88 protein-coding genes and 1 tRNA gene are annotated in these 84,958 nt (G+C 73.2%); 18 read left to right on the forward strand and 71 right to left on the reverse strand.

Annotated features, from left to right (window positions below; all coding sequences use genetic code 11):
* Positions 1-43: 43 nt before the first annotated feature.
* The 6 genes from ACFC2L_RS00005 to ACFC2L_RS00030 all read right to left on the reverse strand — a co-directional run bounded on the left by ACFC2L_RS00005 (position 44) and on the right by ACFC2L_RS00030 (position 5,323).
* On the reverse strand, positions 44-859 hold the full coding sequence (locus tag ACFC2L_RS00005; protein ID WP_375822734.1) for a sulfurtransferase: 816 nt from the start codon (positions 857-859) through the stop codon (positions 44-46).
* 92 nt (positions 860-951) lie between these two features.
* Positions 952-1,503, reverse strand: coding sequence for a ribosomal protein S18-alanine N-acetyltransferase (gene rimI / locus ACFC2L_RS00010; RefSeq protein WP_375822236.1), 552 nt, complete (start codon positions 1,501-1,503; stop codon positions 952-954).
* Positions 1,500-2,237, reverse strand: a complete 738-nt coding sequence (gene tsaB / locus ACFC2L_RS00015) for a tRNA (adenosine(37)-N6)-threonylcarbamoyltransferase complex dimerization subunit type 1 TsaB (RefSeq protein ID WP_375822237.1) — start codon at positions 2,235-2,237, stop codon at positions 1,500-1,502. The genes rimI and tsaB overlap by 4 nt, the downstream gene beginning before the upstream one ends.
* A 46-nt stretch (positions 2,238-2,283) precedes the next feature.
* Positions 2,284-2,865, reverse strand: coding sequence for a tRNA (adenosine(37)-N6)-threonylcarbamoyltransferase complex ATPase subunit type 1 TsaE (gene tsaE / locus ACFC2L_RS00020; RefSeq protein ID WP_375822238.1), 582 nt, complete (start codon positions 2,863-2,865; stop codon positions 2,284-2,286).
* On the reverse strand, positions 2,862-4,184 hold the full coding sequence (gene alr, locus ACFC2L_RS00025; protein WP_375822239.1) for an alanine racemase: 1,323 nt from the start codon (positions 4,182-4,184) through the stop codon (positions 2,862-2,864). Before alr ends, tsaE begins: the two co-directional genes overlap by 4 nt.
* 14 nt (positions 4,185-4,198) lie before the next feature.
* Complete coding sequence (locus tag ACFC2L_RS00030; RefSeq protein WP_375822240.1) at positions 4,199-5,323, reverse strand: GlxA family transcriptional regulator; 1,125 nt, start codon at positions 5,321-5,323, stop codon at positions 4,199-4,201.
* A gap of 70 nt (positions 5,324-5,393) precedes the next feature.
* On the opposite strand from ACFC2L_RS00030, the gene ACFC2L_RS00035 reads away from it, so the two are divergent.
* Entirely contained in the window at positions 5,394-6,239 is an 846-nt protein-coding gene (locus ACFC2L_RS00035) for an MBL fold metallo-hydrolase (RefSeq protein ID WP_375822241.1), read from the forward strand.
* Positions 6,240-6,246: 7 nt separating this feature from the next.
* Here the strand turns inward: ACFC2L_RS00035 and ACFC2L_RS00040 are convergent, their stop codons facing one another.
* Both ACFC2L_RS00040 and ACFC2L_RS00045 read right to left on the reverse strand, forming a co-directional pair.
* Entirely contained in the window at positions 6,247-7,155 is a 909-nt protein-coding gene (locus ACFC2L_RS00040; RefSeq protein ID WP_375822242.1) for a pseudouridine synthase, read from the reverse strand.
* 104 nt (positions 7,156-7,259) lie between these two features.
* Complete coding sequence (locus ACFC2L_RS00045) at positions 7,260-9,086, reverse strand: bifunctional ADP-dependent NAD(P)H-hydrate dehydratase/NAD(P)H-hydrate epimerase (RefSeq protein WP_375822243.1); 1,827 nt, start codon at positions 9,084-9,086, stop codon at positions 7,260-7,262.
* A gap of 128 nt (positions 9,087-9,214) precedes the next feature.
* Between ACFC2L_RS00045 and ACFC2L_RS00050 the strand changes: the two genes are divergently transcribed.
* Complete coding sequence (locus ACFC2L_RS00050) at positions 9,215-10,264, forward strand: TIGR03560 family F420-dependent LLM class oxidoreductase (RefSeq protein WP_375822244.1); 1,050 nt, start codon at positions 9,215-9,217, stop codon at positions 10,262-10,264.
* A gap of 84 nt (positions 10,265-10,348) precedes the next feature.
* On the opposite strand, the gene ACFC2L_RS00055 is transcribed toward ACFC2L_RS00050, so the two are convergent.
* Both ACFC2L_RS00055 and glmS read right to left on the reverse strand, forming a co-directional pair.
* Positions 10,349-10,699 carry a holo-ACP synthase gene (locus ACFC2L_RS00055; protein WP_375822245.1) on the reverse strand — a complete coding sequence of 117 codons (351 nt, stop codon included), beginning with the start codon at positions 10,697-10,699 and terminating at the stop codon, positions 10,349-10,351.
* Positions 10,700-10,828: 129 nt separating this feature from the next.
* Complete coding sequence (glmS, locus tag ACFC2L_RS00060) at positions 10,829-12,706, reverse strand: glutamine--fructose-6-phosphate transaminase (isomerizing) (protein ID WP_375822246.1); 1,878 nt, start codon at positions 12,704-12,706, stop codon at positions 10,829-10,831.
* 126 nt (positions 12,707-12,832) lie between these two features.
* Here glmS and ACFC2L_RS00065 point away from each other — a divergent pair, with 126 nt between their 5' ends.
* Complete coding sequence (locus tag ACFC2L_RS00065) at positions 12,833-13,726, forward strand: DUF72 domain-containing protein (RefSeq protein ID WP_375822247.1); 894 nt, start codon at positions 12,833-12,835, stop codon at positions 13,724-13,726.
* 138 nt (positions 13,727-13,864) lie between these two features.
* Positions 13,865-14,854 carry a type I pantothenate kinase gene (gene coaA, locus ACFC2L_RS00070; protein ID WP_375822248.1) on the forward strand — a complete coding sequence of 330 codons (990 nt, stop codon included), beginning with the start codon at positions 13,865-13,867 and terminating at the stop codon, positions 14,852-14,854.
* Positions 14,855-14,890: 36 nt separating this feature from the next.
* Here the strand turns inward: coaA and ACFC2L_RS00075 are convergent, their stop codons facing one another.
* The 9 genes from ACFC2L_RS00075 to ACFC2L_RS00115 form a co-directional block, all read right to left on the reverse strand.
* The gene (locus ACFC2L_RS00075; RefSeq protein WP_375822249.1) at positions 14,891-15,613 is read right to left on the reverse strand and encodes a DedA family protein; all 723 of its coding nucleotides are present in this window, start codon (positions 15,611-15,613) and stop codon (positions 14,891-14,893) included.
* A gap of 258 nt (positions 15,614-15,871) precedes the next feature.
* A complete protein-coding gene (hrpB, locus tag ACFC2L_RS00080; RefSeq protein WP_375822250.1) occupies positions 15,872-18,430 on the reverse strand; it encodes an ATP-dependent helicase HrpB in 2,559 nt (852 codons plus the stop codon).
* Positions 18,431-18,492: 62 nt separating this feature from the next.
* The gene (locus ACFC2L_RS00085; protein WP_375822251.1) at positions 18,493-19,119 is read right to left on the reverse strand and encodes a peptide deformylase; all 627 of its coding nucleotides are present in this window, start codon (positions 19,117-19,119) and stop codon (positions 18,493-18,495) included.
* Positions 19,116-20,477, reverse strand: a complete 1,362-nt coding sequence (gene glmM / locus ACFC2L_RS00090; protein WP_375822252.1) for a phosphoglucosamine mutase — start codon at positions 20,475-20,477, stop codon at positions 19,116-19,118. The genes ACFC2L_RS00085 and glmM overlap by 4 nt, the downstream gene beginning before the upstream one ends.
* Before the next feature lie 145 nt (positions 20,478-20,622).
* Positions 20,623-21,111: a 30S ribosomal protein S9 gene (gene rpsI / locus ACFC2L_RS00095; RefSeq protein WP_375822253.1), complete on the reverse strand. Its 489-nt coding sequence runs from the start codon at positions 21,109-21,111 to the stop codon at positions 20,623-20,625.
* A 45-nt stretch (positions 21,112-21,156) separates the two neighbouring features.
* Positions 21,157-21,600 carry a 50S ribosomal protein L13 gene (gene rplM, locus ACFC2L_RS00100; RefSeq protein ID WP_021479847.1) on the reverse strand — a complete coding sequence of 148 codons (444 nt, stop codon included), beginning with the start codon at positions 21,598-21,600 and terminating at the stop codon, positions 21,157-21,159.
* A 170-nt stretch (positions 21,601-21,770) separates the two neighbouring features.
* Positions 21,771-22,715 (reverse strand): rhodanese-related sulfurtransferase, encoded by a 945-nt coding sequence (locus ACFC2L_RS00105; RefSeq protein WP_375822254.1) that lies wholly within the window; start codon positions 22,713-22,715, stop codon positions 21,771-21,773.
* Between the two features lie 42 nt (positions 22,716-22,757).
* A complete protein-coding gene (locus ACFC2L_RS00110; RefSeq protein ID WP_375822255.1) occupies positions 22,758-24,452 on the reverse strand; it encodes an ABC-F family ATP-binding cassette domain-containing protein in 1,695 nt (564 codons plus the stop codon).
* Between the two features lie 108 nt (positions 24,453-24,560).
* Positions 24,561-25,121, reverse strand: coding sequence for a DUF937 domain-containing protein (locus tag ACFC2L_RS00115; RefSeq protein ID WP_375822256.1), 561 nt, complete (start codon positions 25,119-25,121; stop codon positions 24,561-24,563).
* Between the two features lie 136 nt (positions 25,122-25,257).
* On the opposite strand from ACFC2L_RS00115, the gene ACFC2L_RS00120 reads away from it, so the two are divergent.
* Positions 25,258-25,659: a DUF5709 domain-containing protein gene (locus ACFC2L_RS00120; RefSeq protein ID WP_375822257.1), complete on the forward strand. Its 402-nt coding sequence runs from the start codon at positions 25,258-25,260 to the stop codon at positions 25,657-25,659.
* Positions 25,660-25,678: 19 nt separating this feature from the next.
* On the opposite strand, the gene truA is transcribed toward ACFC2L_RS00120, so the two are convergent.
* On the reverse strand, positions 25,679-26,557 hold the full coding sequence (gene truA, locus ACFC2L_RS00125; RefSeq protein ID WP_375822736.1) for a tRNA pseudouridine(38-40) synthase TruA: 879 nt from the start codon (positions 26,555-26,557) through the stop codon (positions 25,679-25,681).
* A gap of 230 nt (positions 26,558-26,787) precedes the next feature.
* Here truA and ACFC2L_RS00130 point away from each other — a divergent pair, with 230 nt between their 5' ends.
* A complete protein-coding gene (locus ACFC2L_RS00130) occupies positions 26,788-27,558 on the forward strand; it encodes an ROK family protein (RefSeq protein ID WP_375822258.1) in 771 nt (256 codons plus the stop codon).
* Positions 27,559-27,563: 5 nt separating this feature from the next.
* Here the strand turns inward: ACFC2L_RS00130 and ACFC2L_RS00135 are convergent, their stop codons facing one another.
* The 43 genes from ACFC2L_RS00135 to ACFC2L_RS00345 form a co-directional block, all read right to left on the reverse strand.
* Positions 27,564-28,379 (reverse strand): alpha/beta fold hydrolase, encoded by an 816-nt coding sequence (locus ACFC2L_RS00135; protein ID WP_375822259.1) that lies wholly within the window; start codon positions 28,377-28,379, stop codon positions 27,564-27,566.
* Between the two features lie 222 nt (positions 28,380-28,601).
* Positions 28,602-29,165 carry a 50S ribosomal protein L17 gene (gene rplQ, locus ACFC2L_RS00140; protein ID WP_253050813.1) on the reverse strand — a complete coding sequence of 188 codons (564 nt, stop codon included), beginning with the start codon at positions 29,163-29,165 and terminating at the stop codon, positions 28,602-28,604.
* Positions 29,166-29,239: 74 nt separating this feature from the next.
* On the reverse strand, positions 29,240-30,256 hold the full coding sequence (locus ACFC2L_RS00145; RefSeq protein WP_253050812.1) for a DNA-directed RNA polymerase subunit alpha: 1,017 nt from the start codon (positions 30,254-30,256) through the stop codon (positions 29,240-29,242).
* A gap of 217 nt (positions 30,257-30,473) precedes the next feature.
* The gene (gene rpsK, locus ACFC2L_RS00150; protein ID WP_021479759.1) at positions 30,474-30,878 is read right to left on the reverse strand and encodes a 30S ribosomal protein S11; all 405 of its coding nucleotides are present in this window, start codon (positions 30,876-30,878) and stop codon (positions 30,474-30,476) included.
* Positions 30,879-30,991: 113 nt separating this feature from the next.
* Positions 30,992-31,366, reverse strand: coding sequence for a 30S ribosomal protein S13 (rpsM, locus tag ACFC2L_RS00155; RefSeq protein ID WP_021479758.1), 375 nt, complete (start codon positions 31,364-31,366; stop codon positions 30,992-30,994).
* Between the two features lie 237 nt (positions 31,367-31,603).
* Entirely contained in the window at positions 31,604-31,717 is a 114-nt protein-coding gene (rpmJ, locus tag ACFC2L_RS00160; protein WP_009740505.1) for a 50S ribosomal protein L36, read from the reverse strand.
* A 95-nt stretch (positions 31,718-31,812) separates the two neighbouring features.
* Positions 31,813-32,034, reverse strand: a complete 222-nt coding sequence (gene infA / locus ACFC2L_RS00165) for a translation initiation factor IF-1 (RefSeq protein ID WP_012867920.1) — start codon at positions 32,032-32,034, stop codon at positions 31,813-31,815.
* A 314-nt stretch (positions 32,035-32,348) separates the two neighbouring features.
* Positions 32,349-33,185 (reverse strand): type I methionyl aminopeptidase, encoded by an 837-nt coding sequence (gene map, locus ACFC2L_RS00170; RefSeq protein ID WP_375822260.1) that lies wholly within the window; start codon positions 33,183-33,185, stop codon positions 32,349-32,351.
* 40 nt (positions 33,186-33,225) lie between these two features.
* Positions 33,226-33,837, reverse strand: a complete 612-nt coding sequence (locus ACFC2L_RS00175) for an adenylate kinase (RefSeq protein WP_375822261.1) — start codon at positions 33,835-33,837, stop codon at positions 33,226-33,228.
* Entirely contained in the window at positions 33,834-35,132 is a 1,299-nt protein-coding gene (gene secY, locus ACFC2L_RS00180; RefSeq protein ID WP_375822262.1) for a preprotein translocase subunit SecY, read from the reverse strand. Before secY ends, ACFC2L_RS00175 begins: the two co-directional genes overlap by 4 nt.
* A 309-nt stretch (positions 35,133-35,441) precedes the next feature.
* Positions 35,442-36,008, reverse strand: a complete 567-nt coding sequence (gene rplO, locus ACFC2L_RS00185) for a 50S ribosomal protein L15 (protein ID WP_253050809.1) — start codon at positions 36,006-36,008, stop codon at positions 35,442-35,444.
* 2 nt (positions 36,009-36,010) lie between these two features.
* A complete protein-coding gene (rpmD, locus tag ACFC2L_RS00190; protein ID WP_021480439.1) occupies positions 36,011-36,193 on the reverse strand; it encodes a 50S ribosomal protein L30 in 183 nt (60 codons plus the stop codon).
* The gene (gene rpsE, locus ACFC2L_RS00195) at positions 36,193-36,849 is read right to left on the reverse strand and encodes a 30S ribosomal protein S5 (protein ID WP_021480438.1); all 657 of its coding nucleotides are present in this window, start codon (positions 36,847-36,849) and stop codon (positions 36,193-36,195) included. The genes rpmD and rpsE overlap by 1 nt, the downstream gene beginning before the upstream one ends.
* A 40-nt stretch (positions 36,850-36,889) precedes the next feature.
* A complete protein-coding gene (gene rplR, locus ACFC2L_RS00200) occupies positions 36,890-37,261 on the reverse strand; it encodes a 50S ribosomal protein L18 (RefSeq protein ID WP_154799240.1) in 372 nt (123 codons plus the stop codon).
* Between the two features lie 2 nt (positions 37,262-37,263).
* Positions 37,264-37,800, reverse strand: coding sequence for a 50S ribosomal protein L6 (gene rplF / locus ACFC2L_RS00205; protein ID WP_375822263.1), 537 nt, complete (start codon positions 37,798-37,800; stop codon positions 37,264-37,266).
* Between the two features lie 19 nt (positions 37,801-37,819).
* A complete protein-coding gene (gene rpsH, locus ACFC2L_RS00210; protein ID WP_087471318.1) occupies positions 37,820-38,218 on the reverse strand; it encodes a 30S ribosomal protein S8 in 399 nt (132 codons plus the stop codon).
* Between the two features lie 82 nt (positions 38,219-38,300).
* Positions 38,301-38,486, reverse strand: coding sequence for a type Z 30S ribosomal protein S14 (locus ACFC2L_RS00215; RefSeq protein WP_021480434.1), 186 nt, complete (start codon positions 38,484-38,486; stop codon positions 38,301-38,303).
* Between the two features lies 1 nt (position 38,487).
* Positions 38,488-39,057: a 50S ribosomal protein L5 gene (gene rplE / locus ACFC2L_RS00220; protein WP_087471317.1), complete on the reverse strand. Its 570-nt coding sequence runs from the start codon at positions 39,055-39,057 to the stop codon at positions 38,488-38,490.
* Positions 39,057-39,398: a 50S ribosomal protein L24 gene (gene rplX, locus ACFC2L_RS00225; protein WP_087471316.1), complete on the reverse strand. Its 342-nt coding sequence runs from the start codon at positions 39,396-39,398 to the stop codon at positions 39,057-39,059. The genes rplE and rplX overlap by 1 nt, the downstream gene beginning before the upstream one ends.
* A 2-nt stretch (positions 39,399-39,400) precedes the next feature.
* Entirely contained in the window at positions 39,401-39,769 is a 369-nt protein-coding gene (rplN, locus tag ACFC2L_RS00230) for a 50S ribosomal protein L14 (protein ID WP_021480431.1), read from the reverse strand.
* Positions 39,770-39,975: 206 nt separating this feature from the next.
* Positions 39,976-40,266: a 30S ribosomal protein S17 gene (gene rpsQ, locus ACFC2L_RS00235; RefSeq protein ID WP_375822264.1), complete on the reverse strand. Its 291-nt coding sequence runs from the start codon at positions 40,264-40,266 to the stop codon at positions 39,976-39,978.
* 11 nt (positions 40,267-40,277) lie between these two features.
* Positions 40,278-40,514, reverse strand: coding sequence for a 50S ribosomal protein L29 (gene rpmC, locus ACFC2L_RS00240; protein WP_021480429.1), 237 nt, complete (start codon positions 40,512-40,514; stop codon positions 40,278-40,280).
* The gene (gene rplP, locus ACFC2L_RS00245; RefSeq protein WP_047233815.1) at positions 40,514-40,933 is read right to left on the reverse strand and encodes a 50S ribosomal protein L16; all 420 of its coding nucleotides are present in this window, start codon (positions 40,931-40,933) and stop codon (positions 40,514-40,516) included. Before rplP ends, rpmC begins: the two co-directional genes overlap by 1 nt.
* A 3-nt stretch (positions 40,934-40,936) precedes the next feature.
* Positions 40,937-41,782, reverse strand: a complete 846-nt coding sequence (gene rpsC, locus ACFC2L_RS00250; RefSeq protein ID WP_375822265.1) for a 30S ribosomal protein S3 — start codon at positions 41,780-41,782, stop codon at positions 40,937-40,939.
* Entirely contained in the window at positions 41,782-42,153 is a 372-nt protein-coding gene (gene rplV, locus ACFC2L_RS00255) for a 50S ribosomal protein L22 (RefSeq protein ID WP_021479879.1), read from the reverse strand. The genes rpsC and rplV overlap by 1 nt, the downstream gene beginning before the upstream one ends.
* A gap of 58 nt (positions 42,154-42,211) precedes the next feature.
* Positions 42,212-42,493, reverse strand: coding sequence for a 30S ribosomal protein S19 (gene rpsS, locus ACFC2L_RS00260; RefSeq protein ID WP_021479878.1), 282 nt, complete (start codon positions 42,491-42,493; stop codon positions 42,212-42,214).
* A 15-nt stretch (positions 42,494-42,508) separates the two neighbouring features.
* Entirely contained in the window at positions 42,509-43,345 is an 837-nt protein-coding gene (gene rplB / locus ACFC2L_RS00265; protein ID WP_047233812.1) for a 50S ribosomal protein L2, read from the reverse strand.
* A 31-nt stretch (positions 43,346-43,376) separates the two neighbouring features.
* Positions 43,377-43,667, reverse strand: coding sequence for a 50S ribosomal protein L23 (gene rplW / locus ACFC2L_RS00270; protein ID WP_021479876.1), 291 nt, complete (start codon positions 43,665-43,667; stop codon positions 43,377-43,379).
* Positions 43,664-44,368 (reverse strand): 50S ribosomal protein L4, encoded by a 705-nt coding sequence (rplD, locus tag ACFC2L_RS00275; protein WP_047233829.1) that lies wholly within the window; start codon positions 44,366-44,368, stop codon positions 43,664-43,666. Before rplD ends, rplW begins: the two co-directional genes overlap by 4 nt.
* A 5-nt stretch (positions 44,369-44,373) precedes the next feature.
* Positions 44,374-45,036, reverse strand: a complete 663-nt coding sequence (gene rplC, locus ACFC2L_RS00280; RefSeq protein WP_375822266.1) for a 50S ribosomal protein L3 — start codon at positions 45,034-45,036, stop codon at positions 44,374-44,376.
* Positions 45,037-45,050: 14 nt separating this feature from the next.
* Positions 45,051-45,359: a 30S ribosomal protein S10 gene (rpsJ, locus tag ACFC2L_RS00285; protein ID WP_012867945.1), complete on the reverse strand. Its 309-nt coding sequence runs from the start codon at positions 45,357-45,359 to the stop codon at positions 45,051-45,053.
* 516 nt (positions 45,360-45,875) lie between these two features.
* Positions 45,876-47,072: an elongation factor Tu gene (gene tuf / locus ACFC2L_RS00290; protein ID WP_375822267.1), complete on the reverse strand. Its 1,197-nt coding sequence runs from the start codon at positions 47,070-47,072 to the stop codon at positions 45,876-45,878.
* A 127-nt stretch (positions 47,073-47,199) separates the two neighbouring features.
* Positions 47,200-49,302, reverse strand: a complete 2,103-nt coding sequence (gene fusA / locus ACFC2L_RS00295; RefSeq protein ID WP_375822268.1) for an elongation factor G — start codon at positions 49,300-49,302, stop codon at positions 47,200-47,202.
* A 117-nt stretch (positions 49,303-49,419) separates the two neighbouring features.
* Positions 49,420-49,890 (reverse strand): 30S ribosomal protein S7, encoded by a 471-nt coding sequence (gene rpsG, locus ACFC2L_RS00300; RefSeq protein WP_047233808.1) that lies wholly within the window; start codon positions 49,888-49,890, stop codon positions 49,420-49,422.
* Positions 49,890-50,264, reverse strand: coding sequence for a 30S ribosomal protein S12 (rpsL, locus tag ACFC2L_RS00305; RefSeq protein ID WP_021479869.1), 375 nt, complete (start codon positions 50,262-50,264; stop codon positions 49,890-49,892). Before rpsL ends, rpsG begins: the two co-directional genes overlap by 1 nt.
* 456 nt (positions 50,265-50,720) lie before the next feature.
* Positions 50,721-54,602: a DNA-directed RNA polymerase subunit beta' gene (locus tag ACFC2L_RS00310; protein ID WP_375822269.1), complete on the reverse strand. Its 3,882-nt coding sequence runs from the start codon at positions 54,600-54,602 to the stop codon at positions 50,721-50,723.
* Positions 54,603-54,717: 115 nt separating this feature from the next.
* A complete protein-coding gene (rpoB, locus tag ACFC2L_RS00315) occupies positions 54,718-58,230 on the reverse strand; it encodes a DNA-directed RNA polymerase subunit beta (protein ID WP_375822270.1) in 3,513 nt (1,170 codons plus the stop codon).
* Between the two features lie 524 nt (positions 58,231-58,754).
* Positions 58,755-59,144 carry a 50S ribosomal protein L7/L12 gene (gene rplL, locus ACFC2L_RS00320; RefSeq protein ID WP_021483444.1) on the reverse strand — a complete coding sequence of 130 codons (390 nt, stop codon included), beginning with the start codon at positions 59,142-59,144 and terminating at the stop codon, positions 58,755-58,757.
* 114 nt (positions 59,145-59,258) lie between these two features.
* Positions 59,259-59,789 carry a 50S ribosomal protein L10 gene (rplJ, locus tag ACFC2L_RS00325; protein ID WP_021483443.1) on the reverse strand — a complete coding sequence of 177 codons (531 nt, stop codon included), beginning with the start codon at positions 59,787-59,789 and terminating at the stop codon, positions 59,259-59,261.
* A 286-nt stretch (positions 59,790-60,075) separates the two neighbouring features.
* Complete coding sequence (locus ACFC2L_RS00330; protein ID WP_375822271.1) at positions 60,076-62,643, reverse strand: CHAT domain-containing protein; 2,568 nt, start codon at positions 62,641-62,643, stop codon at positions 60,076-60,078.
* 8 nt (positions 62,644-62,651) lie between these two features.
* A complete protein-coding gene (locus ACFC2L_RS00335) occupies positions 62,652-64,457 on the reverse strand; it encodes a S8 family serine peptidase (protein ID WP_375822272.1) in 1,806 nt (601 codons plus the stop codon).
* Positions 64,458-64,600: 143 nt separating this feature from the next.
* Positions 64,601-65,098 carry a hypothetical protein gene (locus tag ACFC2L_RS00340; protein ID WP_375822273.1) on the reverse strand — a complete coding sequence of 166 codons (498 nt, stop codon included), beginning with the start codon at positions 65,096-65,098 and terminating at the stop codon, positions 64,601-64,603.
* Positions 65,095-65,730, reverse strand: coding sequence for an RNA polymerase sigma factor (locus ACFC2L_RS00345; protein ID WP_047233802.1), 636 nt, complete (start codon positions 65,728-65,730; stop codon positions 65,095-65,097). The genes ACFC2L_RS00340 and ACFC2L_RS00345 overlap by 4 nt, the downstream gene beginning before the upstream one ends.
* A gap of 453 nt (positions 65,731-66,183) precedes the next feature.
* On the opposite strand from ACFC2L_RS00345, the gene ACFC2L_RS00350 reads away from it, so the two are divergent.
* Entirely contained in the window at positions 66,184-67,479 is a 1,296-nt protein-coding gene (locus ACFC2L_RS00350; RefSeq protein WP_375822274.1) for a glycosyl hydrolase family 18 protein, read from the forward strand.
* A gap of 99 nt (positions 67,480-67,578) precedes the next feature.
* Here the strand turns inward: ACFC2L_RS00350 and rplA are convergent, their stop codons facing one another.
* The 5 genes from rplA to ACFC2L_RS00375 all read right to left on the reverse strand — a co-directional run bounded on the left by rplA (position 67,579) and on the right by ACFC2L_RS00375 (position 70,392).
* Complete coding sequence (gene rplA, locus ACFC2L_RS00355; protein ID WP_047233800.1) at positions 67,579-68,295, reverse strand: 50S ribosomal protein L1; 717 nt, start codon at positions 68,293-68,295, stop codon at positions 67,579-67,581.
* 164 nt (positions 68,296-68,459) lie between these two features.
* Positions 68,460-68,891 (reverse strand): 50S ribosomal protein L11, encoded by a 432-nt coding sequence (gene rplK / locus ACFC2L_RS00360; protein WP_047233799.1) that lies wholly within the window; start codon positions 68,889-68,891, stop codon positions 68,460-68,462.
* Positions 68,892-68,987: 96 nt separating this feature from the next.
* The gene (gene nusG, locus ACFC2L_RS00365; RefSeq protein WP_375822275.1) at positions 68,988-69,815 is read right to left on the reverse strand and encodes a transcription termination/antitermination protein NusG; all 828 of its coding nucleotides are present in this window, start codon (positions 69,813-69,815) and stop codon (positions 68,988-68,990) included.
* Between the two features lie 116 nt (positions 69,816-69,931).
* Entirely contained in the window at positions 69,932-70,159 is a 228-nt protein-coding gene (gene secE / locus ACFC2L_RS00370) for a preprotein translocase subunit SecE (RefSeq protein ID WP_253055143.1), read from the reverse strand.
* Positions 70,160-70,319: 160 nt separating this feature from the next.
* Positions 70,320-70,392 (reverse strand) — tRNA-Trp (locus ACFC2L_RS00375).
* A gap of 206 nt (positions 70,393-70,598) precedes the next feature.
* Here ACFC2L_RS00375 and ACFC2L_RS00380 point away from each other — a divergent pair.
* The 8 genes from ACFC2L_RS00380 to ACFC2L_RS00415 all read left to right on the forward strand — a co-directional run bounded on the left by ACFC2L_RS00380 (position 70,599) and on the right by ACFC2L_RS00415 (position 78,295).
* A complete protein-coding gene (locus ACFC2L_RS00380) occupies positions 70,599-71,615 on the forward strand; it encodes an ABC transporter ATP-binding protein (protein WP_375822276.1) in 1,017 nt (338 codons plus the stop codon).
* On the forward strand, positions 71,612-72,484 hold the full coding sequence (locus ACFC2L_RS00385; RefSeq protein WP_375822277.1) for an ABC transporter permease: 873 nt from the start codon (positions 71,612-71,614) through the stop codon (positions 72,482-72,484). Before ACFC2L_RS00380 ends, ACFC2L_RS00385 begins: the two co-directional genes overlap by 4 nt.
* On the forward strand, positions 72,471-73,784 hold the full coding sequence (locus ACFC2L_RS00390; RefSeq protein ID WP_375822278.1) for a sensor histidine kinase: 1,314 nt from the start codon (positions 72,471-72,473) through the stop codon (positions 73,782-73,784). The genes ACFC2L_RS00385 and ACFC2L_RS00390 overlap by 14 nt, the downstream gene beginning before the upstream one ends.
* The gene (locus ACFC2L_RS00395) at positions 73,781-74,452 is read left to right on the forward strand and encodes a response regulator (RefSeq protein WP_375822279.1); all 672 of its coding nucleotides are present in this window, start codon (positions 73,781-73,783) and stop codon (positions 74,450-74,452) included. Before ACFC2L_RS00390 ends, ACFC2L_RS00395 begins: the two co-directional genes overlap by 4 nt.
* Before the next feature lie 101 nt (positions 74,453-74,553).
* Entirely contained in the window at positions 74,554-75,573 is a 1,020-nt protein-coding gene (locus ACFC2L_RS00400; protein WP_375822280.1) for an adenosine deaminase, read from the forward strand.
* A gap of 54 nt (positions 75,574-75,627) precedes the next feature.
* A complete protein-coding gene (locus tag ACFC2L_RS00405) occupies positions 75,628-75,945 on the forward strand; it encodes a hypothetical protein (protein ID WP_375822281.1) in 318 nt (105 codons plus the stop codon).
* Positions 75,942-77,630 carry a sensor histidine kinase gene (locus ACFC2L_RS00410; protein ID WP_375822282.1) on the forward strand — a complete coding sequence of 563 codons (1,689 nt, stop codon included), beginning with the start codon at positions 75,942-75,944 and terminating at the stop codon, positions 77,628-77,630. Before ACFC2L_RS00405 ends, ACFC2L_RS00410 begins: the two co-directional genes overlap by 4 nt.
* The gene (locus tag ACFC2L_RS00415; RefSeq protein WP_375822283.1) at positions 77,627-78,295 is read left to right on the forward strand and encodes a response regulator transcription factor; all 669 of its coding nucleotides are present in this window, start codon (positions 77,627-77,629) and stop codon (positions 78,293-78,295) included. The genes ACFC2L_RS00410 and ACFC2L_RS00415 overlap by 4 nt, the downstream gene beginning before the upstream one ends.
* 176 nt (positions 78,296-78,471) lie before the next feature.
* On the opposite strand, the gene ACFC2L_RS00420 is transcribed toward ACFC2L_RS00415, so the two are convergent.
* Positions 78,472-78,876: a hypothetical protein gene (locus ACFC2L_RS00420; protein ID WP_375822284.1), complete on the reverse strand. Its 405-nt coding sequence runs from the start codon at positions 78,874-78,876 to the stop codon at positions 78,472-78,474.
* A gap of 64 nt (positions 78,877-78,940) precedes the next feature.
* Positions 78,941-80,302: an aminoglycoside phosphotransferase family protein gene (locus ACFC2L_RS00425; protein WP_375822285.1), complete on the reverse strand. Its 1,362-nt coding sequence runs from the start codon at positions 80,300-80,302 to the stop codon at positions 78,941-78,943.
* Positions 80,303-80,431: 129 nt separating this feature from the next.
* Between ACFC2L_RS00425 and ACFC2L_RS00430 the strand changes: the two genes are divergently transcribed.
* From ACFC2L_RS00430 to ACFC2L_RS00440, 3 genes are all read left to right on the forward strand, one after another.
* On the forward strand, positions 80,432-81,397 hold the full coding sequence (locus ACFC2L_RS00430) for a hypothetical protein (protein ID WP_375822286.1): 966 nt from the start codon (positions 80,432-80,434) through the stop codon (positions 81,395-81,397).
* Positions 81,384-81,785 carry a GntR family transcriptional regulator gene (locus tag ACFC2L_RS00435; protein ID WP_375822287.1) on the forward strand — a complete coding sequence of 134 codons (402 nt, stop codon included), beginning with the start codon at positions 81,384-81,386 and terminating at the stop codon, positions 81,783-81,785. The genes ACFC2L_RS00430 and ACFC2L_RS00435 overlap by 14 nt, the downstream gene beginning before the upstream one ends.
* Before the next feature lie 270 nt (positions 81,786-82,055).
* Positions 82,056-83,066: a L,D-transpeptidase family protein gene (locus ACFC2L_RS00440; RefSeq protein WP_375822288.1), complete on the forward strand. Its 1,011-nt coding sequence runs from the start codon at positions 82,056-82,058 to the stop codon at positions 83,064-83,066.
* An 80-nt stretch (positions 83,067-83,146) separates the two neighbouring features.
* On the opposite strand, the gene ACFC2L_RS00445 is transcribed toward ACFC2L_RS00440, so the two are convergent.
* Positions 83,147-84,391: a UDP-N-acetylmuramate dehydrogenase gene (locus ACFC2L_RS00445; RefSeq protein ID WP_375822738.1), complete on the reverse strand. Its 1,245-nt coding sequence runs from the start codon at positions 84,389-84,391 to the stop codon at positions 83,147-83,149.
* Positions 84,392-84,958 lie beyond the last annotated feature (567 nt).

Raw genomic sequence — 84,958 nt, forward strand, 5'->3', positions numbered from 1 at the left:
CCCCTCCACGGGGTGCCGCCTCGCGCGCGTCCGGGTCCTCGCGTCAGGGCGCGACGGGTCGCGCGGGGTCGTTCGACCACTGCGACCACGAGCCCGCGTACAGGGCCGCGTCGACGCCCAGGGTCGCGAGCGCGGCGACCTCGTGCGCGGCGGTCACGCCCGACCCGCAGTACACGCCCACGGCGGGCCGCGCCGCGCCCGGCTCCCGCTCCACGACGCCCAGCCCCGCGAACCGCGCGCGCAGCGCCGCGGCGTCCAGAAACGTCCCGTCCGCGGCGAGGTTGCCCGTCGTCGGCGCGCTCACCGCGCCCGGGACGTGGCCCGCCCGCGGGTCGACCGGCTCGACCTCGCCGCGGTAGCGCTCGCCCGCGCGCGCGTCGAGCAGGACGCCCGACGTCGCGAGGTCGGCCGCGCCGTCGGCGTCGAGCACGGGCAGCCCGCCCGGTATGACGGCGACGTCACCCGCCTCGGGCCGCACGTCGCCCTCGTCGAGCGCGTGCCCGGCCGCCTGCCAGGCGGCGAGCCCGCCGTCGAGGATCCGCACGTCGTCGTGCCCCGCCCAGCGCAGCAGCCACCAGGCGCGCGCGGCGGACGTGCCGCCCACGGCGTCGTAGACGACGACCGGTCGGTCCGCGCGCACGCCCCAGCGTCGCGCCGCGGCCTGGAGGTCGGCGGGGTCGGGCAGCGGGTGCCGGCCCGCTGCGGCCGAGGGCGGCGCGGCGAGCTCGGTCTCGAGGTCGACGTAGACCGCGCCCGGGACGTGCCCCGCGCGGTGCTGCTCGCGCCCGTCGGTGACGCCGAGCGCCCACCGCACGTCGAGCACGACGGGCGGGCGGTCGCCCGCGAGCGCCGCAGCCAGGGAGGGCGCGGTGACGAGGACACGGTCACGGCGCGCGGCGTCGGACCCGCGGTCGTCCGTGCCGAGGCCCGGGCCGCGCGGCGCGGACGCGGTCACGCGACGGCGCCCGTCTCGGACGCCGTCCCGTAGTCCGGCGCGTCCGGTCCGTCGGGCGTCGTGGTCGCGCCGAGCTCGAGCCGCATCGTGTAGGCGTCCACGTCCTCCGGCTGGTAGTAGCGCTTGCGGATGCCGAGCTGCTCGAACCCGTACTTCGCGTAGAGCGCGAGCGCCGGGTCGTTGTCGACCCGCACCTCGAGCAGCACCGCGCTCGCGCCCAGGTCGCGCGAGCGGTCGATCAGCGCCTCCAGGAGCGTCGAGCCGACGCCCTGGTGCTGGAACGCGGGGTCGACGCCGAGGGTCATGACCTGCGTGACGTCGCCGTCGAACCAGAGGCCCGCGTAGCCGACCACGGGCTGCGGGCCGGCGGCGTAGAGCCGCACGGGCTCCGCGGCGACGTACCAGCGTCCGAGGCCCGCGAGCTCGTCGGCGAGCATCCCGTACGTCCAGGCGCCGCGCCCGAACAGCTCGCGCTCGAGCTCGACGACACGGTCCAGGTCGGCCGCCCGGAGCGGTCGCAGGCGGATCTCGTAGCGGCGCGCGCTCATCGGGCCACCTCCGGCGCGGGGCTCGTCGCGGGCGCGCTGTCGCTCACGCGCTTGCGCGCCGCGGCCTCGTGGACGTCCGGGCGGCGCAGGTACAACGGCTCGGTCGGCTGGTCCGTCCCCGCGGCCCGGCGCGCGATCGCGAGCCGGGCAAGGACGGCGGCGTCGGGGACCTGCGGCGCGTCCTCGGCGGCGTCGAGAGCGTCCGGGTAGAGCTCGCCGCCCTCCCCCACGACGACGGCGCCCGCGGCGTGCTCGGCGACCGCGGTCGCCGGACCGACGTCGGGCCCCGCAACCGTCTCCAGCACCGGCACGGCGTGCGGGCCCTCGTGCGCGACGACGCGGTAGCGCGCCCAGTACACCTCGCGGCGGCGCGCGTCGGTCGCGACGAGCAGCTCGTCGTCGGGCTCGAGGCCGAGGTCGCTCACCGCCTGGGCGGCGATCGCGTCGAGGCTCGGGACGCCGAGCACGGGGACGCCGAGCGCGAAGCCCAGCGTCCGGGCCGTGACGAGCCCGACCCGCAGGCCCGTGAACGGCGCGGGGCCCGTGCCGACGGCGACGGCCGTGAGGTCGCCGCGATCGACCCCGGCCTCGGCGAGCACCTCCTCCACGAGCGGGGCGAGCGCCTCGGCGTGCCGGCGCCGCTCGGGCGCGTCGCGGCGGGCGAGACGAGCCCCGTCGTCGGAGACGACGGCGACGGTGACGGAGGCGGAGGTGTCGAGCGCGAGAACAGCCACGGCCCCAGCCTACGGCCGAGACCGCGACGTCCTCCTCGCGAGCGGGCTAGCGGGTCAGCGCCGCGACGTCGAGGTCCGCCCAGCGCGCGCCGACGCCGCGCACCGTCACCCGGCGCGCGCCCGCCTCGGGCGCGTCCTCGTCGTCGGCCGCACCGCCGGGCACGACCTCGGTCGCGTCGCCGCGCGGGCGCTCGAGCACGAGCTCGAGCCGGTCGCCCGCGAGCGCCTCGACGAGCCCGCTGCCCCACTCCACGACGGTCACCGACTCCTCCAGGCTCGAGTCGAGGTCGAGCGCGTCGACCTCGTCGAGCGAGCCGAGGCGGTACGCGTCCACGTGCACGAGCGCGGGGCCGCCCACGAGCGACGGGTGCTCGCGCGCGACGATGAACGTCGGCGACGCGACCTGCCCGCGCACGCCGAGCCCGGCGCCGATGCCCTGCGTGAGCGTCGTCTTCCCCGCGCCGAGGTCGCCCGTGAGGATCACGAGGTCGCCCGCGCGCAGCACGCCCGCGAGGGCACGGCCGAACGCGCGCGTGGCGTCGGCGTCGGGCAGGACGACGACGCCGTGCGCGTCGGCCACGTCGGCGGGGGGCCCGGCAGGCTCCGTGGGGGTCGGGTCGTCGCTCATGCGCGGACCGTCCTTTCCGTGCTGGGGTGCTGTTCGTGCGCGAGCAGCGCCCGCGCGCCGTCGTCGAGCACGTGGGTCCCCACGTGCTCGCGCGGCACGCGCACGCCGAGGCGCGTCGTGATCTCGTAGCTGATGGTCCCGGCGGCCCGCGCCCAGTCCTCGGCGGTGGGGACGCCGTCGTGCTCGACGCCGTCGCCCGCGCCGAACAGCGTGACGACGTCGCCCGCGCGCTCGGTCGCGTCCGGGCCGAGGTCGAGCACGAGCTGGTCCATGCACACGCGGCCCGCGACGCGCAGGACCCGGCCGCCGTCGCCGGGACGCCCGCCGACCAGGACCGGTCCGCCGGGCGCCCCCGCGGGACCGCCGCCCGAGGCGTGCCGCGGGATCCCGTCCCCGTAGCCGAGGGGGACGACGCCGAGCGTCGTGTCCTGCGGGGTCGTGTAGTGGTGCGAGTAGGAGACGCCGTGCCCGCCCGGCACGCGCTTGACCGTCGCGAGCCGAGCCTCGAGCGTCATCGCGGGTCGGAGCCCGTACCGCGACGGCGGCCCGAGCTGCGGCACCGGCGTCATGCCCCACACCGCGAGGCCGGGGCGGACGAGGTCGTAGTGGGTGCGCGGCGCGGTCAGCGTCGCGGCGGAGTTCGCGAGGTGGCGCAGCTCGGGCGCGACGCCCGCGCGCTCCGCGAGCCGGACCGCCTCGTCGAGCACGTCGGCCTGCGCGACGACGCTCGGGTGCCCGGGCTCGTCGGCGAACGCGAGGTGCGACCAGAGCCCGACGACCCGCACCGCGCCCTCGGCCTGGGCGCGCGCGACGGCGTCGAGCACGTCGGGCAGGTCGGCGGGCATGATCCCGTTGCGCCCCAGGCCGGTGTCGACCGCGAGGTGCACGCGCGCGGTCCGGCCGGCGGCACGCGCCGCGGCGACGACCTCGTCGACAGCCCAGCGCGCGGCGAGCGACACGTCGACGTCCGCGTCCACGAGCGCGCGCAGCGGAGCTCCCGGCGGGTAGAGCCACGTGAGGACGCGCGCACGGTCCAGCCCGATCCCGGCGGCGCGCAGCGCGAGCGCCTCGCTCGGCTGCGCGGTCCCGAGCCACGTCGCGCCGCCCGCGAGCGCCCCGAGCGCGCTCGCCACGAGGCCGTGCCCGTACGCGTCGGCCTTCACGACGGCCATCACCTGGGCCGACGGCGCGAGCGCGGCGAGGGAGCGGACGTTGTCCCGGACCGCGGCCAGGTCGACGACGGCGCGGGCGGGGTAGGCGGGTGCTGCGGGGGCACCGGCGGGTGCGCCGGTCGGGGTCGTGCGCTGGGTGTCGCTCACGGTGGACGATTCTCTCACCGTCGTCGCCCGGCGAGCGGGCGCGCCGGGTCGCGGTCGTCCGGGCGGCCCGCCGGGGTGCCGCCGAACTCGACCCGGTACCGCGACGGGCTGGTCCCCAGCCGCGCCCGGAAGTGGTGGCGCAGCGACTCCGCCGAGCCGAGGCCCGCGGCGTCCGCGACCCGGTCCACGGCGAGGTCGGTCGTCTCGAGGAGCTCGCGCGCCCGGTCGACGCGCTGGTCCAGCAGCCACCGCACCGGGCTGAGGCCCGTGCGCGCGGCGAACCGGCGGGTGAACGTGCGCCGCGACGTCCCCGCCGCGCGCGCCCACGCGTCCAGCGAGATCGGCTCGTCGAGGTGCGCCCGCGCCCAGACCATCGCGAGCTCGACGGGGTCGGCCGTGTCCTGCGGCGGCACGGGCGCGGGGACGAACTGCGCCTGCCCGCCCGTGCGGTGTGGCGCGAGCACGAGCGCCCGGGCGACGTGCGCCGCGACCCGCGCGCCGTGGTCCTGCCGGACGAGGTGCAGGCAGCAGTCGAGCGCCGCGGCGGTCCCGGCCGACGTGACGACGTCCCCGTGGTCGACCCACAGGACGTCGCTGCGGACCGTCACGGCGGGGTGGTCCCGGCCGAGCCGCTCGGCCGCGCGCCAGTGCGTCACGACCTCCCGCCCGTCCGCCACGCCGCTCGCCGCGACGAGGAACGCGCCCAGGCACAGCCCGACGACGCGGGCGCCGCGGGCGTGCGCGGCCCGCACCGCGGCCAGGAGCGCGGGCGGCGGTTCGACGTCGGGGTGCCAGCTCGGCAGCACGACGGTCGCCGCGCCCTCGATCGCCTCCAGCCCGTGGTCGACGTGGAGCGCGAAGCCGGCCGACGTCGCGAGCCGCCCGGGCGTCGGCGCGCAGACCACGACGTCGTACGCGGGCCCCGCGCCCCCGGCGAGCGCGTCCGAGCCCAGGACGAGGCTCGGGACGGCGAGGTGGAACGGGCTGATGCCGTCGAACGCCACGACGGCGACGCGCTCGGGGTGCCGGGCGGGCTCGCGCGCGCGCTCGTGGGCCGGCACCCGGGCGGACTCCCGCGCGCGCTCGTGGGCCGGCACCCGGGCGGACTCCGCGACGTCGGCGGCGGCCAGGAGGGTCATGGCCTGATCCTACCGATCATCGACCTGCGGGCCACTGTCGGGTCGACGTCCCGCACGGGAGGCTCGACCCATGACCACCGCACCGCACCCCGTCCCCCGGCCCGACGAGACCGCGCGCGCGATGCCTGACGACGGCGGGCTCACCCTGCTCCACGTCGGCGGGCCGGCGCTCCTGCTCCGCCTCGGCGGGCTGACGATCGTCTCCGACCCCGGGTTCGACGCGCCCCGCGACTACCCGCGCCCCGGCGGCGGCACGAGCACGCGCCTGCACGGCCCGGCCGCGTCGCCCGACGCGCTCGGCCCGCTCGACGTCGCGCTCGTCTCCCACGACCAGCACGTCGACAACCTCGACCTCAGCGGCCGGGCGCTCCTGCCGGACGTCCCGCACGTCCTCACGACCCCCGCGGGCGCCGCGCGGCTCGCGCCCGAGGTCCCGGGCGTCGTCGGGCTCGCCCCGTGGGAGTCGGCCGTGCTGCCCCGGCCCGACGGCGGCGCGCTGCGCGTGACCGGCGTCCCCGCGCGCCACGGGCCGGAGGGCGCCGAGCGCGTGCTCGGCGACGTCACCGGGTTCGTGCTCGACGGCGACGGGCTCCCGCGCGTCTACCTGTCCGGCGACAACGCCGCCCCGGGGCTCGTCGCGGAGGTCCCCGACCGGGTCGGGCCCGTCGACGTCGCGATCGTCCACGCGGGCGCGGCGCGCGTCCCCGCGATCCTCGACGGCGCGGCGCTCACGCTCGACGGCGCGGGCGTGGCCGAGGTCGCGCGGCTCCTGCGGGCGCGCGTCGTCGTCCCGGTGCACGCCGAGGGGTGGGCGCACTTCAGCGAGTCGGTCGCCGACGTCGAGCGGGCGTTCGCGGCCGCCGGGCTGACCGACGTCCTGCGCGTCCCCCCGCCGGGCGTCGCGCTCCGGCCGTGACGACCTCTCACCAGGCGTCGAGCGCCCGGTCGGTCTCGAAGCGCCGCGGCTGCCCGGTGAGCGGGTCGGCGAAGGCGAGCGAGCGCGACACGAGCTGGAGCGGGCGCGCGTAGTCGTCCGGCGCGACGTCGTACGGCTCGGGGTAGAAGTTGTCGTGCACGATCGGCACCCCGAGCCGGGCCATGTGCAGCCGGAGCTGGTGCGTCTTGCCGCTGTGCGGCTCCAGCCGGTAGCGCGCGAGACCGCGGGCCGGGTCGGTCTCGATCACGTCGACGCGGCTCTCCGCGTTGGGCTCGCCGGCGACCTCCTCGGCGCGCATGACGCCGCGGCGCTTGACGATGCGGCTGCGCACGGTCGCGGGCAGGTCCAGCGCCGGGTCCCACGGGGCGACCGCCTCGTACGTCTTGCGCACCTCGCGTCGCGCGAAGAGCTCCTGGTACGCGCCGCGCACCTGCGGGCGCAGCGTGAGCAGCAGGACTCCCGCCGTCACGCGGTCGAGCCGGTGCGCGGGGCTGAGGTCGGGGAGGTCGAGGTCGCGCCGCAGCCGCACGAGCACCGACCGCGCCACGTACGCCCCGCGCGGGATCGTCGCGAGGAAGTGCGGCTTGTCCACGACCAGCAGGTCCCGGTCGCGGTGCAGCACCCGGACCTCGAACGGCACCTCGGGCTCGACCGGCGGGTCCCGGTAGAGGAACACGAAGCCGCGCGGCTCGTACGGCGTGGTCGCGTCGACCGGCCGGCCGCGCCCGTCGACGACCTCGCCCGCCGCGACCTTCTCGGCCAGGCGTGCGGCGTCGTCCGGGAACCGGTGGCGCACGTAGTCGAGCGTGCGCGTGTACCGCGCGACGCTCTCGGCGTCGTGCGGCAGCACGAGGCGCGTCGGGTTGAGGCCGTCGCGCACGGGGAGGGGGACCACGCCCTCCACGGTACCGGCGCGTCCTGCCCGGGCCTGTCAGCACCCCACGGGTCCCAGGGCCCGCGGGGCGCTGACGGGTCGAGGCCTCGCGAGCACCGCGCCGCTCAGCGCGCGGCGAGCAGCCCCGCGACGACGGCGGGGACCGCGTCGGCGACGTCGAGCGCCGCGACCGGGCCGCCCGGGTTCGCGCGCTCCGCCGCGAGGCCGTGCACGACGGCGGACGCGGCCGCGAGCTCCGCCGCCAGCCCCGGCACCCGGACGACCCGCGCGGCGTGCGCCGCGAGCACCGTGCCGAGGATCCCGGCGAGGACGTCCCCTGCGCCGGCGGTCGCGAGCCACGCGGGCGCGTCCGCCTGCGACCACGCACCCTCCGGCCCGACGACGACGGTTGCCGAGCCCTTGAGCAGCACCGTCGCCCCCGTGGCTGCGTGCGCGCGCCGTGCCCACCGCAGCGGCTCGGCCTCGACGTCGGCGCGCGTCACGTCGTCACCGCGCGACCGCAGCAGCGTCGCGAGCTCCCCCGCGTGGGGGGTGAGGACGACCGACGGCGGGCAGCGGTCGGGCAGCAGCGACAGCGCCCCGGCGTCGACGACCACGGGCACGCGCTCCCCCGCGGCGTCGGCGGCGTCGGCGTCCGCGGCGGCGGTGCTCGTCGCGGCGGCGAGCGCGTCCCGCACCCGCTCGTGCTGCCCGCCGTCGTCCACCGGGTCGTCGTCCGGGCCGGGGGCCGCCGGGACGCCCGGGCCCAGCACCCAGGACTGGACGCGGCCCGGGGCGGGCACCACCTCGGGGCGGGCCGCGAGGACGGCGCGCGTGGCGTCGTCGGGCCCGCGGTAGCGCACCATGCCCGGACCGGTGCGGACGGCCGCGCTCGTGACGAGCACCGCGGCGCCCGGGAACGTCGGCGTGCCGGCGACGACGCCGACGACGCCGCGCGTGTACTTGTGGTCGGTCGCGTCGGGCACGGCCCAGAGGGCGGCGACGTCCGCCGGTTCCAGCCGGCGCACGACCGGCGTCGCGGTCCCGCGGTCCGGGGCGTGGGCCCCCTCCCGAGCAGACGAGCCGTCCGGAGCGGGCGAGGCGTCCGGAGCGGACGCGTCCGGGGTCCGCGTGCCCAGGCGCAGCCCGATGTCGACGACCGCGCCGTGACCCGCGAGGTGCGTCGCGGGCGGCAGGAGCAGCCCCGGCTTGGCGGCGCCGAACGTCACCGTGCGGTCGGCGCGCAGCACGGGACCCGGCACCGTCCCGTCGTCGACGCCGATGCCGCTCGGCGCGTCCACCGCGACGACCCAGGGACGGCCTCCCGACCCGTCGCGGGCGCCACCACCCGCCCCGGGCGCGTCGTCCCCGTCGAGCACCCCACCGGGTACCCCGCCGGGCGCCCGTCCGTCGAGCACCGCGGAGACGTGCCGCACGAGGTCCGCCGCGACGCCGCGCAACGGTCCCCGGGCGCCGATGCCGACGAGGCCGTCCAGCACGACGTCGGCCCGCAGGACCTGCGCGGCGACGCGGTCGGCGACGTGCGGGTCCAGGTGGTCGTGCGGGCGGTCCGCGCGCGTCGGGTCGTCGGGGCTGCCGACGAGCACCTCGACGGACCCGCCCGCGTCCCGCAGCGCCGCGAGCCCGCCCGCGTGCGCGTGCTCGCCGGTGAGGACCGCGAGCACCTCGACGCCCCGGCGCGCGAGGTACGCACCCGCGTGGAGGGTGTCCCCGCCGTTGTTGCCCGACCCCACGAGCAGGACCGCCCGGGCGCCGGTGACGCGCCCGTCCCGACGGCCGCCGTCGGGCAGCGCGACCGACCGCCGTCGGGCGAGGTCGCGCGCGACGATCGTCGCGAGCGCGAAGGAGGCGCGCTCCATGAGCGGGACGCCCGCGGCGAGCAGCGGCTCCTCGGCGGCGCGCACGGCGGCGGCGGACCAGGCTTCGATCATGACCTCATCCTGCCCACCGTGCGCCCTCGTCGCCTGCGCGGCGGCGCCTGCGGAGCGGCGCGACCGAGCGGTGGGACGACGCTCGGGGGCGCGCTGCGGGCCGCACGGACCCGCATAGGGTGACGACCATGCGATTCGGACTCTTCATCCCCCAGGGCTGGCGCTACGACCTCGTCGACGTCGCACCCGAGGACCACTGGAAGACGATGCTCTCCCTCCTGCACTACGCCGACAACGCCGCCGCGGGCGAGCCCCTGCCGGGCGGCGAGTTCGCGTGGGACGGCGTGTGGGTCTACGACCACTTCCACACCACGCCGACCCCGAGCACCGAGGCGACGCACGAGGCGTGGACGCTCATGGCCGCGTTCGCGGCGGCGTCGCAGCGCGTGCGCCTCGGCCAGATGTGCACGTGCATGGCCTACCGCAACCCGACGTACCTGGCCAAGGTCGCCGCGACCGTCGACCACGTCTCCGGCGGGCGGCTCGAGATGGGCATCGGCGCGGGCTGGTACGAGCACGAGTGGCGTGCGTATGGGTACGGGTTCCCGAGCGCGGGCGAGCGTCTGCGCGCGCTCGACGAGGGCGTCCAGATCATGGCGAGCATGTGGCGCACGGGATCGTCGGGCACGTTCGAGGGCCAGCGCTACCAGGTGGACGGCGCGCTCTGCTACCCGCAGCCCCTGCAGCGGGTCGTCGTGGACGGCGAGGGCGCGAAGCCGAGCATCCCGCTGTGGATCGCGGGCGGCGGCGAGAAGAAGACGCTGCGGATCGCCGCGCAGCACGCTCAGTACACCAACTTCGACGGCTCGCCCGAGGGGTTCGCGCACAAGTCGGCGGTGCTCGAGCAGCACTGCCGCGACCTCGGCCGTGACTTCGGCGAGATCACCCGGTCGGCCAACTACAACGTGGTCATCGGCGAGACCGAGCAGGACGTCGCCGACCGGCTGGACCGGATCGAGGAGCACGCGCGCCGGTACTTCCCCGAGAAGGCGGACGACAACGTCGCGTCGTGGCGGAACGGCCCCCTGGTCGGCACGCCGGAGCAGATCGTCGAGACCCTCACAGGCCTGCGCGGCCAGGGTCTCGGCTACGCGATCGGCTACTTCCCGTTCGCCGCGACCGACCGCGACCAGCTCGAGCTCTTCCAGCGCCAGGTCGTCCCGGCCCTCCAGTCCTGACCGCCATACCTTGTGGGCATGAAAAGGGCCTGGTTCTCGGCCGAGAACCAGGCCCTTTTCATGCCCACAACACGTGGCGGTCGGTCAGCCCTCCGCGACGACCATGGCCGAGGCGATGCCGGCGTCGTGGGAGATGCTCAGGTGCCACGACGTGATGCCGAGCGCGGCCGCGCGCGCCGCGACCGTGCCGGTGATCTCGACCTGTGGCGGACCTCCGACGACGCGGTGCACCGTCGCGTCGTGCCAGCGCATGCCCGCCGGGGCGCCCAGCGCCTTGGCGATGGCCTCCTTCGCGGCGAACCGCGCGGCGAGCGACGCGGGCGGCAGGTCGCGCTCGGCGGCCGTGAAGAGCTTCTCCCGGAGCCGGGGCGTGCGCTCCAGGGTCTCCATGAACCGCGCGACATCCACGACGTCGATCCCCACGCCCTTGATCATGCGCCCACCCTACGGCGGAGGCCGTCCCGCCCAGGTCCCGACCAGGCGATCCCGCCACCACGAGCAGGTGGTCCTGGCTCGTCCGGGAGACCGGACGAACCAGGACCACCTGCTCGGCGCGGGGGCGGGCTACTCCACCGTGACCGACTTCGCCAGGTTGCGCGGCTGGTCGACGTCGAGGCCCTTGGCCGTCGCGAGCGCCATCGCGAAGATCTGCAGCGGCACGACGGCCAGCAGCGGCGAGAGCAGCGTGGGCGACTCGGGGACCCAGAAGATCTCGTCCGCGTAGGGGCGCACGGCGTCGTCCCCGTCCTCGGCGATGACGAGCGTGCGGGCACCGCGCGCCCGGATCTCCTGGATGTTCGAGATGACCTTGGAGTGCAGGCCCTCGCGGCCCTTCGGCGACGGCACGACGACGAACACCGGCTGCCCCTCGTCGATGAGCGCGATCGGGCCGTGCTTGAGCTCGCCCGCGGCGAAGCCCTCCGCGTGGATGTACGCGAGCTCCTTGAGCTTCAGCGCGCCCTCGAGCGCGACCGGGAACCCGACGTGGCGACCGAGGAAGAGGACGGACGTCGCGTCCTTCATGGACCGCGCGGTCGCGCGCACGTACTCGCCGCGCTCGATGACGGTCTGGATCTTGCGCGGCATGTCGCGCAGGTCCTCGAGGATCGCCGAGATCTCGTCCGGGAACTTGTTCCCGCGCAGCTGCGCGAGGTAGAGGCCCAGGAGGTACGCGGCGGTGATCTGCGACAGGAACGCCTTGGTCGAGGCGACCGCGATCTCCGGCCCGGCGTGCGTGTAGAGCACGGCGTCGGACTCGCGCGGGATGGTCGACCCGTGCGTGTTGACGATCGAGATGACCTTGGCGCCCTGCTCGCGCGCGTGGCGCACGGCCATGAGCGTGTCCATCGTCTCGCCGGACTGCGTCACCGCCACGACGAGCGTCTTCTCGTCGACGATCGGGTCGCGGTAGCGGAACTCGTGCGCGAGCTCGACCTCCACCGGGATGCGGCACCAGTGCTCGATCGCGTACTTCGCGACGTGGCCCGAGTAGGCCGCCGTGCCGCACGCGACGACGATGATCTTGTCGACCGAGCGCAGCACGGCCTCGTCGATGCGCAGGTCGTCGAGCACGAGCTTGCCCGACGGGTCCGTGCGGCCGAGGAGCGTGTCGGCGACGGCGTGCGGCTGGTCGTGGATCTCCTTGTCCATGAAGGACGAGAACCCGCCCTTCTCCGCGGCGGCCGCGTCCCAGTCGACCGTGTACCGCTTGGCCTCGGCCGGGTTCCCGTCGAAGTCGGTCACCTCGACCGACGTCGGCGTGATCGTGACGATCTGGTCCTGCCCGAGCTCGAGCGCCTCCTTGGTGTGGGAGATGAACGCCGCGACGTCGGAGCCGAGGAAGTTCTCGCCCTCGCCGATCCCGACGACGAGCGGGGAGTCGTGCCGCGCGCCCACCACCGTGTCGGGCGAGTCGGCGTGCACGGCCAGGAGGGTGAACGTGCCCTCGAGGCGCCGAGCCACCTGCCCCATCGCGAGCGTGAGGTCCTGGGTCTCGCGGTAGGCGCGCGCGAGCAGCTGCGCCGCGACCTCGGTGTCCGTCTCGGACCGGAACTGCACGCCCTCGGCGAGCAGCTCGGACTTGAGGGTGGCGAAGTTCTCGACGATCCCGTTGTGGATGACCGCGAGGCGGTCGTCGTCCGCGAGGTGCGGGTGGGCGTTGGTGTCCGTCGGGCCGCCGTGCGTCGCCCAGCGCGTGTGGCCGATCGACGCGGTCGCCGCCGGGAGCGGGTGCAGGTCGATCTCCTCGACGAGGTTCGCGAGCTTGCCCGACTTCTTGGCGAACGCGACGGCGTCGATCCCGGGCGCGACGAGCGCGACCCCGGCCGAGTCGTAGCCGCGGTACTCGAGCCTGCCGAGTCCTTCGAGAGCGACGTCGAGGGGTCGCCCCGAGGCCTCTCCGACCATGGTTCCAGGGCCTACGTAGCCCACGATTCCGCACATGGTGATCGAGTCTATCCACGGACGCGGACCCCTCCGCGGGCGCACGATCCCGCGGTTTTTCGTCAGGCCCGCTGCCAAAAGCGCCCCGGCGCGCGTGCGGCGCGACGTCCGGCGAGGCTGGGTCTCGTGCCCACCGTGCGGATCGGTCTCTCGGGATGGCGCTACGCCGACTGGCGCGGCCCGTTCTACCCGCCCGGCCTCCCCCAGCGCCGCGAGCTCGAGCACGTCGCGTCCGTGTTCCCGGCGGTCGAGCTCAACGGGTCCTTCTACTCGCTGCAGCGTCCGTCGTCGTTCGTCGCGTGGCGCGAGCAGACGCCGGAGGGGTTCACCTTCGCGGTCAAGGGGCCGCGGTTCGTCACCCACATGAAGCGGCTGCGGGACGTGCGCACGCCCCTCGCCAACTTCTTCGCGAGCGGCGTGCTCGCGCTCGGCGACCGGCTCGGGCCCGTGCTGTGGCAGCTCCCGGCACGCGCGACCTTCGACGCCGGGCTGCTCGACGAGTTCCTCGCCCTCCTGCCCCGGACGACGGCCGAGGCCGCCCGGCTCGCCGGCGACCACGACGACCGCCTGCGCGCACCCGCCTGGACCGAGGTCGACGCCGACCGTCCGCTGGTCCACGCGCTCGAGCCACGGCACGCGTCGTTCGCGAGCGCCGCGGCGCTCGACGTGCTCCGACGGCACGAGGTGGCCTTCGCGATCTCGGACGGCGCGGGCCACTGGCCGCTCGTGGAGGCGGTCACGAGCCGCCTCGTGTACGTGCGGCTGCACGGCGACACCGCGCTGTACACGAGCGGCTACCGCCCGCGCGTCCTGGACGCGTGGGCCGCCCGCGTCCGGGCCTGGTGCGAGGCCGGTCACGACGTCGAGGTCTACCTCGACAACGACGTCCACGCGCACGCCCCGGCCGACGCGCTCTCGCTGATGTCCCGGCTGCCGGACCTCGCCCTCCCCGGGCCGGGTCCGACGCCGGAGCCCGCGCGCGGCAGGCGGCCCGCACGACCCCGCGACGCCGCGCCCTGATCCCGGGCCCGCGGCGGGGTGCGCGGCCGGTGCGGGCGGGGAGCGACCCGGTCGGAACGTGACCGGACCGGGGCGCACGACGGCCCCGGCCGCGGGGCGGTGCACCGGCACCCGCACGCATCCGGCAGAATCAGTCGGGTGCCCTCCCCCGTCGACGACCCGTCCGACCTCCTGCCGGCCCACCTCGCGGCACCGTCGTCCTCCCCGTACGTCGACCTCGACCGGGCGGTGTGGAGCCGCCTGTCGGAGTCGACGCCGCTCCCCCTCACCGACGACGACGTCACCCGGCTGCGCGGGCTCGGCGACCCCATCGACCTCGCGGAGGTCGACGCCGTCTACCGCCCGCTGTCGCGCCTGCTCAACCTCTACGTGACCGCGACGTCGGGGCTGCACGAGGCGACGTCGACGTTCCTCCGCGAGGAGACCGGGAACACGCCGTACGTCATCGGCGTCGCCGGGTCGGTGGCGGTGGGCAAGTCCACGACCGCGCGCGTCCTGCGCGAGATGCTGGCCCGCTGGCCCGAGACGCCGCGCGTGGAGCTGATCACGACCGACGGCTTCCTGTACCCCAACGCGGAGCTGGCCCGCCGCGGCCTCATGGAGCGCAAGGGGTTCCCCGAGTCGTACGACCGGCGCGCGCTCATCCGCTTCCTGTCCAAGGTCAAGGCGGGCCACGCCGAGGTCAAGGCGCCCGTCTACGACCACCTCACGTACGACATCGTCCCCGGCGCGGAGGCGGTCGTGCGCAAGCCCGACGTGCTGGTCGTCGAGGGGCTGAACGTGCTCCAGCCGGCCCGGCCGAGCGCGCACGACGAGTCCACGGTCGCGGTCTCGGACTTCTTCGACTTCTCGATCTACGTCGACGCGCGCACGCGCAACATCCGGCAGTGGTACGTGGACCGGTTCCTCGCCCTGCGTCGCACCGCCTTCGCCCGGCCCGAGTCGTACTTCCGCCGCTACGCCGACCTCACGGACGAGCAGGCGGTCGAGAAGGCGAAGTCCATCTGGGACGCGATCAACGCCCCGAACCTCGAGCAGAACATCCTGCCGACGCGCGGCCGCGCGACGCTCGTGCTCACCAAGGGCTCCGACCACTCGGTCCAGCGGGTCCGGCTGCGCAAGCTCTGACGCGTCGGGGCGGGAGGAGCCCTGCGCCCCGCGTCCTCAGGAGGCGCGCGGTGCCGCGTCGGGCCGGTTCTCCGGGGTGCTCGGCTCGTCCGCGGTCTCCTGCTCCGGGGACGTCGTGCTCTCGGTCTGCGGCAGCTCGCCCTTGTGGCGCGCGCGCATCATGAGCACGCGGTCGATGACGAAGCCCGTCGCGATCCCCAGGACGACGCCCACGACCATCGCGAGCAGCGGCTCGTGGCCCAGCCACTGCGCCGCGACGAGCCCGATGAGGACCGAGTACACCGCCCAGGTGACGGCCGCGATCCCGGAGAACGCCATGAAGCGGCGGCGCGGGTAGCCCACGGCGCCGGCCGTCATGTTCACCGCGACGCGGCCGACGGGGATGTAGCGCGCGGCGAGGATGAACGACGCCCCACGGTGCGCGAGGGCCCGCTCCGCCCAGGCCACGGCCTTGCGGCCCCGGGGCGAGCGCAGGAACCGGACGCGGTCGGTGCCGATGGCGCGGCCGATCGAGAACGCGATCTGGTCGCCCGTCCACGCGCCGGCCGCGGCGACCAGGAGCACGAGGAGCAGGTTCGGCTCGCCGGTCGCGTGCGCGGACACGGCGAGGGTGATGACGACGGACTCGCTCGGGATGGGCGGGAAGAACCCGTCGATCGTCGCGAAGCCGAACAGCGCGGGATAGATCCACGCGGACGCCGCGAGGGCGAGAATCCAGGTCTCCAGATTCTCCAGGAAGGTCGACACGGCGTCGGGCAACGGCGTCCTCGTTCGTCGGCTGGCGGGGAGGCCAGGCGGGCGGCGGCGGCAGGTCGGGCGTCCTGCGCCACGACAAGCCTACGGAGCGCGACGACGTCGACCATCAGGGAAACCCCCGGTTCGCCCCTGAGGATTCCCGCCCGGCAGCGCCGCGCCCGGTGACGAGTCTTCCGCCCCGCGGCGCGCGGCGTCGTCATCCCGACGAACGACTTCCCGCGGCGAGAGCGTACGTCGTGAGGACCAGGGCCCTCCACCTGGTCAGGCGTCGCGTCGACGCGGGCGCGGCGTGCCCCGCAGCGGCCGGGCGGACCCCGGGTCCTCCGGCCACGCGTGCTTGGGGTAGCGGCCCCGCAGCTCGGCGCGCACCTGCGGGTAGCCCTGCACCCAGAACGAGGCCAGGTCCGCCGTGACCGCGGCCGGACGACCCGCCGGGGACAGCAGGTGCAGCAGGACGGGCACGCGCCCGTCCGCGACGCGCGGCGTGCTCGCCCAGCCGAACGTCTCCTGCAGCCGGACCGCGAGCACGGGCTGGTCCTGGCCGTAGCCCACCGCCACGCGCGACCCGCTCGGGACCTCGAGCCGCTCGGGCGCGAGCGCGTCGAGGCGGGCCGCCTCCGGCCACGGCAGGAGGCGGCGCAGCGCACCCGCGAGGTCTGCGCCCTGCCCCGTGCCCCGCCCGCGGGCGACCGCCGGAAGGTCGGGACCCAACCAGGCTTCGAGGGTGTCCAGGAGCGCGTCGTCACCGACGTCGGGCCACGGGTCGCCCAGGACCCGGTGCAGGAACCGCAGACGGTCCCGGAGCCGGAGCGCGCCGTCGGACCACGGGAGGCCGTCCAGACCGTCGCGGCGCAGCCCGTCGCGCACGGTCGCCGCGAGCAGGTCCGCCGGCGGGTCCCGCCACGGCTCGCGCGCGAGCTCGATCGCGCCGAGCGAGGTGACCCGGGCGGCGCGTACGCGCCCGCCCGCCCATTCGGCGACGCCGGTCGTCCGCAGCGCGGGCGCCGCCGCCGCCCGCGCCGTCGCCTCGTCGACGGGCGCGGCGGACCGCACGACGGCGTCCGCCCGGCCCGGCGCGCGCTCCACGTCGGCGACCGCGAGCCACGGCACACCCTGCAGCGGCGAGCCCGCGGGCAGGCGCGCGCCCGCCCCGGACACCAGGAGGTAGGTCTCGCCGCCGGGTCGCAGGCGGGCGAGCCGGTCCGGGTGGGCGAGCGCGACGACGTGCCCGACGTCGGCGTCGTCGGTCCGCCCGCGCCGTGCGGCCGGACCCGCTCCCCGGGGCGAGCCGTCCTCGGTCGCGGCGGCGCGCGCGACCCGCGCGAGCCGGTCGCGCTGCGCGGCCCAGGCTCCGGTGCCCGGACCTCCGCGGCGCAGCGCGCGCAGCGCCGCCGGGAGGTCGGCCCCGGGCACGCGCACGTCCTCGGAGAGCAGCGCCACGACCTCCGCGGCGAGCTCCGCCCCCACCTCGGGGGCGGCGTCGAGCAGCGCCCGGGCGCGGCGCGGGTCCGCGGGGACGGCGGCGATGCGGCGTCCGAGCGGCGTCACCCCGTCCGGCCCGACGGCACCCAGGCCGTGCAGCACGTCGCGCGCGGCGGCCCAGGCGGCTGGGGGCGGCGGGTCCAGCAGCGCGAGCCCTGCACCGTCGGGGCTGCCCCAGCACGCGAGCTCGAGCGCGAACCCGGTGAGGTCCGCCGTGCGGATCTCCGGCTCCGGGTGCCGCGCGAGGCGCGCGTGGTCGCCCTCCGACCAGCAGCGGTACACCGCTCCCGGACCCTCGCGCCCGGCCCGTCCCGCGCGCTGCTCGGCACCCGCCCGGCTGACCGCGACCGTCACGAGGCCGGGCAGCCCCCGGCGGACGTCCGTCCGGGGCTCGCGCGCGAGCCCGGCGTCCACGACGACCCGGACGCCCGGGACCGTGAGCGACGACTCGGCGACCGCCGTCGAGACCACGACCCGGCGCCGCGGCCCGGGCTCGAGCGCCCGGTCCTGCTCGCGCGCGGGCAGGCGGCCGTGCAGCGGACGCACGTCGACGTCCGGCAGCCCGCGCGCCAGGGCTCCCGACACGGTGTCCACCTCGCGCGCGCCGGGGACGAACACGAGCACGTCGCCCGTGCGCTCGCGCAGCGCGCGGTGCGTGGTGGCGACCACGTGGTCGAGCAGCGCGGGCGACGTGCCGCGGGCGTCGGTGCGCGGACCGCGCGCGGGGCACCAGACGACGTCGACGGGGTGGAGGCCGCCCTGGACCTGCACCACGGGGACGGGTCGCGCTCCCCCGCCGAGCGCCTCTGCCGTCCGCCCGGCCTCGACGGTCGCGGACATCGCGACGAGCGCGAGGTCGTCGCGCAGGTTCTCGCGCACGTCCGCCAGCAGGGCGAGCGCGAGGTCGTCGTCCAGGTGCCGCTCGTGCACCTCGTCGAGCACGACCCCCGCCACGCCCGGCAGCTCCGGGTCGCGCTGGAGCCGGCGGACGAGCGTGCCCGTGGTGACGACCTCGACCCGGGTGCGTCGCGACGTCCGCGACTCGCCCCGCACGGTGTAGCCCACGGTGCCACCGAGCTCCTCGCCGAGCAGGGTCGCGAGCCGCCGCGCCGCCGCCCGGGCCGCGAGCCGCCGGGGCTGCGTCACGACGACGCGGCCGCCGGGGGCGTCCTCCAGGGCGACGGCCAGGGCCGGCGGCACGAGGGTCGTCTTGCCCGTGCCGGGAGGCGCCTGCACGACGACGGCACCCGCGGCGTGCACCGCGGCGACCACCTCGCTCAGGTGTCGGCCCACCGGCAGGTCGGGCGGAGCGGCGAGGAGTCGGGCGAGCGGGTCCACCCCGGTAGTCTCGCGCGCCGACCCGCCCGCATCGAACCGCGGACGGTGGTCCGGGCCCCGCCTCAGCCCGGGCTGCCCGGGAGCCGCGCGACCGCGAGCGTGGACGCCAGGGTGCGCAGGTCCGCGGCGTCGACGTAGAGCTCGCCGCGCAGGTGGTCGGTCTCGTGCTGGACGATCCGTGCCGCCCACCCGGTGAGGACGTCGTCGAACGGCTCGCCCGCCTCGTCCTGCCCGGTGAGGCGCACCGAGCGGGCGCGCGTGCGCTCGGCCTGCCAGCCGTGCACCGAGAGGCAGCCCTCGAAGAACGTCCTCGTCTCGTCGCCGACTGCCTCGTACCGCGGGTTGACCAGCACCCGGAAGGCGAGCGGGGGACGCTCACGCTCGTCATCCGCGTCGGGGGTGCCGGGGTCCTCCACGACGGCGATCGCGAGGCCGATCCCGACCTGCGGCGCCGCGAGCCCCACCCCGGGCGCCGCGTGCATCGTCGCGCGCATCGCGTCGAGGAACCGCGGCAGCACGTCGCCGAGCTGCCCGGCGTACGGCACGGCCGGCGTGCGCAGCACGGGCTGGCCCGCCTGGACGATCGGCAGCACGCCGTCGTCGTACGCGTCGAGGAGCGCGACCACGTGCTCGCGCAGCGCCTCGTCGACCCCCTGCCGCACGCCCGTCGTCCGTCCCGTGGCGCTCACAGCGCGAGCCGGTCCCGCACGACGCCTCCGAGCCGCGCGGCGACCGCGTCGGCCTGCTGCTGCGTCGCCGCCTCGACCATGACGCGCACGAGCGGCTCGGTGCCCGACGGACGCAGCAGCACGCGGCCGGTCTCGCCGAGGGTCCGCTCCGCGTCCGCGACGGCGGCCTGGAGCTCCTCGTCGCTCGACGCCCGCGCCTTGTCCACGCCGGGGACGTTGAGGAGGGTCTGCGGGAGGCGCTGCACGACGCTCGCCAGGTCGGCGAGCTTCTGCCCCGTGGCCCGCACGCGCGCGGCGAGCTGCAGGGCCGTGAGCACGCCGTCGCCCGTGGTGGCGTAGCGCGACAGCACGATGTGGCCCGACTGCTCGCCCCCGAGGCCGTACCCGTGCGCCCGCATCTCCTCGAGGACGTACCGGTCGCCGACCGCGGTCTGGACCGTGGTGATCCCCGCGTCGCGCATCGCGAGCAGGAGGCCCAGGTTGCTCATCACCGTCACGACGAGCGTGTCGTGCGGGAGCGCGCCCTCGTCCTTGAGCGCGAGCGCGAGCACGCCCATGATCTGGTCGCCGTCGACGACGGTGCCCCCGTGGTCGACGGCGATGCAGCGGTCCGCGTCGCCGTCGAACGCGACGCCGAAGTCCGCCTCGGACGCCACGACGACGGCCTGGAGCTGCTCCGGGTGGTTCGAGCCGCACGCGGCGTTGATGTTGCGGCCGTCCGGGCTCGCGTTGATGACCACGACGTCGGCGCCCGCCGCGCGCAACGCCGCGGGGCCGACGTCGCTCGCCGCGCCGTTCGCGCAGTCGACCGCGATGCGCAGGCCCGCGAGCGGCTTGTGGTCCTCGTCCGCCCCGATGCTCGCCATGAGGTGCTCGACGTACGCGCCGCCGGCGCGCCCCGAGTCCGGGGAGATCCGGCCGACCGCGCCGTGCGTCGGGCGCTGCCACTCCTGCCCGAGCAGGCTCTCGATCCGGTCCTCGACCGCGTCGTCGAGCTTGACGCCGCCGCGCGCGAGGAACTTGATCCCGTTGTCCTGCATCGGGTTGTGGGAGGCCGAGATCACGACGCCGAAGTCGACGTCCATGGTGCTCGTCAGGTACGCGACGGCCGGCGTCGGCAGCACGCCCACGTCCTTCACGTCGACGCCCGCGCTCGCCAGCCCCGCGATGAGCGCCGCGCCCAGGAACTCGCCGGAGACCCGCGTGTCGCGCCCCACGACCGCGCGCGGCCGGTGGCCCTCCTCCTGCCCGCTGCCGAGCACGCGCGCCGCGGCGACGCCGAGGTCGAGGGCGAGCTCGCCCGTCACGTTGCCGTTCGCCAGCCCGCGCACCCCGTCGGTGCCGAAAAGCCGTCCCATGGAAAGTCCTTCCTCGACCGGCCGTACGTCGACCGTACGACCGCCTGCCCTGCCCCGCGCTCGGCGGGCTTGGTCACCGTCCCTCACAAACGACGTCGGCCCCGGTGGACGAGGTCCACCGGGGCCGACGAGCGCACAGCGCGGATCAGCGCTTGGAGTACTGCGGTGCCTTACGGGCCTTCTTGAGACCGGCCTTCTTGCGCTCGACGACGCGGGCGTCGCGAGTGAGGAAGCCGGCCTTCTTCAGCGCGGGGCGGTTGTGCTCGGCGTCGATCGCGTTGAGCGCACGCGCGATGCCGAGGCGCAGCGCACCGGCCTGGCCGGAGGTGCCGCCGCCGCTGATGCGGGCGACGACGTCGAAGCGACCCTCGACGTCGACCAGCTTCAGCGGGGAGTTCACGAGCTGCTGGTGAACCTTGTTCGGGAAGTAGTCCTCGAGCGTGCGCCCGTTGATCTTCCACTGCCCGGTGCCGGGGACGAGGCGCACGCGCGCCACGGCCTCCTTGCGGCGGCCCAGGGCCTGGCCGGGGGCGGTGATGCTCTGGCCGCGGCCCGTGGGGGCGGCGGACTCAGAGGTGTAGGTGCTGGGCGTCTCGTCGCCCAGGGTGTCGGTGTCGACGGTGGTCTCGGCCACGGGTGGTGTCCTCGCGTCTCTCTGTGCGCTACGCCTGGGCGGCGATTACTGCGCGACCTGGGTGATCTCGAACGGCTTCGGCTGCTGCGCGGCGTGCGGGTGCTCGGCACCCGCGTAGACCTTGAGCTTGCCGAACTGGGCGCGACCGAGGGTGGTCTTGGGGAGCATGCCGCGCACGGCCTTCTCCACCGCACGCTCGGGGTGCTTGTCGAGCAGGTCGCCATAGGCGACGGCACGCAGACCACCCGGGTAGCCGGAGTGGTTGTAGGCCATCTTCTGCTCGCGCTTGTTGCCGCTCAGGGCGACCTTGCCGGCGTTGATGACGATGACGAAGTCACCGCCGTCGACGTGCGGAGCGAAGGTCGGCTTGTGCTTGCCGCGCAGCAGGGTGGCCACGTGGGTGGCCAGGCGGCCCAGGACGACGTCGGTCGCGTCGATGACGTACCAGTCGCGCTGGACGTCGCCGGGCTTCGGGGTGTACGTACGCACGGTCGTAGCCTTCGTTTCTGTCTCAGAATGTCTTCTTCGGCCGCTGAAGCGTGCGACCGAGAGGGCAGGTCGTTGCGCGGCGGGCTCGGTCGACACCCGCTCCTTGGCCGGCAGCGAGTGGGCGCGCTAGCGACACGGGTGTCGTGAGATGAGCACAACGACTCACCAGACTACCCGCGGGGCAGGCCGCCGGTCAAAGCGGCCGGACGGGACTCGGGGCTGGATGCCGGGCGCTCCGCCACGCACGTCGCGCAGCGGGTCGAGCGGGCCACGTGCACGCAGTCCGGGCAGTACAGGCGCAGCGTCCGGCAGCTCGCGTCGGCGCAGTTCTCGTACTTCGCCGTCGCCGCGCCGCACCCCGTGCACGCGCCCAGCGGGGTCGACCCCGGGCCGAGCTCGACGTGCATGCGCTCGTCGAACACGTACAGCGAGCCCTCCCACAGCCCCTGGGCGCCGTACGCCTCGCCGTACCGCACGACGCCGCCGTCGAGCTGGTACACCTCCTCGAAGCCGCGGGCGGTCAGGAGCGCGGAGAGCACCTCGCACCGCACGCCCCCGGTGCAGTACGTGACGACCGGCCGCTGCTTGAGGTCGTCGTAGCGGCCCGAGTCGATCTCGGCGACAAAGTCGCGCGTCGTGGCGACGTCCGGCACGACCGCCCCACGGAACCGCCCGATCTCCGCCTCGAACGCGTTCCGGCCGTCGAACATCACGACGTCGTCGCCCCGCTCGGCCACGAGGTCGTGCAGGGCCTGCGGGCTCAGCCGGGCCCCGCCCCCCACGACGCCGCGCTCGTCGACCACGATCTCGTCGGGGACGCCGAACGCCACGAGCTCGGGACGCACCTTCACGGACAGGCGCGGGAAGTCCCGGCCCGTGCCGTCGGACCACTTGACGTCGACGTCCGCGAAGCCGGGGTACTGGCGGGTCGACTTCAGGTACTGCTTGAGGTCCTCGACCGTCCCGCCCAGCGTCGCGTTGATCCCGTGCTCGGCGACGATCACGCGTCCCGTGAGGTTCCAGCGCTCCCCCAGCGCCCGCTGCCAGAGCTGCACCGCGCGGGGGTCGGCCAGCGGCGTGAAGGCGTAGAAGAGCACGATCTTGTGGACGGCCATGCCCACCAGGATAGGGAGGCGGACGCCGCCCCCCGCACGCGGCTACCGCGCCCGCTGCACGCGCTCGACGTCCCAGACAGGCTCCGGCGCCTCGACGACCTCCCCGTCCCCGCGGAACACGAGGAAGCGGTCGAACCCGCGCGCGAACCAGCGGTCGTGCGTCACCGCGAGCACGGTGCCCTGGAAGGCCGCGAGGCCGGCCTCGAGCGCCTCCGCCGAGTGCAGGTCGAGGTTGTCGGTCGGCTCGTCGAGGAGCAGGAGCGTCGCGCCGTCGAGCTCGAGCAGGAGGATCTGGAACCGCGCCTGCTGCCCCCCGGACAGGGTCTCGAAGCGCTGCTCCGCCTGGCCGACCAGCTCGTAGCGGTCGAGCGCGCGGCTCGCGCCCTCGCGGCCCATCCCGGCGCGGTGACCGTCGCCCCGGTGCAGGATCTCGAGGAGCGTGCGCCCGCGCAGCTCGGGGTGGTCGTGGTTCTGCGCGAACCAGCCGGGCCGCACGCGCGAGCCGAGCACCGCGCGACCCGTGTGGGCCACGGGGTCGGGCCGGACGCCGTCGGACGTCGCGGGGTCGGGGACCACCCCGGGCTCGGGGTCGGTCCCGCCGGCGGCGAGGAGCCGCAGGAAGTGCGACTTGCCCGACCCGTTCGAGCCCAGCACCGCGACGCGCTCCCCGAAGAACACATCGAGGTCGAACGGCCGCATGAGCCCCGTGAGCTCGAGCGCGTGGCACGTCACGGCACGCTTCGCCGTGCGCCCGCCCGCGAGCCGCACGGTGACGCGCTGCTCGCGCGCGAGCACCTCCGGGGGGCCCGCCTCCTCGAACTTGCGCAGGCGCGTCTTCGCCGCCTGGTACCGGCTCGCGAGCCCGTCGTTGTAGGCGGCCTTGGTCTTGAGCGTCTGCACGAGCTCGCGCAGCTTGGCGTGCTCCTCGTCCCACCGCCGCGCGAGCTCCGCCAGGCGCTCGCGCCGGTCGGCGCGCGCCTGCGCGTAGGTCGCGAACCCGCCGCCGTGCACCCAGATCGTCCCGCCGCCCGGCGTCGGCTCGAGGGTCGCGACCTGCGTCGCCGTGCGGGACAGCAGCTCGCGGTCGTGCGAGACGTAGAGGACCGTCTTGGGCGACGCGACGAGCCGCTCCTCGAGCCACCGCTTGGTCGGGACGTCGAGGTGGTTGTCCGGCTCGTCGAGCAGCAGGACCTCCTCCGGGCCGCGCAGCAGCGCCGTGAGCGCGAGGCGCTTCTGCTCGCCCCCGGACAGCGTGCGCACGTCGCGCCACTGCGCCTTCTCGAACGGGACGGACAGGACCTCGTCGGTGACCTCGTCCCACGCCGCCTCGGCGTCGTAGCCCCCGACGTCGGCCCAGTCGACGAGGGCCTGCGCGTACCGGAGCTGGGCGGGCTCGTCGTCGACGGTCATGATGCCGTGCTCCGCCGCGGCGAGCTCGAGCGCCGCCTCCTTGACCGCGGCCGGTGCGAGCTCGACGAGCAGGTCGCGGACCGTGCGGTCGTCGTCGATGCGCCCCACGTCCTGCCGCATCACGCCGAGGCCGCCGCTGCGCACGACCGCCCCGCCGTGCGGCGCGACGTCACCCGTGACGATGCGCAGCAGCGTCGACTTGCCGACGCCGTTCGGCCCCACGAGGGCGACCCGCGCGCCGTCCGCGACGCGCAGGCTCACGCCGTCGAGGAGCGTGCGCCCGTCGGGCAGGTGATACGTGACGTCGCTGAGGTCGAGGTGTCCCACCGGCCCATGGTCTCCCGGCCGGGCCTGCCGGGTCACGTGGATTCCACGCTCCCCGGCCGCGCCCGCGCCGCCGCGCCCCGGGCCGGACGACCGCGGATGCCGCCGGGCTCAGCGCCGGCCGCCCCCGAGGAGCCCGCCCAGACCGCCCAGGAGGTCGCCGAGGCCGCCCCCGGACCCGCCGGAGCCGCCGCCCAGCAGACCGCCGAGCAGGTCGCCCAGACCGCCGCCCGCGCCCTCCTGCGCCGTCGGGGCGGACGTCGCGCCGGAGTCCTTGCCGCCGAGCTGCTTCGCGAGGAACGCCAGCGCGATCGGCGCGAGCGCGGGCAGGACCTTCGACAGCAGCCCCTGCTGCGTGCCCGTCGAGTCGGCGAGCTGCGCGACGACGGCCTCCTCGTTCGACCCGAAGACGTGGCGGACGATCTTCTCGCCGTCGGCCGTGTCCACGTCGTCGAGGTCCACGCCGCCCTCGACGAGCGACGGGTCGTGCTGCGTGAGCGCCTGGCCGAGCGACGCCGCGCCGGCGGGGTCCTGCGCGTTCGCCCGGAGCCCGCCCAGCAGGGCGGGGAGCGCCGCGCCCACGGCCTGCTGCGCCGTCGCCTCGTCGACGCCGAGCCGACCGGCGAGCTGGTCGAGCGGGATGGTGGACAGGATGTCGTCGATGCCGGCCATGGTGGTCCTCGGTTCTCGGGGTCGTTCGGGGAGGCCACGACGCGCGCGACCCGTGCCACGGTATCGCCCGCAGCACGTCGGTGCAGGTCCGGGCGCAGATGCTGCGTCGGACCGCGCGAGGTGCCACTGTGGACGCATGAGCGAAGACACCACCGGCACCAGCCCGGACCCGGAGACCGGCGCCGAGGGCGACAACGACCAGCTCCAGGCCGAGGACACGCTGCTCGACCGTGGCGTGGACGACGTGCTCGACGAGGGCTACTCCCCGCCCGACCGCCCGCGCAAGAACCACCACGGCGAGACGCCGTGGGAGGAGGTGCACGGCGAGACCCTCGACCAGCGCCTCGCCGAGGAGGAGCCCGAGGACTGGGACCGCGACCCGCTCGAGCGCCCCGACGACACCCGGTCGGGCCGCCTCGTCGCGGACCCCGACGCGCTCGACGGGCGCCAGAACGACACCTACGCCGACGACGAGGGCATCTCCGGGGGTGCCGCGGGCGCCGAGGAGGCCGCGGTGCACGTCGTCGAGGAGCCGTGACCGCGTAGCCCCGTGGCGGTCAGACCGGGTCGCGGGACGGGCCCTCGTCCCAGACGTCCTCCTCGTTCCGGACGGCGCGGACGCGGTCGGCGCGGGCGGCCAGCTCGTCGTCGGGCGGGTACGTGACCTCCTCGAGCACGAGCCCGTGGGCGGGGACGACGCCGGCCCCCGCGTCGCGGCGTCGGCTCGCGAGGAGCTCCGCGGGCCAGGCGACGTCGCGTCGCCCCTCCCCCACCGCGAGCGACGCGCCGACGAGCGCGCGGACCATGTTGTGGCAGAACGCGTCCGCGCGGACGTGCGCGACGACGAGGCCCGCGTCGGGCCCGTCGACCGGCCGTGACCACGACAGGTGCTGGAGCTCCCGGATCGTCGTCGCCCCGGGTCGCGGCTTGCAGAACGCCGCGAAGTCGCGCACCCCGAGGAGCGGCCGCGCGGCCGCGTCCATCGCGGCGACGTCGAGCGGGCGCCGGTTCCACAGGACCCACGCGCGCCGCAGCGGGTCGCGCTGCGCCGGGTCGTCCGCGACCCGGTAGGTGTACGCGCGGTGCAGGGCCGAGAAGCGGGCGTCGAACCCGACCGGGGCCGGCGCCGCACGGTGCACGACGACGTCCCCCGGGAGCACGCCGCCGAGCCGCGCGACGAGCGCGTCGCCGGGCGTGCGGTCGGAGCGCCCGGGCAGCGCGTCCCACTGGTCCCGCGTGAGCTCGACGTGCGCGACCTGACCCCGCGCGTGCACCCCCGCGTCGGTGCGCCCCGCGACGGTCAGGCGGGGCGCCGGGCCGCGCAGGAGCGTCGCCAGACCGTCCTCGATCGCGCCCTGGACCGTCCGCAGCCCCGGCTGACGGGCCCACCCGGCGAAGTCCGTCCCCTGGTAGGCGAGATCGAGGCGGACGCGCACGACGCCGTCGGGCGGCTCGTGCCGGTCCGTCGCCGCGGCGTCCGGTGCGGTGCCTGGCGAGGTGCCTGGCGAGGTGCCCGGCGAGGTGCCCGGCGAGGTGCCCGGTGCTCCGCCGGGGGTGGCCGCCGGGGCGTCGAGGCGTGCGTCGTGGGGTGGGGCGTCGCTCACGGGAGTTCACCGTAGTCGCCCGGCCGTGCGGCGCGCGCGTCGTCGTGCCTACGCTGCCGCCCATGACCGGCGACCGCCCAGACGTCCGCACCCTCGCCGTCGACTGCGGCGGCGGCGGGATCAAGGCGAACGTGCTCGACGCGTCGGGCACCGCGCACGCCGCCGCCGTCCGCGTGCCCACGCCCTACCCGCTGCCACCCGAGCTGCTCGTCGAGACGATCGCGGAGATCGCGGCCGCGCTGCCGCCCGCCGACCGGGCGACCGTCGGGATGCCCGGCATGATCCGGCGCGGGGTCGTCGTGCACACCCCGCACTACGTCACCCGCAGCGGACCCCGCTCGCGCGTGGACCCGGCGCTCGTCGAGGCGTGGACGAACTTCGACGTCCAGGCGGCCGTCGCCCGGCGGCTCGGCGTGCCCGCGCTCGTGCTCAACGACGCCGAGGTGCACGGCGCGGGCGTCGTGGCCGCGTCGGGGCTCGAGCTCGTGCTGACCCTCGGGACGGGCCTCGGCTCGGCGCTGTTCCACGGCGGGCGGCTCGCGCCCCACCTCGAGTGGTCGCGCGCGCCCGTGCGCCGCGGCACCACCTACGACGAGTACGTCGGCGAGCCGGAGCGGCGCCGGCTCGGCAACGGGCTGTGGTCGCGGCGCGTCCTCGCGGTCGTCGAGGGCCTGCGGCCCGTCTTCTGGTGGGACCGGCTGTACCTGGGCGGCGGGAACTCGCGGCAGATCACCCCGAGCGTCCTCGACCGCCTCGGCGACGACGTCGTGGTCGTCCCCAACTCCGCGGCGCTGGTGGGCGGGGCGCGTGCCTGGGACCTGCCGCCGGCCTGACCGGCTCAGCGCACGACGGCGCCGCGCCGCGCGGCGCCCGCGGGCGCCGCCCCGCCCTTCCCAAGCGCCGGACCACCCGTCGCGACCGCGCGGTGGGCGTCGAGCAGGGCCCGGTTGAACGCGACCGGCGCGTCGAGGCTCACGAGGTGCCGGGCGCCCGGGACCACCACGAGCCGCGCGGGCGCTCCCCCGCGACGGGCCGCCTCGAGGAACCCCCGCTCCCCGAACCGGAAGTGGTCCCACCGGCCGTTGACCAGCCACACGGGCGAGTCCGTGGCGGCGAGGGCGGACACCGGGTCGACCGCCCCGACCTCGCGCAGGATCGCGCTCATCACGTCGAGCGCGAAGCCGCCGGCCGCGAGGTCGGCCGCGGCCTGCGGCGTCAGCGCCCGGTCGACGAGCGCCTGGTTGAGCCCCGCTCCGCCGTCGGGCAGCCGCTCGATGCCGCGGGCGACGAGGAGCCAGCCCCCGCGCAGGCGGGTGGCGGGCGTCGTCGAGCACGCGGCGGCGACGAGGCCGAGGACGCGCTCGGGGTGCCGAGCCCGCACCTCGATCGCGACGTAGCCGCCCAGCGAGAGCCCGACGACGAGCGCACGGCCGCCGAGCCCGTCGATCCCGGCCGCGACGGCCTCCACGGCACCGTCCAGGGTGAACGCCTCGCCCCGCCGCGCCCCGTGCCCCGGCAGGTCCACGGCCACCGCGTCGACGCCCGCGCGGCGCAGGGCCCCGAGCTGGCCGCGCCACATCGACCGCGACGTGCGCGAGCCGTGCACCAGCACGACGGGCGGCCACGCCGCCACAGAGGAGTCGACACCCGTCACGTCTCGACGGTAGGCCCTCCCCGACGCGAGATCGACCCGTACGTCGCGAAGTCGACCTTCCGAAGGTCGATCTCGGCCGTACGGGTCGATCTCGTACCCACCCTCGTGGCCGGACGCACACCGACGCCGGCAGCCGGCAGAACGCCGCAGGGCCCGGGACCGTACGGTCCCGGGCCCTGCGGCGTGGGGTCGCGGAAGACCCCGAGAGTCGATCGAGGAGGCTCAGGCCTCCTTCTTCTCCTCGGCGGCGTCCTCGACGGGTGCGTCCTGGACGTCCTCGGCGGGAGCGTCCTCGACGGCGACGGGCGCGTCCTCGACAGGCGCGTCCTCGACCGCGTCGGCCTTCTTGGCCGGCTTGTCAGCCTTCTTCTTGCTCGCCTTCTCCGCGGCCTTCTCCGCCTCGCGGACGACGGCCTGCTTGGGGCTGACGGGCTCGGTCACGAGCTCGATCACGGCGAGGGGCGCGTTGTCGCCCTTGCGCGTGCCGACCTTCGTGATGCGCGTGTAGCCGCCCTCACGCTCCGCCATCTGCGGGGCGATCTCGGTGAACAGCGTGTGCACCACGGACTTGTCGCGCACGACGCGCAGGACGCGACGACGCGCGTGCAGGTCGCCACGCTTGGCGAACGTGATGAGGCGCTCGGCCACCGGGCGCAGGCGCTTCGCCTTGGTCTCGGTGGTCGTGATGCGGCCGTGCTCGAAGAGCTGGGTGGACAGGTTCGCGAGCATCAGGCGCTCGTGAGCCGGTCCGCTGCCGAGCCGGGGGCCCTTGGCGGGGGTAGGCATGGGATGTGCTCCTTGGGAAGTGTTCGCGCCGCAGGTGCGGACCCGGACGCGCTGAGGTGTCTAGAGCCGCAGGCTCAGTACTGCTGCTCGGTGTCCGAGAACGTCGCCTCGTCGTCGCCGTCGTAGTACGCGGCGGCCGACGGGTCGAAGTCGAGCGGCGAGTCCTTGAGGGACAGGCCGAGCTCGGCGAGCTTCTCCTTCACCTCGTTGATGGACTTCGCACCGAAGTTGCGGATGTCCAGCAGGTCCGCCTCGCTGCGTGCGACGAGCTCGCCCACCTGGTGGATGCCCTCGCGCTTGAGGCAGTTGTACGAGCGGATCGTGAGGTTGAGCTCCTCGATCGGCAGCGCCAGGTCCGCGGCGAGAGCCGCGTCCGTCGGCGACGGTCCGATCTCGATGCCCTCGGCCTCGACGTTGAGCTCACGGGCCAGGCCGAAGAGCTCCACCAGCGTCTTGCCGGCCGACGCGAGCGCGTCGCGCGGCGAGATCGCCGGCTTCGTCTCGACGTCCACGACCAGCTTGTCGAAGTCCGTGCGCTGCTCGACACGCGTCGCCTCGACCTTGTAGGTCACCTTGAGGACCGGCGAGTAGATCGAGTCGACCGGGATGCGCCCGATCTCGGCGTCGAACGACTTGTTCTGCGAGGCCGAGACGTACCCACGGCCGCGCTCGACGGTCAGCTCGATCTCGAGCTTGCCCTTGTCGTTGAGCGTGGCGATGTGCAGCTCGGGGTTGTGGACCTCCACACCCGCGGGCGGGACGATGTCCGCCGCGGTGACCGCACCAGCACCCTGCTTGCGCAGGTACATCACGACGGGCTCGTCGTTCTCCGAGGAGACGACGAGGTTCTTGATGTTGAGGATGACCTCGGTCACGTCCTCCTTCACACCCGGCACGGTGGTGAACTCGTGGAGCACACCGTCGATGCGGATGGAGGTGACCGCCGCGCCCGGGATGGACGACAGCAGCGTGCGACGCAGCGAGTTGCCGAGCGTGTAGCCGAAGCCGGGCTCCAGCGGCTCGATGGAGAAGCGCGAACGGTTCTCCGAGATGACCTCTTCGGTCAAGGTGGGGCGCTGTGCGATCAGCACTGGTGGTTTCCTTTCGGTGAGCGTCCGCCATATGACGCTGCACGGTTCAAGGCGAGGTGCGTGCCTGCGGCACGCGGCCCCGGCCGGGACTCTGTCCACCCGGCCAGGAAGGGTGCGTCGACCCCGTCAGGAGGCGGCTGCCCCGTGACGGGCGCCGTCGACGGGCTCGGCCGGTCGGTGACCGGGCGGCCCGTCGACGGCACGCCGACGACGAGGGTCAGACGCGACGACGCTTGGGCGGGCGGCACCCGTTGTGCGCCTGCGGCGTGACGTCCTGGATCGAGCCGACCTCGAGGCCGGCCGACTGCAGCGAGCGGATCGCCGTCTCGCGACCCGAGCCCGGGCCCTTGACGAAGACGTCGACCTTCTTCATGCCGTGCTCCTGCGCCTTGCGGGCAGCGGCCTCGGCCGCGAGGCCGGCGGCGAAGGGGGTCGACTTGCGCGAGCCCTTGAAGCCGACGTCGCCGCCGGAGGCCCACGCGATCACGGCGCCCGACGGGTCCGTGATCGACACGATCGTGTTGTTGAACGTGCTCTTGATGTGCGCCTGGCCGGCGGGGACGTTCTTCTTGTCCTTGCGACGAGGCTTGCGCCCAGCGGCGGCGCGAGTCTTGGGAGGCATCTTTCGTTTCTCTCCTGGTCTGAGGTGGTCTGACCGCGGGGATCTCCGACCGGGACGACGTGGACCGTGCGGCCGACGTCAGCTCCCGAGCGGGGCCCGCCCTGCGGACTGGCTCAGCGGGCCTTCTTCTTGCCGGCCACGGTGCGCTTGGGTCCCTTGCGCGTACGCGCGTTGGTCTTGGTGCGCTGGCCGCGCACGGGCAGGCCGCGGCGGTGACGCAGGCCCTGGTAGGTGCCGATCTCGACCTTGCGGCGGATGTCGGCGGCCACCTCACGACGGAGGTCACCCTCGAGCTTGTAGTTGCCCTCGAGGTAGTCGCGGAGCGCGACGAGCTCGGCGTCGCCGAGGTCCTTCACGCGCGCGTCCGGGCTGATGCCGGTCGCGGCCAGCGTCTGCTGGGCGCGGGTACGGCCGACGCCGTAGATGTAGGTGAGCGCGACCTCGAGCCGCTTGTCGCGGGGGAGGTCGACGCCGATGAGACGTGCCATGTGCCTTTCGGCTCCTCGTGCTTCGTCGGAGGTCTGTCGCACCGCCCTCCCACGGGGAGCTCCGTGGGCCCCGGCCTCCGAGCCGGGGGTTCCCCTGCCTGTGGCGTTCTCCTCCCGGACTCGCGTCCGGGGTGCCGAGCAGGTTCGTGGTGGTGCGCTGGTGGTCGTCCGTCGTCGTGACGGGCGACCTGGTGACCGCGGTCCCGAGGGACCGTCACCCGTGGCGCAGGCGCGGGCTCAGCCCTGGCGCTGCTTGTGCCGCAGGTTCTCGCAGATCACCATGACGCGACCGTGCCGGCGGATCACCTTGCACTTGTCGCAGATCTTCTTGACGCTGGGCTTGACCTTCATCTTCGTTCCCTCAGTGGTGCCCCGCTCCGGGCGCGACCGACGAGCGGTCCCGGGATCCGGGTGGCGAGGCGGGTGAGTGGGTGGACGCGTGGCGACTACTTGTAGCGGTAGACGATCCGGCCGCGGGACAGGTCGTACGGGCTCAGCTCGACCACGACCCGGTCCTCGGGGAGGATCCGGATGTAGTGCTGGCGCATCTTGCCCGAGATGTGCGCGAGAACCTTGTGACCGTTGGCCAGCTCCACGCGGAACATCGCGTTCGGCAGGGCCTCGACCACGCTGCCCTCGATCTCGATGACACCGTCCTTCTTTGCCATGTCCTCCGCTAACTCTCGTCTGAACTGCTGGTACTCCCGCGCACGCCCGACCCGAGGGTCGTCCGTTCGAGGGAGGTGCGTGGAGCCGCGTGCGGGGTCGGTCGCCCGGGTCCCGAGGGACGGGGGCCGGTCGAACGACGTGCACGGACTACACCCGACGGACCATCCTACGGCATCCGGCAAGAGTCGCGAAACCGTGGCGGGCGCCGGAGGTCGTGCGACGCGTCACTCCCCGCCGTGCGCCGAGCCGGGCAGGTGCCCGTGCGGACGCCGGGCCGCGCAGGCGCGGGGCAGGTGCCGGACGGGTCGAGGCGTCAGGCCGCCAGGGGCGCGACGCGGACGCCGAGCTCCGCGAGCTCGGCCGCGCCGCCGTCGGGGGCGGTGAGCACCCAGATCCCCTCGTCGAGGATCGCGACGCTGTGCTCCCAGTGCGCGGCACGGGCGCCGTCGTCGGTCACGACCGTCCAGTCGTCCTCGCAGACCTCGGTGAACCGGTCGCCGAGCGTGAGCATCGGCTCGATCGCGAGGCACATGCCCGGGCGCAGCCGCGGGCCCTTCTCGCGCGTGCGGTAGTTCGGGACGTCGGGCGGCTGGTGCATCGCGGAGCCGATCCCGTGGCCCACGTACTCCTCGACGATCCCGTAGGAGACGCCGTCGGACTCCCCCGAGACCCGGACCGAGTCCTCGATCGCGGCACCCACGTCGCCGAGCCGCTCGCTCGTCGCGAGCGCGGCGATGCCCGCCCACATCGCACGGCGCGTGGCCTCCACGAGCGCCTCGTCCCGCGGCTCGCCCTCGCCGAGCACGAACGAGACGGCCGAGTCGCCGTGCCAGCCGTCGACGATCGCCCCGCAGTCGACGGAGACGATGTCGCCCGGGCGCAGCTCGCGCGGACCGGGGATGCCGTGCACGACCTCGTCGTTCACCGACACGCACAGCGACGCCGGGTAGCCCTCGTAGCCGAGGAACGACGGCGTCGCACCGGCGTCGGCGATCACCGCGGCGGCGAGCGCGTCCAGGTCGGCCGTCGTCATGCCCGGGCGGACGGCCTCACGGACCGTCTCGAGCGCCCGCGCGACCACGAGGCCAGCGCTGCGCATGGACCGGACCTGGTCGTGCGTCTTGTACTCGATGCGCTCGCGACCGAACACCCTGCTGCTCCTCAGAACCTGACGGACGAACTCGCGGCGCTCAGCCGACGAGCGCGGTCAGCGCCGAGACGATGCGTCCGGTGATCTCGTCGACGTCGCCGATGCCGTCGACACGGACGAGCAGGCCGCGCGCGTCGTAGGCCGACGTGAGCGGCGCCGTCTGCTCGGCGTAGATGTCGAGGCGGCGCGCGATGGCCTCCTCGGTGTCGTCCTCACGACCCTCGATCTCCGCGCGCTTCGCCAGGCGGGCGAGGAGCTCGTCGCGGTCCGCCGTGAGCTCCACGACGCCGTCGAGGGAGACACCGAGGTCGGCGAGGATCGCGTCCAGCTCGACGACCTGGGCCGCGTTGCGCGGGTAGCCGTCGAGGATGAACCCCTGCGCCGCGTCCTCCTGGACGAGGCGGTCGCGCACCATCGCGTTCGTCACCGAGTCGGGGACCAGGTCGCCCTTCGCGGTGTACTCCTGCGCGAGCCTGCCGAGCTCCGTGCCGCCCTTGATGTTCGCCCGGAAGATGTCTCCGGTCGAGATCGCGGGGATGGCGAGCTGCTCGGCGAGCCGGGCGGCCTGGGTCCCCTTGCCCGCGCCCTGCGGGCCCATGATGACGAGGCGCGCGGGACGCGAGGTGGACTGGCCGTCGGTGGCGTTGCTCAACGGAGGAACCCTTCGTAGTGGCGCTGCTGCAGCTGGGAGTTGATCTGCTTGACCGTCTCCAGGCCGACACCGACGACGATGATGATCGACGAGCCGCCGAACGGGATGTTCGTGCTCACGCCGAGCCCGATGAGGACCAGCGTCGGCAGCAGGGCGACGAGCGCGAGGTAGATGGAGCCCGCGGAGGTGATGCGGGTGATGACGTAGTCGAGGTACTCGGCGGTCGGCCGGCCGGCACGGATGCCGGGGATGAAGCCGCCGTACTTCTTCATGTTGTCCGCGACCTCGTCCGGGTTGAACGTGATCGACGTGTAGAAGAAGCAGAAGAAGATGATCATCAGCACGTACAGCGCGATGTGCAGCGGCGCGGCCGGGTCGGCCAGGTTCGTGCTGACCCAGATGACCCAGTCGGCGCTCTGGTCGCCGAACTGCGCGATGAGACCCGGGACCGCGAGCAGCGAGGCCGCGAAGATCACCGGGATGACGTTGGCCATGTTGATCTTGATCGGGATGTACGTGCTCGAGCCGCCGTACATGCGACGCCCGACCATCCGCTTGGCGTACTGGACCGGCACGCGGCGCTGCGACTGCTCGACGAACACGACCAGGCCGATGACGACCACGATGACCGCGATCATGATGATGAAGTTCGTCGCGCCGTTCGCGCCACCGGCGATCGACCACAGGGCGGTCGGGAAGCTCGCGGCGATCGACGTGAAGATGAGGAGCGACATGCCGTTGCCCACGCCGCGCTCGGTGATGAGCTCACCGAGCCACATGATGAGGCCGGTGCCGGCCGTCATGGTGATGACCATGAGCGCCATCGTCAGGAAGCTGCCGTCGGGGATCACGTCCACCGAGCAGCCCTGGAAGAGCAGGCCGTTGCGCGCCGTCGTGATGACGGTCGTCGACTGGAGGATGGCGAGCGCGATCGTCAGGTAGCGCGTGTACTGCGTGAGCTTCGCCTGGCCCGACTGGCCCTCCTTGTGGAGCGCCTCGAAGCGAGGGATCACGACGCGCAGCAGCTGGACGATGATGCTCGCGGTGATGTACGGCATGATGCCGAGCGCGAAGATCGACAGCTGGAGCAGGGCGCCACCGCTGAAGAGGTTGACGAGGCCGAGCAGGTCGTTGCCCTCGGCGGTCTCCTCGATGCACTGCTGCACGTTGGGGTAGTCCACACCCGGTGTGGGGATGAACGACCCCACCCGGAAGATCGCCATGATCGCGATCGTGAACAGCAGCTTGCGCCGCAGGTCGGGCGTCCGGAAAGCCCGGGCGAATGCGCTGAGCACCTATCCTCCTGGCCCGCCGAGGCGGGATGTCGTGTCGCCGGGAGGCCCGGCGAGGTGTGACGCACGGCACGGGCGCCAAGAGGCACCCTAGCCGTAGCGCCGCGTCGAACGGCAAGTCGGTCCCGACGACCGGACGGACCGACCGTGGACCTGAGAGTGACGGCGGTCACCCCGGGGTGCGGGGAGACAACCGTCGGAGAGTCTAAACCGTGGCGCGCTGCCGGACGGACCACGGGTCGTGCGGGAGGGCCTCCCCAGACGCGGACAGGGCCGACGGCGCGAGCGCGCCACCGGCCCTGTCCGGGGGTGTCAGTCCTCCGAGACCGAACCGCCGGCCGCGAGGATCTTCTCGCGAGCGGCGCCCGAGAGGGCGTCGACCGCGACCTCGAGCTTGACGGTGATCTCGCCCGTGCCGAGCACCTTGACGAGCTGGCCCTTGCGGACCGCGCCCTTCGCGACGAGGTCCTCGACGGTGACCTGGCCACCCTCGGGGTACAGCGCCGCGAGCTTGTCCAGGTTCACGACCTGGTACTCGGTGCGGAACGGGTTCTTGAAGCCGCGCAGCTTCGGGAGGCGCATGTGCAGAGGCATCTGCCCGCCCTCGAAGCGCTCGGGAACCTGGTAACGAGCCTTCGTACCCTTGGTACCGCGGCCCGCCGTCTTGCCCTTCGACGCCTCACCACGACCCACGCGGGTCTTGGCCTTCTTGGCGCCGGGAGCCGGACGCAGGTGGTGGATCTTGAGCGTGCCGCCGGCACCCTCGGTCTGCTTGCCCGACTGCTTCTCGGCAGTCGCGGCCTCCGCCTTCGCGGGGGCCTTCGCAGCAGCCTTCTTCTTGGGAGCCTCGGCGGTCTCCTTGGTGGCCTTCTCAGCCATGGTCACTCGACCTCCTCAACGGTGACGAGGTGCGCCACCGTCGCGACCATGCCGCGGATCTCCGGGCGGTCCTCCTTCACGGCGGTGTCGCCGATCCGCTTGAGGCCCAGAGTGCGCAGCGTGTCGCGCTGGTTCTGCTTGCCGCCGATGGCGGACTTCGTCTGGGTCACCTTGAGCCTGGCCATCAGGCGTTCACCCCCGCAGCACGGGCACGCAGGAGCGCGGCCGGGGCCACGTCCTCGAGCGGGAGACCACGACGCGCGGCGACAGCCTCAGGCTGCTCCAGGTTGCGCAGGGCCTCGACGGTCGCGTGCACGATGTTGATCGCGTTCGACGAGCCGAGCGACTTGCTCAGCACGTCGTGGATGCCGGCGCACTCCAGCACGGCGCGCACCGGACCACCGGCGATCACACCGGTACCCGGAGCGGCCGGACGGAGGAAGACGACGCCGGCGGCGGCCTCACCCTGGATGGGGTGCGGGATGGTGCCCTGGATGCGCGGGACCTTGAAGAAGTTCTTCTTGGCCTCCTCGACACCCTTGGCGATCGCCGCGGGCACCTCCTTCGCCTTGCCGTAGCCGACACCGACGGTGCCGTCGCCGTCGCCCACCACGACGAGCGCGGTGAAGCTGAAGCGGCGGCCGCCCTTGACGACCTTGGAGACGCGGTTGATGGTGACGACGCGCTCGACGAAGGCGTTCTTCTCGGCTGCGTCGCCACGGCGACCGTCGCGACGGTCACCGCGACGGTCGTCGCGGCGCCCCCCGCGCGCGTTCTGGTCGCTCGACTCGTTGGCGGCACCCGTGGGGGCGCCGGTGTTGCTGCGCTGCCCTGCAGCCATCAGAGAATCCTTTGCTTCCGTGTGGGGATGGTCGGCGTCGTCACAGGGACAGACCGCCCTCGCGAGCGCCGTCGGCGACCGCAGCGACCCGACCGTGGTACTTGTTGCCGCCACGGTCGAAGACGACCGCGTCGACGCCCTTGGCCTTCGCGCGCTCGGCGACGAGCTCGCCGACCTTGCGGGCCTTGGCGCTCTTGTCGCCGTCGAGCGCACGCAGGTCCGCCTCGAGCGACGAGGCCGACGCGAGCGTCTGACCGATCGTGTCGTCCACGACCTGGGCCGTGATGTGGCGCGTGGAGCGCGTCACCACGAGGCGCGGACGAGCGGCGGTCCCCTTGATCTTCTTGCGCAGGCGGAGGTGGCGGCGCTGACGCGCGACGGCCTTGCCCTTGCCGAGAACCTTCAGAGCCATCGTTACTTACCAGCCTTTCCAGCCTTGCGGCGGACGACCTCGCCGGCGTAACGCACACCCTTGCCCTTGTACGGCTCGGGCTTGCGGATCTTGCGGATGTTCGCTGCGATCTCGCCGACCTGCTGCTTGTCGATGCCGGAGACCGAGAACTTCGTCGGGCTCTCGACCGCGAACGTGATGCCCGCGGGCGGCGTCACGACGACCGGGTGGCTGAAGCCGAGGGCGAACTCGAGGTCCGAGCCCTTGGCGGTCACGCGGTAACCGGTGCCGACGATCTCGAGCTTCTTCTCGTAGCCCTGCGTCACGCCCTGGACGAGGTTCGCCAGGAGGGTGCGGGTGAGGCCGTGCAGCGCGCGGGACTCGCGCTCGTCGTCCGGGCGCGACACCACGAGGGTGCCGTCCTCCTGAGCGACCTGGATGGGGGCGGGCACGTGGTGCTCGAGGGAACCCTTGGGGCCCTTCACGGTCACGAGCGCACCGCTGATGGTGACGTCCACTCCGGCGGGAACCGGAACGGGGATCTTGCCGATTCGAGACATGGCGTATCTCCTTTCCGGATTACCAGACGTAGGCGAGGACTTCGCCGCCCACGCCCTTCTTGGCGGCCTGCTTGTCGGTGAGCAGGCCGGAGGACGTGGACAGGATCGCCACGCCCAGGCCGCCGAGAACCTTCGGCAGCTCGGTGGACTTGGCGTACTTGCGCAGGCCCGGCTTGGACACGCGGCGCACGCCGGCGAGGCTGCGCTCACGGTTCGGGCCGAACTTCAGCTGGATGGTGAGGTTCTTGCCCACCGTCGCGTCCTCGACGCTCCAGCCGGAGATGTAGCCCTCGGCCTGGAGGATCTCGGCAATGTGCGACTTCAGCTTCGAGTACGGCATGGTCACCGTCTCGTGGTAAGCCGAGTTCGCGTTCCGCAGACGCGTCAGCATGTCTGCGATCGGGTCGGTCATCGTCATCGGGCTCTAGCCCTTCCTCGACGTGGTATCCGGGCGGGAGCGCGCCGTGCGGCGCGCCCCGCCAGGACCTACGACGTAGTTGTTACCAGCTGCTCTTGGTGACGCCGGGAAGCTCGCCACGGTGGGCCATCTCGCGCACGCAGATGCGGCACAGGCCGAACTTGCGGTACACGGAGTGCGGGCGACCGCACTTCTGGCACCGGGTGTAGGCGCGGACCGCGAACTTGGGCTTGGCGGCCGCCTTGTTGATCAGGGCCTTCTTCGCCATGTCAGTTCTCCTTGAAGGGGAAGCCGAGACGGCGCAGCAGGGAGCGGCCCTCGTCATCGGTCGTCGCCGTGGTCACGATCGTGATGTCCATACCGCGGACACGGTCGATCTTGTCCTGGTCGATCTCGTGGAACATCGACTGCTCCGTGAGGCCGAACGTGTAGTTGCCGTGCCCGTCGAACTGCTTGGGCGACAGGCCGCGGAAGTCGCGGATGCGCGGCAGGGCGATCGACAGGAGACGGTCCAGGAACTCCCACATGCGGTCGCCGCGCAGCGTGACGTGCGCGCCGATCGGCATGCCCTCGCGCAGCTTGAACTGCGCGATGGACTTGCGGGCCTTGGTCACCTGCGGCTTCTGGCCGGTGATCGCGGACAGGTCGCGGATGGCGCCCTCGATGAGCTTCGAGTCCTTGGCGGCGTCACCGACACCCATGTTCACGACGATCTTCGTGACGCGGGCGACCTGGTTGACGTTCTCGTGCCCGAACTCCTCGCGCAGACCGGCGACGATCTCCTCGCGGTAGCGCTGCTTCAGACGGGGCACCTCGGGGGCGACGATCTCGGTGCTCATCAGATGTCCTTCCCGGAGCGCTTGGCGACACGCACGCGCACGGTGCGCTTGCGGCCGTCACGCTCGACCTCTTCGGTGCGGTACCCGACGCGGGTGCCCTTCTTGGTCTCCGGGTCGACGACCATCACGTTGCTGATGTGGATCGGGGCCTCGACGGTCTCGATCCCACCGGTCCGCGTGCCGCGCTGCGACTGGCCGACCTTGGTGTGCTTGGTGATGCGCTGGACGCCCTCGACGATGACGCGGTCACGGTCGGTGAGCACCTCGAGGACGCGGCCCTGCTTGCCCTTGTCCTTGCCGGCGATGACGACGACGAGGTCGCCCTTCTTGATCTTGGCCATGGTCAGAGCACCTCCGGAGCCAGCGAGATGATCTTCATGAACCGCTTGTCGCGCAGCTCGCGCCCGACCGGGCCGAAGATGCGCGTCCCGCGCGGCTCGCCGTCGTTCTTGAGGATCACGGCGGCGTTCTCGTCGAACTTGATGTAGGAACCGTCCGGACGACGGCGCTCCTTGGCGGTACGGACGACGACGGCCTTGACCACGTCGCCCTTCTTCACGTTGCCGCCCGGGATCGCGTCCTTGACGGTTGCGACGATGACGTCGCCGATTCCGGCGTAGCGACGGCCCGAGCCACCGAGAACGCGGATGCAAAGGATCTCCTTGGCACCCGTGTTGTCGGCGACACGAAGTCGCGACTCCTGCTGGATCATGTAATGAACTCCTGTCGTCGAGCCGGTTCTCGCGCGAGGCGAGCCTTGCCGAACGGGTAGCTGTCAGTGCCGGGTCCCTCGCGGGTGAACCGGCCAGGCCCGGGCGGTGGACCCGCCCGACCTGTCCTCACTGGTTGCCGCACCGCGGTGCGGCACGAGAGCGGTCGTGACGAGCGAGCCGGGGCCCGCCCGTCACGACCGGTGGATCACTTGGCCTTCTCGAGGATCTCCGCGAGGCGCCACCGCTTGGTCGCGGACAGCGGGCGGGTCTCCATGATGAGCACCAGGTCGCCCACGCCGGCAGAGTTCTGCTCGTCGTGCACCTTGACCTTGCTCGTGCGGCGGATGACCTTGCCGTAGAGCGGGTGCTTGACCCGGTCCTCGACCTCGACCACCACGGTCTTGTCCATCTTGTCGCTCACGACGTAGCCGCGGCGCGTCTTGCGGTGCGCGCGCTCCTCGGCCGCCTCGGGCGCGTTCGTTGCGTTCTCGCTCATTCCAGCCTCACTCACTCGGCGCTCGGCGCGGTACGGATGCCGAGCTCGCGCTCACGCAGGATCGTGTAGATCCGCGCGATGTCGCGGCGGACGGCCTTGAGGCGCCCGTGGCTCTCCAGCTGGCCGGTGGCCGACTGGAAGCGGAGGTTGAAGAGCTCCTCCTTGACCTTCTTGAGCTCGGCGACGAGCGTCTCGTCGTCCATGGCGTCGAGGTCGACGGGGGCGAGCCCCTTCGTTCCGATTGCCATCAGTTGCCACCACCCTCGCGCACCACGAAACGGCACTTCATCGGGAGCTTGTGGATCGCGCGGCGCATGGCCTCGCGAGCCAGGTCCTCCGGGACACCGGCCAGCTCGAAGACGATGCGGCCGGGCTTGACATTGGCGACCCACCACTCGGGCGAACCCTTACCGGAACCCATGCGGGTCTCGGCGGGCTTCTTGGTCAGGGGACGGTCCGGGTAGATGTTGATCCAGACCTTGCCGCCACGCTTGATGTGGCGGGTCATCGCGATACGAGCAGCCTCGATCTGACGGTTGGTGACGTACGCCGGCTCGAGAGCCTGGATGCCGTACTCGCCGAACGCGATCTGCGTGCCACCCTTCGCCGCGCCGGAGCGCGACGGGTGGTGCTGCTTGCGGTGCTTGAGCCTGCGCGGGATCAGCATGACTCAGGCCTCCGTTCCAGTCTCAGGGGCCTTCGCCTCCGCGGCAGGAGCGGACTGCTCAGCCGCGGCCGGCGCCTCGGACCCGGAGGTCCGCTCGCCCGAACGCTCGGGACGACGGCCACCACCACGACGGTCGCCGCCACGCTCACCGCGCGGGCCGCCACGGCCCTGGCGCGGAGCGGCCGTGGCCTGCTGCGCGGCGAACTCCTTCTCGGTGACGTCGCCCTTGTAGATCCAGACCTTCACGCCGATGCGGCCGAAGGTCGTGCGGGCCTCGAAGAAGCCGTAGTCGATGTATGCGCGGAGCGTGTGCAGCGGCACACGACCCTCGCGGTAGAACTCCGACCGGCTCATCTCCGCGCCGCCGAGGCGGCCGGAGACCTGCACGCGGATGCCCTTGGCACCGGCGCGCTGGGCCGACTGGATGCCCTTGCGCATCGCACGACGGAACGAGACGCGGCTCGCGAGCTGCTCGGCGATGCCCTGGGCGACGAGCTGCGCGTCCGTCTCGGCGTTCTTCACCTCGAGGATGTTGAGCTGCACCTGCTTGCCGGTGAGCTTCTCGAGCTCGCCGCGGATGCGGTCCGCCTCGGCGCCGCGGCGACCGATGACGATGCCGGGGCGCGCCGTGTGGATGTCCACGCGGACGCGGTCACGGGTGCGCTCGATCTCGACCTTGGAGATGCCTGCGCGCTCGAGACCGGTGCTCATGAGCTTGCGGATCTGGACGTCCTCGCGGACGTAGTCGCGGTACCGCTGTCCGGGCTTGGTGCTGTCGGCGAACCAGCGCGACCGGTGGTCGGTGGTGATGCCGAGGCGGTACCCGTGCGGGTGAACCTTCTGTCCCACTATCGGGCACTTCCCTTCGTGTTCTCACGCGGAGCGACGACCACGGTGATGTGGCTGGTGCGCTTGAGGATGCGGTTCGCACGGCCCTGGGCCCGCGGGCGGAAACGCTTGAGGGTCGGGCCCTCGTCGACGAACGCCTCACGCACGACGAGCTCCTGCTCCTCGAACGCCTCGCTCGCACGGTCTGCCTTCACCCGGGCGTTCGCGATGGCGCTCTCCACGACCTTGCGGACGGGCTCGCTCGCCGCCTGCGGTGCGAACTTCAGCACCGCGACGGCCTCGGAGGCCTGCTTGCCACGGATGAGGTCCACGACGCGCCGGGCCTTCTGGGGCGTGACACGGACGAACCGCGCCTGCGCCTTGGCTTCCATTGCTGTCCTGCCTTCTTGTCTCTTGACCGTCCAGGTCGTCACCAGACTGACCCGGGGGTCAGCGGCGACGACCCTTCTTGTCGTCCTTCACGTGGCCGCGGAAGGTCCGCGTGGGAGCGAACTCGCCGAGCTTGTGGCCGACCATCGACTCGGTGACGAACACCGGCGTGTGCTTGCGACCGTCGTGCACGGCGAACGTGTGACCGAGGAAGTCGGGCGTGATGACCGACCGACGGGACCAGGTCTTGATGACGTTCTTGGTCCCCTTCTCGTTCTGAGCGTCCACCTTCTTCTGCAGGTGGTCGTCGACGAAGGGGCCCTTCTTCAGGCTACGAGGCATGTCTCCAGGCTCCTATCAGCGCTTCTTGCCGGTACGGCGACGACGCACGATCAGCTTGTCGCTCGGCTTGTTGGGACGGCGGGTACGACCCTCCGGCTGGCCCCACGGGCTCACCGGGTGGCGACCACCGGAGGTCTTGCCCTCACCACCACCGTGCGGGTGGTCGATCGGGTTCATGGCGACACCACGGACGGTCGGGCGCTTGCCCTTCCAGCGCATGCGGCCGGCCTTGCCCCAGTTGATGTTCGACTGCTCGGCGTTGCCCACCTCGCCGACCGTCGCGCGGCAGCGCAGGTCGACGTTGCGGATCTCGCCGGAGGGCATGCGCAGCTGCGCGTACGGCCCGTCCTTGGCGACGAGCTGCACCGACGCACCGGCCGAGCGGGCGATCTTCGCGCCGCCACCGGGCTTGAGCTCGATGGCGTGGATGACCGTACCGGTCGGGATGTTGCGCAGCGGCAGGTTGTTGCCGGGCTTGATGTCCGCGCCCGCGCCGTTCTCGACGACGTCGCCCTGCTTGAGCTTCGCCGGCGCGATGATGTAGCGCTTCTCGCCGTCCGCGTAGTGCAGGAGCGCGATGCGCGCCGTGCGGTTGGGGTCGTACTCGATGTGCGCGACCTTGGCGGGCACGCCGTCCTTGTCGTGACGACGGAAGTCGATCACGCGGTACGCACGCTTGTGGCCACCACCCTTGTGACGGGTGGTGATCCGGCCGGAGCTGTTGCGGCCGCCGCTCTTCGAGAGCGGGCGGACCAGAGACTTCTCCGGCTGCGAGCGCGTGATCTCGGCGAAGTCGGCGACGCTCGCGCCGCGGCGGCCGGGCGTCGTCGGCTTGTACTTACGGATTCCCATGGGGATCTGTCCTCAATCTGCTCTCGTCGGCTCAGCCGAAGATGTCGATCGTGCCCTCGCGGAGGGTGACGATCGCACGCTTGGTGTCCTTGCGCTTGCCCAGGCCGAAACGCGTGCGACGCGTCTTGCCCTTGCGGTTGATCGTGTTCACCGAGGCCACCTTGACCGAGAAGATCTGCTCGACGGCGATCTTGATCTCGGTCTTGTTGGCCCGCGGGTCGACGACGAACGTGTACTTGCCCTCGTCGAGCAGGCCGTAGCTCTTCTCGGAGACGACCGGCGCGAGGATCACGTCACGGGGGTCCTTGGTCACGGTGGTCACTTCGCGGCCTCCTCGGCAGCAGTCTCGTCCGCCTCGGTGGAGGTGGCGACGGCCTTCGCGGAGCGACCCGTGGCCGGGCCCGCCAGGAACGCGTCGAGCGCGCCCTGCGTGAAGACGACGTCGTCGGAGACGAGCACGTCGTAGGTGTTGAGCTGGTCGGCCACCAGGAGGTGGACCTGCTCGACGTTCCGCAGCGACTTGATCGTCAGCTCGTCGCCACGCTCGGTGACGACGAGGACGTGCTTGCGCTCGGAGAGCTTGGCGAGCGTCGAGACGGCGGTCTTGGTCGACGGCAGGCCGTCGACGCCGAAGCCGGTCACGACGTGGACACGGCCGTTGCGGGCGCGGTCCGAGAGGGCACCGCGGAGCGCGGCGGCCTTCATCTTCTTGGGCGTCCGCTGGTCGTACGAGCGCGGCGTCGGGCCGTGGACGGTGCCACCGCCGGCGAACTGCGGCGCACGGGTCGAACCCTGGCGGGCGCGGCCGGTGCCCTTCTGCTTGTACGGCTTGCGACCACCACCGCGGACCTCGCCGCGGCTCTTGGTGTCGTGGGTGCCCTGGCGTGCAGCGGCACGCTGGGCGACGACGACCTGGTGGATCAACGGGACGTTGAGCTCGACGTCGAACACCTCGGCGGGGAGCTCGGCGGTGCCGGCCTTCTTGCCCTTGGGGTCCAGCACGTCAACGGTCAGAGCGGACATGGTGTTCACGCTCCCTTCGCGGCGCTGCGCACGAGGACGACGCCGCCCTTGGGGCCGGGAACCGCGCCCTTGACGAGCAGCAGACCCTTCTCGGCGTCGACCGCGTGGACGGTCAGGTTCTGGGTGGTCTGGCGGGCGTTGCCCATGCGACCGGCCATGCGCAGGCCCTTGAACACGCGCGACGGGGTCGAGGCCCCACCGATCGAGCCCGGCTTGCGGTGGTTGCGGTGCGCACCGTGCGAGGCGCCCACGCCGGCAAAGCCGTGGCGCTTCATGACACCGGCGGTGCCCTTGCCCTTGGTCGTGCCCACGACGTCGACCACGGCGCCGGCCTCGAAGGCCTCCGCGGTGATCTCCTGGCCGAGCGAGTACTCGGCGGCGTCGGTGGTGCGGACCTCGGCGACGTGACGGCGCGGCGTGACGCCGGCCTTCTCGAAGTGGCCCTTGAGCGGCTTCGTGACCTTGCGCGGGTCGATCTGGCCGTAGGCGAGCTGCACGGCGGCGTACCCGTCGGCGTCGGCCGTGCGCACCTGCGTCACGACGTTCGTCCCGACGGCGACGACGGTCACGGGCACGAGGCGACCGGCCTCGTCCCAGAGCTGCGTCATCCCGAGCTTCGTGCCGAGCACCGCGGTGACCGGGCGCGCGTTCTGCTGGGGAATAGTCATGATGTCCTCCAGCCTCAGAGCTTGATCTCGATGTTCACGTCCGCAGGCAGGTCGAGACGCATGAGCGAGTCGACGGCCTTCGGCGTGGGATCGATGATGTCGATCAGCCGCTTGTGCGTGCGCATCTCGAAGTGCTCGCGGCTGTCCTTGTACTTGTGAGGCGACCGGATGACGCAGAAGACGTTCTTCTCCGTCGGCAGCGGCACCGGACCCACGACCGTTGCACCAGCGCGCGTCACCGTGTCGACGATCTTGCGCGCCGAGCTGTCGATGACCTCGTGGTCGTAGGACTTGAGCCGGATGCGGATCTTCTGTCCCGCCATGGCGTCGTCTGACTCTCTCTCTCGAACCGCTAGCTGTCCGACCCCCGCGCTCGGGCGTGTCGCGTAGTCGCGACGCACCTGGGCGCACGCGCCGAGAGACGCAGGGCCGTTGGATATGTGGACCGGCGTCCGCACCGTGCTGACGCACGGCTCCGCGGAGCGGACCACAACGTTTGTGCGAGCCTGGCCGGAACGTGTGTTCCGCGGGGTACTCGATCCATGGCGACAGAGAGCTCAACCCGCAGACCCGGGACGAGGTCCCGGGGTCCTGGCCCTCCTCGGGAGGACCGGTTCAACACACTGTTCGACACGTGAAAGAGCGCACCCGTAACAGGCAACCTGAACAGTCTGCCACACGAAGGCCGCCCGGGCCAAGTCGAGACCGGGGCGGGTGCTGTGACGGTCACCGCAGGGGTGACCGCGGCGTCACCGCACAGGGCGGCGGACCGCAGGCCGAAGGCCCGGCCCCGCGGACGGGACCGGGCCTTCGACGAGTGCTGCGGAGGCAGCGTCAGATCACTTGATGATCTTGGTGACGCGGCCCGAGCCGACGGTGCGGCCACCCTCACGGATGGCGAAGCCGAGGCCCTCCTCCATGGCGATCGGCTGGATGAGCTCGACCGTCATCTCGGTGTTGTCGCCGGGCATGACCATCTCGGTGCCCTCGGGCAGCGTGATGACGCCGGTGACGTCCGTGGTCCGGAAGTAGAACTGCGGACGGTAGTTCGAGTAGAACGGGTTGTGGCGGCCACCCTCGTCCTTGCCCAGGATGTAGACCTGCGCCTCGAAGTTGGTGTGCGGGGTGATCGAGCCCGGCTTGACGACGACCTGGCCGCGCTCGACGTCCTCGCGCTTGATGCCGCGCAGGAGCAGACCGGTGTTGTCGCCGGCCTGAGCCTGGTCCATCTGCTTGTGGAACGTCTCGATGCCCGTGACCGTGGTCTTCTGGGGCGAGCGGATGCCGACGATCTCGACGTCCGAGTTGAGGTCGAGCGTGCCACGCTCCACCTTGCCGGTGACGACGGTGCCACGACCGGTGATCGTGAAGACGTCCTCGACGGGCATGAGGAACGGCTTGTCGAGCTCGCGGACGGGCTCCGGGACGTTCTCGTCCACGGCCTCCATGAGCTCGATGATCTTCGCGGTCCACTCGGGGTCGCCCTCGAGCGCCTTGAGACCCGACACGCGCACGACCGGCGCGTTGTCGCCGTCGAACTCCTGCGAGGAGAGGAGCTCGCGCACCTCCATCTCGACGAGCTCGAGGATCTCCTCGTCGTCGACCATGTCGGACTTGTTCAGCGCGACGAGCAGGTACGGCACGCCGACCTGGCGGGCGAGCAGGACGTGCTCGCGCGTCTGGGCCATCGGGCCGTCGGTCGCGGCGACCACCAGGATCGCGCCGTCCATCTGGGCGGCACCGGTGATCATGTTCTTGATGTAGTCGGCGTGACCCGGGGCGTCGACGTGCGCGTAGTGGCGCTTCGGCGTCTCGTACTCGATGTGCGCGATGTTGATCGTGATACCGCGCTGCTTCTCCTCGGGAGCCGCGTCGATCTCGTCGAAGTTGCGCTGCGTGTTCGCCGGCAGGTCCGGGTACGTGTCCGCGAGCGTCTTCGAGATCGCCGCCGTGAGCGTCGTCTTACCGTGGTCGACGTGACCGATGGTGCCGACGTTGACGTGCGGCTTGGTCCGCTCGAACTTGGCCTTAGCCACTGGGGTCCTCCTGGGACTTGGGTAGATGTGCCGAACGTTGCGAATGTCGACCGAGAGATCTTACATCCGCGGGGCGTTGCGGTTTCCTACAGGTTGATGGTTGTGCGGGTCTTCGACCTGTGGGGACTCACTCGCCCCGGGTCTTCTTGATGATCTCTTCGGCAACGTTCCGAGGAACCTCGGCGTAGCTGTCGAACTGCATCGAGTACACCGCGCGACCCTGGGTCTTGGACCGGAGGTCACCGATGTACCCGAACATCTCTGACAACGGTACTTGTGCCCGGACGACCTTCACACCCGTCGCGTCCTCCATGGACTGGATCATTCCACGACGTGAGTTCAGGTCGCCGATGACGTCGCCCATGTACTCCTCGGGCGTACGCACCTCGACCGCCATCACCGGCTCCAGCAGAACCGGGTCCGCCCGCTTGACGCCCTCCTTGAGGACCATCGAGCCGGCGATCTTGAACGCCATCTCCGAGGAGTCGACCTCGTGGTAGGCGCCGTCGAGCAGGGTCGCCTTGACCCCGACCAGCGGGAAGCCGGCGAGCACGCCGAGCTCCATCGCGGACTGGATGCCGGCGTCGACGCTCGGGATGTACTCGCGCGGGATGCGACCACCGGTGACGGCGTTGGAGAACTCGTAGAGCTCGCCCTCGGCCGTGTCGAGCGGCTCGAAGGTCACCTGGACCTTCGCGAACTGCCCGGACCCACCGGTCTGCTTCTTGTGCGTGTAGTCGATCTTCTCCGCCTTGCGACGGATCGTCTCGCGGTACGCGACCTGCGGCTTGCCGACGTTCGCCTCGACCTTGAACTCGCGACGCATGCGGTCGACGAGGATGTCGAGGTGGAGCTCGCCCATGCCGCCGATGACGGTCTGGCCGGTCTCGTCGTCCAGCTTGACGCGGAAGGTCGGGTCCTCCTCGGCGAGCTTCTGGATCGCCGTGGAGAGCTTCTCCTGGTCGGCCTTCGTCTTCGGCTCGATCGCGACGTCGATGACGGGCTCCGGGAAGCTCATCGACTCGAGGATCACCGGGTTCGCCATGTCGCTCAGCGTGTCACCGGTGGTCGTGTCCTTGAGGCCGATGACCGCGTAGATGTGACCGGCGCTCGCCTCGTCGACCGGGTTCTCCTTGTTGGAGTGCATCTGGAAGATCTTGCCGACGCGCTCCTTCTTGCCCTTGGTCGAGTTCGCGACCTGCTGGCCGGGCTCGACGCGGCCCGAGTACACGCGCACGTACGTGAGCTTGCCGAAGAACGGGTGCGCCGCCACCTTGAACGCGAGCGCGGAGAACGGCTCCGAGGCGTCGGGGTGACGCTGGACGACCTTCTCCTCGTCCTTCGGGTCGTGACCGTCGATGGCCGGCACGTCGAGGGGCGACGGCAGGTAGTCGATGACCGCGTCGAGCATGGGCTGGACGCCCTTGTTCTTGAACGCGGAGCCGCACAGGACCGGGAACGCCTCGCCCGCGATGACGAGCTTGCGGATGCCGGCCTTGAGCTCGGCGATCGTCAGCTCCTCGCCGCCGAGGTACTTCTCGAGCAGCTCCTCGTCGGCCTCGGCGACGGCCTCGACGAGCTCGCTGCGGTACTGCTGGGCCTTCTCGACCAGGTCCGCGGGGATCTCCTCGGTGTCGTACGCCTCGCCGAGCTGGGTCTCCCCGTGCCAGACGAGCGCCTTCATCTCGAGCAGGTCCACGACACCGGTGAAGTCGCTCTCGGCCCCGATCGGGAGCTGGATGACCAGCGGCTTCGCCTTGAGGCGGTTGATGATCGTGTCGACGGTGAAGTAGAAGTCCGCGCCGAGCTTGTCCATCTTGTTGACGAAGCAGATGCGCGGGACGTTGTACTTGTCCGCCTGGCGCCACACCGTCTCCGACTGCGGCTCGACACCCTCCTTGCCGTCGAAGACGGCGACGGCGCCGTCGAGCACGCGCAGGGAGCGCTCGACCTCGACCGTGAAGTCGACGTGGCCGGGCGTGTCGATGATGTTGATCTGGTTCTTGTTCCAGTAGCACGAGACGGCGGCGGACGTGATCGTGATGCCGCGCTCCTTCTCCTGCTCCATCCAGTCGGTCGTGGACGCGCCGTCGTGCGTCTCGCCGAGCTTGTAGTTCACACCCGTGTAGAACAGGATGCGCTCGGTGGTCGTGGTCTTCCCGGCATCGATGTGGGCCATGATGCCGATGTTGCGGACCTTGCTCAGGTCGGTCAGCACGTCAAGTGCCACGGTCTGCTTCCCTCGTTAGATGGGTTGAGTCGGGGGCGCTGCTCGGACCGGGATGACCGGCCTCGGACCCGCCGACAGCCCCGGGGACGCTCCGGTCCCCGGGGCCCGTCGTGCGGACTACCAGCGGTAGTGGGCGAAGGCCTTGTTGGACTCCGCCATCTTGTGCATGTCCTCGCGGCGCTTGACCGCGGCGCCGAGGCCGTTGCTGGCGTCGAGGATCTCGTTCATGAGGCGCTCCGTCATCGACTTCTCGCGACGCGCGCGCGAGTAGTCCGTGAGCCAGCGCAGCGCGAGCGTCGTGGCGCGCGCGGGGCGCACCTCGACCGGCACCTGGTAGGTCGCACCACCGACGCGGCGCGAGCGGACCTCGAGCGCGGGGCGGACGTTCTCGAGCGCACGCTTGAGGACGACGACGGGGTCGCCGTCCGTCTTCGCCCGGACGCCCTCGAGGGCGCCGTAGACGATCGACTCGGCGGTGGACTTCTTGCCGTCGAGCAGCACCTTGTTGATGAGCTGCGTGACGACGGGCGACCCGTAGACGGGGTCGACGATGAGCGGCCGCTTCGGGGCCGGGCCCTTGCGAGGCATCAGCTCTTCTCCTTCTTGGCGCCGTAGCGGGAGCGGGCCTGCTTGCGGTTCTTCACGCCCTGCGTGTCGAGCGCGCCGCGCACGATCTTGTAGCGCACACCCGGGAGGTCCTTCACACGACCGCCGCGCACGAGCACGATGGAGTGCTCCTGGAGGTTGTGGCCGACGCCGGGGATGTAGGCCGTGACCTCGACCTGGGAGGAGAGCTTCACGCGAGCGACCTTGCGCAGCGCGGAGTTCGGCTTCTTCGGGGTGGTGGTGTACACGCGCGTGCACACACCGCGCCGCTGCGGGGAACCCTTGAGGGCGGGGGTCTTCGACTTCCCCACCTTCGAGGTCCGCCCCTTGCGGACGAGCTGCTGGATCGTAGGCACTACGTCTCCGTGTCTTCTCGAGCTACCGGGGCTATCCCCGATGGTGGTCGTGCTGGCTGCTGGAGCCGATCGCACGAGGCACCCGCAGCGCGAGACACGCTGCAGCAGCCACCTACCACCGGCTCGATGGTCCGTCCCCCGCCTGCGGGCACGAGGGCGCCGCGAGGACCGGGATCCGGAGTGCCCGGGCACTCACATCGGCCCGTCCGGAGCCCGCTGCGCGGAGGTGGGAGCGATCGCTCGCTGACACCGCCCCGCCAGGGACATCACGGAGGGCCCGACGGCGCGGGCACGGTTTACCAGGTTACCCGCCCCTCGACAAGTAGTCAAAGGAGCAGGTCACCGCCCGCCGGAGGCGGGCGGTGCACTCCCCCAGGACGCCGGACGGGTGCCGCGCCCGCGCCCCGCACCGAGGTGCGGGGCGCCGGCGGGCACCCGTCCGGCAGCGAAGTGACGTCAGCGGTAGTCGCCGAAGTCCAGGTCCTCGAGCGGGATCGCCTCGCCGGAGCCCATGCCGAGCGCCGGGAAGTCGATCTCGTCGTAGCCGAAGCTCGGGTAGAGCTCCGTCTTCGCCTGCTCGGTCGGCTCGACCTGGACCTTGGTGTACCGGGGCAGACCGGTACCGGCCGGGATGAGCTTACCGATGATGACGTTCTCCTTGAGGCCGAGGAGCGGGTCGCGACGACCGCTCATCGACGCCTCGGTGAGCACGCGCGTCGTCTCCTGGAAGGAGGCCGCCGACAGCCACGAGTCCGTCGCGAGCGACGCCTTCGTGATGCCCATCAGCTCGGGACGGCCGGAGGCCGGCTGGCCACCCTCCGCCACCGCGCGACGGTTCGCGTCCTCGAAGCGGCCGCGCTCGGCGAGCTCGCCCGGCAGGAGGTGCGAGTCGCCCGAGTCGAGCACGGTCACGCGACGCAGCATCTGCCGCACGATGACCTCGATGTGCTTGTCGTGGATGTCCACGCCCTGGGAGCGGTAGACCTCCTGGACCTCGTCCACCAGGTGCTTCTGCGTGGCGCGCGGGCCGAGGATGCGCAGGACCTTCTTGGGGTCCACCGCACCCTGGACGAGCTGCGTGCCGACCGCGACGTGGTCGCCGTCCTGCACGAGCAGGCGGGCACGCTTGGTCACCGGGTACGCGATCTCCTCCGAGCCGTCGTCCGGCGTGAGGACGAGACGGCGCGAGCGCTCCGCGTCGTCGATCGCGATGCGGCCCGAGAACTCCGCGATGGGCGCCTCACCCTTGGGGGTGCGGGCCTCGAAGAGCTCCGTGACACGCGGCAGACCCTGCGTGATGTCGTCCGCGGACGCCACACCACCGGTGTGGAACGTACGCATCGTCAACTGGGTGCCGGGCTCACCGATCGACTGGGCGGCGATGATGCCGACGGCCTCGCCGATGTCGACGAGCTTGCCCGTGGCGAGCGAGCGCCCGTAGCACTTGGCGCACGTGCCGACGCGCGACTCGCACGTGAGGACCGAGCGGACCTTGGCCTCACGGACGCCCGCGGAGACCGCGGCGTCGATGAGGACGTCGCCCGCGTCGTCGCCGGCCTTGCCGACGACGTTCCCGTCCGGGTCGACCAGGTCGGCCGCGAGGGTGCGCGAGTAGACGCTCGTCTCCACCTTCGGGTGACGCACGAGCTTGCCCGCGAGCTCCTCCGCGATCGGCAGCGTCAGGCCGCGCTCCGTGCCGCAGTCCTCCTCGCGGACGATGACGTCCTGCGACACGTCCACGAGACGACGCGTGAGGTAGCCCGAGTCGGCGGTCCGCAGCGCGGTGTCCGCCAGACCCTTGCGGGCCCCGTGCGTCGCGATGAAGTACTCGAGGACGGACAGGCCCTCGCGGTAGTTGGACTTGATCGGGCGCGGGATGATCTCGCCCTTCGGGTTCGCCACGAGGCCGCGCATGCCGGCGATCTGGCGGACCTGCATCCAGTTACCACGAGCACCGGAGCCGACCATGCGGTACACGGTGTTGCGGTCGTTCGCCTCGAGGTTCTCGCGCATGACGGAGGCGACCTTGTCCGTCGCCTGGGTCCAGATCTCGATGAGCTCCTGACGGCGCTCGTCGTCCGTGATGAGACCACGGTCGTACTGCTGCTGGACCTTGAGCGCGCGCTCCTCGTGCTGCTCGAGGATCTCCGCCTTCGCCGCCGGGGTGGCGACGTCGGAGATCGCGATCGTGACGCCCGAGCGGGTCGCCCAGCGGAAGCCGGCGGCCTTCAGCGCGTCGAGCGACGCCGCGACCTCGACCTTCGGGTAGCGCTCCGCGAGCTCGTTGACGATCGCCGAGAGGCGCTTCTTGTCGACCACCGAGTTCACGTACGGGTAGTCGACGGGGAGCGTCTCGTTGAACAGCGCGCGACCGAGCGTGGTGTCGAAGAGGATCGGCTGACCCTCCTCCCAGCCCTCGGGAGCCTCGAAGCCGGAGACCGGCGGGACGAGGTCCGTCGTGCGGATCTTCACCTGGGCGTTGAGGTCCAGGGTGCCCTGGTCGAACGCCATGATCGCCTCGGCCACCGAGCCGAACGCGCGGCCCTCGCCCTCGGCGCCCTCGCGGTCGCTCGTCAGGTGGTACAGACCGATGATCATGTCCTGCGAGGGCATGGTCACCGGACGGCCGTCCGACGGCTTGAGGATGTTGTTGCTCGAGAGCATGAGGATGCGGGCCTCGGCCTGCGCCTCCGCGCTCAGGGGCAGGTGGACGGCCATCTGGTCGCCGTCGAAGTCCGCGTTGAACGCGGCGCAGACGAGCGGGTGCAGGTGGATCGCCTTGCCCTCGACGAGCTGCGGCTCGAACGCCTGGATGCCCAGGCGGTGCAGCGTCGGCGCACGGTTGAGCAGCACGGGGTGCTCCGTGATGACCTCTTCGAGCACGTCCCACACGACCGGGCGGGCACGCTCGACCATGCGCTTGGCGCTCTTGATGTTCTGCGCGTGGTTGAGGTCCACGAGCCGCTTCATGACGAACGGCTTGAACAGCTCGAGCGCCATCTGCTTCGGCAGGCCGCACTGGTGCAGCTTGAGCTGCGGGCCGACGACGATGACCGAACGGCCCGAGTAGTCGACGCGCTTGCCGAGCAGGTTCTGACGGAAACGACCCTGCTTGCCCTTGAGCATGTCCGAGATGGACTTGAGCGGGCGGTTGCCCGGGCCCGTGACCGGACGACCACGACGGCCGTTGTCGAACAGCGAGTCGACGGCCTCCTGGAGCATCCGCTTCTCGTTGTTGACGATGATCTCCGGCGCGCCCAGGTCGAGCAGACGCTTGAGGCGGTTGTTCCGGTTGATCACGCGGCGGTACAGGTCGTTCAGGTCGCTCGTCGCGAAGCGGCCACCGTCGAGCTGCACCATCGGGCGCAGGTCCGGCGGGATGACCGGGACGGCGTCGAGCACCATGCCCGTGGGCGAGTTCGTCGTGGTGAGGAACGCGTTGACGACCTTGAGGCGCTTGAGGGCACGCGTCTTGCGCTGCCCCTTGCCCGAGCGGATGGTCTCGCGCAGGGACTCGGCCTCCGCCTCCAGGTCGAAGTCCTGGAGACGCTTCTGGATCGCCGCGGCGCCCATCGAGCCCTCGAAGTAGGTGCCGTAGCGGTCCTGGAGGGCGCGGTACAGCATCTCGTCGCCCTCGAGGTCGGCGACCTTGAGGTTCTTGAAGCGGTCCCACACCTGGTCGAGGCGGTCGAGCTGGGCGTCCGCGCGCTTGCGGATCTGCGCCATCTCGCGCTCGGCCGAGTCGCGGACCTTGCGGCGCGCGTCGGCCTTGGCACCCTCGGCCTCGAGCTCGGCCAGGTCGGCCTCGAGCTTCTGCGCGCGGGAGTTGATGTCGTTGTCGCGGGCGTCCGCGATCTCCTTCTTCTCCAGGTCGATCTCGTTCTGGAGGTTGGGGAGGTCTTCCTGGCGACCCTCGTCGTCGACCGACGTGATCATGTACGCCGCGAAGTAGATGACCTTCTCCAGGTCCTTCGGGGCGAGGTCGAGCAGGTAGCCGAGGCGCGACGGCACACCCTTGAAGAACCAGATGTGCGTGACGGGCGCGGCGAGCTCGATGTGGCCCATGCGCTCACGACGCACCTTCGAGCGCGTCACCTCGACGCCGCAGCGCTCGCAGATGATGCCCTTGAAGCGCACGCGCTTGTACTTGCCGCAGTAGCACTCCCAGTCCCGGGTGGGGCCGAAGATCTTCTCGCAGAAGAGGCCGTCCTTCTCGGGCTTGAGGGTGCGGTAGTTGATGGTCTCGGGCTTCTTCACCTCTCCGTGCGACCACGCACGGATGTCGTCGGCCGTGGCCAGGCCGATACGCAGCTCGTCGAAGACGTTGACGTCGAGCAAGTTGTCCTACTTCCTTCGTCTGCCGGGACCGGCCGGGGCCGGTGCCGACGCCATAAAGACGGTTGGTGCGGGGTCGTCGGCGGGAGCGGGGTGACCCGCTCCCGCCTGCCCGAGATCAGATCTCGTCGACGCTGGACGCCGCGTTGGGGCGGCGCGACAGGTCGATGCCGAGCTCTTCTGCTGCGCGGTACACGTCGTCGTCCGACTCCCGCATCTCGATGGACACGCCGTCGCTCGAGAGCACCTCGACGTTCAGGCACAGCGACTGCATCTCCTTGAGGAGGACCTTGAAGGACTCCGGGATGCCCGAGTCGGGGATGTTCTCGCCCTTGACGATCGCCTCGTAGACCTTGACGCGGCCGGGGACGTCGTCCGACTTGATGGTGAGGAGCTCCTGGAGCGTGTAGGCCGCGCCGTACGCCTCGAGGGCCCACACTTCCATCTCGCCGAAGCGCTGACCGCCGAACTGCGCCTTACCACCCAGCGGCTGCTGCGTGATCATCGAGTACGGGCCGGTCGAGCGCGCGTGGATCTTGTCGTCGACCAGGTGGTGGAGCTTGAGGATGTACATGTAGCCCACCGACACGGCCTCGGGGAACGGCTCGCCGGAGCGGCCGTCGAAGAGGCGCGCCTTGCCGTCGGCGCCGACCATGCGGTCGCCGTCGCGGTTCGGGATCGTCGTCGAGAGCAGGCCCGTGAGCGCGTCCTCGTGGACGCCGTCGAACACCGGGGTGGCGACAGGGCGACCGGGCTCGGACGTCGCGGCGATCTCCGGGACGTTCTCCCGCCAGGAGAGGTCCTTGCCGTCGGCGAGGGAGATGTCCCAGCCCTGCTTCGCGACCCACCCGAGGTGCGTCTCGAGGACCTGGCCGACGTTCATACGACCGGGGACGCCCAGCGGGTTGAGGACGACGTCGACCGGCGTCCCGTCCGCGAGGAACGGCATGTCCTCGACGGGCAGGATCTTGGAGATGACGCCCTTGTTGCCGTGACGGCCGGCCAGCTTGTCGCCGTCCGTGATCTTGCGGCGCTGCGCGATGTAGACGCGCACGAGCTGGTTCACGCCCGCGGGCAGCTCGTCGCCGTCCTCGCGGTTGAACTCGCGCACGCCGATGACCGTGCCGGACTCGCCGTGGGGCACCTTGAGGGACGTGTCGCGCACCTCGCGCGCCTTCTCGCCGAAGATCGCGCGGAGCAGGCGCTCCTCCGGGGTCAGCTCGGTCTCGCCCTTCGGGGTGACCTTGCCGACCAGGACGTCGCCCGCGCCGACCTCGGCGCCGATGCGGATGATGCCGCGCTCGTCGAGGTCCGCGAGCACGTCCTCGGAAACGTTCGGGATGTCCCGCGTGATCTCCTCCGGGCCGAGCTTGGTGTCGCGCGCGTCGACCTCGTGCTCCTCGATGTGGATCGAGGAGAGCACGTCGTCCTGCACGAGACGCTGGCTGAGGATGATCGCGTCCTCGTAGTTGTGGCCCTCCCACGACATGAACGCCACGAGGAGGTTGCGGCCGAGCGCGAGCTCGCCCTCGTCGGTCGCCGGGCCGTCCGCGAGGACGGAGCCGGGCTCGACGCGCTGGCCCTCGTCGACGAGCACGCGCTGGTTGTAGCTCGTGCCCTGGTTGGAGCGGCGGAACTTCGCGATGCGGTAGCTGCCGGTCGTGCCGTCGTCGTTCGCGACGAGCACGAGGTCGGCCGAGACCTCGGTGACGACACCGGGCTTCGACGCGACGACGACGTCGCCCGCGTCGACGGCCGCGCGCCACTCCATGCCGGTCCCGACGAGCGGGGCCTCGGAGCGCACCAGCGGCACGGCCTGGCGCTGCATGTTCGCGCCCATGAGGGCGCGGTTCGCGTCGTCGTGCTCGAGGAACGGGATGAGCGCCGTCGCGACCGAGACCATCTGGCGCGGCGAGACGTCCATGTAGTCGACCTGCGCGCCGGGCACGATCTCGACCTCGCCACCCTTGGTGCGCACGAGCACGCGCTCGTCCGCGAAGGAGCCGTCGGCGTTGAGCACCTGGTTCGCCTGCGCGATGACGTGACGGTCCTCGTCGTCGGCCGTGAGGTAGACGACCTCGTCCGTGACCTTGCCCGCCGACACCTTGCGGTACGGCGTCTCGATGAAGCCGAACGGGTTGATCCGCCCGTACGACGCGAGCGAGCCGATCAGACCGATGTTCGGACCCTCAGGGGTCTCGATCGGGCACATGCGGCCGTAGTGCGACGGGTGGACGTCACGGACCTCCATGCCGGCGCGGTCGCGCGACAGACCACCCGGGCCGAGGGCCGAGAGACGACGCTTGTGCGTCAGGCCCGCGAGCGGGTTGTTCTGGTCCATGAACTGCGAGAGCTGCGACGTGCCGAAGAACTCGCGGATGGACGCCACGACCGGGCGGATGTTGATGAGCGTCTGCGGCGTGATCGCCTCGACGTCCTGCGTCGTCATGCGCTCGCGCACGACGCGCTCCATCCGGGACAGGCCCGTGCGGACCTGGTTCTGGATGAGCTCGCCGACGGCGCGGATGCGACGGTTGCCGAAGTGGTCGATGTCGTCCGTCTCGACGCGCACCTCGACGGCCTCGCCGTTCCGGGTGCCCGGGATGGACGCGTGGTCGGCGTGCAGGGCCGCGAGGTACTTGATCGTCGCGACGACGTCCGAGACGGAGAGCGTGGAGTCCGTGAGCGGCGCGTCGATGCCGAGCTTCTTGTTCGCCTTGTAGCGGCCGACCTTCGCGAGGTCGTAGCGCTTCGGGTTGAAGTAGAAGTTCTCGAGCAGCGCGCGGCCGGCCTCGACGGTCGGCGGCTCGCCCGGGCGGATCTTGCGGTACAGGTCGACGAGGGCCTCGTCCTGGGTGTGGACGTGGTCCTTCTCGAGCGTGTCGAGCACCGACGGGAAGTCGGCGAACTGCTCGCGGATCTCCGACTCGGTCAGGCCGAGCGCCTTGAGCAGCACCGTGACGGACTGCTTGCGCTTGCGGTCGACGCGCACGCCGACGGCGTCGCGCTTGTCGATCTCGAACTCGAGCCAGGCGCCGCGCGACGGGATGATCTTCGCGGAGAAGATGTCCTTGTCGCTCGTCTTGTCGGCCGCGCGCTCGAAGTAGACGCCGGGCGAGCGGACGAGCTGGGAGACGACGACGCGCTCGGTGCCGTTGATGATGAAGGTGCCGCGCTCGGTCATGAGCGGGAAGTCGCCCATGAAGACCGTCTGGCTCTTGATCTCACCGGTGTTGTAGTTGACGAACTCCGCGGTGACGAAGAGCGGCGCGGCGTACGTGAAGTCCTTCTCCTTGCACTCGTCGGCCGTGTACTTCGGCGGCTCGAATCGGTGGTTGGAGAACGACAGCGACATCGAGGACCCGAAGTCCTCGATCGGGGAGATCTCCTCGAAGATCTCCTCGAGACCCGACGTCGAGGGCACGTCCTGGCGGCCGGCCGCGGCCGCGGCGGCGACACGCGCCTGCCACGCCTCGTTGCCGAGGAGCCAGTCGAAGCTCTCGGTCTGGAGGCCCAGCAGGTCGGGGACCTCGAGGGGCTCGTAGATCTTGGCGAAGGAGAGGCGACGCGATGCGGTGCGGTTCGCGATGGCGTCGGCGGTCGGAGCAGAAGGGGTGCGCGAGGCAGCCAAGAGGGGTCCTTCCCTGCAGATCGAAAGAACGCTGCACCGCCGGGCTGGACACGATCACCGCCGCCACGACACCTCGCGGACGCGCACGTACGTCGACAAGGGGGTCGGGGGTATTTGAGATCGGGGGCACAGGACAGCGCAAAGCGTGAGCATAGCCCACAACGCATCGCAACACAACCCCGGGGCGTGCGGACCCCGCCCGGAACCGGACGCCTGAGCGTCCCACCGGTACTCGCGCGGGCCTCGTCGCCCGCCTCCGACCCGTCTCGCGGGTCGCGAACCTGCTGCCGTCGACCTCGCTGTCCTGCGTCGTCGACCCGCACATGGTGGCACACTCGTGGCCGTTCCGTGAAGCCGGTGCGCCCGCCCGGGCGCCCGACGCCGTGCACGCCCAGCGCTGCGCCGCGCTCCCCCGCCCGCTCACGCCGTCGGGCGGCGAGAACGACGACGAGGCCCGCACCCCGGGTGGGGTGCGGGCCTCGTGCGGCGTGCTGACCGGTCCCGTCAGGACGGGACCGGCGAGATCACTTGAGGGTGACCGTGGCGCCGGCGCCCTCGAGGGCAGCCTTGGCCTTCTCGGCCGTCTCCTTGTTCGCGCCCTCCAGGACCGGCTTCGGGGCACCGTCCACGAGGTCCTTGGCCTCCTTCAGGCCGAGGGACGTGAGCGCGCGCACCTCCTTGATGACCTGGATCTTCTTGTCGCCGGCGGCCTCGAGGATGACGTCGAACTCGTCCTTCTCCTCCTCGGCCGGGGCGTCGCCCGAGCCACCCGCGGGGGCGGCGACCGCGACGGCGGCGGGGGCGGCGGCGGTGACCTCAAAGGTCTCCTCGAAGGCCTTCACGAACTCGTTGAGCTCGATGAGGGTGAGCTCCTTGAACTGCTCGATGAGCTCGTCGGTGCTGAGCTTCGCCATGATGGCGTTCCTTTCGGTCGGTGCTCGGCAGCGGCCCGGTGCGGGCCTGCCAGAAGCGGGGTGTGTGCTTGCGCTGCGTGGATCACGGGACCGGGGCGAGCCCCGGGCGCGGGATCAGGCGGCAGCGCCCTCCGATTCCTGCTTCTGACGCAGGGCATCGATGACGCGGGCGGCCTGGGCGGTGTTCGCGGTGAAGACGTAGGCAGCCTGGAAGAGCTTGGCCTTCATCGCGCCGGCCGCCTTGGCCAGCAGGACCTCGCGGGACTCGAGGTCCGCGAGCTTCGTGACCTCCGCGGCGGTCAGGGGGCGCCCGTCGAGGACACCGCCCTTGATGACCAGCGCGGGGTTCGCCTTGGCGAAGTCACGCAGACCCTTGGCAGCCTCGACCGGGTCCCCGGTGACGAAGGCGATTGCCGACGGGCCCTGCAGGTCGGCGTCGAGTCCCTCGACACCGGCCTCCTTGGCCGCGATGGCGGTCAGCGTGTTCTTCACCACGGCGTAGGTTGCGTTGCCGCTGAGCGACCGACGCAGCTGCTTGAGCTGCGCGACGGTGAGCCCGCGGTACTCGGTCAGCACGGCAGCGTTCGAGTCGCGGAACTTGTCCGAGATCTCGGCGACTGCGGCTGCCTTGTCCGGCCTCGCCATGGCAATCCTTCCGGTGGTGGTACCACCGGCGTCCGTCCCGGAACGAGAAAGAGCCCCGCGCAGGCGCGGGGCTCGTGGTCGCACGCGCGGCGGGGCCGGGCGGACGTCGTCGATTCGCTACCTGCGCTGGCCTCCACCTCGTGGTGGGACTTCGGTCCGTCACGTCCTGCAGACGGAGTCTGCGGGCAGCGTCGGACGACCGGCGGTCTTGGGTACACGCTCATCGTACGGGACGACGGCGTGTGCTCCAAACCGCGGCCGCCACGTCGGGCGCTCCCCCTCGCGGTCAGAGCACCAGCGGCCCGAAGCACACGAGCGGGACGGGCTCGGGCTCGTCCGCGACCGCGCGGGCGAGCGCCGTCCCCGGCATGGCGCCGTCACGCAGCTCGGCGTGGAGCGAGGGCATGACGCGCGCGGCGACGTCGTCGCGCAGCGGGGCGACGCTCGCGACCACCGCTCGCGCGCCCAGCCGCAGCAGCACGCTCGTCAGGCCGAGGGACTCGCCGCCGATGCGCGGCGTCGAGAGCCCCACCTCGCACGCCGAGAGGACCACGACCACACCGTGCAGGTCGATCCCGTCCAGCTCGTGCGCGAACAGCGGGCCGTCGGCGAGCCGCAGCGAGGAGAAGAGCGGGTTGTCGGTCTCGTGCGTCCCGTGCGCCGCGAGGTGGACCACCCCGGCGCTCCGGAGGCCCTCGACCACCGCCTCGCACGTGGCGTCCTCGCCCGCGAGGGCCTCGGAGCCCTCCCAGACCGACGCGACGAGCTTGGCCTCGGCGCCCGAGAACCGCAGCCCGGGGCCAGCGACGACGAGCGCCTCGTCGGCACGCCGCGTCGGGTCCCCGACCCGCAGGTCCACCCACGAGTTCGCCCACGTCCGCCGGCCCCGCCGCGAGGGCAGCGAGGCCCACGGGAGCGCGAGCAGCAGGTCGCGCGCGGCGAGGTGCAGGTCGCCGTCGGCCCCCAGGGGAACGACGAGGGCGTCGTCGAGCGCGGTCAGGGCGCGGGTGAGCGACCCGACGGCCGCCTCCCGCATCGGGACGGGGATGAGCACGTTCGAGAGCACCGCGAAGTCGGCCCGGGCGCGGCGCACCTGCTCCGCGACCGTCGCGCGCGGGGCGAGCCGCACGAGCCGCGTCCCCGCCGCGGACACGCGGACGGCGAGCACGTCGTCGCCCTCGACCACGAGGTCGGCGACGACGGCGTCGGAGCCCGCCGCGGCGAGGGCGGCCCGGAGCCGGCGCTCCGTCGTGGCCAGCGGGGTGGCTGCCTCTCCCCCGTGCTGCCAGGCGCGGCGCCGCGCGTCGTCCTGCAGCCGACGCGCCGACCGCAGGTGGTCCTGGCGACGGGCGAGGTGCGAGGGGTCCGAGGGCGCGCCGAGCGCGCGGGCGGCCTCGACCTCGCGGCGCGCCGCGGCGAGGAGGTCCGCGAGGACCGGGTCCGACGGCGGTCGCACGCGGCCGGTGCCCGCGAACGCCGCGCGACCCCGCTCGACCGCGTCGAAGATCGTCCCCGGGCGCCGCGTCCGCAGCGCCGCCTCCACGTCCACGTTGCCGAGCCGGACCCCGTGCACGGCCGACGCCGTCACCGCGTCCACGGAGCCGAGCCGCGCGCGGTGCTCGGCGAGGGCCGACTGCCCGCGCCGCACGGCCCGCACGCCGCCACGGCGGTCCCCGGCCGCGAACGCGAGCTGGGCGAGCACGGCCTCGTGCTGCAGCCGCACGGGCAGCGGGGCGCGGTCGAGCCGCCCGGGAACCTGCGCCAGGACGTCCTGTGCGGCGGGCACGTCCCCCGCGGTCACGAGCCACTCGGCGGCGAGGAGCTGGGCCGGGATCGTCACGCCGAGGCCGGCAGCTCCGCCGAGCGCCTCGCCCTCGCGCGCGAGGTCGAGCGCCCAGCCGGCGTGCCGCCGTGCCGTCGTCCGCGTCACGCCGTCCGACCGGTGCTCCGCGAGCGCCGCCTGCAGCTCGGCGACGCGGGCGCGCAGCATCCACGGGGCGTTCCCCAGCCGGTCGAACCGGCGCGACGCCGACCGGGCCAGTCGGCGGGCGTCGGCGTAGCGGCGCAGGCCGAGCACGACGCGCGACCGCACCAGCTCGACCTCGGCGAGGTCGCGCAGCATGCGGTAGCGCGAGAGGTGCTCGCGCGCCTCGCGCAGCGCGTCGTCGGCCTCGGTCAGCAGCCCGGCGTCGAGCAGCACCTGGGCGCGGTCGATCAGGCCGACCGCGGCGTGCCGGTCCGGCGCCTGGTCAGCGGCCTCGTCCATCGCACGCAGCGCGACCGGGAGATCGCCACGGAGGTACTCCGCGTACCCGAGGTTGTGGCGCGCCTTGGAGACGAGGAGGTCGTCCCCGAGCGCGACGCCCCGGCGCACGGCGTCGTCCAGGTCGCGGCTCGCTCCCTCGGCGTCGCCGAGCTCGAGCCGCAGCGACCCGAGGTTCAGCATGAGCACCGCGGCGTCGAGCGGGCGCGCGTCGTCGACGCCCGTGGCCGCCTCCTCCATCTCGACGAGCGCCTCCCGCACGTCGCCCGTCCGCAGCCGGAGGAGCCCGCGCTGGGCGCGCACGACGAACTGCAGGTCGTACATGCCCAGGGCGGCCCCGCGCTCCTCGAGGAGCGCGAGCCGCCCGAGCGCGTCATCCAGCGACCCGGACAGCTCGAACTCCGCGACGGCGCGACTCATGCCTGCCCGGGCGGCCACGTACACGGCCTCGCGAGTCGCCCCGTCCCCCTGCGCCTCGACCTCGGCGACGATCTCCTCGAAGGCACGGATCGCGCGCCGGTGGCGCCCACGGGCGTTCGTCGCCTGTGCGGCCGCCAGGCGGGACTCGAGCACCGCCTGGTTGCTGACCACTCATCACCTCATGCGTCGTCACCCGGGGTCGGGACCAGACCCGTCGCCAGGGTAATGGACGGCCACAGCCAGGCGCAGCGCTCGGGCGCACCCCGGCCCGGGTCCACCACACCGGGCGCGGTCGGATCGTCGGCGATGCGGTCGAGCAGCGTGGCCGCCAGCTCACCGGCGAGCACAGGTGCGGCGAAGGACGTCCCGCTCCACGTGGCGAACCCGCCCTGGAAGCCCTCAGGGTCGATCGTCGCGCGGAATCCCGGGCCCCACAGCTCGCGCACGTGCCGGGACGGCGCGACAGCGCCGTCGATGGTCCGCGGGATGGTCGAGACCAACGAGGCACCGGGCCGGGTGCACGTGATCCACGGACCGTCGTTGCTGAAGAGCGACACCGTCCCGTCCGGGTTCTGGGCTCCTACGGCGAGCACCGGCGGCTCGTCCTCGGGGAGAGCGACCCCGTCGAACGGGACGGGCGGGCTCACCTTCCGGTCGATGCGCGGGGCGAACGCGGCCGGGTAGGTCGGCCGGGTCTGCCCGTCGTTGCCCGACGAGACGACGACGATGACCCCGTAGCGACGGAGCGCTCGGATGAGCGCTCCGAACGGGGCGTCGAAGTCGGCGTCCTCGGGACGCTCGTGGTAGTAGCCGAGCGAGAGCACCAGGACGTCGATCGGCGCGTAGCCGTCGCGGCCCGTCAGCCCGAGGACGTGCCAGAGCAGCAGCCTCCGCAGCGAGCGGAGGAGCTCCCGCTCGGGGACGACCCCCGACCCTCCGTAGAGACGCGGGGCGAGGATGACGGCGTCCGGGCAGAGCTGGTGGACGAGGCCCGCGATGAAGGTCCCGTGCCCGGCCACGGCATCGAGCGGCCCGGTGAGCGGCGAGACCGAGACGCCTCCGATCTCGGGATCCTCGTACGGGTACTCCGTCGGGGGGAGGGTGGAGAGGGGCTGCCCGAGGAGCTCCGGGTCGCGCACGACGACCGTCCCCCGCGTCTCCAGGTCGTCGTCGAACCACGGGTGCTCGCCCACGCCGGTGTCGAGCACCGCGACGACAGGACGCCGCACCCCGTCGCCCGACACGTAGGGGTTCGCGCCGGCGGGAAGCCTGCGCCGCGGCACCGGGCCGATCCAGCTCACCGGTGTCCGTCCGCCGGATCCCGGCACGGCGTACTCCGCGGTCCCCGCACCGAGCGACTGCGTGTACGGCAACGGCTGCGTGTACGGCAACGGCTGGGTGTACGGCAACGGCTGCGTGTACGGCAACGGCTGCGTGTACGGCAGCGGCTGCGTGTACGGGAACGGCTGTGTGTAGGGCTGGCCGCCGATGAACGGCGTCGGCGCGATCATGTGGTCCAGAGCGAGCCGCGGGCTGCACCCGTCGTCGGGGCACAGCCGCCCGCGCAGCTCCTCGATCAGCCCCCAGGCGTCGGGGAGCGCGCCCTGGCGGTCGTCGCGGTAGTGCAGACGCACGGAGTAGCCGAAGGTCTTGAGCAGGTCGCGCGTCGTCTCGGGGTCGAGGTCGGCCTCGCGTACGAGCTCGGCGTCCTCGATGCTCTCCTCCTGCACCTCGACCCGCAGCCCCCGGTCGGCCGCCGCGCGCTCGAGCCACCGGAGCGAGCGGTTGCCCTCGCGGTCGAACGGCGACTCGGGGATGAGGATGCGGTCCCCGACGTACCACGTCGGGTGCGGGGACTGCTTTCCCGCGCGGCGCGGTGCGCTGACCGGGTCGATCGTGCGCGTGCGCCACTGGAGCCGGTTCGGCCTGTCGCCGTAGTAGCCGGGGCCGGTCACGTCGACGGGGGGTTCGGGGGTCTCGCTCACGTGCTCCTCCTCGAGGGATGTCGTTCAGTCGGTGCCGCGGGCGTCGACGTCGACGGGCGCGGCGCGCGCACGGGTGCGCGGAAGGGGTGGGGTCGAGACGGCGTCGTGCCGCGGGCGAGAGGTCGCCCGCGGCACGAGGAGGGCTACAGCTCGACGACCGGCGTGCTCACGGCGCCGCCGGCACCGTCGGCACGGCGCACGACGAGGCTCGCCGGGCCGCGGTCCACGGCGTCGAAGACGAAGCGGCCGTCGTCGTCGCTCGTCGTCTCGCTCACGGACCCGGGGCGGTGCAGCTCGACGCGCAGCGCCGTCGCCGGGGCGGCCCAGCCGTCGATGCGGATGCGGCCGTCGTCGGTCGGCGAGAGCGAGATCATGACCGTGACGGACTCGGACGTGAACGTGATGGTGCGCGCCTCGACGGGAGGTGCGTCGCCCCGCACGGACATCTCCGGGACCTGGACGTACTCCAGCTCCATGACCTCGGCCTCGAGACCCGCGAGGGTGATCGCGAACAGCGACCGCTCCACGAGGCCGTCGGGCACGGGGTCGATCTCCTCGGCGATGCGCGCCAGCTCCGCGAGCAGCGCGAGGTCGACGGCGTCGAGCGGCTCGTCGGGGCTGTGCGCCGGCTCGGTGCTCATGATGCTTCCCACGATTCCCCCTGGTCGTCGATGATGTCGCGCAGCTTGGCGAGGCAGCGGCCGCGCGTGGAGCCGATGCTCCCGACGGGCATGCCGATCGCGGCCGAGATGGCCTTGTAGTCGGGTCGGTCGGCGAGCGACACGAGCCGCAGGAGCCGCCGGCAGCGGTCCGGCAGCTGGTCCAGCGCGGCCCACAGCGTGCGGTCGCGCTCGTTGCGGAGCACCTCGACGTCAGGCGTCGGGTCTCCCGAGGGCAGCTCCGGCACGCCCTCGTCCGTGTCGTCGGGGAGCTCGGTGCGGCGCTTCGCCTCGTCCCGGTGCTTGCGCACGGCCTCCCACGCGGCGCGCTTGGCCGTGATGAGCAGCCACTTCAGGACCGCGTGCGGCTCCTTGATCGTCATCGCGTTGCGCACGAGGGCGACCCACACGGTCTGGACGATGTCGTCGGCCTGCTCGCGCTCGACGCCCTGGGCGCGCACCGTGTGCCACAGCAGCGGCGTCGCCTCGCGGACGAACTCGCCGAGGGCGTGGGGGCGACCGTCCCGGTACTCGAGGAGCGCGAACGCACCCCGGTCCCCCAGGCTCAAGCCGGGTTCGTCGGTGTCGGCCACCTCGTCGGTCGTTCTCGTCATGGGGGGCACCGTCCTCGGCGCGCTCGTCCGGTCAGGCATCAGCGGGGGGTCCCCGGAAGCGCCTGATTCTAGGGCCGGGCCGGTGGGGTCGACAACCATCGTCACTGGTCACACCCCTCCTGGCTCGTGCGGCTGCGTCCCATCTCGCTCCTTCGACACGCGAGTCGGAGCGTCGGGCCGACACTCCTCCACCCGGACAAGAGGGCCGGGCCGCCCGTCTGATACATCCGTCGCCCACGGGTCTGCGCGACGCCGCCCACGCGCTCAGGATCGCCGTCCGGCGGGGTCGCCGTCTAGGTGTTCCCCCGTATGCGAGGCCCGGGAACTGCCGGGGAATCCCTCATGCCGCGGCGCGGCGCGGGCTCCTAGCGTGCAGACGACCCCTGCACCCACCGCGGGTGCGGACCGGCGGGGCGCGACGTCGCGGCCCGCCCGAGCACGAGGAGCACTTCCGTGAGAACAGTCCTCTCCGGCCGCACGCGCGGCCGCACGGGGCGCGCGCTGCGCGCCCTCGCCACCGTCGTCGCTGCGGCGGCCGTCGCCGCGGGCGGCGCCCTCGCCGCCGCGCCCGCGACCGCGGCGCCCGCGCCGGCCGTCGCTGCACCCGCCGCCGCGGCCGCGGGCAGCACGCAGTGGCTCACCGGCTATTGGCACAACTTCGACAACGGCTCGGTGACGATGCGCCTGTCGGAGATCCCGCAGGCGTACAACCTCGTCGCGATCGCCTTCGCCGACAACCTGACCGGCACGCCGGGCGGCATCACGTTCAACCTCTCCAGCGCGGAGCTGGGCGGCTACACGGAGGCGCAGTTCAAGGCCGACATCGCGACGATCCGCTCGCAGGGCCGCAAGGTCGTGCTCTCCGTCGGCGGCGAGAAGGGCAACGTCATCGTCTCCAACGCGACGGAGGCCAAGAACTTCGCGGACACCGCGTACGGGCTCATGCAGAAGTACGGCTTCGACGGCGTCGACATCGACCTCGAGCACGGCATCAACGCGACCTACATGTCGAGCGCGCTGCACCAGCTCTCCGCGAAGGCCGGCCCGAACCTCATCCTCACCATGGCGCCGCAGACGATCGACTACCAGGCGACGAGCATGGGGTACTACCAGCTCACCCTGGCGATCAAGGACATCCTCACGATCGTCAACACCCAGTACTACAACTCGGGCTCGATGATGGGCTGCAACCAGCAGGTCTACTCGCAGGGCACGGTTGACTTCCTCACCGCGCTGTCCTGCATCCAGCTCGAGATGGGCCTGCGCCCCGACCAGGTCGGCATCGGCGTGCCCGCGGTCCAGAAGGCCGCGGGCGGCGGCTACCAGCCGCTCGCCAACGTCGTGAAGGCCGTCGACTGCCTCGAGGTCGGCACCGGCTGCGGCGCCTTCAAGCCCGCGAAGCCGTACGGCAAGATCGGCGGCGTCATGACCTGGTCGATCAACTGGGACAAGACGAACAGCTACCAGGTCGCGTCCGTCATCGGCTCGCGCCTCGCGAGCGGCCCGACCACGCCGACGGACCCCACGGACCCGACAGACCCCACCGACCCCACCGACCCAACGGACCCGACCGACCCCACGGACCCGGGCACCTGCCCCGCCCCGGCGTGGTCCGCCTCGGCCGTGTACACGGGCGGCAACCGCGTCTCGTTCCAGGGCCACACCTACGAGGCGAAGTGGTGGACGACGAACGAGAACCCGACGCAGAGCGGGCAGTGGGGCGTCTGGAAGGACCTCGGCGCCTGCTGACCCGGTCCTCCTCCTGAGACGACGACGGCGCGGCACCCTCGCAGGGTGCCGCGCCGTCGTGCGTGGTGCGGGTGTGGACCACCCGCGGGAGGACTGCCGTCAGGCGGCGTCGTCCTCGAGCAGCTTCGTCGTCTTGGACTGGTCCAGCGGGATGCCGGGGCCCATCGTCGTCGTCAGCGTGGCCTTGGTGATGTAGCGGCCCTTCGAGGACGACGGCTTGAGACGCAGGACCTCTTCGAGGGCCGCCGCGTAGTTCTCCACGAGCGCCTTCTCGTCGAACGAGACCTTGCCGATGATGAAGTGCAGGTTCGCGTGCTTGTCGACGCGGAACTCGATCTTGCCGCCCTTGATGTCGGACACGGCCTTCGCCACGTCCATCGTCACGGTGCCGGTCTTCGGGTTCGGCATGAGACCACGGGGACCGAGCACCTTGCCCAGGCGGCCGACCTTGCCCATGAGGTCGGGCGTCGCCACGGCGGCGTCGAAGTCGGTGTAGCCACCGGCGACCTTCTCGATGAGGTCGTCGCCGCCGACCTCGTCGGCACCGGCCGCACGGGCCTCCTCCGCCTTCGCGGCGTTCGCGAAGACGATGACGCGGGCCGTCTTGCCCGTGCCGTGGGGCAGGTTGACCGTGCCACGGACCATCTGGTCCGCCTTGCGCGGGTCGACACCCAGGCGGAACACGACCTCGACGGTCGCGTCGTACTTCACGGTCGACGTCTCCTTGGCGAGACGGACCGCCTCGAGCGGCGCGTAGAGACGCTCGCGGTCGATCTTCTCCTCGGCGTTGCGGTACGCCTTGCTGCGCGTTGCCATCTGCTTCTCCTTCTGCAGTCGTGGTCTGCGGGTCCGCGCGGACCCTGCCACCGTCGTCCGCGAGGTGCGGATCGACGTCGTGCCCGAGGCCGGCACGCGGTGCGTGCCGGCCTCGGTACGTCGTCCGGGGCGCCTCGGGCGCCCGGGACAGACGTGGTCTGTCGTCAGCCCTCGACGGTGATACCCATCGAGCGGGCCGTGCCGGCGATGATCTTCGACGCGGCGTCGAGGTCGTTCGCGTTGAGGTCCTCGAGCTTGGTCTGGGCGATCTCGCGCACCTGGTCGGCGGTGATCTTCGCGACCTTGACGGTGTGCGGCGTGGCCGAGCCCTTCTGCACGCCCGCGGCCTTCTTGATGAGCTCCGCAGCCGGCGGGGTCTTCGTCACGAACGTGAACGAACGGTCCTCGTAGACCGTGATCTCCACGGGGATGACGTTGCCGCGCTGCGACTCGGTCGCCGCGTTGTAGGCCTTGCAGAACTCCATGATGTTCACGCCGTGCTGACCGAGCGCGGGGCCGATCGGCGGGGCGGGCGTCGCCGCACCGGCCTGGATCTGGAGCTTGATGAGGCCGGAGACCTTCTTCTTGGGAGGCATGACTCTTCCCTGACTTTCTTCTCGTGGACCGACGCCGTGGGCGATGACCCGGTTGCAGTGCTGCGCTCACGCGAGGCGGCTCGGGCCGCCCCGACGTCAGATCTTGGCGACCTGGTTGAACGACAGCTCGACCGGGGTCTCCCGGCCGAAGATGGAGACGAGGACCTTGAGCTTCTGGTTCTCGACGTTGATCTCGGAGATCGTGGCCGGCAGCGTGTCGAACGGGCCGTCCGTGACGGTGACCGACTCGCCGACCGTGAAGTCGACCTCGACCGGAGCCTTCGCGGCGGCCTGGGCGGGCTTTCCGGGCTCCGGGGCGGGGGCCAGCATCGGCGCGAGCATCGAGAAGACCTCGTCGAGCGTCAGCGGCACGGGCTGGTGGGTGTGGCCGACGAAGCCGGTGACACCGGGCGTGTGGCGCACGGCGCCCCACGACTCGTCGGTGAGGTCCATGCGGACGAGGACGTAGCCCGGGATGCGCACGCGTCGGACGATCTTCTTCTGCGCGTTCTTGATCTCGGCCACCTCCTCCATGGGGACCTCGATCTGGAAGATGTAGTCCTCCATGTTCAGGCTCTGGATACGGTTCTCCAGGTTGGCCTTCACACGGTTCTCGTAGCCCGCGTAGGAGTGGATGACGTACCAGTCGCCGAGCTGCGTGCGCAGCGTGCGCTTGAACTCCGCGACCGGGTCCTCGATGACGTCGCCGTCCTCGTCGACCGGGCGCTCGTCCTCCGACACGTCCTCGTCCGCCTCGTCGTCCGACGCGTCCTCGTCCGCCTCGTCGTCCGTGGCGTCCGCGTCGACCGTCTCGTCAGCCTCGTCGACCGCCGGGACGTCCGTGGTCTCCTCGACGTCGTCCTGGGCACCCTCGGGCTGCGTCGGGTCGACGTTCTCCGTCTGGTCCAGCGACTCCTGGGACACGAACGAACCTGCTTTCTGACGAACTGCTCGATGACTTCTTCTGGAAGCGCCGACGGCGCCCCGAGGGGCGCCGGCTGCCGTGGTGAGGCCCGGCACGACCGGGCGGAGGTGGCTCGCTAGCCGAAGACCCACATGACGGCCTTGCCGATCCCGAGGTCGAGCACGGTCACGAAGGCCATGACCACGACCACGAAGACCAGGACGACCGTCGTGTAGGTGATGAGCTCCGAACGGGTCGGCGTGACGACCTTGCGGAGCTCGGCGACCACCTGGCGCACGAAAAGGGCGATGCGCGCGAAGATGTTGGGCTTCTTGTCCGCGGACGGACGGCCCTTCTTCTTCACCTCGTCGGCGCGTGCGCCGCCTGCACCCACGGCCTCTGACGGCGATTCGCTCACTCGTTCTTCCCCATCGCTCACGTACGGGACCTGCTCGAACCCTCGGTGCGGCCCGGTGCCGGGCCGCGCGTGGTTCCGGGGAAGGTCCCGCAAGAGCCACGCCGTGCAGGGTAGACAGGACTCGAACCTGCAACCTGCGGTTTTGGAGACCGCTGCGCTACCAATTGCGCCACTACCCTTCGTGCTCGACGACGCCGTACGAGCCCCCGGCCCCGGGACGAAACACGTCTCACGGGCGCGGACCAGCGTGGCGGGCGTCAACCACCGAGGGATCACTGTACGCGACGCGAGGCCCCTGGTCGAACCGCCGTCCACCGATCGGTGGACACGAGGTCCGGACGAACGGCCGTCGCGCGCGGCGGGGCCCCGTCGACAGGCTGGTCCCATGACGACGACACCCCTCCCCACCGGCTCCCCCGCCGCGGGCGCCCGGCACAGCGGCCCGGCCGTCGAGGTCCGCGGCCTGCGCAAGAGCTACGGCGCCAAGCAGGCGGTCGACGGCGTCGACCTGCGGGTCGAGCGCGGCGAGATCTTCGCCGTCCTCGGCCCCAACGGCGCCGGCAAGACGACGACCGTCGAGATCCTCGAGGGCTTCCGGCGGCGCGACGCGGGCGAGGTCCGCGTGCTCGGCGAGGACCCGCAGACCGCGGGTCGCGCCTGGCGCTCGCGCATCGGCGTCGTGCTCCAGGACTCGCGGGACCAGGCCGAGCTCACGGTCGCCGAGATCGTCCGGCACTTCGCCACGTTCTACCCGGCGCCGCGCGACCCGGACGAGGTGATCGACGCCGTCGGGCTGCGGGAGAAGGCCCGGACCCGCACGCGCCAGCTCTCCGGCGGCCAGCGGCGGCGCCTGGACGTCGCGCTCGGCATCGTGGGGCGCCCGGAGCTGCTGTTCCTCGACGAGCCGACGACCGGGTTCGACCCGCAGGCCCGCCGCGCGTTCTGGGCGCTGGTCCGCTCGCTGCGCGCGGACGGCACGACGATCCTGCTCACCACGCACTACCTGGACGAGGCCGCGCACCTGGCCGACCGCGCGGCCGTGGTGCGCGCGGGCCAGGTCGTCGCGCTCGACGCGCCCGACCGCCTCGGCGGCCCGGACGCGCGCCGCCCGGAGGTCCGCTGGCTCGACGACGGCACGTGGCGGTCGGAGCGCACCGACTCCCCCACCGCGCTGGTCGCGTCCCTCGCCGCGCGGTACGCCGGACCCGACGGCGAGGTCCCCGGCCTCGCGGTGACCCGCCCGAGCCTGGAGGACGTCTACCTCGAGCTCATCGGCGAGCCGGCCACGGCACCCGACTCCGTACCTGCCGGCACGACCCCACCCGGTCCCCTCGACGCGCGCGCCGAGGACCCCACGCCCGACGGCACGACCGCCGTCGTCCCCGAGGAGGCCCGCAAGTGACCACCGCCCCGACCGCCGCCCGGTCCACGCGCTCCGCCCGACCCGCCGCCCTGCCCGGCGCCGGCCGGCTGGGGGTCGAGCGCACCCGCGCCGAGCTGCGCGCGTTCTTCCGCGAGCGCGACGCCGTGATCTTCATCTTCACGTACCCGCTCATCATGCTCGCGATCTTCGCGACGGTGTTCGACGGCCAGGACCAGGGCACAGCCGGCTACTCCGTGCCGTTCGCGCAGTACTTCCTGCCCGGCATGATCGCGACCGGCGTCATGCTCACGAGCTTCCAGTCGCTCGCGATCTCGATCGCGGTCGAGCGTGACGACGGCTCGCTCAAGCGGCTGCGCTCCACCCCGCTGCCGCCGTCCGCGTACTTCTACGGCAAGGTCGGGCTCGTCCTGCTGACGTCGGTCGTGCAGACCGCGCTGCTCCTCCTGCTCGCCGCGACCGTCTACGACGTCCCCATGCCGTGGGAGATGTCCGACGGCGGCGCGCGCCTCGCGACCTTCGCGTGGGTCTTCGTGCTCGGGTGTGCCGCGGGCGCGGTGTGCGGCGTGGCGTTCTCGTCGCTGCCGCGGTCCGGCAAGTCCGCGACGGCGGTCGTCACGCCCGTCGTGCTCGTGCTGCAGTTCATCTCCGGGGTGTTCTTCGCATTCTTCGCGCTGCCGTCCTGGATGCAGACCGTCGCGTCGCTCTTCCCCCTCAAGTGGATGGCGCAGGGCATGCGCTCGGTGTTCCTCCCGGAGCAGGCGGCGGCGCTCGAGCCGTCGGGGTCGTGGCAGCACGGCGCGACCGCTGCTGTACTGGTCGCATGGCTGGTCGTGGGGCTCGTGGTCGGTGCACGCTCGTTCCGGTGGCGGCGCCGTGACGACGGCTGAGACGCCGTCGCCGGGCGGGGTGGTCGACGGGAGTTCCGCCGACGCCGCGACCGCCGAGCTCGACGGCACGTGGGCCCGCGACGTGCGCTGGTGGGACGTGGCGTTCTACGTCATCGTCGTGCTCAGCGCGCTCGCGCTGCTCGCGGCGGGCGTCAGCGGGAGGGCGCTGCTCGTGTCCCTGGCGGCGGTCGCGACGATCCTCGTGGCCTACCTCGCCTGGGGGCGGCGGGCGGCGCGCACCCGCGACCAGGTGCCGGCCCACCTCTACCTCGTCCTCGCGATCGCGTGCACGCTCGTCGTCGTCGGGCAGGACGCGCTCGGCACGCTCCTGCTGTTCGCGGTCTTCACGCAGATCTGGATGCTGTCGGAGCACCTGTGGGCCCAGGTCGTGCTGTGCGTCGCGCTCGCGGCCGGCACGGCGCTCGCGCTCGCGTTCGACCCGCAGACGGGGCGGGTCGAGCCCGAGGAGCTCGCGAGCGCCGCGCCCCAGATGGGCGTCGCCCTGGCGTTCGCGCTGAGCCTCGGGCTGTGGACCGCGCACACGCTGCGGCAGTCGGAGCGCCACGCGCGGCTCGTCGACGAGCTGCGCGCCACGCAGGCCGAGCTCGGCCGGGCCTCGCACGAGGCGGGCGTGCTCGCCGAGCGCGAGCGCGTCGCCCAGGAGATCCACGACACGCTCGCCCAAGGGTTCACGAGCGTGGTCATGCTCGCCCAGGCCGCGAGCGCCGACCTCGACCGGGGCGCCCCCGACGCGGCGCGCGAACGCCTGACCCTCGTGGAGTCGACGGCGCGGGACAACCTCGCGGAGGCCCGCGCCCTCGTCGCCGCCTCCGCCCCCGCCCCGCTCCAGGGCGGCACGCTCAGCGAGGCGCTGCGCCGGCTCGCGGGCCGCTTCGCGGAGGAGACCGGGACGCGCGTCGAGCTCACCGCCCCGCAGGCCCCTCGTCTGTCGAGCGCGGACGACGTCGTGCTGCTGCGCTCCGCCCAGGAGGCGCTCACGAACGTCCGGCGGCACGCGGCCGCGTCCGCCGTGCGCGTCGACCTCCGGCAGGACCACGCGGGGACGGTGCTCGAGGTGACCGACGACGGACGCGGCCTGCCCGCGGACGCGTCGGGGTTCACGGAGGGCTACGGGCTGCGGGGCATGCGGGAGCGCGCGGCTGCGGAGGGCGGGAGCCTCGAGGTGGGGCCGGCTCCCGGCGGCGGGACGCGCGTCGCGGTCCGCCTGCCCGCCGGCGCGTCGCCGGACGGACCGGCCACGAGCACGCGCGCGACGACGCGGGCGGGAGACGTGCGATGAACCCGGCGGGGGTCGGCGTCGTCCGGGTGCTCGTCGTGGACGACCACCCCGTCGTGCGCTCGGGGATCACCGGCATGCTGGCCGCCGAGCCCGACCTGGAGGTCGTCGGCGAGGCGGGCGACGGCGAGCAGGCGGTGGCGCTCGCCCGCGAGCTGGCGCCCGACGTGGTGCTCATGGACCTGCGCATGCCCGTGCTCGACGGGGTCGGCGCGACGGCTGCCATCGTCGGCGCGCCCGGCCGGGGCGCGGGGCGCGGCGGCGCGGCGGGCGCCCCGCGCGTCGTCGTGCTCACGACGTACGAGACCGACGCGGACATCCTGCGCGCGGTCGAGGCCGGGGCGACCGGCTACCTGCTCAAGGACACGCCGCGGGACGAGCTCGTGGCCGGGGTGCGTGCGGCGGCGCGCGGGCAGACCGTGCTCGCGCCGAGCGTCGCGACCCGGCTCGTCACGTCGGTCCGCGGCGCGGACCGGCTCACGGACCGGGAGATCGAGGTGCTGCGGCTCGTCGCGCGCGGGTTGTCGAACGCGGCCGTCGGGAGCGAGCTGTTCATCACGGAGGCGACCGTGAAGACCCACCTGCTCCGCGCGTTCGCCAAGCTCGGCGTGGACGACCGGACCGCCGCGGTCACGGTCGCCATGCAGCGCGGGTTCCTCACCGGGACCTGACCGGCGTCCGGTGTGACGGGGCCCGTACGGGGGGCGGGCTGCCGTCGGGACCCTGCCCCGTGCGCGACGCGCGGGTCGGGTCCGCGTGACAGACTCCCCGTGTGCGAGACCTGGCGACGCTTCCCAAGGCCCACCTGCACCTGCACTTCACCGGGTCGATGCGCCCGGAGACGCTGCGCGACCTCGCCGCGCAGTACGGCGTGCGGCTCCCCCACGCGCTCGTCGACGGCGACCCGCTCCGGCTCCCGCCCACCGAGCGGGGGTGGTTCCGGTTCCAGCGCCTCTACGACGCCGCGCGCGCGTGCGTGCGCTCCGAGGCCGACATGCGCCGCATCGTGCTCGAGGCCGCGCAGGACGACGCCGCGGAGGGGTCGGGCCGCCTCGAGATCCAGGTGGACCCGACGTCGTACGCGCCGTTCGTCGGCGGCATCACCCCGGCCGTGGAGATCGTGCTCGACGCGGCGCGGTCCGCGAGCGCCGCGACGGGGACGGAGGTCGCGGTGGTCGTCGCGGCGTCGCGCATGCGGCACCCGCTGGACGCGCGCACGCTCGCGCGCCTCGCGGCGCAGTACGCGGGCGAGGGGGCCGGGGAGGTCGTGGGGTTCGGCCTGAGCAACGACGAGCGCCGCGGGGACACGGCGGAGTTCGCGCGCGCGTTCGCCATCGCGCGGCGGGCCGGGCTCGCGTCCGTGCCGCACGGAGGCGAGCTGCTGGGGCCGGCGCACGTGCACGAGGTGGTGCGCGAGCTCGTCCCGGACCGCCTCGGCCACGGCGTGCGGTCCGCGGAGGACCGGCGCGTGCTGGACGACGTCGTGGACCGCGGGATCGCGCTCGAGGTGTGCCCCGCGTCGAACGTCTCCCTCGGGGTCTACGAGGACGCCGGGCAGGTGCCCCTCGGTGCGCTGGTCGACGCCGGGGCCCGCGTCGCGCTCGGCGCGGACGACCCCCTCCTCTTCGGGTCCCGCCTCGTGGCGCAGTACGAGACGGCGCGGCACGAGCACGGCTTCTCCGACGACGAGCTCGCCGCGCTGGCGCGGTCGTCGATCCGGGCGAGCCGGGCGTCGTCGGGCACGAAGGAGCGCCTGCTGGCCGGCGTCGACGACTGGCTCGCGGGAGCCTGACCGGCCGCCTCCCCTTCTCATGTGCGTCTCATCCTGCTCTCGGATACTGGGGCCATGACTCGCCGGACCGTCGCGTGGCTCGTGGGGGCGCTCGTGCTCGTCCTCGGGGGCGCGGCCGCCGCGGGTGCGCTCGCCGCGCGCCCGCAGGACCGTGAGGTCGGGGGCGCCGTGGTCGTGACGCCCGCCCCCGCCCCGCCGACGACCACGCCCGCCCCCTCGCCGACCGCCTCCGACGACGACCACGACGGGGACGGGGACGATGACGACGATGACGACGATGACGACGACGAGGACCGCGTGACGCCCGCCCCGCCGTCGAGCGGCGACGACGATGACGACGACCGCAGCGGCTCCGACCGGGGCGACGGGTGAGCCCCCGGACGCGCCGCGCGGGGCTGACCGTCCGCACCCGCATGCTCGCGGCGTTCCTCGGGCTCTCCGCCCTCGCGCTCCTCCTCGCCGGCGGCGCCGCCTGGTTCCTGCAGCGCGGGCAGATCGACGCGCGCATCGACGAGAGCCTGACCCGGAGCGCGAACGAGCTCGCGCAGCTCGCGGAGTCCGGGGTGAACCCCGTCACGGGCGAGCCCTTCACGTCCGCCGAGGACGTCGTCGTCGCCTCGATCCAGCTCACGGTCCCCGCGCACAACGAGGGCATCCTCGGGCTCCGCGAGGGCCGCACGCCGCTCGTCTCGCAGCAGGAGGTGCGGCTGCGGCTCGAGGACGACCCCGAGCTCGTCGCCGCGCTCTCGCCGCTCGTGGCGGGCGACGACGTCGTGCTGCGCTCGCCGCGGACCGCGACGGCCGACTACCGCGCCCTCGTCGCCCCGGTCCGCTCCGTCGGCGGCACGGGTGCGTCCGGCCAGGCGCCCGCGGCCCTCGTGCTCGCCTACGACCGCTCGGCCGAGCACGCCGAGTTCGCGCAGGTCTTCCGGACCTACGCGGTCGTGGCGCTCGGCGCCCTCGTGCTTATCGGCGTCGTGGGGTGGGTCGTCGCGGGGCGCCTCCTCCAGCCGATCCGCACGCTCTCGCGCACCGCGCAGGACATCGGCGAGACGGACCTGTCCGCGCGCATCCCGGTGACCGGCAACGACGACCTCTCGGACCTGTCGCGCACGGTGAACGGCATGCTCGACCGGATCGAGGGGGCGTTCGACTCGCAGCGGCGGCTCATCGACGACGTCGGGCACGAGCTGCGCACCCCGCTCACCGTGGTCCGGGGGCACCTCGAGCTCATGGACCCGCACGACGCCTCGGACGCGTCCGAGACGCGCGACCTCGCGCTCGACGAGCTCGACCGCATGAACCGCCTCGTCGACGACCTCGTGACGCTCGCGACCGCCGGTCGTCCCGACTTCGTCCGCCCGGTCGACACGGACCTCGGCCGCCTCCTCGACGACGTGCACGACAAGGTCCGCACGCTCGGCGAGCGCCGCTGGCTCGTCGACGCCCGGGCCGACGTCGCCGTGCGTGCCGACGCGCAGCGCCTCACCCAGGCGCTCCTGCAGCTCGCCGCCAACGCGGTGAAGTTCTCGGCGCCCGGGTCCGTCGTCGCGCTCGGCTCGGCCGTGTCCGACGACGGCGCGCGCGTGCGCGTGTGGGTCCGCGACGAGGGCGTCGGGATCGCCCCCGAGCAGCAGGAGCGGATCTTCGAGCGCTTCGCCCAGGCGACCACGCCCGGCGCGGCCCACCCCGAGGGCGCCGGACTGGGGCTCGCGATCGTCGCGGCCATCGCGGAGGGGCACGGCGGCCGGGTGCTCGTCGCGTCGACGCCCGGCGTCGGGTCGACGTTCACGCTGGACCTCCCGCTCGTCCCGGTCGCCGCCGCGTCCCTCGACGCGGCCGACCCGGCGCCCGGCCCGCACGGCCCGGGGCGACGCCCCGCGCCCCCCGCGGTGGCGCCCACCGCGCCGACGGTGCCCAGCGCGCCGTCCGCCGTCACGCCTCCGCTCCCCTCGCTCCCTCCGCGGGCACCCGGGCCGCCGGCACCGCCCGTCGCGGGCCCCGACGACCGCCGTCCGCCCTCGTACCCCGCCCCCGACGGAAGGACCACCCGGTGAGCCAGATCCTCGTCGCCGAGGACGAGACCCGCATCGCGTCGTTCGTGGCCAAGGGGCTGCGCTCGGCGGGCTACGCCAGCACGACCGTCGCGACCGGCCGCGAGGCGTTCGACCTCTCCAGCACCGGCGACTTCGCGCTCCTCGTGCTCGACCTGGGCCTGCCCGACCAGGACGGCTTCACCGTGCTGCGGCGTCTGCGGGAGACGGGCAACGCGATCCCCGTCATCATCCTCACCGCGCGCACGTCGGTCACGGACACCGTCGCCGGGCTCGAGGGCGGGGCCGACGACTACATGGCCAAGCCGTTCCGGTTCGAGGAGCTGCTCGCGCGCATCCGGCTGCGCCTGCGCAGCGAGCCCGCGGGCGAGGTCACGGTGCTCACGCACGGCATCCTGAGCCTCGACCTGCGCACGCGCCGCGCGCGCACCGCCGAGCGCGAGGTCGACCTCTCGGCGCGCGAGTTCGCGCTCGCCGAGGCGTTCCTGCGCAACCCCGGCCAGGTGCTGAGCCGCGAGCAGCTCCTGTCGCGCGTGTGGGGGTACGACTTCGACCCCGGGTCGAACGTCGTCGACGTCTACGTGCGCTACCTGCGCAACAAGCTCGGGGCCGAGCACTTCGTCACCGTGCGCGGCATGGGCTACCGGCTCGCCGACGCCGCCCGCTGACCGGCCGGCCCGCTGACCTGCCGGACCGCAGACCTGCCGGACCGGCGGGCCCGGCCTGCCGACCCGGTCGGCGCAGACGCACCCCTGGCACGACGAACCCGGGCCCGCGGGTCGCGAGGTGGTCCCTCGCGACCGGCAGACCCGGGCGCGGCGCGGCAGCCCGTCGGGCGCCGAGGTCAGTCGGCCGACTGCGGCGACGGCGGCGTGACCGGGCTGGGCGGGGTGTTCGGCGTCTGCGGCGTGTTCGCCGTGTTCGCCGTGGGCGGGGTGTTGGGCGTGTTCGGGGTCTGGCTCGTCACGGCCGAGCCGGAGGTGTTCGCCGAGCCCGCGGTGCTCGGGGAGGCGGACGTGTTCGCCGTGACGGTCGTGATCGACGACCCGTTCTGGACGTCGGTCGGGCTGGGCGTCGCGGACGTGGCGGGCGCGTCGGTCGGCGTGCTCGACGACGTGCCCACCTGGACCGACGGCGAGACGGTCGCCGGCTCGGGGGCGTCGAACGCGCCCTGGGCGGTCGCCACCGTCGCTCCGAGACCGACCGCCCCGAGCGCCCCGGTGACGATCCATGCGCTGCGTGCCTTCATGATCCTTCTCCTTCGTCCGATGGTGCGCACGACCCCTCTGCCGTGCATGCTCCGAGCCTCTCGGTCACGCGTGAGATGCCGAGGAGGCGCCGATGAGAGTGCTCTCAGGAACGGGGGCGGGCTCGGCGGCGACCGTGCCGGGGGCCGCGTCCAGCAGCCCCTCCGCGACCCGCAGCCACGCATCGGCGAGGTCGCGCGACGCCGCACCGGTCGTGAGGGACAGCACGACGCCGGCCGCGCGCGCCCGCAGGGCCGCGGGGTCGACGCGCTCGTCGAACACGGCCAGGCACCGGTCGACGAGCGCCCCCACGCCCCCGTACACCGCGGGGGCGAGCGACGGGAGCACGACGAGGTGCGCGACGAGGCACGCGAGGTCGTCCACGCGGTGCCCCGGGCCGAGCGTGTCGACGTCGAGCAGGACGCCGACGCGGGCGCGTCCCCGCGAGGCAGGGGTGCCGGGTGCCGCCGGGACGTCGAGCAGGACGTTCGCCTCGTAGAAGTCGCCGTGCGTCGCGACGACCGGCCCGGGGTCGCGCGTCGCGACGGCCGTCCGGACCGCGCGGGCGACGCGGTCCACACGCGCCGGGTCCAGCGCGTGCACCGCGAGCGCCGACGCCGCGTAGTGCTCGACGCGCTCGGACCACGCGGGGCGGCGGCGCAGCGTCGTCGCGCGGGCCGGGAGGGCGTCGAGCACGCGCAGGAGCTCGCGCGGGTCGATCGCGGTCGGCTGGCCGTCCGGGCCGAGCGCCGCGAGGTGCTGCGCGAGCGACGGGCCGTGCGCCTCCTCGAGGACGACCACGCCGTCGTCGTGCCACGCGAGGCAGCGCGGGGCGTCCACGGTGGTGGACCGGAAGAGGTCGTGCCGACGGACGAGCGAGCGCGCCCGGTCGGGCCGGACGACCTTGACGTAGACCGTGCGCGCGGACGTCCGCGCGCGCAGCACCGCGCGCCGCAGCGGGCGGTAGGCGACCGTCGTCACCGACTCCACAGCCTCGCCGGGCCCGAGCGCTCCCGCCGCCGCGAGGCGGCGCGTGAGCTCGCCCGCGTCGCACGCGGCGGCGAGGCCGGGCAGCAGCGGGTCGGCGGGGTGGCGCCACACGTGCACGACGCGCGGACCGTCCGCGAGGCGGACGACCCCCGCCCCGACCGCGTCGGGCGAGAGAGGGGCCGTCGTGGCGAGCAGGTACTCGGCGGCGTCCGCCGCGGCGGTGCCCCCGCCCGGCCCGGCCGCGAGCGCGCGGCGGGCGACGACGTCGTACCCGACGGTGACCTCTGCGCCGGGGCGCGCGTGCACCTGGTGGACGCGCCACGTGTCGAGGCTCGCGCCGTCGGCGCCCAGCGCCACGGCGAGCAGCTCTCCCGCCTCGGGGGCGGTGAGCAGGTCGAGCCAGGCGCGCTGGTCGGGCGCGGGAGGGGCGAGCGTCATGGCCCCAGGCAACCTCGCGCGCGTGGCTCGCGGGTGAGACCGGGATGAGAGACCTCTCATCCGGGCGCGCCGGTCCGGGATCCGCGGGGTCTTGACGGGCCGAGGCGCGCGTGCCATTGTACTGATGTGTTGATACAAACGTCGGAAGGTCCGCAGGGCGCCGACCTCTTCCTCCCCGCGGCGTACGACCTCGCGTGGACCGGCGCGGTCCTCGCCGTCCTGGTGGCGCTCGGCGTCGCGGTGGTGCTCGCCGTGCGCGCCGCGACGCGCGCGCCCGAGCCGTGGCTCCAGGGGCTCGCCACGGAGGACCCGGTGCGCCGCGCCGCCCGGCGGCACGCGACGACCGTGAGCGTCGCCGCGGTGACGGCCGCGCTCCTCGTCGGCGCCGTCGTCGCCCAGGCCGCCGCGACCTCCGTCGGGGGCCTCGCCGAGGGCGTGCTCGTGGGCCTCTCCCCCGCGGTCGTCGGGCTCACGTTCCTCGGCGCGCACGCCGTCGGGGAACGCACCTGGCCGCGCCAGCGGACCTCGGTCCGCGCGGCCACGCTGCGGCCACGGACCGTCGCGGACGTCGCGCCCCGCGGCCTGCGTCGCCTCACCTGGTCGCTCGGGACGCTCGTCGTGCTGCTCGCGGTCGTCGGCGCGCTCACGGCGAGCGACGACGGGCGGTCCGTGACCCGCGTCCTCGGCGACTCGACCTCGACCGCGAGCCCCTACCCCGGCGCGTTCTACGGCGCGTGGCTCGCGCTCGCGGCCGTGCTGGTCGTCACGGGCGCCGAGGGGGTGCTGCGCCTCGTCGCCCGCCGCCCGGCGGTCGCGCAGGTCGACGAGGCGTGGGACGTCGGCCTGCGCCGCGCGTCCGCGCACCGGGTCCTGCGGGGCGCGCAGCTCGCGCTCGGGCTGACGGCCGCGGGGATGCTCGGCATCGGCGCGAACGCCGCGGCGCGGGTGGGCTATCCGGGGGCGGTCGTCCTCGTCGTCGTCGCGGTCGGGCTGGCGCTCGCGGCGATCGCCGTCGTCGTGCGGGCCGCCCCGGACCCGGACGCCTGGGCGGACGCCCACGCGAGCGCGGCGGGGCGCGGCCATGCCGCCGGCTGAGCTGCGCGTCGAGATCGACCTGCGGTCGGGGCTCGCGCCGTACGAGCAGATCCGGTCGCAGGTCGTCGCGCACGTCGCCGCCGGTCGCCTGCGCGTCGGCGACCGCCTGCCGACGATCCGCGCGCTCGCCACGGACCTCGGGCTCGCGCCCGGGACCGTGGCGCGCGCGTACCGCGAGCTCGAGGCGGCCGGGGTCGTCACGACGCGGCGGCGCGCCGGGACGGTCGTGGCCGACGGCGTCTCCGCGAGCGACGTCGCCGCGCGCCACGCCGCGCACGAGCTCGTCCGCGCCGGACGCGAGGCCGGCCTGTCCGACGACGCGATCCTCGACGTCGTGCGCGGGGCGCTGCTGCACGAGCCGCCCGGGTCGGGGGACGCCCGACGCTGAACGACGCTGGACGCCGCTGGACGGTGCTGGGCGACCCGGCGCTGGACGGGGCGCCGACCGGGCGCTGGACGGGCGAACGCCCTCGGTCGCGGTCCCGCGGTCGGCGGACGGAGGACGCGGCCGAGCCCGTCCGGCCCGCGCCCGACCCGTCGCCGCGTCACGACAGGGTCACGATCCGCCGACAGACGCCCGGCACGGACGTCCGAGGCACCGGCCGGGCGCATGATGGTGCTCCGCGGCGGACGCCGCGGCACACGTGAGGGGGAACAGGTGGACGGAGCTTCCGCGAGCGCGCGGACGGGCGCTGCGACGCGCACGACGGCGGGGGACGCGGCGTGCGCCGCTCCCGCGGCCGCGGGGCGCGGACCGGGCCGACGTCGGCGCGGTGCCGGCGCGGCGTCGCTCGCCGTCGTCGCCACGCTGGTCGCGGCGCTGGCGCTCGCAGGCTGCCAGGCCGGGCTGCCCGACCTCGAGCCCGGCCGGACGCCGTCGGCCACCGCGGACGTGCCCGTGACGACGGAGCCCGCGAGCCCGAGCCCCACGGACACGGAGACCACGCCCGAGCCGCCGGAGACGCCGACGACCGAGCCCACGCCCACCGAGACTCCCGCCCCCGAGCCGAGCACGCCCCCGCCCGCGCCGGAGCCGACCCCCGAGCCGCCGCCCGCACCCGTCGAGCCGGAGGAGCTCGCGCGCGGCGCGACCGGCGAGCGCGTCGTCGCGCTGCAGCAGCGCCTCGCCGACCTCGGCTACTTCATCGGCGCGCCCGACGGCGACTTCGGCGGCGGCACGCAGCAGGCCGTGTGGGCGCTGCAGAAGGCCGCCGGACTCTCGCGCGACGGCGTCGTGGGCCCCGCGACGCAGGCCGCGCTCGACCAGGGCGTCACGCCGCAGCCGCGCAGCGGGTCGGGCAAGGTCATCGAGATCGACCTCGACCGCCAGCTCCTGCTCGCCGTCGAGGACGGTCGCGTCGTCACGGTCGTCAACGCGTCGTCGGGCAACGGCGAGTCGTACGAGGCCAAGGGCCGGACCTACCGCGCGGGCACGCCGCGCGGAGAGTTCCGCGTCGGCCGGCAGGTCGACGGCAACCACTCGTCGAGCCTCGAGCTCGGCGACATGTGGCGTCCCAAGTTCTTCACCGGCGGCATCGCGGTGCACGGCTCGGGCTCTATCCCGCCGTGGCCCGCGTCGCACGGGTGCGTGCGCGTCGCGAACTCGGCGATGAACTGGCTCTGGGACACCTGGCACGCCGACCCGGGCACCCCGGTCCTCGTCTACTGACCTACCCGTTGTGGGCATGGAATGGGCCCGGTTCCGAGGTCGGAACCGGGCCCATTCCATGCCCACAACCGGTGGGTCGGTCAGAGGGAGACGCCGACGAGGACGGGCTCCGGGACCAGGTCGACGCCGAACGCCTCGCGCACGCCGTCGCGGACCGCGCGCGCGAGCTCGACCAGGTCCTCCGCGCTCGCGCCGCCACGGTTGGTGAGCGCCAGGGTGTGCCGGGTCGACAGCCGCGCGAGGCTCGACGGACCGTGGACGCCGAAGCCCTTGGTGAACCCCGCGTGCTCGATGAGCCACGCCGCGGACGTCTTGACGAGCGTCGGGTCGACCTCGCCCAGGCTCGGGCCCGTCGTGCGGGACGGCGTCGCCGAGCGCACCGGGTAGCGCGGGGCCTCCGCCGGGAGGAGGTCGGCCTGCGCCGCCGCGACCACGGGGTTCGTGAAGAACGACCCGGCGCTCCAGCGGTCGTGGTCCGGACCCGTCTCCCCGGGCACGGCGTCGTCGGGCGACGCGGGCGCGACGTCCGGGCCGACGCCGTCGAGCAGCATGCCCTTGCGCGCCCGCAGTGTCAGGACCGCCTCGCGCACGTCCGCGCTCGGGGCCCGGTCGCCGACCTGCACGCCGAGCGTCCGGGCGAGCTCCGGGTACGCGACCGGGGCGGACAGCGAGCCGAGCCGGGACTGGAAGCCGACGTCGAGCACCACGTAGCGCGGCGACGGGTACCACGGGCCGTCCGCCTCGCCGTCACCGCTCACCGCGGCGTGCATGCTGCGCTTCAGCAGCGACGTGCGGTACCCGAACGCGAGCTCGCCCAGCGCCAGGGTGCGCACGCGCGACCGCCGGCGGTCCCACACCCGCACGGTCGAGATCACCCCCGCGACCTCCTGGCCGTACGCGCCGATGTTCTGCACGGGCGCGGCACCGACCGTGCCCGGGATGCCGGAGAGCGCCTCGACGCCCACCCACTCCTCCGCGACCGCGCGCGCGACCAGCTCGTCCCAGTCCTGCCCGGCAGGGGCGTGGAAGCTCGCACCGCCGCACGAGTCCTCGGCGTCCACGGTGATCCCGCGCCGCAGGTCGCGCACGACGACCCCGCCGAAGCCCTCGTCACCGACGAGCAGGTTCGAGCCGCCGCCGATCACGAGGAGCGGCTCCCCGGCGTCGTCCGCGGCCTGCACCGTCTCCAGCAGCTCCGCCTCGCTGTGCGCCTCGACGTACCGGTCCGCCGGACCGCCCACCCGCAGGGTGGTCAGCTCCGCCAACGAGGGCGCGCCGACGGCGTCGGGCCGCAGGCCCGGCGCGGTCCGGACGATCTCGGGCAGGTCGCGGTCGACGGGGGTGAGGGGTTCGCACGTCACCGCCCCAGCGTAGTTCGCCCCCGCCCCGACCCGCCGCCGCCACCGTTCGCCCGATCGGACTCAGGCCCGCGGGCTCGGTCCGCGGCGCGCACGGACTCTGCCGCCTGCGGGGTGGGGTCCGGGCGCAGCGGCACCACGACACAGCGGCGTCGGCGCCGAAGCCGAAGCCGAAGCCGACGCCGACGCCGACGCCGACGCCGACGCCAGTCTCGTGCACCGACCGCATGCAGCGGGAACCGTGCGGTCGAAGCTGACACCGCGGGTAGTCGCCCCAGGCAGCCCAGACCAGGCCGAGACACCGTAGGGCGGGGTGGGTGGTGGTGCCGCGTCGTGGCGGGCCTGGACGAGGGATCGTCCGGAGTGAGCTCGCGAACGCAGGACGATCCCGACCGAGAACACGGGAGCCGCGAGGAACGAGCGGCGGATGGTAGACGCGGCACCACCACCCCCCCCCCCCCCCCCCCCCCCCCCCCCCCCCGCGGGGCAGAACCCCCGGCGAACCCCCCCAACCCCGGGGCGAAGGAGCCCCCC

The sequence above is a fragment of the Cellulosimicrobium sp. NPDC055967 genome (genome assembly GCF_042269845.1).
Classification (GTDB): Bacteria; Actinomycetota; Actinomycetes; order Actinomycetales; family Cellulomonadaceae; genus Cellulosimicrobium.

Coding starts and splice junctions, on each gene's coding strand:
- rimI (WP_375822236.1), bottom strand. CDS start 1,503: ATGAGCGCGCGCCGCTACGAGATCCGCCTGCGACCGCTCCGGGCGGCC.
- tsaE (WP_375822238.1), bottom strand. CDS start 2,865: ATGAGCGACGACCCGACCCCCACGGAGCCTGCCGGGCCCCCCGCCGAC.
- ACFC2L_RS00030 (WP_375822240.1), bottom strand. CDS start 5,323: ATGACCCTCCTGGCCGCCGCCGACGTCGCGGAGTCCGCCCGGGTGCCG.
- ACFC2L_RS00035 (WP_375822241.1), top strand. CDS start 5,394: ATGACCACCGCACCGCACCCCGTCCCCCGGCCCGACGAGACCGCGCGC.
- ACFC2L_RS00045 (WP_375822243.1), bottom strand. CDS start 9,086: ATGATCGAAGCCTGGTCCGCCGCCGCCGTGCGCGCCGCCGAGGAGCCG.
- ACFC2L_RS00050 (WP_375822244.1), top strand. CDS start 9,215: ATGCGATTCGGACTCTTCATCCCCCAGGGCTGGCGCTACGACCTCGTC.
- ACFC2L_RS00055 (WP_375822245.1), bottom strand. CDS start 10,699: ATGATCAAGGGCGTGGGGATCGACGTCGTGGATGTCGCGCGGTTCATG.
- glmS (WP_375822246.1), bottom strand. CDS start 12,706: ATGTGCGGAATCGTGGGCTACGTAGGCCCTGGAACCATGGTCGGAGAG.
- glmM (WP_375822252.1), bottom strand. CDS start 20,477: ATGGGACGGCTTTTCGGCACCGACGGGGTGCGCGGGCTGGCGAACGGC.
- ACFC2L_RS00105 (WP_375822254.1), bottom strand. CDS start 22,715: ATGGCCGTCCACAAGATCGTGCTCTTCTACGCCTTCACGCCGCTGGCC.
- ACFC2L_RS00115 (WP_375822256.1), bottom strand. CDS start 25,121: ATGGCCGGCATCGACGACATCCTGTCCACCATCCCGCTCGACCAGCTC.
- ACFC2L_RS00120 (WP_375822257.1), top strand. CDS start 25,258: ATGAGCGAAGACACCACCGGCACCAGCCCGGACCCGGAGACCGGCGCC.
- ACFC2L_RS00130 (WP_375822258.1), top strand. CDS start 26,788: ATGACCGGCGACCGCCCAGACGTCCGCACCCTCGCCGTCGACTGCGGC.
- rplQ (WP_253050813.1), bottom strand. CDS start 29,165: ATGCCTACCCCCGCCAAGGGCCCCCGGCTCGGCAGCGGACCGGCTCAC.
- rpsK (WP_021479759.1), bottom strand. CDS start 30,878: ATGCCTCCCAAGACTCGCGCCGCCGCTGGGCGCAAGCCTCGTCGCAAG.
- rpsM (WP_021479758.1), bottom strand. CDS start 31,366: ATGGCACGTCTCATCGGCGTCGACCTCCCCCGCGACAAGCGGCTCGAG.
- rpmJ (WP_009740505.1), bottom strand. CDS start 31,717: ATGAAGGTCAAGCCCAGCGTCAAGAAGATCTGCGACAAGTGCAAGGTG.
- infA (WP_012867920.1), bottom strand. CDS start 32,034: ATGGCAAAGAAGGACGGTGTCATCGAGATCGAGGGCAGCGTGGTCGAG.
- rplO (WP_253050809.1), bottom strand. CDS start 36,008: ATGGCTGAGAAGGCCACCAAGGAGACCGCCGAGGCTCCCAAGAAGAAG.
- rpmD (WP_021480439.1), bottom strand. CDS start 36,193: ATGGCCAGGCTCAAGGTGACCCAGACGAAGTCCGCCATCGGCGGCAAG.
- rpsE (WP_021480438.1), bottom strand. CDS start 36,849: ATGGCTGCAGGGCAGCGCAGCAACACCGGCGCCCCCACGGGTGCCGCC.
- rplR (WP_154799240.1), bottom strand. CDS start 37,261: ATGGCTCTGAAGGTTCTCGGCAAGGGCAAGGCCGTCGCGCGTCAGCGC.
- rplF (WP_375822263.1), bottom strand. CDS start 37,800: ATGTCTCGAATCGGCAAGATCCCCGTTCCGGTTCCCGCCGGAGTGGAC.
- rpsH (WP_087471318.1), bottom strand. CDS start 38,218: ATGACGATGACCGACCCGATCGCAGACATGCTGACGCGTCTGCGGAAC.
- ACFC2L_RS00215 (WP_021480434.1), bottom strand. CDS start 38,486: ATGGCGAAGAAGGCCCTGATCAACAAGGCGGCCGCCAAGCCCAAGTTC.
- rplE (WP_087471317.1), bottom strand. CDS start 39,057: ATGAGCACCGAGATCGTCGCCCCCGAGGTGCCCCGTCTGAAGCAGCGC.
- rplX (WP_087471316.1), bottom strand. CDS start 39,398: ATGGCCAAGATCAAGAAGGGCGACCTCGTCGTCGTCATCGCCGGCAAG.
- rplN (WP_021480431.1), bottom strand. CDS start 39,769: ATGATCCAGCAGGAGTCGCGACTTCGTGTCGCCGACAACACGGGTGCC.
- rpsQ (WP_375822264.1), bottom strand. CDS start 40,266: ATGAGCGAGAACGCAACGAACGCGCCCGAGGCGGCCGAGGAGCGCGCG.
- rpmC (WP_021480429.1), bottom strand. CDS start 40,514: ATGGCAATCGGAACGAAGGGGCTCGCCCCCGTCGACCTCGACGCCATG.
- rplP (WP_047233815.1), bottom strand. CDS start 40,933: ATGCTGATCCCGCGCAGGCTCAAGCACCGCAAGCAGCACCACCCGTCG.
- rplV (WP_021479879.1), bottom strand. CDS start 42,153: ATGGAAGCCAAGGCGCAGGCGCGGTTCGTCCGTGTCACGCCCCAGAAG.
- rpsS (WP_021479878.1), bottom strand. CDS start 42,493: ATGCCTCGTAGCCTGAAGAAGGGCCCCTTCGTCGACGACCACCTGCAG.
- rplB (WP_047233812.1), bottom strand. CDS start 43,345: ATGGGAATCCGTAAGTACAAGCCGACGACGCCCGGCCGCCGCGGCGCG.
- rplD (WP_047233829.1), bottom strand. CDS start 44,368: ATGTCCGCTCTGACCGTTGACGTGCTGGACCCCAAGGGCAAGAAGGCC.
- rplC (WP_375822266.1), bottom strand. CDS start 45,036: ATGACTATTCCCCAGCAGAACGCGCGCCCGGTCACCGCGGTGCTCGGC.
- rpsJ (WP_012867945.1), bottom strand. CDS start 45,359: ATGGCGGGACAGAAGATCCGCATCCGGCTCAAGTCCTACGACCACGAG.
- rpsG (WP_047233808.1), bottom strand. CDS start 49,890: ATGCCTCGCAAGGGCCCGGCCCCGAAGCGGCCGCTCATCGTCGACCCC.
- rplL (WP_021483444.1), bottom strand. CDS start 59,144: ATGGCGAAGCTCAGCACCGACGAGCTCATCGAGCAGTTCAAGGAGCTC.
- rplJ (WP_021483443.1), bottom strand. CDS start 59,789: ATGGCGAGGCCGGACAAGGCAGCCGCAGTCGCCGAGATCTCGGACAAG.
- ACFC2L_RS00340 (WP_375822273.1), bottom strand. CDS start 65,098: ATGAGCACCGAGCCGGCGCACAGCCCCGACGAGCCGCTCGACGCCGTC.
- ACFC2L_RS00345 (WP_047233802.1), bottom strand. CDS start 65,730: ATGACGAGAACGACCGACGAGGTGGCCGACACCGACGAACCCGGCTTG.
- rplA (WP_047233800.1), bottom strand. CDS start 68,295: ATGGCAACGCGCAGCAAGGCGTACCGCAACGCCGAGGAGAAGATCGAC.
- rplK (WP_047233799.1), bottom strand. CDS start 68,891: ATGCCTCCCAAGAAGAAGGTCTCCGGCCTCATCAAGCTCCAGATCCAG.
- ACFC2L_RS00380 (WP_375822276.1), top strand. CDS start 70,599: ATGACGACGACACCCCTCCCCACCGGCTCCCCCGCCGCGGGCGCCCGG.
- ACFC2L_RS00395 (WP_375822279.1), top strand. CDS start 73,781: ATGAACCCGGCGGGGGTCGGCGTCGTCCGGGTGCTCGTCGTGGACGAC.
- ACFC2L_RS00405 (WP_375822281.1), top strand. CDS start 75,628: ATGACTCGCCGGACCGTCGCGTGGCTCGTGGGGGCGCTCGTGCTCGTC.
- ACFC2L_RS00420 (WP_375822284.1), bottom strand. CDS start 78,876: ATGAAGGCACGCAGCGCATGGATCGTCACCGGGGCGCTCGGGGCGGTC.
- ACFC2L_RS00425 (WP_375822285.1), bottom strand. CDS start 80,302: ATGACGCTCGCCCCTCCCGCGCCCGACCAGCGCGCCTGGCTCGACCTG.
- ACFC2L_RS00435 (WP_375822287.1), top strand. CDS start 81,384: ATGCCGCCGGCTGAGCTGCGCGTCGAGATCGACCTGCGGTCGGGGCTC.